Genomic DNA, 114,006 nt, shown 5'->3' with positions numbered 1-114,006 from the left:
CCACACCGATTGCGGCGCCATGAAGGGCCTGCTCAACCCGGAATCCACGAAGGACCTGCCCACGGTCGAGGCATGGCTGCGCAATGCGCAGGCGGCCAAGAGCGCCGTCTTCGCGCGCAAGCTCGAAGGCGCCGACGCCATGCTGGCGCTGATCGAGGAAAACGTGCGCCTTCAGCTCACGCATGTGCGCACGCACCCGGCGGTGGCCGCGGCCATGGCCAACGATGCGATCACACTGCAAGGCTGGGTCTACGACATCGGCGACGGCACCATCTCGATACTCGACGAGGCGGCCAACCGCTTCCTCCCCCTGTCCGAAGCGATCAAGCGAGAGCACGGCGCGTGATCCTCCCGGGGCGGGCCCATCTCGGGCACATCCTGCGTTACGTCGGACGGCCGCTCATCTGGCTGCTGGCCTGGGATATCGCGGTCACCGCCCTGTGGTATTTCATGCACCCTCGCTGGACGGCGGAATTCCCCGCCCTGCCCCTCACCCTCCTCGGCTCCGCCGTGGCGGTCTACCTCAGCTTCCGCAACACCACCGCCTATGCACGCTGGTGGGAGGCGCGGACGCTCTGGGGTGCGATGGTCAATGCCTCGCGGACACTGGGCCGCGAGGCGGTCACGTTGCTTGCCGACCGGACGGCCGCCGAGACCGTGGTGCACCGGCAGATCGCCTATGTGCACGCGCTGCGCCTGCACTTGCGCCGGCAAGCCCCATGGGACGAGCTGGGCGCACGCCTTCCGGCCGGGGAAATCGCCTCGTTGCGCGGTGTCGCCAACGTGCCGAACGCCATCCACGCGCGCACGGCGACATTGATCGGCGAAGCGCGTCCCGAGCCCATCCTGCTCGCGACCATCGCACGCACCTTGTCCGATATTTCCAATGCGCAAGGCGGCATGGAACGGATCAAGAACACGCCACTGCCGCAGCAGTACGCCACGTATCCGGCCATCTTCACGCACGGGTTCTGCCTGCTCCTTCCTCTGGGACTGGTCGAGACGCTGGGCCTGTATACGCCACTCGGTTCCACCGTGGCCGGTTTCCTGTTCCTGGCCTTGCTGCAGATCGGCAACGACATGCAGAACCCCTTCGAGAACCTCGAAGATGACGTGCCGCTGACCACCCTCACCCGGGGCATCGAGATCGACCTGCGCGATTCGCTTGGCGAAGCGCATGGCCTGGAGCCGGTGAAACCGGTCGACGGCATCCTCTGGTAAATCGCCTCGAAGCATGACCGTTGGCACGGGACAACCATGCCGCCGAGCGATTTCAATCGAGATAAATCCCGGGCTCCACGGAGGTCCACCCTTGCGCGCCTTTCGTCCGATCATCCTCGCCGCCGCCCTTGTCCCCACATGGGCCGGCGCCGCTTCCGGCCCAGCCGCCCTGGTGAACCCGCTGATCGGCACCACGAACGGAGGGAATGTCTTCCCGGGTGCGGTGGTTCCGTTCGGCATGCTGCAGTTCAGTCCGGAAGCCTCGCCCCTGCCGGGAAAGAAGGCGCCCATCGCGGCACCCGGCGGCTACGAATATCGCGCCGATGCCATCCGTGGTTTCAGCCTCACCAATGTCGAAGGCTGGGGTTGCGCGGGTGGTTCCGGCGACGTGCCGATCATGCCGGTGACGGACGAGATCACCGTGTCGCCATCGACGGACTTCCGCCATGCGTATGCATCGAAATTCTCGCACGCGAACGAAACGGCGAAGGCAGGCCACTATCACGTGACGCTAGACAATGGCGTCGCCGTGGACCTGACCGCCGCGCTACATTCGGGCGCGGCGCGCTTCGCCTTCCCCGCTGGCCAACCGGCGAACGTGCTCGTACGCGTCTCCGATTCCGAGGCCGGCTCCGAGAAAGCGGCCGTCAATGTCGACAAGGCCGCGAGGCGCATCTCGGGGGAAGTGACCAGCGGCAACTTCTGCGGCTACATCAACGAGGCCGACCGGCGCAGCTACTACACGCTCTACTTCGTCGCCGAGTTCGACCAGCCGTTCGCATCGACAGGCACGTGGCAAGACACGAGCGTGCGCAAAGGCGGCACGCGCGCGGAAGGCGGTACCGGCTACGGTGAGAAAGGATTCCCCGCAACCGGCAAGGGCTCCGGAGCGTGGGTCGGCTTCGCCCATGGAACCGGCGCGGTGAACGTGCGCGTCGGCATCTCGTACGTCAGCCTCGCCAATGCGCGGGCCAACCTCGACGCCGAGAACCCGAAGGGCATGACGTTCGAAGCCCTGCGCGACAAGGCCGTCGACGCCTGGAACGCGCGGCTCTCCCATATCGACATCGAAGGCGGCACGCCCGACCAGCGCACGGTGTTCTACACCGCGCTGTATCACGCGCTGATGCATCCCAACGTCTTCAGCGACGTGAACGGCGAGTACCGAGGCTTCGACAACGCCGTGCACCGCGTCGCGGGAAGTCAGAAGGCGCAGTACGTCAACTTCTCCGGCTGGGATGTCTATCGTTCGCAGTTGCCGTTGGTGGCCTGGCTTGAGCCGAAGACCGCCAGCGACATCGCGCAGAGCCTCTACAACCAGGCGCAACAGAACAATGGTGTGTGGGATCGCTGGACGCACAACAACGGCGGCACGCATGTGATGAACGGCGATCCGTCCGCCGCGGCGATCGCGGGCATGTATGCCTTCGGCGCACGCGACTTCGACGTCAAGGGCGCACTCGCTTCACTGGTACACGCCGCTGACAACCCGACCGCTCTCGATACCTCGCACGACGGCTGCGAAGTCGAGTGCGTGGGTCAACGCCCCGGGCTCGATGCCTGGTTGAAGCTGCACTACATCCCGGTCGGCGCACCCGCCTGGGGGCCTGCCGCCGATACGCTGGAAACCGTCACCGCCGAATTCGGCATCAGCACGCTCGCCGGGCGCCTCGGCGACACCGCCACCGCCACCCGCTTCCTCGAACGCGCGCAGTACTGGCGCAACCTGTTCGACCCGAAGGCGACACCGGAAGGCGGCTACATCCGCAACCGCAACGCCGACGGCAGTTGGGCGCTGGTGAAGGACGACGACAAGGAAGCCCCTCACGCGTTCACGCCATCCACGGAAGACGGCTTCGTCGAAGGCAGCGCCGCGCAATACGTGTGGATGGTGCCCTTCAATGTCGGTGGCCTGTTCGACGCCATGGGTGGCCGGGACAAGGCGCGCAAGCGGCTTGACGCCTTCTTCTACCAGCCCGACGGCAGTTTCGCCGTGACCAAGTCGGGGCCATTGCACGCCGAGTTGGACAACGAGCCGTCCATCGGCACGCCCTGGCTCTACAACTACGCCGGGCAGCCGTGGAAGACGCAGGAACTGGTCCGCCGCGTGCTCGACACGATCTGGCTCAACGCGCCCAACGGTATTCCCGGCAACGACGATCTTGGCGAAATGTCTTCCTGGTACGTCTTCGCCGCGCTCGGTGTTTACCCTTCGATCCCGGGCCGTGCGGAAATGGTGGTCGGCAGCCCACTGTTCACCCGTGCCGTCGTGCATCGCGAGAACGGCGACGTGACGATCGAAGCACCGAACGCGGGCATGGGCAAGCCGTATGTCGCCGCGCTCAAAGTGAACGGCAAATCGTCCACCCGTGCATGGCTGCCGGAGTCGTTCGCGCTGAAGGGCGGCAAGCTGGCATTCGACCTGTCGGACAAGCCGAATACCTCATGGGCGACGAAGCCCGAGGATGCCCCGCCCTCGTTCGACAAGCACTGACCGGCTGTTTGCAGGAGCCGCTTCTTTTTGTGGGAGCCGCTTCAGCGGCGATGGGTGCTTGCGGCAAGCTGGCCCGCTGCCGCGGGATCGCCGCTGAAGCGGCTCCCACAACCGCGGAGCTCCCACAACCGAGGCTTCCCACAACTGCAGCTCCTGCAACCGAAGCAGCTCCCACACAGAACCCGCATCTCAAGTCGAGGTGCGGGCTCTTCAGTCAGAGCTCGCCCCGCCGCAGGCGCAACGCATTACCTACCACCGACACCGAACTCAAGCTCATCGCCAGCGCCGCGATCATCGGCGACAACGTCACCCCCAGCAGCGGATACAACACGCCCGCCGCCACCGGCACGCCCACGGCGTTGTAGATGAACGCGAAGAACAGGTTCTGCCGGATGTTCTTCACAGTGGCTTCCGACAAGGCCCTCGCCCTCGCGATACCGGCGAGATCGCCTTTGAGTAAGGTCACCGACGCGCTCTGGATCGCGATGTCGCTGCCGTTGCCCATGCCGATGCCGATGTCCGCGGCGGCCAGCGCGGGTGCGTCGTTCACGCCGTCGCCCGCCATCGCCACCTTCGAGCCCTTCGTCTTGAGCGCGGAAACGAGATGGGCCTTGTCCTCCGGCGACGCACCCGCATGCACCTCGTCGATCGGCAATGACGAGGCGACGGCTTTCGCTGTGATTTCGTTGTCGCCGGTCAGCATCACCAGCCGCACGCCCGCCGCGTGCAAGGCGTCCAGCGCGGGTTTCGTCGACGGCTTGACCGCGTCGGCAAGCGATAGCAACGCGGCCAGGCGGCCATCAATGGCGAGGAACATCACCGTGGCGCCTTTTGCACGGGCCTTCGCGGCCGCTTCGTGCGCGGCACTGGCATCCACGCGTTCGTCTTCCATCAAGCGCGCATTGCCGATCGCGACATCGTGGCCGTTCACACGTCCACACACGCCGCGCCCCACGGCCACCTGGAATCCGGAAACCGCGGGTATCTCCAATCCTTCGCCTTCGGCGGCGGCGACGATCGCGGCCGCCAGCGGGTGCTCGCTGGGACGTTCCAGCGCCGCCGCAAGCGCCAGTGCTTCCGCGCGATCGGGACCGAAGCTGCGCAGTTCGGTCAATACCGGCTTGCCTTCCGTCAGCGTGCCGGTCTTGTCGAACACCAGCGTGTCGATCTCGCGCAAGGTCTCGATCGCCGCGGCGTCACGGAACAGCACGCCCGCCTGGGCTCCGCGGCCACTGGCCACCATGATCGACATCGGCGTCGCCAGCCCCAGGGCGCAGGGACACGCGATGATCAGCACCGATACCGCCGCCACCAGCGCATGCGCCAGCGAAGGCTGCGGACCCACGGCCCACCAGGCGGCGAAGGCGAGTATCGCCACGATCACCACCGTGGGCACGAACCACGCCGCGACCTTGTCGGCGACGCGCTGCAAGGGTGCGCGAGAACGCTGCGCTTCGGCCACCATCGCGACGATGCGCGAAAGCACCGTGTCCGCGCCGACGTGATCGACCCGGATCGTCAATGCACCGTGCTGGTTCTGCGTGCCGGCGGTGACCTTGTCGTGCACGCGTTTCGCCACCGGCATCGCTTCACCGGTGAGCATGGATTCGTCGACATGGCTCTCTCCATCCACCACGCTGCCGTCCGCTGGAACCTTTTCGCCCGGCCGCACCCGCACGTGGTCGCCGACACGCAGGCTATCCAGCGGTACGTCTTCCTCGCGGCCATCGTCGGCCACCCGGCGCGCGGTTTTCGGCACCAGGCCGAGCAAGCCACGCAAGGCCTCGCCGGTCTGGCGGCGTGCGCGAAGTTCCAGGAAATCGCCCAGTGTCACCAGCGTGACGATCACCGCGGCCGATTCAAAGTACACGTCGACCATGCCATGCGCATTGCGCATGGCGGGTGGGAACAGCGACGGAAAGAGGAAAGCGGCCGCGCTGTAGAACCACGCCACGCCCGTACCCAGCGCGATCAACGTGTACATGTTCGGCGACCACGGCATGAGCGAACGCCAACCGCGAGCGAAGAACGGCGCGCCGCCCCACAACACCACCACGGTCGCCAGCAAGGCTTCGCCCCAGCGCGCCAGCGACGACCAGGGCTCGGGCCACATCGTGCCGAAGAGGTGCGGCCCCATCGCGACGAGGAACACGGGAACCGTCAAGGCCACCAGCAACGCCAGGCGGCGGCCGAGAGAACGGACCTCACCGTCGTCCTCGTCCAGCGTCGGCATCGCCGGCTCCAACGCCATGCCGCACTTCGGGCAGGAACCCGGGCCGACCTGGCGTATCTCCGGATGCATCGGGCAGGTGTAGATGGTGCCCGGTGGCGTCGCCGGTTCGGGCTCCTTCGGGCCAAGGTACTTGCCCGGCTCGGCAATGAACCGCTCGCGGCACCGCGCACCGCAGAAGTGGTAATCGTGGCCTTCATGCGTGGCGTGGTGCGGCGTGGTCGCCGGGTCCACCGTCATGCCGCACACCGGGTCCTTCACCGCGTCGGCCTTCACGCCGGCGTCGTGTCCGCAGCAGGCGCGGCTCATGCGTTCGGCTCCGCCAGCGCCTTGAGGATCGGGCAATCCTCCGGCGCGCCATGCCCCGGACAGGCTTCCACCAGCTCGGCCAGGCCATCGCGCACGCGCTGCAGTTCCGCGATGCGCTCGTCGATCGCCTGCAAGCGCGCCGCGGCGCGTTCGCGCACCCCTTCCACGCCGCCGTGCCGGTCGGCCGACAGGGCCAGCAATTCGCGGATTTCCTCCAGGGTGAAACCCAGGTCCTTGGCCCGGCGGATGAAGCGTAGCCGCGAGACGGCGCTCTGGTCGTACTCGCGGTATCCCGAGGGCCTGCGCCGGGGTTCGGGCAGGAGCCCTTCCCGCTCGTAGAACCGGATGGTGTCGATGGCGACGCCCGCGCTTTGCGCGATGCGGCCGATGGTTAGGGCGGTTTGAGTGTTCATGGGGTTAAGTCTAGACCCTTGATCTAAGTCTAGAGTCAAGGGGGCCGAGCGTCGCCGGATTAACCAGGACCGTCGTGGCGCCAGCGACCTCTATCGTCGGGCGAGGCTCTTGGCAGGGTGCGATTTCTTCAATCAGCCACCCCGCACCGACACTACAGTGAGACCGACCATCGCTGTCCTTCCGGGTGCGGACGTGAACACCATCGATCCAAACGATCCCTATGCGCGGACGGCGCAGATCTTCCCACGCCTCGACGAGTCCATGGTCGACACGGCGCGCCACTACGGCGTCGAGCAGGATTTCCAGGCGGATACGCTTCTCTACGCCCGCGGCGAACGCGCGGTGTGCTTCTTCGTGATCGTGGCGGGTACCGTCGAAGTGTTCGATCTCGACGCCTCCGGCCAGCCCGTCGTCTTCGCGACCCATACCCATGGGCAATTCACCGGTGAGCTGGACCTCCTGAACCAACGGGAAGTCCTGGTCTACGCGCGCGCCGGTGCCGGGACGCGCGTCATCAAGATCGAGCGCGATGCCCTGAAGCGCATGCTCGCCGCCGAGCCGGACATCGCCGAAATCGTCATGCGCGCGTTGATCCTGCGCCGTGTCGGGTTGATCCAGAACGGTACCGGCGGCGTCCTTATCGTGGGCGGTGCGCACGAAGCCGCCACGCTCGCCCTGCAGCGCTTCCTCACCCGCAACGGCTACCCGCACCGTCTCGTCGATACCACCGAGGCCGGCGCCGAAGACCAGGTCCTGGAAGGCATGGGCATGACCGCCGAGCGACTGCCGGTGGTGATCTTTCCCGACCAGACTGCTCTCAGCCGGCCCTCTACCGCCGAACTCGCCGATCGTCTCGGCCTGACCGAAGCGTTCGATGGCTCGCTGGTCTATGACGTTGTGGTGGTTGGCGCCGGCCCGTCGGGGCTAGCCGCCGCCGTCTACGCAGCCTCCGAAGGCCTGAACACCATCGTCATCGAGGGCCTGGCCCCGGGTGGCCAGGCCGGCACATCGTCGCGCATCGAGAACTACCTGGGCTTCCCGACCGGCATCTCGGGCCAGGCCCTGGCTGGACGCGCCCACATCCAGGCCCAGAAATTCGGGGCGCGGCTCGCCATCTCGCGTTTCGTCCGTTCCCTCGAATGCGACGAGCACCCGTTTCGCCTGGAACTGGAGGACGGCGAAGAGGTACGTACACATGCGATCGTCGTGGCCACGGGGGCACGCTACCGCAAGCTTTCCGCCGTGAACTACGAGCGCTTCGAAGGCAGTGGCGTGCACTACGCCGCGACGCCGATGGAGGGGAAGCTCTGCCAGGGGCAGGAAGTGATCGTCGTCGGTGGCGGCAATTCGGCGGGCCAAGCGGCCGTCTTCCTCTCGCGCACCGCGTCGATGGTCCATCTGCTCGTTCGCGCGGACGGCCTGGCGGCGACGATGTCCAACTACCTCATCGAACGGATCGCGCATTCCGCCCGGATCACCCTGCACGTACACAGCGAGATCGTCCGCCTCGACGGCGACGATCATCTCGAAACGGTGGCGTGCCGTCACCGTGGCACCGGCGAGGTCGTCGTGCATCCCGTGGGCAACGTGTTCGTGATGATCGGAGCCGATCCAAACACCGACTGGCTCGGCGATTGCGTGGGCATCGATGCGAAGGGCTTCGTGGAAACCGGCCGGGCTTGCGCCGGCGTGCCCGCGACCTCGCCTTATGCCACCAGCCGCCCCGGCATATTCGCCGTGGGCGACGTCCGCTCAGGGTCGGTGAAACGCGTCGCATCCGGCGTCGGAGAGGGATCGGCCGTGATCCAGGCCGTGCACGAGTACCTCGCTTCGATTCGTCACGACTCCCTGTCCGCCGCCGTGCCCGCCTCCCCCACCGCCATGGCCTGAGCCATCGGCCGCATCGAATGCATTCTTCCTGGAGATACCCATGTTCGTCATCCGCCACGCTTCCGAACGCGGCCACGCCAACCACGGCTGGCTCGATTCGCATCACAGCTTCTCGTTCGCCGACTACCGCGACGAAGACCATGTCCACTTCGGTCCGCTGCGCGTCATCAACGAGGATCGTGTCGCCGCCGGAGCCGGCTTCGGCACGCACTCCCATCGCGACATGGAAATCATCAGCTACGTGCTCGAAGGGGAACTGGCTCACAAGGACTCGATGGGCAACGCCGTCGTGATCCGTCCTGGCGAAGTACAGCGTATGAGCGCCGGCCATGGCGTGACGCATTCGGAGGAAAACAACGCGGTCACCGAGACGCATTTCCTGCAGATATGGATCATCCCCAACCAGTTGAACCTGGCGCCCGGCTACGAGCAGAAATTCTTTCCCGATGCGGAAAAGCGCGGCAAGTTGCGCCTGGTGGCGAGCCAGTCCGGCGAGCACGGATCGGTGACGGTTCACCAGGATGTCCGGATCTACGCGGGACTGTTCGGCCCCGATGAAACCGCGCATCACACGATCGATTTCGAGCGCCTGGTGTACGTCCACGTGGTCCGTGGCAGCGTGCATGTGAATGGCCATCCGCTATCCGCGGGCGACGCGGCGAAGATCACCGGCGAGGAACGCGTCGTGTTCTCCGACGGCGTGGACGGCGAGGTGCTGCTGTTCGACATGGGCGAGTTGCAGCCACCTCGCTAGTTCACATCGAGCCGATCTGGCGCATGAAGGCGAGGTTGTCTTCGAGATGCCAGTTGTCGGTGACTCGACCGCCACTGACACGCAGGATGTCGGTGGCGATGAAGTCGATCGGCTGCCCTTCGCCCTTCCGGCCCATGAATTCACCGCTGAAGTGGCCGGTAAAGCGAAGATGGCTGACCACCCTGTCGCCGACCACCAGGCGCTGTACCACGGCCACCTTCAAGTCGGGAACCGCGGCGAGGAAAGCCTTCGAGGCGATCATCGGCCCGGTCGGTCCCTGCGGCCTGCCGGGTGGCAACGTGTGGTCGACGAATGACGGCGATAGCGCCCTGGAAAGTAGCTGCGCGCTGCCGTTGTTCCAGAACCCGTAGAACGCCTCCACGGGAGCCAGCAAGGCGTCCACGGACGTGGATGAAAGGCTCTTGTCGACGATCAGCTCCTGGGGCTTCGCGATGACGACCGCCATGCGGTCGTCCACCTGGGCGGCGAAACAAGACGGGGCCGCAAGCGCCAGGGCCATGGCAAGAACGGTGCGCATGAATAGTCCTTCGGTCAGATCTGAGGGGAGCGGGTTAGCGCCCAGGGCCTTGCCGCCGGGCGCACGCCAACAACATAATCATTTCCTGAAAGACATGTAATGACGCGGCCACCTGAGTCAGTCTCAACTGCGAGGCAAGATGCTCGACGATCTCAACGAACTTCGAACGTTGCAGCAGGTGCTGGCATCAGGCTCGCTGACAGCCGCCGCGAACGCCATGGGCGTGAGCCTCGCCGTGGTGAGCAAGCGGCTCGCCACGCTGGAGCGGCGCACGGGCGTGCGGCTCGTCAACCGGACGACGCGCCGTCTCTCTCCGACGGAAGAAGGTGCGCGCCTGATGGTCGAGATCGATCGCGTCTTGGAAGCGATCCGCCAGGGCGAAGAACTGTTGGCGACCGGTCGCGACGAACCGGTCGGGACATTACGGGTATCGGCTCCGGTGTCGTTCGGACGCAGGCATGTGGCGCCCATCCTGGGGGAACTCACGCGACGCTATCCGCAACTCGCCATTTCGCTGTCCCTCGATGACAAGGTGGTGGATGTCGTGGGCGGCGCGATGGACGTGGCCATCCGCATCGGTGGCGGACTCGTCGACAGCAGCGCCGCCATGCGCAAGATCGCCGACAATTCGCGCATCCTCGTCGCCTCACCGGCCTACCTGGATCGTCGCGGCCGTCCATCGGTCCCTTCTGACCTGCGTAACCACGACCTGCTGCGTTACGGCGATTCCGTCGCGCCCTGGCGTCTGCACGGCCGCGACGGCACGATAGAATCGATTCCGGCACCTGCACGCATGCGCGTCGACAACGGAGATGCCTTGCACGACTGGTGCGTCGCCGGGCTAGGCATCATGTTGAAGTCGACCATCGATGTCGGCCACGACCTCGCGGCGGGGCGGCTGGAACACGTGCTACCCGATTGGAACGGTGGCGACCTGCCCATCGTCGCGCTCTTCCCCGATCGCGCGAACATGACGAGGAAGGCCCGGGTTTTCCTGGAAGCGATGGTGAGTGCGTTCCAAACTCCGGCGAACGCAGGACCGTAAAGTCCTCAGGCGAGCAGACGCTAGCCCAAAGCAGCCCTCAGGCTGGCCGCCAGCTCCATGCGCTCCTCGGTGGTGTAAGGCACTTTCTGCCCCACGCGCAGCCCGTCATTCGAGTAGCGAGGGAAGACATGAAGATGAAAATGCCACACATCCTGGTCGCCGGCCGGTCCGTTGTGCTGGCGAGTGGAGATCCCTTCACACCGGAAGGTATCCCGCATGGCGTGCGCCAGGTGACGCGTGGCTCGAAAGAAGTCGCTGCCGAGATTGTCCGGGATGTCGAACACGTTCTCGTAATGGCTCCGAGGCACCACCAGGCAGTTGCCTTTTATCCCAGCGTAATGATGAGTGGGAACGAGAGCGAAAACGTTGGTATCCACCAGGACGACTGCTGCTTCTGGAACTGACGATGGAAGCGTCTCTGCAATACGGCAGAACGGACACTCATATCCGGGAGGGGCATTTTTCATAGGCCTGCGGCCGACAATCCCAAGTTGGGCGTGTTCCGGATTCTGTGGCGTGCTCCTGCTACCCGTCAAGGAACTGAATCAATGGATCAACCATTTAGGTGCCGCCCCCGGTCGGTGGGTATCCTTGCCGCACCTGATGGTCCCGGAGGAATGTCATGCGCCCCAACGCTCAGAACCTGTTGCTCGCCTATTCCGTCGTCATGACGACCGCCATTGGTATCTCACTCGCGGTAGCCCATGCAAAAAGCCAACCGGCGGAACCTCCCGTATTGACCGTACAGCAGATCAGGATTGTCGAACCGGACGGTACCCTTCGCACCGTCATCAGCAACAAGGCCCGGTTCCCCGACCTGATCATCGGTGGCAAGACTTACAGGCATCCGCGCGATACCGCCGGTACGCTGTTCTTCGATGACGAAGGCAGCGAAATCGGCGGCCTCATTTACGGCGGAAAGATGGGTAAGGACGGCAGTTCAAGCAACTCCGGTAGCTTGACCTTCGACCGTTATCACCAGGATCAGGTCGTACAGCTGGTCAACGTGGACGATGCTAAAGATCACTATAGCGGCCTCAAGGTCGTCGACCGGTCGGCTCGACCGTTGGACATCGAGGGATGGACGCACTACCAGGCCATGCCTGACGGACCGGCGAAGCAAGCTGAGGGCAAGCGGCTCACACAAGCCGATCCTACCCCCAGCCGGTTATTCGTGGGCCGTGAAAACGGTGACGCGATGCTTCAATTAAGTGACGGCCAGGGGTTTCCCCGCCTGAAAATGACCGTCAAGGAGAGCGGAGAAACTTCCATCCAGTTCCTCGACGCGAATGGCAAAGTCACGAAGACGATCGATGGAAAATCCTGACCGACGCGCGTTCTCAGGCAGGAAGCCTCCCGTCATACTCTTCCTTCAACCGCAACCACCCATCCCAGAACGGCCCGGTCTGCGTTCCTTCCATGCGCGCCGCCAGCACGTCGAGGTGCATATGCCAGCCCGCGCTGACGTTCAGTCGCATCGTGCGGTCGAGCACGCGGCTGTGGATCAAGGTCAGCAACACATGATCGCCTTTGCGTTCCAGTTCGAAGGTGACGCCGCCGGTGCCTCCCCACGTGATACCGAGCTTGCGTGGCGGATCGATCTCCGTGATGGAACCTTCCATGCGGTGCTCATCGGAAAATCCAGGCGGCCGCTGCCCTGGCGGGTTTGTCAGTTCGTCATTGCGCCAGACGAACTCGAAGGTCGATCCCACCTTCATTTCCATGTCGCCGCTCGCCAGCCACTGGCGACGCAGGTCGCCCTCGGTCAGGTAAGCCCAGACCCTCTCTATCGGTCCTGGCAGGACGCGTTGGATCTTCAACGTGGTGGGCTCGATCAGCGTGCCATAGGTATCGGGGGTGGCCAGGTCGGTCATGACTTGTCTCCTTTGGAGGACGGGGACTCGCGTGCGTCGGCTTCGCGCAGGAGCCGGTCGAGCACACCCAGACGGTCGGTCCAGAAGCGCTCGTAGAAGGCCAGCCACTCGCTCACGCTGGCCAGGGGGTCAGGATCGAGTCGGCAGATATGGACACGCCCGCGCACCTGGCGGCGGATCAGGCCTGCGTTTTCCAGCACCTTGATGTGCTTGGAGGCGGCCGCGAGCGACATCTCGAACGGTTCGGCAAGCTGGCCCACCGTACGCTCGCCATCGGCGAGTTCACGCAGCATGTGTCGCCGGGTGCGGTCGCCGAGGGCGTGGAAGATCGGGTCCAGGTGCGGGGCGTTTAATTCAACCATGAGGTTGAATGTACGCGTGCACTCCTCGTTAGTCAACCATTTGGTTGAATTATTTTCAGGCGTCGTGCACGGGGTGCGGTGCCGGCCGGTGCAGCATCCGCGAAACGAGCGCGACGACGGCGAGGCCACCACCGAGCACGCACACGCCCAACCAGCCTGCCCGCCGCCACGCCTCCGCGGCGACGAAGGAGCCCGCCGCACCACCGAGGAACATCGTCGTCATGAAAAGCGTATTGAGGCGACTCTTGAACTCCGGGTGCAGGCCGTAGATGAGGTGCTGGTGCGAGACCAGGGCGATCTGCACGCCGAAGTCGAGCAGGATCACGCCGACGATGAGTCCGGCGAGACTCGTCCACAACGCGAAGACGGCCCAGGCGACCACGGTCGCCGCCGCGCCCATCGCGATGACCAGCCAGGGGCCGCGACGGTCGGCGATGCGACCCGCGACCGGCGCCATCGCGACACCCACCGCGCCGACGACGCCGAAAAGCCCGGCGGTCGCCGCGCCCAGATGCAAGGGTGGTTGTTCAAGACGCAGCGCCAGGACGGTCCAGAACGCCGAGAACGATGCGAAGATCACGGCCTGGGTGAGCGCCGCGCGGCGCAGCAGCGGTTCGGCGCGCCACAGGCCCACCAGGGAGCCCAGCAATTCGCGATAGGGCACACGGCGCGCGGGCCGATGCTCGGGCAGGCGCATCGCCATCAACACCGCGCCGATCAAGGCCACGGGAACGGCCAGCCAGAACATCGCCCGCCATCCAGCAACGCTGGAGACGAAGCCGGCGACCGTACGGCTCAGCAAGATGCCGGTGAGCAGGCCGCTCATCACGGTGCCGACCGCCGCACCGCGTTTTGCCGGCGCGGAAAGGATCGTGGCGAAGGGCACGATCTGCTGCGCCACCGTCGCCGCCGCGCCGACGATCACCGAAGCTACCGCCAGCATGGCCAGCCCCGGCGCCACGGCGGCAAGCACCAGCGCAAGCGATAGCACGATGAACTGCGCGGCGATGAGCCGGCGCCGTTCGAGCGCATCGCCCAGCGGCAGCAGGAACAGAAGGCCCGCGGCGTAACCCAGTTGGGTCAGCATCGGGATCCACCGCTCCACCGCGCCGTCGTGCAGATCCCTCGACATGATGCCGAGCATCGGCTGGTTGTAATAGATATTGGCGACCGCCAGTCCCGCCGCCAGCGCCATCGCATACAAGGTGGCGCGCGGAAGACTTGCCGGCTCGGCGGTGGATGGTGGCATGGGGGGATTCCTGACGATGGGGGTTTACGCGGAACACATGATCGCAGTGTCCGACAGGAAGGTCACACGCGATTGTGCAATTGATCCCTCCCTGCACGCGCCGCACCAGCCATCGTCTATGCTGGACCGATGTCCACGGCATGCGCGGAGCGACGACTTGAAGACGATCGGCCTCATCGGCGGCATGAGTTGGGAATCCACCCTGCCCTACTACCGGATCATCAACGAAACGATCCGGGACGAGCTCGGCGGCCTGCACTCGGCGCGGCTCCTGCTCTACAGCGTGGACTTCCATGAGATCGAACGCCTCCAGCACGCCGGTGACTGGAACGGTGCCGGCGAAGCCATGGCGACGGCGGCGCGTTCGCTGGAAGCCGGCGGCGCGGACTTCCTCGTGCTGTGCACGAACACCATGCACCGGGTGGCCGACGCGATCGAACGTGCCACGCCATTACCCTTGCTACACATCGCGGACGCCACCGCCGACGCGCTTGCCGATCATGCGGTCCGGCGCGTGGGCCTTCTCGGCACGCGCTTCACCATGGAGCAAGCGTTCTACCGCGACCGCCTGTCCGCCCGGGGGTTCGACGTGGCCGTGCCGGACGACACCGGACGCGATGACGTGCATCGGATCATCTACGACGAACTGTGCCAGGGCATCATTCGCGAGGAATCCCGCGAACGTTACCGGCAGGTGATGTCTCGGCTGGTGGACGACGGCGTCGAGGCGATCATCCTCGGTTGCACCGAGGTCGCCCTGCTGGTGGAGGGCGACGATGCCAGCGTGCCATTGTTCGACACCGCCGCCATCCATGCGCGAGCCGCGGCGCGCCACGCGCTCGGCTGACCGCCGTCAACGCGCCGCGAGCCGGTCGAGCCGGAGGCGGCCCCGGTCATCGGTCAGCCGCGCCGCCGCGAGGTATACCGCCAACATCGAGGCGAGACAGCTGCCGCCGGCGAGCAGGAACATCAGCAGGATCTGGTATTTCACCGCCTCCATCGGATCGAGCCCGGCGAGGATCTGGCCGGTCATGATGCCAGGCAGCGTCACGACACCGGCGGCGCTCATCTGGTTGACGATGGGAATCATGCTGCGGCGGATGGCGTCCCGGCCCAGCTCGGCCGTGGCGGCGCGGTAGGTGTCGCCGAGCATCAGCCGCGCCTCGATCGCCGATGCCTGCACGCCGACGCCATCGAGCACGCCGCTGAAGGCGATGCTCGCCGAGTTGAGCACGTTGCCGAGGATGATGCCGGCCAAAGGGATCGCGTACTGCGGTGAAAGCAACGGATGCGGACGAATGGCGGTCAGCAAGGCGAACAGGCACGTCAGCAAGGCCGGCGTGGCGACGCTGGCGAGGCTGATGAGAAAGCCACCGCGCCGAAGACGATGCACGGACCGCGCCGCCGCTTCGCGCGCGGCCACCAGCACCATCGCGAGGATCACCAGCAGGGTCAGCCATGCTTCGCCCACGGCGAACACATAGCGGAGCACGAAGCCAACCGCCACCAGCTGTACCACCATGCGCAACGCCGCCAGCAGCAACCCGCGATGCAGGCGAAGGCGGAAAACCAGCGACAGCACCGCGTCGAGCAGGATCAGCGTCGACGCCATCGCGAGGTCGTAGGGATGCAAGGAAATGACATTCATGCCGCGCTGAGCCTTCCCTTGTCCATGGTGAACGTACGGTCGGCCATACGCCGGGCCTGCATCGCGTCGTGCGTCACCATGACGATGCCGATGCCCTCCCCGCTGCACTCGACCAGCAAGGCCTCCACGGCCGCGGTCGCCACGGGATCGAGCCCGCTGGTCGGCTCGTCGAGCAGGAGCACCTCGGGACGTCTCGCCCATGCCCTTATCAGGGCAAGGCGTTGGCGTTCTCCCGTGGACAGCACGCGGACCTCGCGTTTCATGATGTCCGGGGGGAGAAGGAGGCGCGCCGCCATCGCCTCCGCCGTATCCATCATCGAAGCCTCGAAATGGTCTTCGACCGCCGTCGCCCACCAGCCCGCCTGTGCGGGAACCAACATCACGCGGCGGCGCCACTCCGTTGCCGCGAACGTGTCGCGTGCCTCACCCGCGAGAAGAACCTTGCCTTCGCCCGGATCGAGATCGGCGAGCAAACGCAGCAGAAGCGACTTTCCCGCACCGGATGCGCCCATGATCGCCAGCCGTTCCCCAGCGGCGAGGGCGATGGACAGCGGACCGACGCCGAATCCGTTCAGTTCCTCGACAGAAAGTAATTGCGGCTGAGGCGTCACGATGCGTCATGTTCCTGCGAATGGAGGTGTCGCGCCCGAGGCACGTCATGCTGCGCGACAACCGCTTTCGCCAAGCCGTCGCGCCAATGTTGCCATGGTGTTACCGGCGCCTTAGTTCATGCTTTGGACGGAAACGCAGGCTGTAAGCACATCGTCATGAAACGGACAGCTGCATCTAAGCTGGCTTTGGCATCGTAGCGGGAACGCCCGGATCACAGGGCATGCACGAGACCCCTCATGTCGACGGTCGTTTCAGCCAAGCGAGTAGAACCGGTCGCGGCGCGCGCTCCGCTGCACGGGAAGGTCCATGCGTTCCGGCGCAACGCCGTGGCATGGCTGCTCCGGCACCTCTTGCCGGCACGGGATAACCTCGTAGGCCATGGGCAACTGCCGCGCATCGGTATCCAGCGCATCCTGGTCTGCCGCCCGAATCACCGCCTGGGCAACACGGTGCTGCTCACGTCGCTGATGGGCGAGATCGAGCACCACTTCCCGGGCGCCGAAGTCGACGTGCTCGGTTCCGGCGATGCGACTCCTAGCGTGCTCGGCGGCTTCGCCACGATCGGCGAACTGTTCCTGCTGGACCGCCGCGCATTGCGGCGCCCATGGGCCACCGTGCGAACGTTGCGCCGGCTCGCCGCCAAGCGCTACGACCTCGTCATCGACGCGGCTTCGGGGTCGTCGTCCGGACGTATCGCCGCCGGCATGGCCAAGGCGCGATATCAACTGCGCGTCAAGGGAGGCGGAGGCGACGTTCCCACGCATTTCGCGGCGCGGCCGGTGCATGCGCTTCGGCATGCGCTGGGCGAGCCGAGGCTCGACCCGATACCCTCGCTCGACTTGCGCCTGACCACGGCCGAACGCGAACGTGGCACCGTCACGCTGGAACGCGTCCTGCAAGGCTCACCCGCCAACAACGCTCCCACCCTGGCGATCTTCCCGAACGCCACGGGCCGCAAGCGCCTCGATGCCACGTGGTGGCAAACCTTCGTCGACGAGCTCCTCCGCCGCGCCGGGCCATTTCGCATCGTCGAACTCGTCGCAGCCGATGGCCAGTCGCGCGCCGGCAACGCGTATCCGACCTATTTCACCAGCGATCCACGCAAGCTCGCCGCGTTCATCGATGCCGCCGACGTTTATGTGAGTGCCGATTGCGGCGTGATGCATCTGGCGGCCGCGACCCGGGCCACCACGATCGGCATCTTCGGCGCCACCGATCCCGACCGCTATGCGCCATTCGGCGGACGAAACATGGGCTTCCGCAGTGATGAAGGCTGTCCGCTAGCCGCGGCGGCACGAGTCGCCACCCACTTGCGTCAGAGTGGCGCCCTATAGCCAAAGCCGGGCGATTCACCGCTCTAGCAGGTCTTCGTGCTGGTTCAGCGTCGGCGCGGCGAAAGGTTCCGGCGCCGGCGTACGGCCGAAACGGATGGGATGGTTCACGCCACGATACTGGCCCACCACGGGATGTTCGAACGTGGCGACGAGGCCTTCGGCGGCGACCTGCGGATGATCGAACATGTCCTCGATGCGACGCGCGGCGGCGCATGGCACGGCGTCGCCGAAGATCGCCTCCCATTCGAGCGCGCCATGCGCGGCGAGCGCGTCATGCAGCCGCGGCACGATCTCGTTGTGGTATTCGGCCCGCTTGCGCACGGTGTCGTAGCGCTCGTCGTCATGCAAGGCCTGCAAGCCGGTGCGCTCGCACAAAGCCTTCCAGAAATGCGGGGTGTTGGCTGAAATGTAGATATAGCCATCACGCGTGGGATGGATGCCGGTGACGCCACCGGAACGCATGTCGCGGCCGATGTCCAACGATTCCCCTTCCGCCCATATCATGCGCGCGGACTGCATGGTGAGCGCGCTGCGCAGCAGCGAGATGCCGACATACTGGCCGAGGCCGCTGCGCTCGCGTTCATACAGCGCCGACGACACGCCCGCTGCCAGCAAGGCGGCCGCGTAATAGTCCACCACCGAGCCGTAGATCACTTCCGGCGGACCGTTGCGCTTGCCCTGCAAGGTGCACATGCCGGTCATCGTCTGCAAGACCTGGTCGTAGCCCGCCTTGTCCTTCATCGGCCCGGATTCGCCGTAGCCGGTGACCGCGCAATAGATCAGCCGAGAATTGATCAGGTTGAGCCGGTCGTGGTCGATGGCCAGCCGTTTCGGCACGCCCGGCCTGAAGTTGTGCACGAGCACGTCCGCCTCGCGCACGAGGCGCAACAATGCGGCATGGTCGGACGGGTTCTTCAGGTCGAGCACGATGCCGCGCTTGCTGCGGTTCACGCCGAGGAAGGCCCGGCTCTCGGCGGCCAGCGTCGACGGATACTGGCGCAGGTTGTCACCGCCAGGCGGCTCTATCTTGATGACGTCCGCGCCCTGGTCGGCGAGCAGCGTGCAACCGTAGGGGCCAGCGATATAGGCGCTCAGGTCCAGTACCTTCACGCCGGCGAGGGGGCCGGATGCTCGGCGGGGGGACGATGTCGACGTTTCCATGCTTGCCTCGGTATCCACAGTTGCCATGTCCCGTTTCCGCGAATCACTTTGCAGCAGGCGGGATGCCCGAAACAGCCCGCTTCGATATGTTCTGGCAGCAGAAAATATTGCTTGAAGCCGCAATCACTCCGTTGGCGCAAGGCCGAGCCACGTGAGCCGCCAAGCCCCGTCGTGGCGGCCTCCCGCGGCGAAATACGGCGTGAACCGCAGCGGCGGCCGGTATCCGGGATCGAAACGCAGCGTGGGCTCGCCGCCTTCCCCTGGCTCATATGCGAGCCAATCCTCCACCGGCCCTTCCGGCAGCTTCACCGTCTCGCTGGTCTTGAAACCGTCGACGCGTTCCGTGGCATAGACCAGCGGACCGCAGGTGAAGCCGACGTAATCGAAGCGCAGCACTTCCTGCCGTACCACGCTGCCATCGGGAGCACGCGATTCCTGCACGTTGCGATTCGTCGCGTGATGCACCATCGGCCGGGCGGGGAAGTGTGCCTCGATGCGGTCACCGTTGCGCCACTCGCGCTCGATCACGGCGTATCGTCCAGGCACCACCGCCACGCCGGCAGGGGCGCCGTTGACGACTACGTTGGCGCCCTCCGCCCACGACGGAACGCGAATTCTCAGCCTGAAGATAGCGACGCGCTCCACCTCGACATCGATGCGCACGTCGTCCGGGTACGGCCAGGCCGTCGCCTGCCGGAGCACGATCCGCCCGGGCGCGTCCAGGATAGCCACGGACTCACCCGCACCGAAGACATTGACGTCGAGCATGGCCGGGTCGCGCACGCTCACGGCGATGTCGGGTAGCTCCTCGACGGCCATGGCGCCGCTGGATTTGCAGCAGCGCCAATAGGTGGTATGCACGCGGCGCCCATTGGGAAAGACGTAGTAGCACCAGTCTTCGCCATCGGGCGCCTGTGCGGCGAGAAGGTCGTTGTACGCGGATCGTTCGATTTCCTCCGCGTAGCGTGCCTCGCCCGTGATCGCGAGCAACTCGCGGTTGAGCTGGATCCATGCCAGGGTCGAACACGTCTCGACATAGCCTTCAGGGCTGAACGCGCCGGGGGCATTGAAGACCTCGCGCGAGCGGTGCGCCACGCCTCCCCATGGACCGCCACCGAGGGTGAGATGGTGGTCACGGATGCTGGTCCAGACGTTCTCCACCGCACGCAAGAGGTCGGCTTCGCCGGTGACGCGATGCAGCTTGGCCAGTCCGACCATGTTCCATGCGAGCTGGTAGGCCTTGCCGGTGCCGATGAAGGCCGCGTCGGTACCGGCGAGGGCTTGCGTCAGCAGCGCCAGAGGCGGATTCGCGTCCGCCTGGGCGAGCACGTGCCGGGCCAGGTCGAGGTAGCGGGAATCGCCCGTGGCGAGATGCAGTTCCACCGCGGGATCGAGCAACACGGTCGCCGACATGCCGAAGTGATTGCCGAGGTCGGTGATGTCGATGCCGCCCTCGGTCAACGTGCGCAGGCACAGGTCGCCGATGCGCCGCGCGCTTTCGAGGTAGCGCTCGCCACCCAACTGGCGATGCACCTCGATAAGACCGAGCACCAGATAAGCGTGGGTCCAGATATCCCACGTACGTACGCTCGGTGCGCCATCCCAACTCACCGGCTTCGGCGGCTGCGGGCGCATGAAGCGTCGCGACGGCGCGTAGGTACCCAGGTAACCGTCGTCTTCCTGTACCGAGACGAGATAATCGGCCACGCGCAGCACGCTGGCACGCAAGGCCGCGTCGCCGCTGCGCGCGGCGGCACGCGACGCGGCCACCAGCCACTTGCCCGCATGCTCTCCATACCAGTCGCCTTCCTCGTTCGATGCACGGCGTTCCGGCGCGAACAGGGCGATCGCGGGGCTCGTTTCGTCGACGATGAAATGCGACAGCCGGCCATGCAGGTTCGCGGCCAGGGCATCGCCGAGAAGGCCGTCCAGGCGGGTACGCACCTTCATGCGGCGTCGACCACGCAGCGGAAGCCGATGCAGCCGGAGCGGTCCTTGCACGGGGCCATCAGCAGGTACTTGCCGTGCTGGTCGAGGCGATAAGCCTGTGGAAAGTACCAGTGCGAGGTCTGCGGCTGATAGGAGCTGCCGCCGCGCAAGATCGCACTCCGCGTATGCTCGTCCTCGTATTCATCCGTCCATTGCCAGACGTTGCCGACGAGGTCGAGCACGCCGAATGGGCTGGCCGCCGCGGGGAAGGCATCGACATCCGCTGGCGGAAGCAATGTGCGCCCCCGGTTCGGCGCGGGCACCAGGTCGTCGCGCCAGTCATCGCCCCAGGGATAGCGCCGGCCATCGCTTCCCTGGGCGGCGTATTGCCACTCCCATTCGTGCGGCAGGCGCTTGCCCGCCCATGCGGCATAGGCACGCGCATCTTCCAGGGATACCCAGGTGACGGGTTTGTCTTCCCACCCGACGGGCGGCTTGCCATCGCGCCAGTGGTGGAGGAAATGGTGTTCGTCGGCAGGTGCCCAGCCGCTCTCGGCGAGAAAGACGGCGAACTGTTCATTGGTGACCGGCGTGCGGTCGATGTGGAACGGCTCGATCGACAGTCGGTGACGGTGACCGCGGCGTGGGCTCGATTCCCAGGGATACTGGACATCGTTGCCTTCCCACGTCTGCCCTTCGATTTCGACACCGCCGACAACGAAATCGAACACACCGCCCGGTATCGGCACCATGCCCTGCGGCGGCGCGGATTGCGGCAGGGTCCGGGCGATGGCGACCTGGCGCTGCGGCAGGCTGCGCCAGGTGGATGAAAGCGAGGCGAGCGGCGTCGCGGCAGCGGCATGCATGGTCGCGAGGAAGTGGTCGAGGCCATCCACCGAGGCGCCCGCGCGCAATGCCAGCAAGGCGCCGAAGCCGCGGCCTTCGAGGGCCATGCCCAGCACCGCCCGGTCCCCTTCCATGCGCGGTTCCAGCGCCACGCCGTTCCACAGGTCGTAGTAGCGCGTCCCCTCGGCATGGGGAACGGCCAGTTGTTCGCCATCGACGATGTACTCGTTGCGATTGACGATCGTCCACACCGTGTGGCCTTCCACCGGGAAACGGCTGGCGAAGACGCCCGCCTGGAGGGTCCGTTCGTAGGGTCGCCAGTACATGCTTACCATCGCGGAAGCGAAGTGGCGTTCGATACGGGCGATGCGTCGAAGCGATTCGGCATCGCGTGGCGTGAACTGGTTCCAGATGCCCCAGACGTTTTCCCAGGCGTTGTAGCCGATGCCGTTGAAGAAGATGTATTGCAGGTCGTGGTTGCGATCGCGGCCCCAGCGGTTCTCATAGTTGATCATATGCCGCGGTTCGAGCCACTTGAACTTGGCCACGGGAGGAACGGCCTCGTTGGGCGCCTTCTTGCCCCAACTCTGCACGTTCCAGATCAGCTGTTCCTCGGCGCTGATCGTCGATTCCGGCTGCAGCACGACGGGCCGGCCCACGGCGTCGCAGGCGTCGAAGAAGGCGCGTGGCACGCCGTTATAGGTATCACCATTGATGCCATCGGCGCCCACGGCTTCGACGAGACGCGCCATGGTCCGCCAATCGTTGTCCTCGGGTGGCCGTGTACCGTGATCCCACGGCATGGTCGGCAGGAACACGCGAACCCCCCGGCGGTGGAAATCATCCACGGCCGAACGCAATCCCTCCAGCCCACCGGGAAGATCGAAGGCCAGGTCGGTCTTGTTCCGGTCGTCGACGCCGATGTTCGGATAGACGAACCAGATCAGCACGCTGTCGATGCCGCCGAAGCGCGCCTCGAGATCGTCCAGGTACCGGTCGACGGTATACCGCCCCGCCACCGGATCGTAGAAATAGCGGTCCTCGACCATCATCTGCGCGTGGACAAAGTTGCGCTGCGCCCACTGCAATTCAGGACGGCGATAGTTGGTGTCGTCGTAACCGATACGTACCAGGTGCTCGCGGCGCCAGTCGGTCAGTTCGCGCACCCAGTCGTCCGCGCTGCCGTCGACATCCATCTTCCAGTGACCGATCTCGGCGAACGGCCAGCCGGGCGCCTTGCCCGGCGTGGGCAGGTAGCGCCCGGTGGTGACGTGGGAAAACTTGAACTCATGCGCCACCGGTGGGGCGTCGTCGCGGTCGTCAGTCGATGGATTCATGGGCGGTGGCCGCGTGGGATTCATGGGAGGGCATGGTAGACGAGGTCGTAGAAAGACCGCGCAAGGCGCGGGAGGTCCTTGCCACCATCGTCGCGGGGAAGGTGCTGCAACAGGAGGATCGCCACGAGGTGTTCGTGCGGGTCGATCGTATACGTGGTGGAGGCGGCACCCATCCAGCCATATTGGCCTACCGAGCCCAGCTGGCCCCGCCGGGCCGGATCGATCACGACGTAACCGCCGATGCCGAAGCCCTCGCCCGCGTTGAACTGCGTGACCGGCGGATCGAGCATGCCCAGGTGGTTGCTCATCATCAGTTCCACCGTCTTCCGCCCCAGCAAGACACGCTCGCCCGCGCGGCCTCCGTCGAGAAGCATCCTGGCGAAACGGGCGAAGTCGTCCGCTGTCGAATAAAGGCCACCGGCACCACTCGTGTAGCGATTCAGCGGCTCACCGGGGTGACGGGCGCTCGGACTCGAGTCCAGCGCGAGTCGGCCATCGTCACCCATGCGGGTCAGGTCTACGATCCGGCCGCGCTTGGCGGACGCCACGGAGAACGCGGTATCGCGCATGTCCAGCGGGACGAAGATCCGCTCGCGCAGGAACTCGACGAATGACTTTTTCGCCACCACCTCGACCACCCGGGCGACGAGTTCAAGTGACGCCCCGTCGTAGCCGAAACGCGTACCGGGATCGGCGGCGAGCGGCACCCGGCTCATCCGTTCGGCGAAGCCGGCGAGATCGTCGGCGGCATGCGGATCGATGCGTTCCATCGCCGCGACGGCGAGGCGGTCGCCGGGCAATCCGGCGGGATATCCAGAGGTATGCGTCAGCAAGTCGTGCAGGGTGACACGGCGCGAGGCATCCCTGAGCACGGGGTTTTCGGCACTGCCGCCTGTCATGACCCTGGGCGTGTCGAACCCGGGCAGGAAATCCGACACCGGCTGGTCGAGCGACACCTTGCCCTCCTCCACCAGCATCATCAGCGCGACCGACGTCACCGTCTTGGTCATCGAATAGATGCGGAAGATCGCGTCACGCCGCATCGGCCGATGGCGGCCGAGGTCTTCGTAACCATAGACCCCGACGTCCACCACGCGTCCGTTGTGGACGATGAGGCTCACGCCGCCGAGATAACCGGTGCTCGACGTCGCGTCGCGCAGGAAGGCGTGCAGCGTGTCCAGCCGTGCCTTCGGCCACGGCCCGCCCGCCCATGCCGGGGCACCGGCGATGAAGCAGGCCAGCAGGGCCGCCCGGACGGCGCGGCCCCCGTGGACACGCCATCGACTCACAACGTGATGGTGTAGGTGAGCGAGGTGACCCGGCCGCGGCCGGCCCAATAGTTCTGGTAACCCGCCAACTGCGACCAGCTGAGGATGTACTGCTTGTCGAGCAGGTTCTCGACACCGAGCGAGAGCTTGCCGTAGCGCTCCAGGCTGTAATTCACGCCCAGGTCCCACAAGGTATAGCCGTGTGTCCGCTCGTCGTAGCTGAAGGTCGCACCATCGTAGGCACGCACGTCGTGACCGGATACGCGGCGACCGAACAGCGAGGTGGCGCCGAGAGTGGCATCGCCGCGCGAGGAATAGTTCCAGGTGACCGAATACGCCAGCTTGTCCGGGTTGATGTCGAGCACGCCCAGGGGCTTGTTCAGGCTGCCCGAACCGAATCGTCCGGCGGGGTCCGCCGACCAGAAGGCGGTGCGGCCGGTGATGTGCGAGTAGATCCCGTTCACCTTCCAGGCATCGTTGAAGCGCCACTCACCGGTCACTTCCGTGCCTTCGATACGCACCGGTGCGCGCGAGAGGATGAAGTCGGTGGTGTGCGGGTCCACGGCGAGCGAGGAGCCGAACGGCGACTTCGAGATGTAGTGCGTCGCACCGAACGCGCCGTTGTCGCCGCGCCAGTTGAAACCGAATTCGTTGTTCTTATAGATGATCGGCTCGAGGTCGCTGATGCGGCTGACCGACTGCCCCGGCGTGCTGATGTTGCGCAGCGGGATGCCGATGTTCGGCAGCGTGAACCCTTCGCTGTACGAGGCGAACACCGACCATTCGTCGCCGATACGCCAGATCCCGCCGATGTTGCGCAGGTTTTCCTTGTAGTTGAGCTTGCCGCCCTGCACGAACACGCGGTTGCGGTAGTACGTGGTGGTATAGCTGTCGACCGTGAGGCGATCGCTTTCGCGGCGGTAGCCGCCGCTGATGGTCAACGGACCGATGTCATAGGACAGCTGCGCATAAGGCGCCACGCTGTTGTAGATCATCGGTGGCACCCACAGGCGGCCGGTCAACGCCAGGCGCTGCTGCGCCTCGTCGCGCGCCACGTCGACGCCGGTGTGCAGTTCGAGGCCGGTGACCAGGAAATCCGGGCGCGTCCACGAGGTGCGGATACCGCGCTTCTTCGCGGTGATCTCGGATTGGTCGTACAAGGTGTTCAGCGGCGCGATCAGCGGGTCCTGCTTGTCCTCGGTGTTCTCGGGCAGGTAACGCATGGCCTGGTCGGCCTTGTATACGTTGATGTCCAGCGAACCGCCCAGGACGTTCTTGTTGGTGTATTCGAGCGAGTACTGCTTGAAGTCGTTGAAGGCGTCCTTGGAACCCAAGATGTGGCCCTTCTCGGAGGTGTTCGTCCGCGGCACGTCGCACGGCGGATCGTCGGTCGGGCCGCGACAGCCCAGCACCTGCACGTAGTCGCCCTTGCCCTGGATCTTGAACTTGCTGAAGGTGGCCTGGATGCGCTGGTCGTCGTTCTCGCCGAAGTTGTAACCGAGCTTGGCGAAGATGTTGCTCGACGTGGAATCAGCGAGCGAGCCGGAGGTGTTCAGGCCGATGCGCCGGCCGTTGCCGTCGTAGGTGATGCCGCGGTCGATATATGAGCCGGACAGCAGCACGTCGTAGCTGCCTTCCTTGCGGGCGAAGGTCACACCGGTCTTCCAGCCACCGCTGTCCGACTTGCTCTGGGTCTGGTAACGCGTGGTGATCGTCGTCTCGTTGCCTTCCTTGGTCGGCGTCTTCGAGATGTAATTGATGATGCCGCCCGCGGCGCCGATGCCTTCGGAGGCGGACGGACCGTTGATGACTTCCACGCGGCCGACGATGCCCATGTCGGTGAAGGTGCCGTTGCGCGTGCCCTCGCGCAGCGGCGAGCCCTGGGGCACGCCATCGAAGAGGCGCAGCGGAATGCGCCCACGCAAGGTCTCGCCCGTATTGCTCATCGCCTGCGACGACTCGGCATAACCGGGCACCGAACGCGCCAGCACGGCCGTCGCGTCCTCGGTCACCAGCAGCGTATGCGCGATCTCCTCCTTGTTCACCACCGTGATCGCGCCGGGAATCTCGTCGACCGCCTTCGGCGTGCGCGTGCCGGTGACGATCACCTGATCGAGATCGGTCGGCTCGCCCGGCTTATCGGATTTCTTCTTCGTGGCCTTTGGCGCGTCGCCGGCCGGTGCCGCGGCATCCTGCGCGAGCACACTGGTGGCGAACAGGGAGGCCAGCAGGATGCTGCCGATCGCGGCGGAAAGTGGTTTGATCATGTCGGGTCCGTGGATGCCGTTGGAACGGGTCGCCCAGGCGGGCGAGTGCGGCGCGAGCGCCGATGACGACGCGCTTGACGGTAGCTGCTGTTGCGGTTGGCGACGCCCTCCCCGGCGTCCCAATGACCTGGGTTTCGTTGATGGCGAATCTATGCGCTTCGCCCTTGCCGAGAAACCGACGGCGGGTATGTTCAGAGACTAGTTTTTGTTGCTTACGAAAAAAGCAAAACTATGCGGCGATGCAACATCGCCGACATCGTCATCGTGCAGGCGATGATGACGACGCCATCGCCTTGCGGCCTTCCTGCAGCAACACCGTGACCAGGCGCACGCGCACGCTCGAACGCGACCACACGATGCCGATGCGCCGCGGCTCCGAAGGCTTCGGCAACGGCAGGCGTACGAGGTCGAGCCCTTCCGGCCAGGGCTGTGCCCAGTCGGGCACCAGCGAGACGCCCAGGCCACGGTCGACCATCACCGCGATCGCGTTCAACGCGTTCAACTCGAAGCGCTCGCGCGGCACGATGCCGTTCGCGCGCAGGTAGTCGTCCGCCTGGCGGCCACCCCACTGGTTACGGTCATAGCGGATCAGGGGTTCGCTGGCGAGAAGCTCGTGCGGATCGCGCATCGCCATGGAACGCGGCGCCAGCACCACGAGCGGTTCCTCGCGCAACAGCTGCCACTCGCAGGTCTTGGGCAGCGGAAACGGTGCCTGCAAGACCACGGCCGCATCGAGGTCGCCCGCTTCCACGTCGCGGTACAGATCCACCGAGTAACCTGGCTTGATGAACACGTTGATCCGGGGAAAGGCGTCCACCATGCGCGCGAGGATGTCCGGCAGCATGCCCGCCAGCGCGGTCGGGCACGCACCCAGACGCAACTCGCCCGACACCCCGCTCTCGTTGGCGACGCTGCGCAGGTCGGCGACGTTGCGCAGCAGGTCGCGCGAACGCTGAAGGATGCGCGAGCCTTCCTCGGTGACGCTCACGGTGCGGCCGACGCGGGCGATCAGGGTGGCGCCGATCTCGCGTTCCAGCGTGCGGATTTGCTGCGCCACGGCAGCGGGCGTGATGTTCAGCAGGCGCGCCGCCGCTGCCATGGAACCGTGGTCGGCCACGGTGATGAAGGTGTGCAGGAACTGGGTTTCCACGGGATATCGCCGGCGCTGGTCAGAGTGGGACCATGGTAGGTCATCCCCCGCGCGATTCGCGATGGATCGTCAGGCCCTTGAGCGAACGCGTCGGCGCGGGGAAGAACAGGCTGGCCACGTAGCCGATCACGATGCAGAGGAAGATCGAGATCGCCAGGTAGAAGTACGGGTGCACGAGCCGGAACACCCACGCCACGAGGGTGAGCACGGTGCTTCCGGCGATCCCGATCGCCACCCCCGGCGAGTTGGCGCGCCGGGTGAACATGCCCAGGGTGTAGGCGCCCGCGAAGCCGCCGCCGAGCAGTCCGGCCAGTTCGATCGACACGTCGAACAGCGAATGCACGTCGAACCGCGACAGCAGCAGGGCCAGCCCGATGCCCACCAGGCCGACCGCGATCGTGCTGACCTCGGCGAAGACCACGCTTCGCTTGGGCGACGGGTTCTTCACTAGGCGCTCGTAGAAGTCCACCGAGACCAGAGTCGCCACGCTGTTCATGATGCCGGACAGCGTCGCCATGGCCGCCGCGAAGATGCCCGCGACGATGAGGCCGGTGACGCCCATCGGCAATTCCGCGGCGATGAACAACGGGAACGTCGCGTCGATCGGCAGCAGCGGGTTCATCCGCTCGGGATGCGCCTTGTAGTAGACGAACAATGCGGTACCGATCATGTAGAAGACGAAGCCGCCCGGGATCATGATCGCCGCGAAGGCCCAGATCGATCGCCCCGCTTCCTTGTCCGATGGCGTGGACAGCGTGCGCTGCATCAGCACCTGGTCCTTCGGGAAGGTCAGGACGACGTCGAACAGCACGAGGAAGACGAAACCCCATACCGTGGCCTTGGTCAGGTCGAAGCTGAAGTCGAGCAGGCGGAACTTGTGGTCGGCCATGGCCGTGTGCACGAATTCGCCCATGCCGCCGTGCAGGTGCCAGATGATGAAACCGATGGCGAAGATCGCGCCGCCCATCTTGACGATCACCTGGACCACGTCCGTCCAGATCACCGCCTTCATGCCTCCCATGGCGGTATAGACGATCGTGAAGCCACCCATCAGGATCACGCTCAAGGTGGTGCTGATCCCGGTGATGGTGGCGATCGCGAGCGCCGGCAGGAAGAGGATCACGCTCATCCGGCTGCCGAGCTGGGTGAGGATGCACAGGGCGCTGGCGATCATGCGGATCGCCGGATGGAAGCGTGTTTCCAGGTACGAGAAGACCGACATCAGGTCGAGCCTGCGCAGCAGCGGCACGATCCATACCGCGACGAACATCAGGCCGAACACGGCGATGAGGTTGTTCGTCATGTACTGCCAGTTGCTTTCGAAGGCCTTGGCGGGAATCGCGATGAAACTGATCGAACTGGTGTTCGCCGCGTAGAGGCTGATGCCCGCCGCCCAGAAGGGAATGCTGCGGCCACCGACGAAGAAGCTGGAGGTGGAGTTGCGCTTCTCGCGCAGGTAGAAGTACAGGCCGATGCCGATCATGCCCGCGAGGTAGACCACGATCACCAGCCAGTCGAGCCAGCGCAACAACAGCTTGCCCGACTGCACCTGGGCGGACGCCACCGCCGTGCGGCCATTGACCGCGGTCGCCCAAAGGACGCCGTCTTGCCAGGGCGCCATGGCCACCGGCCGCACGAAGTCGACACCGGGCAGGCGTGCCCACGATTGCGTGACCACCTGGTAGGTCATCGCATGCGCGGTGTCCGTCGCGTCAGCGATGAGGTAGAGGACGTTGGCCTGCCCCAGCGCCCTCGCCATGCCCGGAAGCACCGTTCCCGGCACGTCGCCCCGGTGGGTCCATACGCCTTCCGGCGACCGGCGCCATACGGAACCACCCGCCGTGACGAAGATGCCTGCGCCCTGCACCGCCAATGAAGTCGCCGCGGCGCGGGACGGCCATCCTTCGATGGAGGACCAGGCGGGTTGTGTGGCATCGGCATCGAAGCGCCAGATTCGCGGTGCGCCGTTCGACATGCCGGCGATGTAAATGGAGGAACCCGCGAACGCGGGCCGGGCTTCGGACAAGGGTTCGGGCGGCGCCGGCAACGGACGCACCTCGAGGCCGCTGGTGCCCAGGGACAAGCGAACCACGCCGCTGACGCGCCCCGCGTCGAGCTGCGTCGCATACGCACGCACACCGTCACCGAACACGACCGCCAGCCCGCTGGGTGGAACGCCAGCCGCCCACGGTATCGGTGTCCACGCCGCCTTGCCCTGTTCGAGCAGCCAGGCCTTGCCGTCGACGACAGCCAGCACGCGGCCATCCAGCGCGGCGAGACCTTGCACCGTACCGCTTGCCGGAACCGGCGGTAGCACATCGCTGCGCAAGGGAGTCAAGGCATCCGCATGGGCGAGACCGGACATGCCGATCGCGCAAGCGACCGCGAGCAGCACGGCACGAAACCACGATGCAACGTGACGCATGCGCCTCACCCGAGCGACGCCAGGAGGGCTTCCGCGCGTTTCACGAACGGCAGGTCGATCATTCGCCCCTCCAGCGAAAAGGCACCGTGACCCGCGCGAGCCGCCTCCGTCGCGGCCGCCACGACACGGCGGGCATATGCCACCTCTTCCGGCGAAGGCGCGAACACCTCGTTGGCGAGCGCCACCTGGCGTGGATGGATGCAGCTTTTGCCGATGAAGCCGAGCCGCCGGGACATGCGTGCTTCCGCGCGGTAGCCGTCGGCATCGTCGATCGCCGCGAAGGCCGCATCGACCGCGAACACGCCCGCCACCGCGGCGGCCATCTTCACGGCGAACATGGCTGCATGCACCGCGGCGGCGTCGCCACGATCTATACCGTGCGGCTCGAAGAGGTCCGCGAGCCCGAGTTGCAGGCCGGCGACGCGTGGATGCGCCGCGGCCATGGCGGCGGCTTGCTCCAGTCCCCTCGGCGTTTCCACATTCACCAGCAGGCCGGCCGGCGCCTCATGTCCGCCGCTCGATTCGATCCGCTCCACGGCCGCGACCACCGCGCGCACCGCGTCGGCGGATTCGAGCTTGGGCACGTTGAGCAAGGCGAGGCCCGGCACCATCACCGCGCGAAGATCGTCCTCGAACCAGGCACTCCCCGGCGCGTTGACACGGACGATGGCCAGCTTGGCAGCGCGACGCATCGCTGGCGATGCGACAAAGGCGGCCACATCGTCACGGGCGCGAGCCTTGGCGTCCGCCGGGACGGAATCCTCCAGGTCGAACGACAAGGCATCGGCGGGACCCGCCAGGGCCTTGGCGAAGAGTTCCGGACGCCCGCCGGGCACGAACAACTTGCTGCGCATGGATTCCCCGCCGACGCCGACACTCCGATGACCCGGGATTCTGCGGCATCGGACCTGCGCCAATCGAGCCGGGTACGCACGTTCTAACGATAGGATTCCTATCTTGCTGCGAAGCACAAGACCGTCAGACGGCGTGGTACTCCCGGTACCAGCGCACGAACCGGGCAACGCCCTCTTCCACGGAAACCTGCGGCACGTAGCCCGTGGCATCGCGCAAGTCTCCCACGTCGGCCGCCGTGTCCGGTACGTCACCGGGCTGCAGCGGAAGGAATTCCATCACGGCCTTGCGGCCCAGGCATTCCTCGAGCCGCTGGATATAGGCGAGCAATTCCACCGGCTGTTCGTTGCCGATGTTGAACAGGCGGAACGGTGCCACGCCACTGGAGGCGGGATCGGGTGACATGCCGTCCCAGGCCGCGTCGACGGAAGGTGGGCGGTCGAGGCACCGGATCACGCCTTCGACGATGTCGTCGATATACGTGAAGCTGCGCTGGTGGCGCCCGTGGTTGAACACCTTGATCGGCTCGCCCGCCAGGATGGCGCGGGTGAACAGGAACAGCGCCATGTCCGGCCGTCCCCAGGGCCCGTAAACGGTGAAGAAACGCAGGCCCGTGCATGGCGTGCCATACAGGTGGGCGTAGCTGTGCGCCATCTGCTCGTTGGCTTTCTTCGTCGCCGCGTAGAGCGTCAACGGATGTTCGGCGGAACGGTGCTCCGAGAAAGGCATGGCGCGGTTCGCGCCGTAGACCGAACTGGTGGAAGCGAACACCAGGTGGTCCACCGCATGCGTGCGGCAGCCCTCGAGCACGTGCAGGAAGCCGGTCACGTTGCTCGACACGTACACGTGCGGATTCTCGGCCGCGTAACGCACGCCGGCCTGCGCCGCGAGATGCACCACGCGCCGCGGATGGTGTTCAGCGAACAACGACTCCATAGCATCGCGATCGGCGATGTCGGCATGCACATGCGTATAGCGCGGATCGTCGCGGAAACGATCCAGGCGCGCCTGCTTCAGCGTCACGTCGTAGTAGTCGTTGAGGTTGTCCACGCCGACCACCTCGTCGCCCCGCGCCAGCAGGCGCATCGCCACGTGGGAGCCGATGAAGCCCGCCGTGCCCGTCACGAGTATCTTCATCGGCGATCCTCCACTCAGAGCCGTCCGTCCACCGCATCGCGCGGCAGCACGTACTTCACGTCGTAAATGACGGCATCGGGCTTGCCGAAGGCGCGGATGCCCGCCGACGCCATCTCGTGGAACTGCCTATGCGCGACGGCGATGACGATCGCGTCGTACGCGCCGTGCGCGGGTTCGGATACCGTCCGTATGCCGTAGGTCCGCTCGGCTTCGTCCGCGTCCACCCAGGGGTCGTGCACGTCGATCGTGGCGTTGTACGACTTCAGCGAAGCGATGATGTCGACCACGCGCGTGTTACGCAGGTCCGGGCAGTTTTCCTTGAAGGCCAGGCCCAGGATGAGGACCCGTGCGCCGACCGGGTTCAGACCCTTGCACACCATGAGCCGGATCACTTCGCCGGCGATGTACGGACCCATACCGTCGTTGGTCCGGCGGCCGGCGAGGATCACATCCGGGTGGTGGCCGACTTCCTGCGCCTTGTGGGTCAGGTAATACGGGTCGACGCCGATGCAGTGGCCGCCGACGAGGCCGGGCCGGAAGGGGAGGAAATTCCACTTCGTGCCGGCGGCCTCGAGCACTTCGAGCGTGTCGATGCCGAGCTTGTTGAAGAGGATGGCGAGGTCGTTGACCAGGGCGATGTTGAGATCGCGCTGCGTGTTCTCGATGACCTTGGCCGCCTCGGCCACCTTGATGCGGCTGGCCTTGTAGGTGCCCGCGTCGATGATGCTCGCGTACAGCGCGTCGACGAAATCGGCCGCCTCGGGCGTGGAGCCCGAGGTGACCTTGCGGATGGTGTTGACCCGATGCTGCTTGTCGCCGGGATTGATCCGCTCGGGGCTGTAGCCGACGAAGAAATCCTCGTTGAAGACGAGCCCCGAGGTCCGTTCGAGGATGGGCACGCAGACTTCCTCGGTACAGCCGGGATAGACCGTGGACTCGTAGACCACGACATCGCCTTGCTCGAGCACCTTTCCCAGCGTTTCGCTGGCACGGATCAGGGGCGTGAGGTCCGGCCGCTTCGCGCTGTCGATCGGCGTGGGTACGGTCACGATGAAGACATTGCACGCGCGCAGGTCGTCGAGATCGCCGCTATAGGACAGCCGCCCGGCCCGCGCCAGCGACGCCTCGTCCACTTCCAGCGTGCGATCGTTACCGGCCCGCAGTTCCGCGACGCGCGAGGCGTCGATATCGAAACCGAGCGTGGCGTAGCGCTTGCCGAACTCGACCGCGAGGGGCAAACCCACGTAGCCCAGCCCTATAACGCCGATCTTTACCGTGTCGAGTTGCTGCATCGGGCTTCCATCGAGGAGATATACGGTCCGCGGCATGGCGCCGGCGGGCCGTAAAGCAGGGAAGCCTAGCGGATCGCGCACGCGGCGCGCCAGACGGCGGTCCGAGGGCCGCCGCCCGGCGTGCCGCCGTTCAGCCGCCCTCGGCGGCCGGAAGCTCGTTCACGTCACGGACGCTGTACACGTCGATGGCATACGGCGCCTGCGCGTCGCCCGTGGCCTTGAAACGGCCGAAGACCGTGGCGTCGGCACGGGTGCCCTTGCTGGTGACGGCGCGCCGGAACGCCGAGACGTCGCGCTTGCGGGTGGCGTTGTCGTCCATGCTCAGGCTCACCGTGCCCTTGCACTGCGCGTCGGACAACAAGGTCACCTTGCCCTCGGTGGCCGCCACGCCGCGCACCGTGACCGTGGTGCCCACGTACCGGGCGGCCGTGCCCAGCACGGTGCAGATCGTGTCCGGCGGCGTCTCGTCCGACCGGGCCGCCGCGCTGCCCGCGGCACATACCAGAATGAGGGCGACTCCCGCCGCCCGAACGAAAGTTACCGCGTTCATAGGTCTTCCCCCTTGATACCGGCCCTCGCGGACCACGCCGAATGGACGGCTAAACCAAGAAGAACGCGTTTATCCCGCCCGGTCAATAAGAAAATTGGGCGGGTCTCATGGGGACGACAGGGTGGTCAGGGACCGTCCGAGAGGGCCTCGGTCGCCTTCACCAGCGCGCTCGTGGCTCGCCGGGTGGCCCCTGCCGTGGCCTCGACCTCTCTCCCCGCTTCGTCCCAGGCACGTGCGTCCATGGCGTCGCCGATGGCTGGCAGTGGCGCAACATCCTCGCCTTCCTTGCGGCCCGGAGCCTGCAACAGGTGCCGGTACCAGGGGCGCTGCGGAAGCCCGGACGCCTGCATGAACGAGGGTGCGACCTCGCGCAATGCCCGGTTCACGGCATCTCGCCGTTTCGGTGGAAGTTCGGCCATGACGCCCGCGGCGCGATCGTAGGCTTGTGCGGCGGCGAGCAGGTCGCGTTGCGCATCGCGCAATGGCTCGAGGTCGACCTCCTGCCAACGGCCGTCCACTCGCGCAGGTGCTCGCAAGCCACGATAAGCCACCTCCGCCAACCGATAGGCGCCGCTGTCGACGAGTTCATTGTGGCGAACCGCATCATGATGGGCCGTCGCCGCACCGGTCGCCAGCCGTTCGATATCCCGACCCAGGGATTCGGCGAAGGCGGTATAGCGCCAGGGCAGCACTTCGGCATTGGCCACGCGCAGGGCCAGGCGAGCGTTGGTACGCGCCAGCAGGTTCACGTACTTCAGCCCGGGGTCGCCGAAGCGTTGGTAATGCGCGTAGGTGTCGTACAGCGAATGGTAGACCGGGACGCTCTCTTCATCGCCATCGCGGTCGTAGCCATAGCGCACATGCAGCGATGGGACGCCGAGCCGGTGCGCGAAAGGCAGGTAATCCGAACCGGTGCCGAGCCGCGGCGGCACGATCGGCCCTGCCACGTCCTTGCCCTTCTCCGCGGCATCCACCGCGCGCTTCGCCTCGCGGCGCTCCCGCACGCTGGCACCGGTTTCCGGATCGCGAAGATCCCCCGCCACCTCGTCGACCAGAACCGCCAGCGAAGGGTCGCCGGCCGCGGAGAGGAAGCCACGGCCCGTGGTGTCGTTGTTGAGATAGAAGACCGCCTTGCGCGACAGTTCCGCCGCATGCCGTTCGGCCCACGCCTTCGACCCGAGGATGCCCAGTTCCTCGCCGTCCCAACTGGCGAAAACCAGCGTCCGCTTCGGCCGAATGCCGGCCTTGGCGAGTTCGCCGATGGCCCGCGCCTCCGCGAGCAACGCCGTGGTTCCGGCCAGAGGATCCCACGCGCCGTACACCCAGGCATCGTGGTGCACGCCACGGATCACCCACTCGTCCGGGTATTCGCTGCCGGGCAGGCTCGCGACGACGTTGTATAGCGTGCGCCACTCCCACGGCGAGCGGACTTCCAGGTGTACCTGCGCGTCGCCGCCGACGTGATAGGTCAAGGGCAACCCGCCCTGCCAGCGATTCGGCACGACCGGCCCGCCCAGGGCATGAAGGAAATGCCCGGCGTCGCCATAGCCGATCGTGACGACGGGAATCGCCAGATCGCCGGTGCGCTTCCCGGCCTGGATGGTCTTCGCCGCCGACGCGTCCAGCACGCTGTCGATGCCGAGGGTGCCTCGCTGGACCGTGCGCGGGGTGCGCCATGCGCCCGTCGGATAGACATCGCCCTTGGCGAAACCATCCGCTTCGGGGTCGGAATAAATCACGACACCGACCGCGCCATGTTGCTGCGCCAGCCTCGGCTTCACCCATCGCCCTGCACCGCTGGATTTCACCAGCACGACCTTGCCGCGCACCGACTGGCCGGTGCGCTCGAGATCGTCATAATCCTTTGAAAGGCCTTCATTGACGAAGATCAGCGGCGCATCCACCGCTCCGTCAGGACTGTACGATTCCATGCCAGGAAGCACGCCTTCCGTGCGTTTCGTGTCGACGTCGCCGTCGACGGCGGGCTCGGTGAAATCCGCCGCATAGTCACTGGCGCCCTCCAAGGCGAGCTTTTGTACCGATGGATAGGCCACGAGGACCCGGACCGGTTCGACCTTCACCCGCCAACCCCACTCACGCAGGCTGGCGGCGATGAAATCCGCGTTTTCCTTGTCGTGCGTTGAACCGACCTGGTTCGGCGCGGAGGTAAGGCGACGCAGCCAGCCGTCGAGATCGGCCGCGTCGATGGATGCATCGATTCGCCGCTCCACGTCGTGTTCCGCCGCCGACGACGCCGTGGTGAAGCCGGTCAACGGCGGCGCGGCCTGTGCCGCGATGGACCCGGACAGCGCCAGCAGGAGGACAGGGAGAATCACGCGCATGTCCATCAGTTCCACCGATAGGTCGCGCTGGCGTAGTAGTACCTGCCGTTCCAGCTGAGCGGCGAGAACAGGCTGTACTTGAAATTGCCGCCGGTGGAGTTGGCGAACTTGGTCTGCTCGGGCCGTGCGTTGAACGCGTTGTCCGCCCCGGCCGTGAAAGTCCACTGGTCGATGCTGTAGTCGGCCGAGAGGTCGAGCGTCCAGCGGTGGTCGAAATTCTGGTCCAGCGCATTGCCGCTGTTGCTGTACACGGTGTAGTTCCCGTAGCGCTGCACGTTCGCGTGTCCCGCCCAGCGGCCATGCAGATAGTCCAGGCCCACGTCCAGTTTCGTGCGCGGGTTGGTATCGCCGAGCAGGCCCAGCCGCTCGCGACGCTCCACGCGCTGCACGGCTACGCCCAGTTCGTCGAGGATTGCGGGGTTCGGCTTGACCTTGGTCACCTCGTTCTCGTTGTATGCCCAGCCGACGGTGGTGTTGAGGCGATCGCCGTTGGCGAAGTCGAAGGCATACTGGCTGACGAGGTCGAGGCCGCGCGTGCGCGTATCGACTGCATTGGTGAAATAGCGGATCGACTGGTAGTTCGCGTCCACGCCGTTAGCCGCGAGATAAGCGTTCACGGTGGGGGTGTTCACCGGGATGTTCGACGAGAGGTTGATGCGATTGGTGATCTTGATCCAGTACGCGTCGACGCTCACGTTCCAGCCGCTGAGCGGTTCCAGCACGAGGCCCAGCGTGGCGCTGCGCGATTTTTCCGGCTTGAGCTTTTCGGCACCGAGCAGGCTCGCCGCCTGTGCGTCGACCGGGAACGTGCCCGACTGCACGAGCACCTGGCCCTGACCGAGGTCCTGCAACTGCGAGGAGATGTCGGCGTAGTGCTGCTGGACCAGCGTCGGCGCGCGGAATCCGGTGCCCACGCTGCCGCGCAGCGCCACCCGCGGGTTGAAGTCGAAGCGTCCGGACAGCGAACCCGAGGTGGTGCCGCCGAAATCGCTGTAGTGCTCATGGCGGGCCGCCAGCGACAGCGCGAAACGATCGGTGAGGTTCGTCTCGAGATCGATGTATTCCGACACGTCGTGCCGCTGCCAGTTGCCCTGCAGATCGCCGGTGATGCCACCGTTCGGACCGTACTGCGACACGGCGTCGCCCGGACTGACCTTGTAGCCCTGCCGCAGGTATTCCAGGCCGAAGGACACGCTTACGGGGTTGGGCAGCCACGAGGGCGAGAATTCCTTGCCGATGTCGAGGTTGCCGGTCTGCTGGTTCGTCTTGTAGTCGGCTCCCTGGATGAAGAACGGGGTATAGCCGAAGGCGCGATACCAGTCGGCGTTGATCGCGTGACTGCGCTGGTCGTACTCGTTCGAACCATGGGTGGCCGAGAGATCGTAGTGCCAGCCTTCGCCAAGCTGGCCACGGATCCCCGCCGTGATGCTGGTGTCGTTGACGATGGGGATGCCGACGGGAAGATAGCCGTTCGGATAGATCGCGGTGACATTGGTGGAGTCGCCACGATGGCGGTACAGGCTGGCGGTCTCGTCGCGGTCGCGCCGGTAGAGCGCCTCGACATACACCTCGACCGCCTTGCTGAAGGCGTATTGTCCCACCAGCGACACCTTGTTCGATTGCACGGCCGGATCGCCCAGCCAGTACACCTTCTGCCCATACGTGCTGCCCACCGAGGCGGCGGTACGGTCCCGGCCCGCGCGGTTGGTCCCATCGTTGTTCTGCGTATCGATGGCGACATGGATCGAGCCCTTGTCGCCCAGCTTGAAACCGGTATCGGCGGTGAGCTGGCGTTGCAGCCCGTCGCCGGCGTCGTAGCCACCGAACTTCGCGGTGACCTGGCCGCCCTGCCCCGACTTCTTGAGGACCACGTTGATCACGCCGCCGATGGCGTCCGAGCCGTAACGCGCGGACTGGCCGTCGCGGAGCACCTCGATGCGCTCGATGGCGGACACGGGAATGGCGTTGAGATCCACCGGATTCGAACCGCGGCCGATGGCGCCGCCGAGATTGAGGAATGCGCCGGTGTGCTGGCGCTTGCCGTCGATCAGCACCAGCACCTGGTCCGGGCTGAGGCCACGCAACGTCACCGGGCGAGCCACCTCGGCCCCACTGATGGTGGTCGGCTGCGGAAAGTTCAGCGACGGCACCAGCCGGGCCAGCGCCGCCGTGAGCTGGGTGGCGCCCGTTTGTTGCAACTGCTGCGGCGTGATGACGTCGATCGGCTGTAACGAACTGGACACGGTGCGCTCGGTACTGCGCGTGCCGGTGACGATCACGGTATCGAGCTGGCTGGCGCGGGCGGCATCCTGGGCGTGGAGCGCGGGTGCGCCGAAGGCGGTGACCAAGGCGAGGAACAGGATGTGGCGGCGGCGATGGACGAGCGAATACATGGGTGGATGTCCCCTGGACGATGAGCGATACCGGCACCGCCGGGCGCCGGATAAGCATGGGTGGCCATGCGACGGCGACGCGTGAAGGCATGCCGTGCAATGACGACCGGAAAAACAGGTGGAATGGGAACCGCAGTCAGGCCGCGGAACGCGCCAGCGCCCGTGGCGCTAGAGGCGAGGCGAGCGGATCAGCCCAGTCGACAGCGACAACAGCGCGCACGCATCGCCGGACATCGCGGTGAGGCCGCGAGGTTCATCGGGATGGTGGTCACGCGCTGAAGGTGTGCGTTCACTGGGGGTGGGATCGCCTTGGCGGAATATCGTGTGCGGTATTTGTTGCATCGCAACGTGCGTTTGTCAACTGCCCGTTCGGACGTCCAATCCTCCGCCGCGCCGGATCGGCGATACTGTCGCCCTCCCCCTTTGAACGACACCACCCATGACTTCGTACGACGACGATTTCGAGAACGAGCGCGACCCCGACGATGCGGAGGACGGCGACGACTCCGTCGAATCCCAGGTCTGGCACCTGTTGCTGCTCATCAATCCCGGTGACGAGGACGGCGCGATGCAGCAGTTCTCCGCCTATCGCGACGAAGTCGAGGAAGAAGGCGACGAGGACCCGATCCGCATCGTCGGCCGGGTGACGGACTGGCGCTCGGGCTTCGAAGTGGACGCCGACGATACGCGCGCCCTGGTCGACGCGATCAAGGAGCTGGCAAGCCGGTGGAACATCGACATCGACTGGGATGGCGATCCTGACGACGACGAGTTCCACGAGGACATCGACGGCGCGGAGATCTTCTCGCGCGCCTTCGACCAGTTGAACCAGCACGGCTACACGCTGTGGGCGCGCGAAGCGGACGACGACGTCTATGCCGGCTGGATCACCAGTTCGCGCGACGACGAGCAAATGCGCCTGGTGGCGACGCAACTGGGCATCAATCTTCGCCTCGGCAGCCAGGTGACGTGACTTCTCCTCTATCCGGGTGTGGTGGCCAGCCGTTCCTTCAACAGGTCGATGAAAGCGCGCACTTTCACCGGCGGTTGCTTGCCGGGATAGACGGCATACACACCGCCTTCCGGTAGACGAAAGCCCGGCAGCAGGGCCACGAGCCTGTTGGCCGCGATGTCCTCGTCGACGAGATAATCCGGAAGCACGGATATGCCGAGTCCCGCCGCGACGAAGGCGTGCACGCCGAGCGTGCTGTTGGCGCTGGCCGCGATACGCGTTTGTACGGTGTGCTCCATCTCGTCGCCCGCGCTGAAAAAGGTCCAGCGGGTGGGCGAAGAAAGCACCGTAAGCGCGATCCATGCATGCGCGGCGAGGTCTTCGGGTATCCGAGGCGCTCCATGTTTGGCGATATAGGCCGGTGAGGCGACGAGACACTGGCGAAAGCTCGCCAGTTTCGCGGCCCGCAGGCTGGAGTCGCGCAACCAGCCGATGCGGATCGACAGGTCGAAACGCTCCGCGATCAGGTCGACGACGCTGTCGCTGGTCACCAACTCCACCTTGACCTGCGGAAACCTCGCTGCGAAGTCGGCCAGCGCGGGTGCCACGATCGAGGGTCCGTGGTCTCCGGCGGCCGCGACACGAAGGCTGCCCATCGGCGTGTCGCGGCACTCGCCCAGTTGCGCGATGGCGGCTTCCGCATCGGCGAGGACGCGGGCGCAGTCCTCGTGGAAGCGCTCGCCGGCGTCGGTCAGAGACATCCGTCGTGTGCTGCGCACCACCAGTTGCACGCCGAGTTCTTCTTCCAGCTTCGCCAGGTGCTGGCTCACCATCGCCTTGGTGCTGCCGAGTTGCTGGGCGGCCGCGGTGAACGAGCCGGCCCGGACGAGTGTCACGAAGACGGCGAGGCGGTTGAGGTTGACGTCGGCCATGCCGGCTCCGGCTCTATCGTAAAGCAATACTTTACGATGAATCCACCGATTAATCGTTTCCCGTGAACGGTTCCGGGCGCATGCTACGTCCATCCATTCCCACGGAAGTCCTCATGAAAATCGTCCTGTTCGGCGCCACCGGCAATATCGGCAAGGTCATCCTTGACGAAGCCTTGGCCCGCGGCCATGCGGTGACCGCCGTCGTCCGCGATCCCGGCCGTGTCGTCACCCGGAACGACGCGCTGACCGTCGTCCAGGGCGATGTCGCCCATCCCGCCTCGTTCGCGGCCGTCCTCCCCGGCGCCGACGCCGCCATCGCCAGCCTCAACGACCACGCCGACCCGGCCAATGTGCCGAAGCAGGCCGCGGTCCTGCTGGATGCGCTTTCGTCGGCGGGAGTGCGCCGCTTCGCCTGGGTCGGCGGTGCCGGCAGCCTGGAGGTCGCCCCGGGGGTCCGCGTCATCGACGATGCCCATTTCCCGGCGGAGTGGAAGCCTTCGGCGAACGCGCAGATCGAGGCGCTGGCGGTGTTCCGCGCCAGCAAGGCCGATATCGACTGGACCTATATCAGTCCGGCGGCGGTGATAGCGCCGGGCGAACGCACGGGTTCCTACCGCGTCGGCGGCGAGCAGTTGCTGGTGGATGCCGAAGGAAACAGCCGGATCTCGATCGCCGATTTCGCCATTGGCGTTCTGGATCGCCTGGAAAAGGGCGATGCGGCGAAGAAGCGGGTTACTTTCGCGTACTGAGGACTCCCCCATCGCCGACAGGGTCGGCTCCCACCAGAGCAGGTCACGGTGGGACCCGGCCCTCTCGGCGACTGAAGCCCGGTGGGAGCCGACCCTGTCGCCGATTCAGACCTGGTGGGAGCCGACCTTGTCGGCGATCCCGCGGCAGCGGGCCAGGATACCGACCGCTATACTCCCAGGATGAACTACCGCCACGCCTTCCATGCCGGCAATTTTGCCGATGTCCTCAAGCACATGGTGCTCGTGGCCCTGATCGACTCACTGAAGCAGAAAAGCTCCCCTTTCTGCTACATCGACACCCACGCCGGGCGTGGCCGTTACGACCTGCGCGGCGCCGAGGCGCGTAAAACCGCCGAGTCCGACGAAGGCTTCGGCATCCTGAAAACCGCCAGCGGCCTGCCGCCGCTGCTGTGGAAATGGCTGGACGTGGTTCGCGCCTGCAACGCCGGCGACGAAACGATGCGCTATTACCCGGGTTCGCCCTGGATCGCCGCGCACCTGATGCGCGAGGGTGATTCGGCCCAGCTCTGCGAATTGCAGGTCGGCGAATCGGACCAGTTGCGCCAGCTGTTCCATAACGACCCACGCGTGCACGTGCACCAACGTGACGGCTACGAAGCCATGAAGGCCTTCGTGCCACCGAAGGAAAAACGCGGCCTCGTCCTCATCGACCCGCCCTTCGAATCGCAGGAGATGGAATTCCGGATCATCGAAAAATCGCTCAAGGCCGCGATGGAGAAGTGGCCCGGCGGCATCTATGCCATCTGGTACCCGATCAAGCTGCGCAGCCAGGTGCAGCCCTTCCACCGCTGGCTCGGCAAGAGCGGCGCGAAGCGCGTGCTGGCCGCCGAAGTGCTGCTGCGCCCGGACGACTCCCCGTTACGCCTCAATGGCACCGGGGTGGCCATCGTGAACGCCCCGTGGAAACTCGATGAAACCCTGCGTGATTCGTTGCGCGTGCTGCCCAAGCTGCTCGGCACCCCGGGCGAATCCGAATACAGGCTGACCTGGCTGGTCGAGGAAGGCAAAGATGAAGCGCCTGCCCACGGTCCGCAGTCACCTCATTCAGTCCGAAGGCGGTAAAGTCGTCCCACACGCCAGGAGTCGACCCATGCGCCCGACCATCGTCCGTCTCGCCGTCCCTGCCGCCTTGCTGACCCTCGCCCTCGCCGGCTGCGCGCCCGCGCCGATCTACAAGCCCACCGCGAACAATGTCGCCGTGCCGCCGGCGCAGGTGTCGCGAGAGCCGGAACGCTATGGCAGCGCCGACGTGATCTGGGGTGGCCGAATCGTCAACGTGCGCAACTTCTCCGATCACAGCGAGATCGAAGTGCTCGCCTACCCGCTCGACGGTTCGCAACGTCCCAAGGCGAACGACACCGGCAACGGCCGCTTCATCGCCGCCATGCCGGGCTATGTCGAAAGCCTCGATTACCCGGCCGGGTCGCTGGTCACCATCGCCGGGCGCCTCAACGGCACCCGTACCGGCAATGTCGGCCAGGCGCAGTACACGTTCCCGCTCGTTTCCGTGAACCAGTCACACGTCTGGACGGCCAAGGAGATGTCCGGTGGACACCCCAACGTGAGCTTCGGCGTGGGCGTCGGCGTCATACGGTAAGATCCTGCGATTCACCATCGCGGGACAGGGACTCACATGTCGGGACACGCCGATTCGAAGCGCGCGATCTTTCTCGCGCTCGGAGCCAATTTCGCCATCTTCATCGCCAAGCTGGTCGCGGCGATCTTCACCGGCTCGGGCGCGATGCTCGCCGAGGCCGTGCATTCGCTCGCCGACTGCGGCAACCAGGGCCTGCTGCTCCTGGGCATGCGCCAGGCGAAGCGGCCGCCCTCGCCGGACTACCCGCTAGGCTGGGGCCGCGCCCTGTATTTCTGGTCGTTCCTCGTGGCGATCCTGCTCTTCAGCGTGGGCGGCATGTTCTCGATCTACGAGGGCGTGCATAAGCTGACCCATCCGGAACCCCTGAAATGGGCCTGGCTGGCCGTTGGCGTACTGGCTTTCTCCATCGTTACCGAAGGCGTTTCCATGCATGGCTGCATGCAGGAAGTGAACAAGGCGCGGGAAGGCCGCTCTATCTGGCAATGGTTCCGCGAGACGCGCGCCAGCGAACTGCTGGTGATCTTCGGCGAAGACCTGGCCGCGCTCGTGGGCTTGTGCCTGGCCCTGCTCGCCGTCGTGCTCACCATGATCACGGGAAACCTCATCTTCGACGCGCTCGGCACGATCGCCATCGGCGTCTTGCTGATCGTGGTCGCCGTGGCCGTCGCCCGCGAGGTGAAGGCCTTGCTGATCGGACAGGGCGTGGAGCCGAAACAGCGTGCCGCGATGGTCGCCTTCCTCGAAGCCCGCCCCGAGATCGATACCGTCTACAACGTGCTCACCCTGCAGATGGGCACCGACGTCATGGTGGCGATCAAGGCGAAAATGGCCGCCGCCCCGACCGCCCGGGCCATGATCGAGGCGATCAACATCGTCGAAGCCGACTTCAAGGCCGAGTTCAAGGACGTGCGCTGGAGCTTCTTCGAGCCCGACTACGCCGACTGAGTCCCCGCACAAGGAGCCTTCACGGGCAGGTAGTACAATCGACGGCTTGTCCGCAAGGCTCCTGCCCGACTCCATGCCCGTAGCGCTTCCTCGCCCCCCGCTCCCCGTCAACGCCAAGACCCGCCGTTACTGGGCCGTCCCCCACGGTTCGTCCTGGGCGCTCGAGATCGCCGAGGCGGCTCGCGCCCACGACGGCCTGCTGGTCGTGGTGGCACGCGACACCCGCAGCGCCGACAACCTCGAAAGCGAACTGGCCGTCTTCGCCGGCGAGTTGCCGGTGTTGCACTTTCCGGATTGGGAGACCCTGCCCTACGACGTCTTCAGCCCGCATCCGGAAGTGGTGTCGCAGCGCGTCGCTACGCTGTACCGGCTGCCCAGCACGCGGCGTGGCGTGCTCGTGGTGCCCGTCGCCACGCTGATGCAGCGGATCGCGCCGCGCACCCACATCACCGGCTCCGGCCTGGTGCTGCGCAAGGGACAGAAGCTCGATCTCATCGCCGAACAGCGCCGGCTCGAAGCCGCGGGCTACCGAAACGTGCCGCAGGTGAGTGAGCCGGGCGATTTCGCCGTGCGCGGCGCGCTGATCGATATCTACGCCATGGGTGCGAGCGAACCCTACCGCGTGGAACTGTTCGACGACGAAGTGGAGTCGATCCGCACCTTCGACACCGAGACCCAGCGGTCCCAGCACCAGGTGGAGGGCGTGGACCTGCTCCCCGCGCGCGAATTCCCCCTGACCGAGGATGCCGCGAAGAACTTCCGGACCAACCTGCGCGAACGCTTCCCGATCGATATCCGGCGCTGCCCGCTGTACCAGGACATGAAGGAAGGCGTGACGCCAGGCGGCATCGAGTATTACCTGCCCCTGTTCTTCCCGGCGACGGAAACCCTCTTCGACTATATCGCCGGCGATGCGATGTTCGTGCTGGGCGAAGGCGCGCTGGAATCGTCCGAGCAGTTCTGGACGCAGACCACCGAGCGCTACGACCAGCGTGCGCACGACATCGAGCGTCCGGTGCTGCCGCCGAGCGAGATCTACCTCCCGCCGGAGCAGCTGCGTGAACGCCTGAACAAGCAGGTTCGCGTGGACGTGGTCTCGAAGGATCACGAGCACGCCGTGGACCTCGGCACCCTGCCCGCCCCCGATGTGCCGCTGAACCGCAAGGGCGAGGAACCGGGCACCGCGTTGCGCCACTTCCTCGCCAGCTACCCCGGCCGCGTCCTCATCGCCGCCGATTCGGCCGGCCGCCGCGAGGCATTGATCGAACAGCTGGCCGGCGCGGGCTTGAAGCCGGTGAACGTGGACGGCTGGAAGGACTTCCTTGCGCGCGGCGAACCGCTGGCGATCACCGCCGCCTCGCTCGAGCAAGGCTTCGCGCTGGCCAAGCCGATGCTCACGGTGCTTACCGAACGCGAGCTGTTCGGCGAACGCGTGCGCACGGACCGCAAGCGCCGCGCCGGAGCGACCCGAGATCCTGAAAGTATCATCAAGGATCTCACCGAGCTGTCCATCGGCTCGCCCATCGTGCACATCGATCACGGCGTGGGCCGCTACCAGGGCCTCGTTTCGCTCGATGTCGGCGACATGCCGGGCGAATTCCTGACGATCGAATACGCCAAGGGCGACAAGCTCTACGTGCCCGTGGCCCAGCTGGGCCTGGTCAGCCGCTACACGGGCACGGCGCCGGAACTGGCGCCCTTACATTCGCTCGGCGGCGACGCCTGGGAGCGCGCGCGCAAGCGCGCCGCAGAGAAGGTGCGCGACGTGGCGGCGGAGCTGCTGGCGATCTATGCACAGCGCGAGGCCCGCCAGGGCGAGTCCCTGCCGGTCGACCGGCAGATGATCGAAGAATTCGCGGCGACCTTCCCGTTCGAGGAAACCGCCGACCAGCAGGCGGCCATCGACGCCGTCATCACCGACCTCGCCGCGCCGCGTGCCATGGACCGCGTCGTTTGCGGCGATGTCGGTTTCGGCAAGACGGAGGTGGCGCTGCGTGCCGCGTTCGCCGCCGCGACGGCCGGCAAGCAGGTGGCCGTGCTGGTGCCGACCACCCTGCTCGCCCAGCAGCACTACCGCAACTTCGCCGACCGCTTCGCCGACTGGCCCGTGCGGGTGGACGTGCTTTCACGCTTCAAGTCGAAGAAGGAAGTGGATCTCGCCCTCGAACGGCTGGCGGACGGCCAGGTGGACGTGATGGTCGGTACGCACAAACTGCTACAGGCCGATATCCGTTTCAAGAACCTCGGGCTCGTCATCGTCGACGAGGAGCAACGCTTCGGCGTGCGCCAGAAGGAACAACTGAAGAAGTTGCGTGCCGAGGTCGACCTGCTCACCCTCACCGCCACGCCGATCCCGCGCACCCTGAACATGGCGATGAGCGGCTTGCGCGATCTTTCCATCATCGCCACGCCGCCCGCCCATCGCACCGCCGTGCGCACGTTGATCTCCACGTATCAGCCGGCGCTCATTCGCGAGGCGATCCAGCGCGAGCTGGCCCGTGGCGGCCAGGTGTATTTCCTGCACAACGAAGTGGAGTCGATCGAGCGCACGGCACGTGAGCTGGCCGAACTCGTTCCCGAAGCACGCATCCGCGTCGCGCACGGCCAGATGCCCGAACGTGAACTGGAACAGGTGATGGCCGACTTCCATCGGCAGCGGTTCAACGTGCTGGTGTCCACCACCATCATCGAGTCGGGTATCGACATCCCCACGGCCAATACGATCGTCGTGAACCGTGCCGATCGCTTCGGCCTCGCTCAGCTGCACCAACTCCGTGGCCGCGTGGGACGCTCGCATCATCGCGCCTATGCCTACCTCATCGTGCCCGACCGCCGCTCGATGACGGCGGACGCCGAGAAGCGCCTGGAGGCCCTGGCTTCGCTGGAAGAACTCGGCGCCGGCTTCACCCTCGCGACCCACGACCTGGAAATCCGTGGCGCCGGCGAAATGCTTGGTGAGGAACAATCGGGGCAGATTCAGGAAATCGGCTTCGGCCTGTATACCGAACTGCTCGACCGCGCGGTGCGCGCGTTGAAGTCCGGCAAGGTACCTGACTTCGATCTCACCTCCGAACACGAGACCGAGGTGGAGCTGCACCTGCCCGCGTTGATCCCGGAAGATTACCTGCCCGACGTGCACACCCGTCTGACGCTGTACAAGCGCATCGCCAGCGCGCGGAACGACGATGGCCTGCGCGAGTTGCAGGTGGAGATGATCGACCGCTTCGGCTTGCTGCCCGACCAGACGAAATGCCTGTTCGCGGTGGCCCAGCTGAAACTGATGGCGACGCCGCTGGGTATTCGCAAGCTCGACTTCGGCGCCAACGGCGGCCGCGTCACCTTCCGTGAAAAGCCGGACATCGACCCGATGGCCTTGATCAAGCTGATCCAGCAGCAGCCGAGGGTGTTCAAGATGGATGGCCAGGACAAGCTGCGCGTAATCCTGGAGCTTCCCGGCTCTGCCGAACGCATCCGCACGGCGCAGGATGTGCTGGTGGCGCTCGGAGCGCCGCGGCCGGCCTGACTCGCCGCGGCCCGCCAAATCGCCGACAGGGTCGGCTCCCACCGAGCTAAAAGCATCGCCGACAAGGTCGGCTCCCACCGGGTTGAGGTGTCACTGCCCGCTTGGTGGGAGCCGACCCTGTCGGCGATTCAATCTGGCCTAAAGCCTCAACCGGCCTCAAGCCACCGGCGTCGCCCTCACCAGGTACTGCACGCTGAAGCGCCGTGCCTCGTCCATCCAGACCTTCTCCACCGACAATCCCGCCTTGTTCGCCATCTGGGCGAAGTCGTCCAGCGAATACTTGCAGCTGTATTCCACATGCATCGCCTCGTCCTCGCGGAACGCGAAGACGTCGTGACCGACGTGCACATCCTGTCGCTTCATGCTCACCAGATCGGTTTCGATGCGTCCCGCCAGCACGTTATAGCGTGCGCGATGACGGAAACCGCCGATGTCGAAATCGGTGCCGATCTCGCGGTTCAGGCGCACCAGCATGTTCAACGTGAACTCACGCGTCACCCCCGCCGGCATCGTTGTACGCCGCCTCGATCGCGGCGGGATCCTTCTTGAGATCCACTCCGACGATGATGCCACCGCCTTCGCTCATCTCCGTGCGCATCTGGCGCAGGATGCGAATGGCGTCCTTGGTTTCGAAGTTGCCGATGGTGGAGCCGGGGAAATAGATGACCGTGCGGCGGGGAGAGCGCGTGGCGACGGGAAGACGCAGCGGCTGGGTGAAGTCGGCGCAGACCGGCTGCATCGGCACGTTCGGGAAACGCGTCGCCAACTCGGCCACGCTTTCCATCAAGGCGGTGCGCGATATCTCCACCGGCACGTAAGCCACCGGCGTCTGCAGATGTTCGAGCAACATGCGCGTCTTGATGCCGCTGCCGCTGCCATATTCCACGAGGCGCACATCAGGACCCAGCGTATCGGCGATATCACCCGCATGTTCGCGCATGATCGCGATCTCGGTACGGGTGAGGTAATACTCCGGTTGCTGGCAGATCGCTTCGAACAACGCGGAGCCACGCTCGTCGTAGAACAGGCGCGAGGGAAGTCTTTTCGGTTTCGCGGCAAGGCCGCGGCGAACGGTCTCGAGGGTATCCTCGACATCCGGATGACGGTCATCGACGCGGATGTCTTTCGGTTGAGCGCTCATCGATCGTTTCCAAGTCGTATCCCCGAGAACTGCCAACGGGCGTGGGGAGGAAAAAAATTCCGGTAGGTCGCACGAATGTGATCGGCGGGCGTGGCGCAGGATCCGCCGCGCAACACCCACTGTCCGTTCATGAACTTGCCGTTGTATTCGCCCAGCGCGCCAGCCAGAGGCCGGAAGCCCGGGTAACTGACATATGGGCTCATCGTCCATTCCCAAACGTCGCCGTACATCTGCCCGAGTGTCGTCTCGAACGATGTGGCACGGGGTTGGAACACCTCGCTGTCTTGAAGGTTCCCACGCACGGGAAGTTCCGCCGCCACGGTTTCCCACTCCACTTCCGTCGGCAAACGCGCCCCCGCCCAGCGGGCGAACGCGTCGGCTTCGAAATAGCTCACATGGCACATGGGTGCGTGCGGATCGATCTCACGGCGCCCCTGCAAGGTGAATTCGGTTTCCAGCGCATCGTCCCAGTACAAGGGACGATGCCACTGTTCCGCCTGCACGGTGGCCCAACCGTCCGAAAGCCACAGCAGCGGATCGCGGTATCCACCGTCCCGCACGAACGCCATGAACTCGCCATTGGTGACGGGACGGTTGGCGATCGCCCCCGCCTGGCGGTAGGCGCGATGCCTCGGGCCCTCGTTGTCGAAGGCGAACCCGGTGCCGTCGTGGCCTACCTTCACCACGCCTTCGTCGAAGGGAACGTAGCGCAAGGGTGGCGCGACGACGGGAAGCGCATGCGCGGCCTCCGGCGCATAGGCGGGTTCCAGCGGATTCCGCGCAAAGGCGTGCTTGATGTCGGTGAGCAGGAGTTCCTGGTGCTGCTGTTCGTGCTGCACGCCCAGTTCGATCAACGTGGGCAGCAGCGCGTCGTCGCCGCGTCCGATGCGTTCCGCGACGGCGTCGTCGATGCGGCGCCTATAAGCGAGGACCTCGTCCAGGCCCGGCCGCGTCAGCATGCCCCTGTGCGGGCGGCCATGCATCGGGCCCACCGACTGGTAATAGGAATTGAACAGGTAATGCCATTCGGGATGGCGTGGCTCGTAATCCGCGTCGCGTCCCAACACGAAGTGCTCGAAGAACCACGTCGTATGGGCCAGGTGCCACTTGGTGGGGCTGGCATCCGGCATGGACTGGATAACGGTGTCTTCGGGTGAGAGGCGCGCCGCCAGTTCCATGCTGCGACGTCGGATCCTGAGGAAGCGCTGGGCGAGGTCCGAGCCGGCCTGGGTGGTTTCATCGAGGCCGAGCGTGGGCGTGCTCATGCATGGGTTCCTGCGCAAGGGACGGTCGCCGCTGACATTCGCGAACGATGCCCGAGCAAACGTTCAACGAATGTGAGCGGAGCCTGCCGCCGGCTTAACGGCAGGTGCACCGGCCCCGCCTAGACTCTCGCCTCCACGCCCGTTCGGGCTTAACGTGGAAGTCCCACCCCGAGGGTATGGCCATGAACCTCCGCTACCTGCTCGCCGCCTCCCTGCTCCTCACCGCTCCCGTACACGCCGAAGGCGCCGGCGACCCTCCGCAGGCGCGGAAGGAGCTGCCCTTCGCCGACTGCATGCGCACCGACCGCATCAACGAATGGAACGTGATCGACAACCGCACGGTCACCGTACGCAACGGGCCGAATCACTTCCTCATCAAGACGACGGTGGACTGCCCTCGCATGGACCTTGGCGGAGGCATCCACTTCCGTGCTTCCGAGAGCGACAAGGCCATCGGCTCCATGCGAATCTGCGGCGGCATCAATGAACAGATCGTTCGCCGCGACGATCCGCCGTGCCAGATCCAGTCGGTGCAGACGATCGACAAGGCCGAGTTCGACAAGCTCGCCAAGAAGGCCAAGCGTCACGGCTCCGGAGCGGAACCGAACGGCATGGTGCCGTAACCGCTAAACAAAAAAGGGTCGTCGCTCTTCCAAGCACTGAGGGGTCGTGCGGCCCCAAGCAATGCCTGCGATCTGGGAGCAAGCCGTTCGTGTGAATCTTCCGCATCCGGGTGGGAAGCGGGCTGGCCCGCGATTCGACACCCTCTGTCGAGCGAACGAGGCTGTGCATCGCATCCAAGCGAGCGGTGACACACCTCACCATCATCGCAAAGCTTCCTTCGCCGGCAGAAAGATTGAGGACTCGCGGGCCAGCCCGCTTCCCACCCAGGTGTGGCAAATGGCGAGCGTTGCTCTTCCCACCAACCCACCCCAGTGTCGAGAGAGCTGCCGGGCGCCACCCTCGGCGCCGCCTGTCGCGCCGAGGGTGGCGCCCGGCAGCTCCCCGCCACGCACAAACCAATGCGAGGGCGAAGCCGAGCCTGCACCAGGCGTCCCCGGCACTGTGCGAAGAACCCAAAAAAAAGCCCAGCCATTGGCCGGGCTTTTTTCTTCATGCCAAGACGCTGGTTCGATCAATAACCGTCGTCGCGAACGTAACGCGTGCCACCGTAGCCATCGTCGACATAAGTCGTCGTGGTGGTCACGCGACGGGTGACGACCGGCGCATCCTCGTAGACCACCGTGGCCGGGCGGCTGTAGTACACCGGACGATCGTCGTAGACGACCGTGCGCGGCGCCGTGGCGTTGGCGACCAGGCCGACAACCGCACCGGCCACGATGGCACCGGCGATCCAGCGGCCCGCGTTGTCGTAATGGCCGCGGCCGTAATAACCGCCACCATGGTAGCCATAGCCACCGTGATAGCCGTAACCGCCATGGTAGCCGCCGCCGTAGTAGCCATGCCCGCGAGCGAACGCGCCCGGCGCGAAAGCCATCAGACCCGCAGCGGCGATGGCGAGAGCCGACTTGACGAACGTACCTTTCATGACAGTTACCTCCGGGTGTTGGACGCAGATTCGCGCTCCGGCACTGAATCCGGACTGAAGTTTTTTCGACAGCCCGTTCACGTTTGCCACGGATTCACGAACGGCTTCCGGAGCAGCCAGCAGCCATGGATGTCGTGACGCCGGGCGAAGTCGAACGGAATGCTCGGTGCGCTCCAGTCTTCGATGGAGAAATGGGGTTCCAGGGCCGCCCTGTCAAGCTGGAACCGGCGGTAATTGTTCGAAAAAACAATGACCCCGTCGGGCAACAGCCGCTCGGCGCACAGGAGCAGCAGCTTCACATGGTCGCGCTGAACATCGAAGTCGTCGGCCTTCTTGGAGTTGGAGAAGGTCGGCGGATCCACGTAGATCAGGCCGTACTGCATCGAACGGCTCTGCAGGAAGGTCAGCGAGTCCTCCTGGACCAGACGGTGACGGTTTCCGGTGAAGCCATTCAGCGCCAGGTTCCGCGAGGCCCAATCGAGGTAGGTGCCCGAGAGATCCACCGTGGTGGTGTCGCGGGCGTCGCCTGCGGCGGCGTAGACGCTGGCGGTGCCCGTATAGGCGAACAGGTTCAGGAAGTGCTTGCCGGCGGCCAGCTCGCGGATCTTCGCCCGGACCAACCGGTGGTCGAGGAACAGACCGGTGTCGAGGTAGTCGGTCGGGTTGATCAGGAAGGTCAGGCCGCCTTCGTGGACCTCGATGAACTCGCCCTTCTGATCGAACTGGCCGTACTTGGAACCGCCCTTGCCGCGCTCGCGCGTCTTCACCGCGATGCGCTCGCGCGGAACGCCCAGGACCTCGCCGGCCACGCGCACGATCTCGCGCATGCGCAGGCGTGCGATGTCGACGGGAACGTCCTGCGGCGCCTTGTATTCCTGGATGTGCAGCCAGTTCTCGTAGACGTCGATGGCCGCGGCGTATTCCGGGAGATCCTGGTCGTAGGCGCGCCAGCAGGTGATGCCCTCGCGGGTCAGGCGCTTGCGCAGATGGCGGACGTTCTTTTCCAGCCGGTTCTTGAGCATCTGCGCGCCTTCTGACAGAGGCTTCGCCTCGCGCGGCGCCTCGTCCCTGGCGCGCAGGGCGAAGGTCAGCAGCGGGGTCTCGAGCGCACCGTTGAACAAGGCGTAGCGCTTGTCCGGACTCAGGCGTAAGGCACGACCCAGTTCCTCGTCGCCGGAAAGCACGGCGGCGCGCCAGCCACCGAAGCGGTCCTTCAGTGCCTGGCCCAGGTCCCGGTAAAGACCCGGCAGCTCGGCGCGATCGCCCAGGCGCTCACCATAGGGAGGATTGGTGATGACCAGGCCCACCGGCGTGTCCGGCGGTGGCTCCACATGGGCGGCGTCGCGACGGTCGAGGTGGATGAATCCGGCCACGCCCGCGCTCTGCGCGTTGCGCTTGGCGGTCTGGACCATGTGCGGATCGGAGTCGCTGCCGAAGAACACCGGGCGCAGCGCCCGCAGGCCCTCTTCGGCACGCGCCTTGGCTTCGTCGTAGATGCCGCGCCACAGGGTGTAGTCGTGCTTACGCCAGCCCAGGAAGCCGTAATAGTCGCGGCGCAACCCGGGCGCCACGTCGGCGGCCATCAGCGCGCCCTCGATCAGCAGCGTGCCCGAGCCGCACATCGGGTCGACGAGCGCGCCGCCTTCGGCGTAGATGCGCGGCCATTGGCCCCGCACCAGCATGGCCGAGGCCAGGTTTTCCTTCAGCGGCGCCTCGCCCTGCTGCTCACGCCAGCCGCGTCGGTGCAAAGGCAGGCCGGAGAGGTCGATCGACAGCGTCGCGCGGTCGCGGCGCAGGTGCACATTCACCCGTACGTCCGGCTCCTCCGGATCCACGTCGGGCCGCGCGCCACTGGCGGCGCGGAACTGGTCGACGATGGCGTCCTTGGTCTTCAGCGCAATGAACTGGCTATGGGTGAGCTTGCTCTGCGCGGTGTTGGCGTCCACCGCCAGTGTTCCATGCGCGGCGAGGTGCTCGGCCCAGTCGATGGCCTGCACGCCCGCGTAGAGGGCCTCCGGATCGGCGGCGTCGAATTCGGCGAGCGGCAGCAGCACCCGGCTGGCCATGCGCGACCAGAGGCAGGCGCGGTAGGCCGTCTCGATCGTGCCGGTGAACGACACGCCGGCCAGCGCCTCGCGCACGTCGCCGGCGCCCAGGGCGACGAGTTCGTCCTTCAGCAGGTATTCCAGCCCTTTCGGACAGGTGGCGAAGAAGGCGCTCATGCCAGCCCGCCCAGGAACCGGCGGAACTCGGCCTCGATGTCCGGCAGCGTCGCACCCAGGCGGTGGTCGTCCTGGACCAGCAGCGCCGGCATGGCGTGGCCGCGGGCGAAGGCAAGTGCCTCGTCGAGCGGGCACACGTCGTCGGCATAACCGTGGACGAGGAACGAGGGCACGCCCGGCCGCGCGGCGAATGCCCGGGGATATCCGGGGATGCGCGCGGGCAAGGCGAGCAGGAACAGCCCGGCGACGGGCGCATGCAGCGAGGCCAGGCCCGAAACGAAGGCGCCCATGCTCGAACCGACCAGCACCGGGGGCCGCGGCGAAGCGGCGATGGCGGCCGCCAGGCGGGCGAGGCGGGGATCGACCGAACCCGCATGGCCGAGCACGTCGTCCTCACGGTAATCGGGCCGCGCCGTGGTCCAGCCGAGCGTTTCGGCCAGGGCGGCTAGCGCGCTGACCTTGGTGGCGTCGGGACCGGAATCGGAACCGTGGGAAAGGATGATGTGGCCGCGCATGGCGGTCTCCGTACGCGGAATGACCGCCTATGTTATCAAAGCGGCATGATCGACATCCTTCATGCCCCCTTGCCCTACGAGTCCGTCCTCCCCCAGCGGGAGCCGGCGTCCATCGACCTCGTGGTGATCCACTGCACGGAACTGCCCGACCTCGCCATGGCCCGTGAGTACGGCGAGCGCGTGCTCTACGACTCCGGCGCCGGCAACAGCGGCCACTACTACATCGACCGCGACGGCTCGGTGCTGTGCTACGTGGACCCGTTGCGCGTGGCCCACCACACCCGTGGCTACAACCCGCGCTCGATCGGCATCGAACTGGTGAACACCGGCCGCTACCCGGACTGGTTCCACTCCGCGCGGCAGACCATGACCGAGCCCTACCCTGAGCGCCAGATAGCCGCCTTGCGCGCCCTGCTCGACCAGCTCGTGGAGCGCTTCCCCTCGCTGCGCCACATCGCCGGCCACGAGGACCTGGACACGGCCCTGGTACCCGCCAGCGACGACCCCGAGAACGAGGTGCCACGCAAGCGAGACCCGGGCCCGCAATTCCCCTGGGCCAGGGCGTACGACGCGGGACGATTGGGAAGGCTGGCCGGCTAGCCCCGTTATACTGGCCGCCCATCGCGCCACCGCTTATCAGGATCCCCATGTCGGACAACCATGTCGGCGAACTCGTCGAGCTGATCGAACTCGAACGCCTGGAAGACAACCTCTTCCGTGGACAGAGTCGCGACATCGGCACCCGCTTCGTCTTCGGCGGGCAGGTGCTCGGCCAGGCGCTGTCGGCCGCGCAACGCACGGTGGACCCGAAACGCGAGGCGCACTCCCTGCACGCCTATTTCCTGCGCGCCGGCGACATCAACGCACCGATCGTCTACAGCGTGGAACGTACCCGCGACGGCGGCTCGTTCTCTTCGCGCCGCGTCGTCGCCATCCAGCACGGCCAGCCGATCCTCAATGGTTCCATCTCGTTCCAGGAGCCGGAGGAAGGCTACGAACACCAGATGTCGATGCCGGAAGTCCCCGCGCCGGAGGACGTCGAGCCGATGCCGGCCATGTCGCTCGAACAGTTGGGCCGCCTGCCGGAGAAAACGCAGCGCTGGCTGGGTATCGATGGTCCCTTCGAGTTCCGCCATGTCTGGCCGCGCGACGAACTGCGCCCGGCCAAGCGGCCGCCTTACCAGCACATCTGGTTCCGTCTCACCGCGCCGATCGACAACACCTTGTCGTTGCACCAGGCCCTGCTCGCCTACGCATCGGACTTCCACCTGATCGGCACGGCGACCCTGCCGCACGGCATTTCCTACCTCACCCGCAACATGCAGATGGCGAGCCTGGACCACGCCCTATGGTTCCATCGCCCATTCCGTATCGACGAGTGGCTGCTGTACTCCTTCGACAGTCCGACCTCGCAGGGTGCGCGTGGCCTCGCGCGCGGCATGATCTACACCCGCGATGGCATCCTCGTGGCATCCACGGCACAGGAAGGCCTGATCCGCGTCCGGCCGGATTGATCGCGTGAACATCGAGCTACGGCACCTGCGTTATTTCATCGCCGTTGCCGACGAGCTCCATTTCAGCCGCGCCGCCGAGCGGCTGGGCATCTCCCAGCCGCCCCTCAGCCAGCAGATCCGCGACCTGGAAAGCACGGTCGGCGTGCGCCTGCTGCGGCGGACCAACCGGCGTGTCGAACTCACCGATGCGGGACGGACATATCTCGACGCCGCGAAAGACATCATCGCGCGCGTGGACGATGCCGGTGACATGGCACGCCGCGCCGAACGCGGCGAGATCGGCGAATTGCATGTCGGCTTCACACGCAGCACGCCATTGATCGAGCGTTTCCCGCGGGCGATCCGGGCATTCCGCGACACCTATCCGTCGGTACGGCTGGTACTGCAGGAACGCAACACGCTTCAGCAGATCGAATGCCTGCTCGACGATCGCCAGCAACTGGGACTGATTCGCGGCGCCGTGCTTCCCGCGCCGCTCGTGTCACGCAAGGTGGTGGACGATCCGCTCGTCGCCGTGATTCGTGCCGACCATCCGCTGGCACGGCGCAAGCGCGCGAAGCTGCGCATGGAAGAACTTTCCGACGAGACCTTCATCGTGTTCACTCGCGCGGCGGGCACCGGCATCCACGACCAGCTGTTGACGATGTGCCGCAACGCGGGTTTCTCGCCGCGCATCTCGCAGGAAGCCGGCGAATCGTCGACCATGATCGGCCTGGTCGCCGCCGGCATGGGCGTGGCCGTGTTGCCGCAATCGATGCGCCACGTGCAAGTGGATGGCGTGGCCTACGTCACCATCGACTCGCCCGACGCGGCGAGCGCCCTGCACCTGGCGCATCGCCGCGACGATGCGTCGCCGCTGCTGAAAACCTTTATGAAGCTGATGCTAAAGGCGTGAGCCTGCGCAGCTTCAACGCGATGCCGAGGCCAAGCAGGACGAGTACCGCGACATAACCCGCGACGCCGTTCCAACCGCCACGGGTCCACGCGATGCCACCCAGCGACCCGGCGATGCTGGAACCCATGTAATACGAGAACAGGTAGAACGACGAGGCGTGCGCCTTGGCGGAGGGTGCGCGGTTGCCGACCCAGCTACTCGCGATGGAATGGCCGCCGAAGAAGCCGAAGGTCATCACGGCGATACCGGCCACGATGGCCCAGAGCGATGCGCTCGCCGTCAACGCCACGCCCGCCAACATCATCACCAAGGTGGTCCAGAGTACGCGACGCCGACCGAGCCTTCCGGCGACCGATCCAATCCATGCCGAGCCGACGACGCCGACCAGATAGACCATGAAGATCGCACCCACATGGGACTGCGAGAGCGAGAACGGTGGCGCGAGCAAGCGATAGCCCACGTAGTTGTAGATGGTGACGAAGGCACCCATCAGCAGGAATCCTTCCGCGAACAGCCAGGGCAAGCCCTTGTCACGCCACAACGAGACGAACGCGTCCGCGAGCACACGCGGGTGGGCGCGGCGCTTCTGGAAGTGCAGCGACGGTGGCAGGCCACGCGCTACGAGAAACGCCGCGATCAGGCCCAAGGCGCCGATCATGCCGACCGCTACGCGCCACGATGCATGATCCGCCGCGAAGCCGGAGAGGATGCGCCCACTCATGCCACCGATGGCGTTGCCGCCGATATAGAGGCCCATCGCATAGCCGATCGAGTCGCCGTGGACTTCTTCGCTCAGGTAGGTCATCGCCACGGCGGGGAGCCCTGCCAGCGTGAGACCCAGCATGGCGCGCAACACCAGCAGCGATGTCCAGTCCGGTGCCATGGCGGTCAACAGCACGAGTACCGACGAGCCCAACAGCGACGCCAGCATGACGGGTTTGCGCCCCCACGCGTCCGAGAGCGCACCGGCAAACAACATCGCCACCGCCATGACACCGGTGGTGAGTGAGAGCGACAGGCTGCTCGCCGCCGCGTCCACGTGGAACGCGCCCGAGAACGCGGGCATGAGAGGTTGCACGCAATAGAGCAGCCCGAACGTCGCGAAGCCCGACGAGAACAAGGCGAGATTGGTACGCCGGAACGCCGGTGTGCCATGACGAATGCGCCGATCCACGAGCACCGCCGGCGCGGCGGACGACGAACCGTCCACGGGAACCTCCAGGGAAAGAGCCATGGGGAAAGGCTAGTCCCTGAATTGAGTCGAATCGATATGGCGAAAGCTCCGCTTCGATATGTTTCAAGTATGAATGGACCGAGTGCCACCCTATCGGAAACCCTCAACTGGTGGGAGCCGACCCTGTCGGCGATCCCGCGGCAGCGAGCCAGGTTACGGCAAGCACCCATCGCCGACAGGGTCGGCTCCCACCGGGGGCTTGAGGCAAGCACCCATCGCCGACAAGTCGGCTCCCACAAGAGCGGCTCCCATAGCAGTGGGTGCCACAGGAGCAGAGATCGTGGGTCAGCGGGAGACGGTGCCGCTCGCCCCGCCATCCCACTGCACGGCCGAGGCGAGTTCCTCGTTCGTGAGCGCCAGTTCACCCCCGTCCTCGGCCATCTTGACCGCCACCACGTGCTCGCCTCGCCGCGACAGTTCGGAAACTCCCGTGGCCGTCAGCGCCTGCATCCGGCTCTCCTCGGTGGCGAGCAGGACCAGCAAGGTTTTCGATCCGTCGACGAAACGAACGCCGCTGGTCGCGCCGGACTTCGCCAGCTCGACCGATTCCAACGGCACGGCTCGCACCTTCCCTGCCCAGCGCGGGGGTGCGACGAACGTGTATCCGGCGGCCTCGTCACGCCAGACGAAGCGCTTCATCGGCTCGGGAGCGGGCGCGGGTTGGCCGTGGGTGCCGGGCGGAGGCGTGGCGGCGGCGATCGTGGGCAGCCCGAGCAGCAAGGCGAGAACGACGGTTTTCATGGCCAGGTCTCCGTGAGGACCGGCCCAGCGTACGCCGTATCCGTCGCCCCGGCGTCAAGCGCCCCGCGCGGTGTCCCGGCCGCCGGCGGGCGAAGCCTCTTTCCCGCTCACCCACGCGAACAGGGCGATACCGACGACGATGGCGATGGCGCCCATCGCTGCCAGGGCACCCGGGACCGCCTCGTCGAGGAACGCCGCGCCGATCGCCGTGGCGAACAACAGTTCGGCGGCCTGCATCGCCTCGACGGCGGCCAGGGCCGTCGGTTGCCGCCCCACCCTTTCCGTCGCGTGGAAGAACAACACCGTGGCGATCACACCGGACGAGAGCGCGACGCCGCCCGCCAACAGGACCTCGCGCTGGGTCGGCGGTCCCACGGTCATCCAGGCGACCACGAACAACACGATCCACAGCGGCCAGCTTGCCAGCGTCATGCCGAAGACGCGCTGCACGGCGCCGATCTTCGACCCGCTGCGCTCCAGGTGAAGCAGGATCTTCCGGTTGCCGAGTGGATAGGCGAACGCCGCGAAGACCACCGCGCCGACCGCCAGCCACGCGGACGCGTCGAGTGCTCCGTGCGCGTGGCCGAACTGCAGCAGCATCACCCCCACGACGATCAAGATGCCGATCGCCAGCGCACCCACGTGCCAGCGCGCACGCTCGTCCCGATAAATGAAAGGAGCCATCAGCGGCCCCGCGAGGACGGTCATCTGGAAACTGCCCGCCACCAGCCACGAGGGCCCGCTGCTCGCCGCCCAGGTCAGCGGCACGCCGAACAGCACGAACCCGACCGTGCTCCAGCCGAGCCATGTCCGCGTATGCGAACGCAATTCGCGTGGCAGGCTGCCCAACCCACCCTGGAACGGCAGCACGATGGCCAGCAAGGGCAACGTGAGCATGTAGCGCAGGATGACCGCCCACTGCCAATGCCCACCGCCACTGACGACGGCGCGGTTGAGAACGTAGGTGAGCGTGAAGAACAGCGCGGAGAGCAGCGCGATGGCGACGGCGGTGAGTGCGTTGGAGCGCATCATCCGAGGGCTTCCATATGCGTCAGCAAGAGACGCAGGCTTTCGCGGCCCTGCCAGTCGTTGACCGACAATTCATAGGCCACGCGCATGCGCGACGGCGGTGGCGTGCCGTCGTAGCAGTTGAACATCACCGCGTCGAGCGGAGCGCCGCCTTGTTCGTGACGCAATTGCAGACGCAAGTGGCGACTTCCCATCGGTTTCCACGACGCGCATTCGACGCGTGCCTCGAAGACCGGCGGCGGGAAGCCCTGCCCCCACGGCCCCGCATGGCGCAATTGCCTGGCGAGATCGAGGGTATGGTCACGATAATCGAGTTCACCATCGGTGTGGACGAGCGCCTGAAGCCGCTCGTCATCGAGGTGCGCGCGTGCCGTCGTATCGAAGGCCGCGGCGAAGCGATCGAAGTCGACGGCCCGCAAGCTGAGTCCCGCCGCCATCGCGTGTCCACCGAATCGCAGGATCAATCCAGGATGTTTCGCATCGATCTCGGCCAGGGCATCGCGAATATGAAAGCCGGGAATCGAGCGGGCGGAACCCCGCAGTTCATCCGTTTCGTCACCCGCCGGGGCGAATGCGAGCACCGGGCGGTGCAGCTTCTCCTTCAGCTTGGACGCCACGAGGCCGACGATGCCCGCATGCCAGCCGGGATCGAACAAGGCGACACCTACAGCATCCACGTGCGCCGCCCGCGCGACCATCGTCTCGGCCTCCTCGACCATGCCCGCCTGCATTTCGCGGCGTTCCTGGTTGATCGCCGAAAGTTGTTCGGCGTGGCGCCTCGCGATGCCGGGATCGTCGGTAAGCAGGCAGGCGACACCGAGCGACATGTCTTCGAGGCGTCCGGCGGCATTGAGTCGCGGGCCGATCGCGAAGGCGAGATCGGTCGCGCCCACGGTGGCCAGCGAGCGTCCACTGGCTTCGATGAGAGCCGTGAGACCCGCACACGCCTTGCCGGCACGCATGCGTTTCAGGCCGGCATCGACCAGAACGCGGTTGTTGAAATCCAGCGGCACGAGATCCGCCACCGTACCGAGCGCGACCAGGTCGAGCAACGCACCCAGGTCCGGTTCGCCATGGGGGAAATGGCCGGCATCGCGCATCGCCGCGCGAATGCCCAGCAGCAGATAGAACATGACGCCGACGCCGGCGAGCGCCTTGCTCGGAAAACCGTCACCAGCGAGGTTGGGATTCACCATCGCACTGGCGTCGGGCAACGTCTCACCAGGCAGGTGGTGATCGGTGATCACCACCGCGATGCCACGTGCGCGCGCGGCGGCAACGCCGGCGACGCTGGCCACGCCATTGTCGACGGTGACGATGATGTCGGGTGTCGGATCGAGCGACGCCACCAGCGCTTCGCTCAGGCCGTAGCCGTGCACGAAGCGATTCGGCACCACGTGGCTCACGTGGCGCGCTCCCAGCATGCGCAGACCGCGCTCGGCCACCGCGGTGCCCGTGGCGCCATCGCAGTCGTAATCCCCCGCGATGACGATGCGCTTGTCGTCGGCGATGGCGCGCATGAGCAAGGCCACGGCGACGTCCATGCCGCCGAGCAGGTCAGGCGGCAGCATGCGCGCCAGACGATGTTCGGCGTCGTGCGGCGTGCAGACACCCCGCGCGGCGTAGATGCGCTGGATCACCGGATGGACATGCGCCGGCCAACCGCTCGGTGCGGCGGCCACGGCGCGCTGACGCCATGCCTTCGCCGTCATGCCTTACGCCAGAAGCGGAGGCGATGGCGCTTGCGCAGCACCGTGCGCACGCCATCGGCGAAGGCGAGGCGAATCTCGGTGCCCGCGGTGAGGTGCGCTTCGATCGCTGACCACCAGTCCCGCTCGAAAGCGGACGGCTGGATGTCCTGCAAGTCGAGCAGGCTGTAAGCGGGAGCCGCTTCAGCGGCGATGGCCGGGTTGTCGCGAGCACCCGCTGAAGCGGCTCCCACAGGGGCGGCGAACGTCGTGCGCGACTGGACGTCCACGTTCGCACGGTGGGCCAGGGCCCAGGCGAGCAGGTCGTCGCTGTAGATGCGCGACAAGCCGCATTCGACCCATTCGGGAAGCGCGCCAGGACCCCACAGCCACACGCTGTTCACCGGTGGCAGCCCCTGCGCCGTGCGTGTCCGGTTGACCGGATGGTTGTGCAGGACCACCTGCGCTTCGTTGATCAGGGCGCGCCAGCGGCGGCCTTCCTCGCCTTTCGGCAATTGCTCGAAGAGATCGGCGCCAAGGGCCTCCTCCGGCTCGGGAAAGGACGGCACCTCGACGTAGTTCGGCAGGCGCAGTTGCCAGTGCTGCGCATCGCCGACCAGCAGGCTCATCCCCTCTGCCTCGAAGGTTTCGGCGAGCGCTTCGACCAGGCTCTTCGAATCCTCGACGCTCAAGCCGAGGTTGCCGCAGGCGAGCAGACGGGCGCCGTTGAGTTCCGGCTGCACCCATGCGGGATCGGCGGACAACCACAGCGCATCGCTCGCGTCGCCGGCCACCGACTGGCGGATCAGCGCCGCGGCCGGCAGCGTCCCGTGCGGCCAGCGGAAGTGTTCCGAAAGCGCGACGAGGTAGCCGGGCACCGCGGCGGGTAACGTCGTTCCGCGCGCCAGCCAGCCGGCGAATGCCGAGGCACCGGCGAGTTTGTCCCGCCCCGGTAGCAGCACATGGAGGACGGCGCTCATGTCAGGCCTCGATCTGCTCGAGAAGCCCGAGCCATTCCGCCTCGAGTGCTTCCTTGTCGCCACGCAGTTCGGCCTGTCGCTGGCCGAGTTTCATCAGTTCGGCCGTCGGGCCGCCATACACGGCGGGATCGGCGAGCTTGCCTTCGATCATGCCCAACTCCTTGTCCATGCTTTCGATCAACGATTCGATCTTTTTCACGCGCGCGCGCAACGGCTTTTCCTTCTCGCGTTCTTCCGCGCTCAGCTTGCGCTTCTCCTTCGCCGATTCCTGCACGGGCGCATCGGCCGGCGCGGACGCCACGGCCGCGGTCTTGCGCGTGGTGGCGCGGCTGCGCAACCACTTCGCATAGTCGTCGAGGTCGCCGTCGAAGGGCTCCACCTTGCCGTCGGCCACGCGCCAGAACTCGTCGCAGACCATGCCCAGCAGGTGGCGATCATGCGAGACGAGCACCAGGGCGCCGTCGAATGCAGCGAGTGCGTCGGCAAGCGCTTCGCGCATGTCGAGGTCGAGGTGGTTGGTAGGCTCGTCGAGCAGCAGGAGGTTCGGCTTGTCCCACGCGATCAGCGCGAGCGCCAGGCGGGCGCGCTCGCCACCGGAGAACGCGTCAACCGGTTCGAAGGCACGGTCCGCCGGGAAGTTCCAGGTGCCCAGGTAATCGCGAAGCACCTGCGCACCCACGTTGGGTGCCTTTTCCTGCAGATGATCGAAGGGGCTCGCACCTTCACGCAAGCTCTCGACCGTGTGCTGGGCGAAGTAGCCGATCTTCGTGTCCTTGTGCATGCCGCGCTCGCCGACCAGCGGCGCGAGTTCGCCGACCAGCGACTTCACCATCGTCGATTTACCGGCGCCGTTCGGGCCCAGCAGGCCGATACGGTCGCCCGACTCCAGTCCGAAGGCGATGTCGTGCAGGACGACGTGTTCGCCGTAGCCCGCGTCGACATGGTCCAGTTGCAGCATGGAGGTCGGCAGGCGGTCCGGTGTCGGGAACGAAAAACTGAACGAGCGTTCCGCGCGAACCGCTTCGGTACCGGCCATCTTCTCCAGGCGCTTCATGCGCGACTGCGCCTGCTTGGCCTTGCTGGCCTTGGCCTTGAAGCGGTCGATGAAGGATTGAAGGTGGGCACGCTCGGCCTTCTCGCGCTCGTGCGCGATCTGCTGCTGGCGCAGGTGTTCGGCGCGCTGGCGTTCGAACGCGCTGTAGTTGCCCGTGTAGAGCTTGGCCGTGCCGTCGTGCAGGTGCATCGTGTGCGAGATCACGCCGTCGAGGAATTCACGGTCGTGCGAGATGATCAGCAGCGTGCCCGGATAGCGGCGCAGCCATTCCTCCAGCCAGAGCACGGCGTCGAGGTCGAGGTGGTTGGTGGGTTCGTCGAGCAGGAGCAAGTCGGACGGCGCCATCAAGGCCCGCGCAAGGTTGAGTCGCACGCGCCAGCCACCCGAGAACGAGGACACCGGCCGCTCGTGGGTTTCGGGGGCGAAGCCCAGGCCGTGCATGAGCCGGCCGGCGCGGGCACGCGCGTCGTAGCCGTTCACTTCCTCGATGCGCATGTGGGCGGCGGCCACGGCCTCGTGGTCCTCGGCGGCGAAGGCGTCCGCCTCGGCCTTGAGCGCGGCGGCCACTTCCACGTCGCCGCCCAGCACGTACTCGATCGCCGGGTCCGGCAAGGCGGGCGTTTCCTGCGCCACGGAGGCGAGACGCACCTTCGAAGGCATGTCCAGGTCGCCCACTTCCGGCTCCAGCTCGCCCTTCAGGGCGGCGAAGAGGGTGGACTTGCCACAGCCGTTGCGACCGATGACGCCGAGGCTCCAGCCGGTCTGGATCGTGAGGTCCATCTGCGACAGCAGGGTGCGGCTGCCGCGGCGCAGGGCGAGATTGCGGAACGAGATCATGGATAGGCATGCAGGCGATAGGCGACTGCGCATGATAGCCGTCCCGCTCCCGTCGCGTCGCCGAAACGCGACACAGCACACAGGCGCGAAACCCGCCACGCGCCGCCCATGGCGCACCCGGAAGCGATCTGTTACAACGGCGTCCTGCGCCGCATGGGGAGCGCGACGGAGCCATCATGAACACCTTCAAGCCTGTTTTCACCGCGATCGCGCTGGCGCTCGTGTCGGCCTCCGTGGCCCCGTCCGTCCATGCCGGCGACACCCTGCTCATGCAGCGCGTGCAGCAGGAGCAGGCGATGAACCTGCCGAAGAAAGGCATGAGCATGGCGGAGGTGGAACGCCGCTACGGCCAGCCCACCGCCAAGCTCGACTCCCGTGGCGGCGGCAGCCGCAAGCAGCCGGTGATCAATCGCTGGATGTACCCGGGGTACATCGTCTATTTCGAGCGCAGCCATGTGATCCACGCGGTGTTGAACACGCCCGCCGGCAACAACCTCAATCCGGCGAATCCGAAGTAACCGGGCGCCGGATCGCCGCTTAAGCGGCTTCCCACCAAGCCAGAGCGGCTCCCTGCCCAGGAGCGGCTCCCTGCCAGGTCAGAGCGGCTTCCTGCCCAAGTCGGGGCGGCTTCCTGCCCAGGTCAGGCGCCTTCCCGCCAAGGCCGCGACAGCCTGGTGGGAGCCGACCCTGTCGGCGATCCCGCGGCAGCGGGCCAGGTCAAGGCAAGCACCCATCGCCGACAAGGTCGGCTCCCACCAGGCAGGTCAGCATCACAGGGCGCCTGGTAAACAGCAGGCCCTGTGGAAACAGCAGGCCCTGTGTGGAGAAGCCGCTTCAGCGGCGATGGCCATTACGGCAGCGGTAACCGGGAAGCCTTACAATTGCCGGCTTCCCTCGCTGCCCTGCCTACGCCATGACCGACCGATCTTCCTACCGCCTGCCCGCCGAATGGGAGCCGCAGGCTGGCGTGCTCATCGCCTGGCCGCACGCCGGAACCGACTGGGCCGACCGCCTGGCCGGAGTGGAGGCCACGTACGTGGCGCTGGCCGTCGCGGTGACCCGCTTCGAGCCGCTGCACATCGTGGTCGCCGACGCGGAGCTTCGTGAGCGCGCGCGGCTGGCGATCGAAGCGGCTGGCGCCGACATGTCGCGCGTGCACTTCGTCGAACTGCCCTACGACGATACCTGGCTGCGCGATTCGGGCCCCATCACGCTGACCGGCCCGAAGGGCGTGCTGCTCAACGATTACCGCTTCACCGGCTGGGGCGGCAAGTTCGGCGCGGAGCGGGACGATGCGCTGATCGCCGGGCTGCTCCAGCGCAGCATCCTCGCCGGCTTGCCACACAAGCGCATCGACTGGGCGCTGGAAGGCGGCGGTATCGAGAGCGATGGCCACGGCACCATCCTCACCACCTGGAAGTGCCTGCACCAGCGCCACCCCGGCCTCTCGCGCGAGACGATGACCGATACCCTCGCCACCACGCTGTACGCCGACCGCGTGCTGTGGCTGGAACACGGCTATCTTGAAGGCGACGACACCGACGCCCATATCGATACTTTGGCGCGCTTCTCCGAGGACGGCGGCATCGTGTACCAGGCGTGCGACGACGAAAACGATCCGCATTTCGAGGAACTGGGGCAGATGGCCTCGGAGCTCGCCGAGCTGCGCACGGCGGAGGGCAAGTCGTATCCCTTGCATCCCCTGCCGTGGGCACGCCCCATCGTCGACGAAAGCCGCCGCCTCGCGGCGTCCTATGCGAACTACCTGATCGTCAACGGCGCCGTGCTGGTGCCCGCGTACGGCGACGAGGCGGACGACGAGGCGGCGCGGATCATCGGGTCGGCGCATCCGGGCCGCGAAGTCGTCCAGGTGCCGTGCCGTTCGCTGATCTGGCAGAACGGCAGCCTGCATTGCATCACCATGCAGTTGCCAGCGGACATCCTCCGATAATCCACCATGCATGCGCGGCGGGTGCCGCGCGAGGAAAGACGTCCATGACCCGCAAGACCCTCAAGGTCGCCCTCCTCCAGGAAACCGACCGTGGCAGCCGCGACGCCAACCTCGACGCCATCGAGGCGGGACTGCGTGACGCGGCGAAGGCCGGCGCGGAACTGGTGCTGTTGCAGGAACTGCACAATGGGCCGTACTTCTGTCAGCGCGAGAGCGTCGAGGTATTCGATCTCGCCGAGACCATTCCCGGTCCGGGCACCGATCGCATCGGCAAGCTCGCCGAGGAACTGAAGCTCGTGGTCGTCGCCTCGATCTTCGAGAAGCGCGCCACCGGCCTGTACCACAATACGGCCGTGGTCTTCGACCGCTCGCGCGCAATCGCCGGCAAGTACCGCAAGATGCACATTCCCGACGATCCGGCGTTCTACGAGAAGTTCTACTTCACGCCGGGCGATCTCGGTTTCGATCCGATCCAGACCTCGGTCGGCAAGCTCGGCGTGCTCGTGTGCTGGGACCAGTGGTACCCCGAAGCCGCGCGCCTGATGGCGCTGGCCGGCGCCGACCTGCTCTTCTATCCCACCGCGATCGGTTGGGATCCGAACGACTCCGACGAGGAGAAGGCCCGCCAGCGCGAAGCCTGGATCACCGTGCAGCGTGGCCATGCGGTCGCCAATGGTCTTCCGCTGCTCTCGTGCAACCGCACGGGCTACGAGGCCGATCCGTCGAACGTGGGCAGCGGCATCCAGTTCTGGGGCTCGAGCTTCGTCGCCGGTCCGCAGGGTGAGTTCCTCGCCCAGGCCGGTACCGACGGGCGCGAGTTGCTGGTCTGCGAGGTCGACATGGAACGCAGTGAACACGTGCGCCGCATCTGGCCGTTCCTGCGTGACCGCCGCATCGACGCCTACGGCGATCTCACCAAGCGCTTCCGCGACTGACCCCACCCCAAGGACCACCGACCGAATGATTCCAGCCGAGAACGACGTCATCCTGCCCACCGCCCTGGAAGGCCAACCCATCGAGCGCATGACGCGCGACGGCGTCGAGTACGTCATCCTCGGCACGGCGCACGTGTCGCGCGCCAGCGTGCAGGCAGTGGACGCCCTGCTGGAAACCGAGCACTTCGACGCCGTGGCGGTGGAGTTGTGCCCGAGCCGCGCGCACGGCATCCGCGATCCGGAAGCGTTCAAGCAGATGGACCTCTTCCAGGTCATCCGCCAGGGCAAGGCCGGCATGGTCGCGGCCAGCCTGGTACTCGGCTCGTTCCAGAAGCGCCTCGCCGCGCAGTACGGCATCGAGCCCGGCGCGGAGATGAAGGCCGCGATGGACGGCGCCGACGCGCGTGGCATTCCGGTGTGGCTGGTCGACCGCGAGGTGGGCACGACGCTCAAGCGGGCATGGCGCAGCGTCGGTTTCTTCCAGCGCTTCGGCTTGATGGCCGGCATGCTCGGCAGCGTGTTCGAGCGCGAGGAGATCGCCGAGGCCGACATCGAGAAGCTGAAGCAGGCGGACCTGCTGGAAAGCGCGTTCAGCGAGTTCGCCAGCGGCTCCGCACCGCTCTACCACGCCCTCATTGCAGAGCGCGATGAGTTCATGGCGGCGAGGCTTCGGGAAAACGGCGCGGCCATGGATCCATCGGCCCCCAGTCGCAAAGTGCTCGTCGTCATCGGTGCCGGGCATCTGAAGGGCATGAGCGTCCAGCTGGCGGAACAGCATGGCGACGCACGTGCGCTCGCCGACGATCTCGCGGTCACGCCGCCGGCGTCGAAGTGGCCGAAAGTTCTTGCCGTCGCGCTGGTCCTGGGAATTTTCGCCGCGATCGGCTACGCCTTCTATCGCAGCCCGAGCCTGGGCGTCGACGCGCTGAAGAACTGGATCCTGCTCACCGGCGGCCTCTCGGCGCTGGGCGCGTTGATCGCCGGCGCCCATCCGCTGTCCATCGTCGCCGCCTTCGTCGCCGCGCCGCTGAAGCCCTTCCGTCCCGGCATTCCCTCCGGCGCGATCAGCGCCATGGCCGAAGCCTGGGTGCGCAAGCCGCGCGTGCTGGATTTCGAACGCCTGCGCGACGACATCACCCACTGGACCGGCTGGTGGAAGAACCGCGTGGCGCGCACCCTGCTCAACTTCTTCCTGGTGAGCATCGGCACCATCGCCGGCGAGTACATCGCGGGGATCCACATCATCCGCAGCCTGTTCTGACGGCGTTTTCCCGGCCCGAGTTGTCCGCCGTCGCGACACGCCTCTATACTTCGACGGCTATTCAACCCCCGGCCCCGCCCGGCACCCAGGGAACACTTAATGAAGCGTCTGCATCTGGTTGGACTGATCGCCGTAGCTCTGTGCGCCGCATCCGCAGCGCATGCCGAAGGGGACAAGGCCAAGGGTCGCACACTCGTCTACACCTGCAATGGCTGCCACGGCGTGCCGGGCTACGCCAACGCGTACCCCGAATACCACGTGCCGCACATCGCCGGCCAGAACGAGCAATACATCGTCAACGCCCTGAAGGCCTACAAGAGCGGCGAGCGCAAGCACCCGACGATGGGCGCCCAGGCGCAAAGCATGTCCGACCAGGAAATCGCGGATATCGCCGCCTACCTTTCCAGTCTCGCCAAGTAAGCCGCCGAGGACGAACGATGATCCGTGGGTTTTCCCTGATTGCCATCGGCGCGCTTCTCGCGCTTGCCGCCACCCAGACCTTCGCCGCCGGTGACCCGGCGCGCGGCAAGACCAAGATCGCCACCTGCGTGGCCTGCCACGGCCAGGACGGCAACGCCGTCGATCCGCAGTACCCGCGCCTTGCCGGCCAGTACGCCGATTACCTCGCGCAGGCCCTGCACGAGTACAAGGACGGCCGCCGCGACAACGCCATCATGAAGGGCTTCGCCGCGACGCTGTCCGACCAGGACATCGACGATGTCTCGGCGTACTTCGCCACGATGCCGACGAAGCTGCAGGGCCTCGAGCACCACATCCAGGGCGAATGACCGCCCTGGCGCCTTATCCGGCCGCGCGGGCGAAGTAGGGTTTTTCGCCCGTTTCGTGGTCGGTGGCATCGCGCACTTCCGTGATCTCCGGAATGCGCTCGCGAAGGGTCTTCTCCACCCCGTTCTTCAGCGTCACGTCGACCATGCCGCAACCGTGGCAGCCGCCGCCGAAGCGCAGTACGACCACGCCCTCGGCCGTCACTTCCACCAGCGAGATACGGCCTCCGTGCGAGGCGATCTGCGGCGCGATCTCCGACTCGAGGACGAACTGCACGCGCTCGACGAGCCCGGCACCCTCGCCCGGCGCCTCGCCCTTGATCCGCGGTGCGCGAATGTTGAGCTGACTGCCCGTGGGGGTGGTCTCGTAGTCGATGTTGGCGGGATCGAGCCAGCGCATGCTCTCGCCGTCGACATACAGGTTGAAGCCCTCGCACTCGACCGTCCATTCGTCGCCGGTGAGTTCCGAGGCGGCGCAAAATTCCAGTTCGCATTGGGCGGAAGGCGTGCCCGCCGCGACCACGCGCAGGCGGATGCCGAGGCCGTCGTCGCCTTGCTGGGCCAGCAGGCGCTGGAAATGTGCCTGCGCGCGTTCGGAAATGTCGATCATGATGGCTCCGGGGTAATCAGCACCATTTTAGTACGCTTTCCAGTTGGGCGCCGTCTTTTGACAATTCAACCGTCAGCGCGGACGCTTCGCGCTTTCTCAGGATGGATGGACACACCATGACCCTCTCCCCGCTCGCCACCCAGCACTGCCAGCCGCGCAAGGGCGCGGAGCACGCGCTCGACCGCGCCGCCATCGATGGCCACCTGGCAAGCCTGCCCGGCTGGAAGGTCACCGCCGACGGCAAGGCCATCGTCAAGAACTTCCGTTTCCCCGACTTCCATCACACCCTCGGCTTCATCAACGCGGTGGGCTTCATGGCCAATCAGGAAGACCATCATCCTGATCTCGAGGCGGGCTACGGCCATTGCCAGATATTGTGGTCCACCCACGATGTCGGCGGCCTCTCCCTGAACGACTTCATCTGCGCCGCCCGGGTCGAGGCCCTGCTGGATCACTGAGATGAACCCGCGGAACACCCCGTGGGTGGTCGTCGCGAGCGCGATCCTTGCGCTTGCCGCGCTCCTCGCGTTGCCGCGATTCGGGGCAACGGTGGTGCGGGCCGCGATCGAAAACGAGAGCGCGGCCGATCGGGCGTCGTTCGCCGCGGGCGAATCACCCTGGTCGTGGCGCTTTCGCGAACGGGACGACGTGGTCGCTGGCCGTGCTTTCGGTGCCGGGGCCCTGACGGTCGTCGAAGATGGCCTTGCGTTCCGCGCGACGGGCGGTTCCGGCATGGAGATCGGCCTGCCGCTCGACAGGCCCGTCGATGTGAGGCGGCTGGATCGCATGCGGCTGCGTGCCAGAGGCGTCGGCCTCCGGCAGTTACGCATGGGTGGCTCGGGAAACGCTGGCCGGTCCATTGCGGCGCGCCTCGCTCGGCACATTCGCCGCGGGCCCGCTGCCGCCTGTCCTTCGCCTGGACCGTCTGGACTGGACCGATCCGGCGGGACGGCGCGTCACGCCGCCGGCCCGCGCTGCCATGCTGCGCATCGAGGCGAAGCTGCCCGCCACGGCCACGTTCACGCTGCACGAGGCGTCGTTGGTAGCCGGAAGCGGGCCGATCCAGCCGCCGGTCGGCGCCCTTCCTTCCCGGCTTTCAGCGGAAGGATTGCTCGCATGGCGCGACCATGCTCGCGCGGCCGATCCGCTGGCCACCTTCGGTTCGGGGACGGCGGCCAGGTCTCCGGGGACAACGGACGGGCCAGCGCACGCGTGGCTGCCTTGGTGGCCGCCCATCGTCTACGTGCTCTCGCTCAGCGCCTTCGTGGCATCGGCACTGCGGCGGCATCAGCGCAGGCCCGTCCTAGCCACCGGTTCATCCATAGCAGAGTCTTCTGCCGGGACGGCGTCGGCGCCCATCATCCGCACGGAGAGCGGTTTACGCCCTGCCGCCCGCCTGCGCGACCTGATCGACGCCGCGCTCGTGCTCACCGGTCCTCTCTGGTTCATCGCGGGACTGGGGCTTTCCGAGCGGCCGGACCCGCCGGGCGTCGTGATGTTCGTGGCAGGAGCGGCCTATGCATTCTTTCTCCATGCCACTCGCGCCGTTCCCGGCTGGCAATGGCTCGGCTCATGGCGCGGCGCCGGGTGGCCGCTGCTGGCGATACCCGCGGCCCTCTGCGTCATCGTGTTTTTCGGTCATGCGCCGTCCTGGCCGCCCTTGGGGCGTGTCGCTATATATGTCGGCTGGGCCCTGTTCCAGCAATGGCTGATGCTGGCCGTCGTCGGGGCCTTGCTGGCACGGGCGCTGCCCCGGCCACTGGCCGTGTCGCTCACCGCCCTCGCCTTCGCCCTGCTGCACACGCCCAACGGCCTCCTGATGCAGCTGTGCTTCGTGGCGGAATTCGGCTGGGCCTGGTGGTACTTCCACCGCCGCGCCCTGCTGCCCGTGGCCGTCGCCCACGCGCTCAGCGCGGTCCTCCTGCAGGCCGGCCTGGCTGGCGGCCTGCTCAGGTCACTGGAAGTCAGCGCGAGATTCCTCGGCTGAACTGGTCGGCTGCCCCGGTGGTCAGGGCAAGGTGAGCCATCCTTGATGGAAACCGGGCCCGGTGGGAACCAGCCTCGATGGAAAACCCTATCTGGTGGGAGCCGACCTTGTCGGCGATCCCGCGGCAGCGGGCCAGCTTTAGGCAAGCACCCATCGCCGACAAGGTCGGCTCCCACCAGATCGAGGTCGTCTCCCGCCGGTCGGGCGTCAACCGCGCAGATTGTCGAGGAATGCCTTGAGATCGTCGGGTAACGGGGCGGAAAAATCGTAGTTCCTGCCGCCGAGGTCGAAACTCATCCGGGCCGCGTGCAGGAACATCCGCTTGAGCCCCTTGGCGCGGAAGCGCTTGTTCGCCTCTTCGTCCCCGTATTTCGGGTCGCCGGCCAGCGGATGGCCGGCGTACTGGGCATGCACGCGGATCTGGTGCGTACGGCCCGTACCCAGCGTGGCCTGCATAAGGCGGGCGCCCGGGTACTGCTCCAGTTCCTGGAAAAACGTGAGCGAGGGCTTGCCGGCGTCGTCCACGCGGACCAGGCGCTCACCGCCGTGCATCACCGACTTGAGCAGCGGAGCGTTGACATCGAATTTCGCCTTGCGCGGCGTGCCGGTCATGAGACAGAGGTACTGTTTGGTCACCTCGTTGTCGCGGATGAGCGCCTGCAGGCCGGTCAGGCCCGGGCGGGAGCGCGCCAGCACCAGCACGCCGCTGGTGTCGCGGTCCAGCCGGTGGACGAGTTCCAGGTGCTCGCTCGGCCTGGCGGCCCGCAACAATTCGATGGCGCCGTGGCTCACACCGCTACCGCCATGGGCGGCGATGCCCACGGGCTTGTCGATCACCAGGAAATGTTTGTCCTCGAAGATGACCGAATCGGCGACCGCCCGGACCATGCCCGACGGGGCGACGCTTTCGTCGCGTTCGGCCACGCGAACCGGCGGAATCCGCAGCATGTCGCCGAGGGTGAGGCGGGTATCGGGCTTGGCGCGCTTGCCGTTGATGCGCACCTGTCCGGTTCTCAGAAGACGGTAGACCAGGCTGCGCGGCACCCCCTTGAGCAGGGTCATCAGGGCGTTGTCCACGCGCTGGCCATCCCTCTCGGGACCGATTTCGACCTGGCGCACACCTTGGCCGCCGTCGAGGGAAGTTACCGTCTGCATTGATAAAACTCGAAATTGATAGGATACTCGGCCAGCGCCAGGCTCCGCTGAAGACTCATCTCTCGCGGGGTGCCAGTACCGCTGCGTAAGGCGAGTGTCGCGCCAATCCGTCCGAGGGGTCGGAGGGCGAGGACACCCTACATCGTAGCGGTTCAGGTTGCGGTTGTCCGGCTAATCCGTAGGGACGCGGACCGGTTGCAAGGCGCTTATTCACGAATCACGCCGGGTCCAGGTATCGGTCCCGGATCCCATGCCGCTTGAAGCCTCACCGCTGCGGCGCGATCCCCGGCAGGCCGCCACATGGGCGCCACCGCGGCGCGCGGCCGCGCGGCAAGGCCGAGGAACCCACAATGAAGCGTATGTTGATCAACGCGACTCAGCGCGAAGAGTTGCGTGTGGCCATCGTCGATGGTCAGAACCTGTACGACCTGGACATCGAGATCCCGTCCCGGGAGCAAAAAAAGGCCAACATCTACAAAGGCCGCATCACCCGCGTCGAACCCTCCCTCGAAGCCTGCTTCGTCGACTATGGCGCCGAACGCCACGGGTTCCTTCCCCTGAAGGAAATCGCCCGCGAGTATTTCAATCCGAACGCGGAAGGCAAATCGACCATCCGCGAGCTTCTCAAGGAAGGCCAGGAGATCATCGTCCAGGTCGAGAAAGAGGAGCGCGGCAACAAGGGCGCCGCCCTCACCACCTTCATCAGCCTCGCCGGCCGCTACATGGTGCTGATGCCGAACAACCCCCGTGCCGGCGGCGTTTCGCGCCGCATCGAGGGTGAAGACAGGCAGGCCCTCAAGGAAGCCATGGAGCACCTTTCGGTGCCCGACGACATGGGCCTCATCGTGCGCACCGCCGGCATGGGGCGCGACGCCGAGGAACTCCAGTGGGACCTGGACTACCTGCTGCAGCTGTGGAAGTCGATCTCGGCCGCCGCCAACTCCCAGAAGGCTCCCTTCCTGATCTACCAGGAATCGAAGCTGTTCATCCGCGCCCTGCGCGACTACCTGCGCAACGACATCGGTGAGATCCTCATCGACGAGGAATCGCTGTTCAACGACGCCCGCGATTTCGTCCAGCAGGTGATGCCCAACAACCTGCGCAAGCTCAAGCTCTACCAGGATCCCACCCCGCTCTTCTCGCGGTACCAGATCGAAACCCAGATCGAGAGCATCTTCGAGCGTAACGTCCGCCTTCCCTCGGGTGGATCCATCGTCATCGACCAGACCGAAGCCCTCACCGCCATCGACATCAATTCGTCGAAGGCGACCAAGGGCAGCGACATCGAAGAGACGGCGTTCAACACCAATCTCGAGGCTGCCACGGAAATCGCCCGCCAGCTGCGCATCCGCGACGCCGGCGGCCTGATCGTCATCGACTTCATCGACATGGACAGCCCGCGCCATCAGCGCGAGGTCGAAGAGCGCCTCAAGGAGGCCCTGAAGGCCGACCGTGCGCGCGTCCAGATCGGCCGCATCTCGCGCTTCGGCCTGCTGGAGATGTCCCGCCAGCGCCTGCGTCCGAGCCTTGGCGAAGCCACCCAGATCGTCTGTCCGCGCTGCGAGGGCCACGGCCACATCCGCAGCGTGGAATCGCTGGCGCTGTCGACCCTGCGCCTGATCGAAGAGCACGCGATGAAGGAAAACACCGGGCAGGTCCTGGTGCAGGCGCCGTCCACGGTCGCCAACTTCATGCTCAACGAGAAGCGCGCCAGCATCGTCGAGATCGAACTGCGCCATAACGTCCACGTGGTCGTCGTCGCCGACGAGAAGCTGGAAACCCCGCACCTCGAGATCACCCGTATCCGCGAGGCGGACATGGGCGAGCACAGCAAGCCCAGCTACGAACGGACGACCCCGATCGAAGCAGCCGCGTTGCCCAAGATGGGCCAGGCCCTCGGCAGCGGCGAACAGCCGCTGGTGACCGGCGTGGTTCCCAGCACTCCCGCTCCGCTGCGCGACGAAGACGCCGATGTGGCCGTCGCCGCGCCAGCACCGTCCAGCCGCGCTCCCGCCGCTCCCGCTGCACCGACGGGGGGCTTCTTCTCCCGCCTCTTCGGCAGCCTCTTCGGTGGCGGCACGGCGGCGGCGCCTGCCCCCGCCCCGGCTCCGGCCCGTCGCGAAGAATCGCGTCAGGGTAGCCGCAACGAGCGTGGCCCGCGCCGCGACGATCGTCGCGGTACCGAAGGACGCGGCGGCAGGGGTGAACCGCGCCAGGCGCAGGGTCAGCGCAGGGACGGCAATCCGCAGGCCAAGGCACAGCAGCCAAAGGCCGGCAAGCCACAGCAAAACCGTGGTGAATCGCGCCAGGGTGAAGAGAAGCAGGCCCGCCAGAAGGACCCCCAGCAGGGTCGTCAGGGCCGTCAGGAACAAGCCACGCAGGGCGGCGAAAACAACCGCCGCCAGCAGCCGCCGCGGGGCGAGCGCAAGCCCCAGGGCGAGGCCGCCGACAAGGCAGTAACGGCGGCAGCTGCCGTTGGAGCAGCCCAGGCAGCGGCGTCACCGTCGCCGCGCGTGCCGGCGGAAAAGTCCGCCGCACCGGCGGTGAAGGACGACGACGCGCTGATCCAGGGCACGGCCGATGCACCGGCGACGGACGTCGAAGCCACCATCGCCACTGACGCCAACACGCCGCCGGGCGAAGGCACGAAGGAAACCGAGGGTGGCCAGCGCCGCCGTCGCGGTCGCCGCGGTGGCCGCCGCCGTCGTCGTCAGGAAGACGGCAGCCAGGCCGGTGCCATCGAAGGTGGCGCCAACGCCGAGGACATGGACGACGAGGACGGTGACGACGAGTCCTCGACCGAGAACGCGCGCACCGAGGCTCCGCGTGCCGGCACCGCCCGTTCGAGCGCCAGTATTCCGCCGATGCTCGATACGGCTGAGGCCGCCGAAAACGCCTTCGCGGTGGAAGCACCGGTACATACGGGCTCGCGCCCGGCCGAAGTCGAACTGGCCGGTGAACTGGCCGACGAAGACAATGTGCCCTCCGCGTTGACCCTGCCGTCCCTGCCGAAGCTACCGCCCATCCCAGGCCACGCACCGGCACCTGCCACGACGACGCATGCCTCCGCGGAAGCGGCCAGCCCGGCCGACTCGGCGCAGACCCGTACCACGGAGCGCCGCCAGACCGAATCCGATGCCCCGCTCAAGACGGCGCCGGTGACGGGCTCGGCTCCGGTGCCGGCCGCCGCGCCCATCGCTGCCGCACCTGCGCAGGTCCCCGAACCGGCCGTTGAAGCGGCCGTCCCCACCCGGACGGCATCCGTGCTCGACGCGCCCGCACGCGGCATCCTTCCCGAAGCGAAACCGGCCGACATGGCTGCCGCACCGTCTCGTTCCGAGCCGGTCGTCAGCGAAGACGCCCCCGCGGAAGAGTCCGGGAGCGCTCCGGTAACGCACCAAGCCGAGGAAGCATCCAGGGACGAGGAAGCCCCGCCGAAGGCCGAAAGGAGCGCGCCGCCGCCGGCCCCTCCCGTGACACCCACGCCGAAGTCGGCCGAGGCGTCGAACGTGTCGCCGGTGTCGCATACGCCCCCCGCACCGGTGTCCGCGCCGGCCTGGACGCCGCCAGCCCAGGGTGACCTGCTGACCCGGCCACGCCAGGAACCGCAGGACGACAGCTCGCACGGCGGATCGTGAAACGACTAGCGGGAAGGCAAGCGCCTTCCCGCATCGCGATGGTGGGAGCCGACCCTGTCGGCGACCCCGCGGGCGGCCAGGTTACGGCAAGCACCCATCGCCGATAGGATCGGCTCCGGCCAGGGCTCAAGAAAACGCCGGGCAATGCCCGGCGTTTTCTTGTCTCACGTCATGAAAGGTGTCAGCTGCCTACCTGGTGATTGTGCGTGTCGAGCAAGCCATGCACCGTCATCAGATGGGCGAGGCCCACGACGTGTTCGACATGCAGCTTCTCCATGAGGCGCTGCTTATAGGTCGAGACGGTCTTCGGGCTCAGATTGAGCCGTTCGCCGATCGACGTCAGCGGCATGCCGCGAACGAGCATCATCGAGACCTCCATCTCTCGCGTCGACAGCGTATCGAAGGGCGAATCCGAGCCATCGAGCGTGGCGAGCGCCAGCTGCTGCGCAACGGTGGGAGCGAGGTAGCGACGCCCGGACGCCACCTGGCGCACGGCGCTGAGCAACTCGTCGGACGAGCAACCCTTGGTGAGATAACCCAGCGCTCCCGCATCCAGCAGGCGCTTGGGGAAACGCGCATCGTCGACAACGGTGAGGATGACGATATTCGTGCGCAGCTTCGCGCGGATCACGCGCTCGGTCAGTTCCACGCCGCTCATTCCGGGCATGTGGACATCGACGAGCGCGATATCCGGTGATTGCGACCGGATGAGGCGCAGGCCCTCCTCGGCCGAGCCCGCTTCTCCCCTGATCCGGAGATCGGCCTGCTGCTGCAGGATCATCCGGAACCCGGTCCTGACCAACTCGTGGTCGTCGACCAAAACAACGTTAATCATGTAATGCCCTCCCTGGGCCGACTGTACTTCTGTGCGCGCGTATCGGCCGCGCGCGCCTGCGAATGCATACAATGCCAGATGTGCAGGCGAGACAACCAGCGTGCAGATATGATCCGGTGCCCGCGCCACCGCCTGTAGCGGTATATGCCGTGGCATGTGAGGTGACATGAACTGATGATCGTGTCATCGTCGGGCGGAACTGTATGTAGGCGAATGCCTCAGCACGATTTCGGCAGTGCAAACCCGGCGACAGGGATGGCATGCCACATACGAAATCCCGGAAGCCATCGACCCGGCGCTCCGAACATCCAAGGCCTCTTCAAGGACATCTCACTCATGGAAGACCGGACTTACCTCCTCGGAAAACTCGCGGCGCTGGAATCCGCCCTGGAGGCGGCGATCTCGACACATCCTGAACCGGCCGCCTGGGTGGCCGCGCTGGCGGAAGCCATGTCCCGCTATACACCGGAACAGCGTCCGCGCAACGTCCGTTCCTTCGCCGAAGGATGGATGGCGATCGTGACACCTTTGTTGACCGAGCAGGCCAGCCGCTCGCACACCTCGGGCCGTACCGGCCTTGCGGCGCCCCCTGTCGCGGCCACCATGCCCAAGCGCACCGCGCACTGACGCGCCGACACGGCGCTCACGCCGCTCGCACGTCTCCGTCAGCTGGAAGGCGTCAAGGTGGGCCTTCGGAAGAAGGAGACGCACATGGCCAATGAGAAAAATCGCCCACCGCAACAGCCTGGACAGAACCAGCCCCCCAAGGACCGGCGGGGCCCCACCGAGCAACCGCGGACGGATTCGTCGGGCGACCCGGTGGACGACACTGGCGAGGACAATCACCAGCAGAAGTAGTACCGCTAACGCGAGGCATCCAGTTCGTCGACGTCGTTCAGGTCCGCGCGGACGCGGCGCGCCGCCCGCGCGGCGGCGCGCTTTCTCAGCAGGATGATGCCCGCGAGGATGAGTATCGCCGGGCCCCAGCGCCCACCGGTGGCTTTCGCGAGAAGTTTGCCCGCCGCCATCGCGCCGAGTGTGTTGACGTGGGATCCGGATGCAACGTTGGCCATGGCGACACTCCCCGGGTGCGTTTCGCGAGACGCCAAGCGTCGCCGTGCCTGCATCGGGATCACGTGAAGGATGGGCCTAGGCCTCATGCACGGCACCCGGAGCCGCGGGCCGATCTATAATGGCGCCGCAGATCCCGTTACCGCCATGCCAAAGACACTCAACGACAGCCTTCCCTGGATCGCCATCGCGCTGGCGATCGCCGTGGGCACGGCCTATTTCGCCACGCGCCCGCAACCGGAAACCTACGACACGTGCATGGCCCGCCTCGCGAGGCCTAACGACGCGGAGGCCGACCGTGCGCTCACCCGTGCCGCTTGTGCGGAGAAGCCGGGAGCACCGTCGAAGTCGCCGCTCGCGCACTGAAGCGCGGAAGACGCCCGGTCAGAAGTGCACGGGGATCCAGCTCCCCGAGATACGCTCCTTGAGTACCTGCACCGCCCTGCCCTTGCCCTTCAGGGCGACCGCCTGGTTCAGTGCGAACTCGACAGCCATGCCTTCGGTGCGGAACAGGTGCTTGTGCGCGCCCGGCAACAGCACCGTCCATGTCCTCTCGTTGATGGGCGGGAAGAATACGAAGATGCGCAGTGGACGATCCGAGATGTCCATCACCGGCGGCGCCGGAGTTCGGCGCGGACGTCGCCCGGCACCTGGCCGACGCGCTTGACCGCGTCGCGGAGCGATTGCTCCGATACTCCTAGCGAACGAACCCACCAGTTCACCTCGGTCCTCGACTCGAGGTCGATTTTCGTGGCGTCCGCAGGCCGTGCCCCGCGTTTCATCATGTCCATTGCCGTTTCCTGCTAAAGATCACCATTGACACCTCGCGCGTTACCCCCGTGTGACGAAAAGGGGGTGCCAACCGGCGATGCCGCTTACATGCGCATAACAACCCAAGGCGCATCGTGGGACACCCTCGGCCGAGGGACCTAGTCACCCAACCGGACAAGTCATGCCCACGCAGAAGCCACCGGCGCGTTTTCCCAACGGCGCGCCCACAGACCGTTCGTCGGCAGCGTTCGTTTCCTATGTCTATTCCCACGAGCGTCGCGGCAAGCTTCCCGAGACACCGCGCGAGCCGGCCAAGCGCCGGACGGGAAAACAGCCCTAACAGTAACAGGTAAGTGCATGAGCTTCGCCTCCCGTCGATCGCTGCCCGGGCCTTGCCAGGTCACCGCGCACGCGGTCGACGAGGCATGCAAGGAATTGGGCTACGCGCTCGACATCCTCTACGCCGCCGAGGCGGAATGGAACGAGCGGATGCCTCGCTCCGCCGGCGACATGCGGATGAGCGACCTGAGGCATACCTGCCGTTATCTTGAGGACGTAGCGCCGTATCGACGCGTGGCCGACGCGATCACCCTTCTCTGGCGCGTGGATCGCCGGCTCAAGGCCATGCGCGACGCCGACTATGTCGACGTCGCGGAGGCCTGCAGCGTGTTGCAAAGGATTTCCGACGCGTCCGAGTGGTCGCGGCCGGCGGTCCTGTTCGCCGCGCGGTGCCATTGCTTGCTTCCCGCATGGCCCGCCAGCTTGACGATACGTTCGCTCGTCAGCGCGGACACGTAGTCGCCGAGGCTCCCAGCCACGCCGGCAAAACCCTCGGTGCGACGACGATACGGTCGAGATCCGGTGCCGGTCCGCTGGCATTGCCGAGACCGATGGTATTGGGCCCCGCCTTGAGCGATACGTTCAGCACCTTGGCCACCGGGTCGTCGAAACTGCTGCCGTCGAGATCCAGCTTGACCGGTGCCTGTCCGTTGATGGTCAGGTAAAGCGAGCGCGGACCCTTCGTCGCGTAGTCGATCTCGACCTGATAGCTGCCGGAGGTCGGCACGGTCACCGCCGGAAAGGTCACGCTGTTCGCCGTACCGGCGCCTATGTTTCCGGCCTTTGCCAGGCCTGAGAAATAATTACTGAAGCCCGCGGTGACGGTGCCACCGAGAACCGCGGCCTCGGCTTCGTATGTCGCGGACGCGGGCAGCGCGGCATCCCCCGTTCCGCGGACCACGATGCGATCGAGATCCGGTGGATAGCTGGCAGCGTTACCGAAGCGGATGCGGTTGAATCCCTGGCGCAGGCACACCGGCAGCGTGCTCTGGGATGGCAACTGGAAACTTCCGCCGCCCGAGTTGAAGGTCTGGAAAGGCCCATCGTTGACCTGGTAGAGATACGAGCGCAGACCCAGCGTGAGCGAATCGACCCGCATGAGGTACGTGCCATCGCGCGGAACGTAAACCCGGTCGAAACTCACGGTATTGCCCGCGCCAAGGCCGAGCCCTCCGACCTTTACATCGCCCGAGCAGCCCACGCAGGCGGCCGGTGCCGCCGTGCCGGCGAGCGTAGCCGCTTCGGCTTCATAATTCGTGGAAGGATCGGGCGCCACCTGGCCCGGCAACGCCTCGACCAGCAGCAACTGCGTACCGTGGCCAGGAAGCTCGACGCGGTAACTGCCTGAAGAAGAACCTTGCTCCTGATGGCGCCAGAGATCGCGCATACGCCGGGCGCCCGTCAGCCCCAGCACTCGCCACGGCAACTCGACCACCGCGCGGGTCGCATTCATATTGAACAAGGCGACATGGTAGCGGCCGCCGCCCAGATCGCTCACCCACACGGGAAGATCGCCTCCGATGACCTGCACGGCGGGCTTGCCGGACTGGTCCACGGCGATGACCTCATCGTTGCCAGCGAGTTGCTTGCCGGTTTCATCGAGCTTCGTCAGGTCGCCGCCGAGATAGAGGGGCGCGTTCGCCATGGCCCAGAGGGTCATCGCCGACCGCTTCTCATCCAGCGTCAACCCGTCCAGGTCGCCGTCACCGATGTCGAGCGAGTCGAGGTCGTTCCAGCCTTTCGCCGGACCGGCGACATCCTGCCACCCAGGCAGGTCGCGGAAGCGCTTCTCGATGCGCGGCCAGTTGGTGAGCGTGGCGCAGCGGCTTTCGCATTCCACGTCGTCATCGATACGGCGTGCGTTGGAATAGGCCTGCCAGACGTCCTGGTAGTCCTTGTCCACCGCCCAGGAGACGGTGAGCCAGATGGGACGTCCGCTGCGTGCGATGGCCCTGGACCATGCGGCCACGTCGTCGCGGTTGTCGATGCTCAGGTCATCGCTGTAGGAGCCCGGCGTGACGCCGTCGAGCTTGATGAAATCCACGCCCCACGATGCGAAAAGCGCCACCACCGAATCGATGTATTCCTGCGCGCCCGGTTTGCTGAAATCGATCTTGTAGTGATACGGCGATTCACCCGGCGCGCCGAACGCGTTCCCCGCGCGATGCGGCAACGCGAGGATGTCCTGGATGTGATAAGGCGTACCGAGAATCGGCGCGTTGGCTATCACCGCCGGTTCCTCGACGCCGGGAATCCAGTAGATGCCGGCCTTCTGTCCATGGCCGTGGATATGGTCGACCAGCGCCTTGATATCGGGAAAGGTGCGCGGATCGGGGGTGGGACGTCCATTGACGTCGAAACCGCCCTGCCAGCCGGAATCCAGGTTGATGTACGTGTACCCGTGAGCCTGCAATCCCGACGCGGCGAGCGCGTCCGATTGCGCGACCATGTTGGCCTGGGTGAGAAAGCCTGGGTCGATCGTCTGCTGGCTGAAGCTGCTCCACCCGAGATAAGGCCTTTGCCCCGCGCCGTTGACCTGCGCCGCCGCCGTGGTGGCCAGGGACATCAAGCCGCATGCAAGCGCCAGACGGGAAAACGCCGGAACCCGAACATTCATCGCGTGACTCCTTGGTGGGAAGTTGTGCCTTCGCGCTCGAACACCACGCCCGCGGCTTGCAGGTCGCCCTTCATCACGAGGTCGATGCCGCGTTGCATCCAGTACGCGCCGCTCGCCACTTCGGGCGTGCCCGGGGCGGCTTTGCCGTGCACGAGGCGGAAGCGATAGCGCGCGTTCGTGTCGAGCCCGCGCAGGCGCAGCGTGGGGAACGGGCGCGCTTCTTCCCCCTGCCGCTGGAACGCGAACAGGATGGCCTGCGCACCGTCTTTCGCCACCGATTCCGTGGCGGACCATGGCGAGCGCTCTTGCGGCGACAACAGCCGGTACAGCGCGCCACGCTGCACCGTGGCGCGGATTTTCTTGTACTCGGCGATATAGCCGCGTGCCGTCGCCTCTTCCGCAGGCGTCCAGTCCAGAAGGTTCGCCCCGATGCCCAACCCGCCTTGCATGGACGACAGAAACCGGAAATCCATCGAGCTGACGCGATTGTTCACCCAGTTGGGCGAGCCGGTGACCCAGGCCATCATCGTCGACGGCGCGTAGGCATAGCTGAAGCCGTCCTGGATGGAGAGGCGGTCCGACGGATCGGTGTTGTCGGACGGCCAGACTTCATCCGTGAGCGACATGATGCCGAGGTCCACCCGCGCACCGCCGCCAGAACAGGATTCGATTTCGACCTTCGGATGGCGCGCGCGCAACTGTCGAAGGATGTCGTACAGGTTGCGCACGTAGGCTACGTAGACCTTCTGCTGTTCGTCCGGCGACATCTGCGGCCAGCCCGGTTCGGACCAGTTGCGGTTGTAATCCCACTTCAGGAACTGGATGTCGTTCTCGCTGAGGAGGCGGTCGAGCACTTCGAGCAGGTGCGCCTTCACGTCCTCGCGAGCGAGATTGAGCACGAGCTGATGCCGCCCTTCGCTTCGATCGCGGCCGGGGAAATTGAGCACCCAGTCCGGGTGCGCGCGATAGAGGTCGCTGTCGCGGTTGACCATCTCCGGTTCGACCCACAGGCCGAAGCTCATGCCAAACCCGTGCACCTTGTCGATCAGCGGCTTCAGTCCATTGGGGAACTTGCGACGATTGACCACCCAGTCACCAAGACCGGCATGGTCGTTGTCGCGCGCTCCGAACCAGCCATCGTCCACGACGAAGCGCTCGACGCCGAGCGCGGCGGCCTTCTCGGCGAGCCGCTCCTGTCCCTGCTCGTCCACCTTGAACTCGGTGGCTTCCCAGGAGTTGTAGAGCACCGGACGCAAGGCCGCGTTCGCGCCGCCGGGAAGGACGCGATCGCGCTCGAACCGGTGCAGCAGCCGCGACGCCTCGCCGATACCGCCGGCGGTGTAGCCTGCGTAGAAGACCGGCGTATCCAGCGCCTCGCCCGGCTTCAGCCGATAGGCGAAGTCGAACGGGTTGTAGCCGCCGACCACGCGAACCTGGCCAAGGATGTCCTCGTCGATGCGGATGCTCCAGGATCCACTCCAGGCCAGCGCGCCGAACCACACGTCGCCATGGTCTTCGTTCCATTCGCTGCCGCGACCGATCGCGAACCAGGGGTTGTTTTCGTCACCCGTGCTACCGCGTCGGCTCTCGAGCACGGTGGCGCCGGGTGTGACGGCGCGCGTTTGCAGATGCCACTCCCCTGCCCAGGTGCCGGTCAGGTAACGCAGTGAGTAGTCGCTGGCACGCGGCAGGTTCCATGTGGCCGACGCGGCGCTGTCGACCGTGAGTGCCTGTTTGCCGGTGTTCTCGATATGCGCCGAGCGGCCGACGATACCGGTGGCCGCGTCGGCGCTGTAGTCGAGGGTGACCGCCACCCCCGCTTGCGCGTCGCGCAGGAGGATCGACAGATGGCCACCCTCGACGCGGTAGCTGTCGTAGCGAAGCACGACATCGCGATTACCATCGTCGAGGCGGATCTTCAGCGCGGGAGTGGCCGTCATCGCCCCACCCCAGCCGGCGTATTCCTGTGGCGTGAGCGCACCCGCGGGATCGAACGACGAGCGCTCGGGCGCGGGCGCGGCGGGACCGAGTGGATCGTCGGCAGGCAGCCGCGCGCCCCAGTAGAGGTTCTGCAACATGCCATCCGGATTTACGCCCATCGCATAAGTGACGTTCCCGGCGTCGAGCCGGAATACGCGATGGTCCGCGTCATACCTCGGCGGTGCCATGCGTTCCGCGGACGCCTTGGTGGCGGCGATCACGGGGGCGGCGAGAAGACTTGCCGCGAGCAACGTCGCGACGCGGAGCATGCTGGCCTGGAGTTTCAAGTGTACGACCTCTCTTCTTCTCGGCTGTCCGACGCCTCCACGCGAAAGGCGAAGGCACGTTCAAGGGATTCACCAGGCGCCAGTTCCGTCATGCCATGAGCCACCGGGCCATCCGGAAGATGCACGGCATTGATCGGATGGTCCACGGGTTCCAGGCAAAAGAAGTCCTCGCCTGCCGGCACGTAAAGCACATAGCCATCGACTTCCGCCTCGATTCGCAGACGCAATGCCAGCGCCGGCCACTCGATCGTCGCCTGTCCCGTCCATCCCACGAAAGCGTGATTCAGTCCACCCGCCGGCAGATCGCTAACGGAGGTGAAATCCCATTCCGGCGGTACAGGCGCGCGGCGCACTGGCAGAGGATCCCGGCCGTCGTTGAGCCACACCGACGTGGCCGGCGCGCGCAGCCGTGCCTCGCCGCCATGCAGGGGAAAGAACGGGTGCAGGCCGAGACCGAAGGGAAGCGCGAAGCTGCCCGTATTGGTTACCCGCAGCGCGACATGCAGTACGTCGCCATCGAGCCGGTAGGCAAGGCGGGCCCGATACGAATAGGCATCCGGCGAGGTCTCGTCCAGCACGAGCACGGCGGAGTGGGTATCGTGCGCTTCGACCGTCCACGACCGCTGCCAACCGCTCCCATGGATCGGGTACGGATCGTCCTCGCGATTGAGCGCCAACGCGACACGTCGCCCCCTATGAAAAAACCCGCCGTGGGCAATGCGATTGCTCCACGGCAGGAGGGGGTAACAAGCAAGGCGATTCGGCTCGCAGCGGCCCGGCGAACTCCCGGGAGGCTCCACACAAGGCCGCATCACCGGCAACGCCCGGCCCCGCCCGAGCCAGTCGAAGCGGGCGATGGCGCCGCCTGCTTCGGGAAGCAGGCCGACGCTCAACCGGTCGTTGCACAGCTGAAGCATGTCAGAGCGAGGCACGCACACCGAGGAAGAACGTCCTGCCATTGGCCTCGGCGTAGCTCTGCCGATCGTCGAAGACCTGGTACTGGTAGATCTTCTCGTTGTTGAGGTTGCTCGCGTCCATGAAGATCGACACATGGTCGTTGAGCTTGTAGCTGGCGCTCAGGTCCACCTGCCCGTATGCCTTCACCGAGGTGGGCTGGCTCTGGTTCCCGGCGATCGACGCGAGGTACTTCGCACGCCAGTTGTACGCGGCGCGGAACTCGACAGGCCCCTTCTGGTAATACAGGCTCACGTTCGACGAGTTGCCGATGCCGGGGACGGCGAACTTGCCGGCGTTGGCGATCTTATCGGCGCTGATCGAGGCGTCGCTGGTGACATAGGTGTAGTTGGTCGCTACGCCCAGGCCATCGAAGGGCGCCGGCAGCTTCGTGAACTGGTAGTTGAAGGTGAGTTCCGCACCCTTGATCGTGGCGGTGTTGAGGTTCACCGGCTCGGTCAACTGGAAGGGGAAGCCCAGCAGCGTCGTGTTCGTGGTGATCAGCGTGCTGAAGTTGCTGACCTTCTTGTAGAACAGGTTCATCGCCGCATAGCTGGTCTCGTTGAAGTACCACTCCACGCCCGCGTCGTAGTTCTTCGAGATGTAAGGCTTGAGCGCCGCGTTCCCGCGGGTCATGGTCTGGTCCTGCGGACGGAAGTTGTACGACACCGAGGCGGCGAGGTTGCTCAGGTCGGGCCGGGTCAGGGTCTTGTATGCGGCGGCACGGAACACCAGGTCGTCGCGCAGGTTGAGCTTGAAGTTGGCCGACGGCAGCCACTCGTGGTATTTGCCGTTCTGCGAGATCGGGCTGAGAGAGCCGTAGGTGGGGATCGCGTTGGTCGGATCGTTCGGGTTCACCGCGATCCCGACGATCGGCACCGAGTACGCATACGAGGTGGTGTTCGTCTTCGTATAGCGGATACCGGCATTCAGCGTCCAGGGCATGTCGCCGTCGCCTTCCAGCGTCGCCATGCCGTAGGCGGAGCTGATGCGCTCCTTGATCATGCTGTACGTGTTCGGATCGGGGTGTGCGGTGAAACCGCCGCCGTTCGCGTCGAGCTGTGCCTTGAACGCATCGGCGTTGGGCAACTGGTTGTACGCGGCGGGAGTGGCGAGGTAAGCGAACAGCTTGTTGACGTCGTAGACGACCCAGTCCCTCGGAAACCCGGGCGCCACGCCTCCAACCAGGTTGCCTGCATGGTAGACATGCGCGCCGACGGCATCGGCAGGCACCGTGGCGACGTAGCCGCAGTACTCGGCGCAGCCGAAGCTGTTGGGCGTGTTGTACGTGACTTCGGTCTTGGTGCGGTTGGAATTGGACAGGCCGAAATCGAGGCGCGAGAGCACGCCGTCCATGAAGGACTTACCGAGGTGCAGCTGGTTTTCGAAGATCTTGTCGCTGACGTTCGGGCTCTGCGTGCCCTGGTTCGTCACGTGCGCGTGCAGGGTCGACGTATCGGTGGTGGGCAAGAGTCCGGTGTACGTCGGCAAGTGGTTGTCGCCGTTGTTGGTCCAGACCGGATTCACGCCAATGTTGCGCGTACCAAGGACGACGAAGTAGCCGTTCTGCGACTCCTTGTTCCACGCACGCGATACCGCGCTGTCCCAGTCCACCTGCAGCGACGGATCGATCTGCCAGTTGATGTGGCCGCCGATCTGCTCGTTGAACGCGTCGCGCGGGTTGGACTGCATCGCATAGTCGTTCGACATGCCACCCGACTGGTCCATGACGAACTGTTGCGCCGTTCCATTGGCCCCCGGCGTGATCGACTGGATGATGCCCGTGTTGGTGAAGGCGCCGAAGGCGTTGTACTTCGAGTCGATCTTGTACTCGGAGAACAGGCCATCCAGCTTCACGGTGACGCCATCGACCGGCGCCCAGTCGATCGCACCGTTGAAGGACTTGCGCGTGCGCGTCTCGTTGATCACCTGCCCTTGCAGCGTCTGCGGCAACGCGACGCTGGTATAGGCGGGATTGATCCGCGAGAAGTTCTGGTTGTTCAGCCAGCCGAGGGTGTCGATCGACTGCTCGACGTGGTCGCGCTTGTAGTAGACGACCGAGGCGAGCCAGCCGAAGGTATGGTCCTTGTTGGTATTGCCGATGAGGCCGGAGACCTTCGGCGTGGTCTTGCTCGCGAATCCACCATCGATGCTGTCGTTGACGCCCGCGGCGCTTCCCGCCGCATGGAACCCGTTGAAGTCGAACGGCCGCGCGGTGATCACATTGACCGTGCCGCCGATGCCGCCTTCTTCCAGGTCCGGGGTGCTCGTTTTCTGCACGACCGCCTGCTGGATGACTTCGGACGGCAGGACGTCGAAGTCGAACGCGCGATCGGTCGCCGCCGTCGCCATCGTACGTCCGTTGAGCAGCACGTTCACGAAGTTCGGCCCAAAGCCTCGCACGGTGATCTGGTTCGACTCACCGCCGCTGCGGTTCACCGATACGCCCGGCACGCGTTGAAGGGCATCCGCCACGTTCTGGTCGGGAAACTTGCCGGCTTCCTCGGCCGATACGGAGTCCACGGTATTGACCGCGTCACGCTTGGTCGACTGCGAGAGGAACAGGGATTGCAGCTGTCCGGTGACGGCGACGCCGTTGAGTTCGGTGACCGCCTTGCCATCCTTCTGAGACTTGGCGTCCTGCGCGTTGCCATCCTGGGCGGGAGCCGCTGCCTGCGCGGGGACAGCCGCGGCGGGCGCCGGTCCCTGGGTGGAGGACGGTGCATCCTGCGCCTGGACGATGGATCCACCCATGAAACAGATGCCGAGCATGCCAGCCAATGCGTTGCGCACCGACAGCGCGAGTAACTTCCGCTGCATTCCTACTCCCCTCTCATGATTGGATGGCTCACGAAGGCCGCACTCCGCCGTCGACGGCAAGCGAACCTGCCCCGATGCGCCGATGGAACTTCGCTGGACCCGACTGTTCCCCGCTGATGCGGTTACGAACCGCACCCCGAATGGACGCCCATGGCCCGCACCCGGCAGGCGGAACGTCCGTGGGTCAATTGTAGTATTTTATTATTATATGTCCGCAAGCTGCGGCGCAGCATAAGCGGATACGGCAGGGGCGAGGCTCCTAGGAGCCGTTTCCGTGCCTCTGTTCGACAGGAGAGCTGAGGACGCGGTGGCGTGACTGCCGACCGCTTCACAGTTCCGGGATAACGCGTCGCCGGCGTTAGGGTTTCTTGCGGGCGCGCCCACGGATGTTGGTCCGCGACTCGCTGACCATGCGCAGCATCGCCTGGCGCGCCACCTCGGGCTGGCGGCGGCGCACCGCTTCATAGACTTTCTCATGGTGCGGCAAGGCGGCCTTGAAGTTCGCGGCATTACGCGCGGAAAGCAGGAAGAAGGTGCCGAGGGCGGTCTCGATGACGGAGAACAACGAGACCATCAGTTCGTTGTTGGTGGCACGTAACAGGGTTTCGTGGAACGCGAGGTCGGCCTCCGCCCAGGCATCCAGATCCTCGGAGGCGGCCATCGCATCGTAGGCCGCCTTGAGGGTGACCAGCTGCGCGTCCGTGCGTCGTCTCGCCGCGGCCGCCGCGGCGCCCGGCTCGATCAGCTCACGCATCTCCACCAGTTTCTCGACGAAGCTTTCCGTCGGCATGGAAGCGCAGCGCCAGCCCAGGACATCGGCGTCGAGCTGGTTCCAGTGGATGGCTTCCCTCACGCGGGCGCCCGTGCGCTGGCGCGACTCGATCAGGCCCTTGGCGACGAGTACCTTCATCGCCTCACGCAGCGCGGTGCGGCTGACATTCAAGCGCTCGGCCAGAACCTCCTCCCGTGGCAACCCCTCCCCCGGCGCCAGCTCCCCACTGACGATAAGCCGCCCCAGCTGCTGGACCACCAGGTTGTGGAGGCCGCGCGAGGTCACGGGCTTCACCATGCATTGCTCCTTGGGATGTCTGGATTCTTCTCCATACCATTACACAGGTGCCCGCATGAGAGGTCGATATCCATGAAAAAGGCCGCGCATCGTGCGCAGCCCTGGCCCGATCGGGATTGGCGGCCGGCGGCCCCTCAGCCATTGTCCTCGTTGTCGTGTGTCTGCTGTGGGGAATCCGGATTGCGCGGCTTCTTCTCGACGCGGTCGCCGACGTCCTTGTCGTAATCTTGGGGAGTTTTCGGCTTTTTCTCGGGTTCGTTCGGGGTGGACATGGGGAATCTCCTCATGGACGGTCCACTGACGATAGGGGCTTCATCGTTATCGTAGGTCCGTGCTTTCGTGAACGCCGCGAACACCCTTCGCATCCGCATCCGCGGCGTGCTTCGCCGTGATCCGCGGATCCCGCCCGCCGATTCAGAAAAGTGACCGGGCGAAAGCAGCCGGTCCACCCTGATTTGTCGAACCGCGATACATCCTTCGGCAGACACCGCCAGAGGACGGTCTCATGCCAAGGCCGCTTCCATGCATGCTGATCCTGCTGTTGACCGCCTGCAACGGCGGGCATACGGAATCGCCGGTGGGCACACCCGGCGCCGAGAAATCCACGAAGACCAAGGCGCTTGAAGCCGGCGCCTCGATGTTGCAAAGCGCTCCGCCGCTCGGCGCCCTGAACATGTATCTCGATGGCTTCCACTTCTATAACGGCCGCATCGAAAGCCAGATGGAAGCGCACCACTATTGCTCGGGGCTCAACGAAGACATCAAACAGTGCGTCATCTACGACGGCAATACCGCCAATGCGAAAATCATGGGCGTGGAGTACATCGTTAGTGCCAGGGTGTTCGCCACCCTGCCCGATGCGGAAAAACCACTCTGGCACAGCCATGCCTACGAGGTGACCTCCGGTGAGTTGGTGGCGCCAGGGCTTCCGCGTGCGGCAGAGCACGAGTTGATGGAGAAGTTGGCCAGCACGTACGGTAAAACCTTCCACACCTGGCACACCGATTTACAGAAGCATCTGCCGCTCGGCGTCCCGCAGTTGATGATGGGGTTCACGCAGGACGGGCAGATCGACCGGGCCATGGTTCGATCGAGGGACGAACGGCTGGGCGTGGATACGGAAGAGAAGCGCCGTGAGAGGGCGGATATCAAGCCTCCGCCGGTTCAGGAGGGGGCTGATGCGTGGCAGCGGGGGACGGTGATGCAGATTGCGGATCCGACGGGTGGATCGCATAACCAACGCGGTAAAGAAAATGGGATGACACGCTGACAAGCGTCTGCAGCCGAATCGATCTGCACAAGCGATACATCGCTTCCCAGGTGCGGTGACTCCTGTGAGAGACATCCCCCCTGGTCCGCAGTAGGATTGACCAACCTCGAGCCCATTCGAGGTGTTGGGGAACATGAATCGACTCGCTCTGACGGCCGCCGCCAGCATGACACGAGCCGGGTGCGAGTCCTTCGTAAACAGGAGAAGCGCCATGTACCGTTTGCTTATCGCGTCCGTTGTATGCGTCAGTGCGATTTGTTCCGCTGAGACACGAGAAGGCGTCACCCGCACCTCCCCCTTGACGACGTTCAGCACACATAGATCGTCCGATGTTTTCTCACAGTGCGTTCTCGATGCGGTGCAGAAAGAATTTCCCGTCAGTCGTATAGACTCAAAGCAGACCGGGAAGGAAATTCTAGTAAGTCGGAGTCCAACTGATGACATCGTTGCGATCATCGATGTCCAGGATCGTCCCGGGGGTGGTGGTGCCATGGTGATGATGCGCACGGCTTCGCCAACTCAGCCGCAGCGAGATCCGATCGTGAAGAAGGCACGGAACTGCCAGTGAGATCAGTGCAACGCCTCGCACCCATCGATGGCGATAATTGCACCCTCGTCGGTATTGACGGAGTTCTCCCGGTCAACCTTATAGCCGCCGACAAGTACCTCCCCGTTTACGATACGCACGGTGATCGGCGTCTTGGCAAGGCTCGTAAGGTTCAGGGTCTCCCCCTCCTTGATGGTCTTCGAAAAATCCATGGGAAAGAGCAGTACGACGCCGAGTGGCTTGCCTACCGATGAATCGGCGCTGCCACGAACCACGAAGTGCCCCAGGACGGAATGCTCGTCCACGAATCGCCGGGCTTCGCTCTTGCTCATGGCCGCAAGCCTGGCGGAGGTCTCCGCGCTGCATGAGCCGTCCACGGGTGCAAAGCGAGTGATTATCTGATCCCATTCCGGGGGATATGCGTATTTCGCGACCTTCTGGAACGTCGTCAGGATCGGGCTTGCAGCGATAGCGTCTCTCAGGCGCCTGAACTCGGAAACATCAGCCGAGGCGAGTGACGAGTAAGCCAGGCATGCGACGAGAGACGTTGTCGCGAGGGATAGAAGGGGCTTCATGCGGAACGGCTTCCTTGGGATTGAACCGGGTGGCAGGACTTGAGCCAGCGTGCCCGGATTTGCAGTTCACTGCATGCCCACTCCGTCAGCGCATGCACCGCTGATCCTCCAAGACCCACTGGTCCTCGATCTCGTTCGATCAGTAAGCCACTTGCTCGCACTCAACGATGGGCTCTGCCCAGCTCTATGAGCTTGGCTAAAAGCGATACTCCGCGCGTGCACCCCATACATTGACTGAGTATGTAGCTGTGCCTCCAGGCACATCGCGAAAAGACGGCTTGTAACGGTCTACGACAACTGACAAATTGACGGCGCTCGTTAACCTGTATCCGACGCCAGCACCAAAATAGCGGCCATCATGGCGATCTTTAATATTGGTTTTGTAGGCATCGCGCAGATCGTCGAATGTTCCGATACTCTCGATGACAAAGTTCGACCTATAACGGGCCATGCCGTAATGTGCTGATACGTTCCAGGAGTCGGTCACGTTCCACTGTCCGTTAATGCCGAGCATGTACGCCTTCGCCTTGTATGACCGACGCTCGCGCCAGGTGCTCAGGTGATCAACCCCATCCACGTCGGTAAACACATATTCGTCGTAGGAATGACTGCTCGCGTTGCCCAGATCACCGTACCCGCCCTCAACGCCCAAACTAAGCGTCCGAGCGACCGCCCAACGGTACCCAACCATTGCAGCGAACGCTCGATCGCTCCGGTCACGTGCCATGTCACGATCGATCTGCGACCGGCTTTGACCCGCAGACAGCGAGATGAATGCTCCCTGTTCGGCGGCATACGTCATTGGCGCGGCCGTGGAGCACGCGACCATTGCAAGTAAAAGCTTCTTCATATGCTCCCCTGTAGCGTCGCTTCATTATAAGGCTTGCGCAAGACCACACGCTTGATCAGCCGAATCATCGTATAAAGCACCGCAGACGTCTGTAGGAGTTCCCCTACACGCAAGCCATCCCCGCGCGAGCCACCAGCGACCATACCGAATATCCAGGGTATCGGCATTGCAGGTAGCGGCGAGGTACGGTCTTGATCTCAGCACACAGGCAACTCGACGCCCACGCCACCGTCAATCGCCGTTTCGACTGCCAGCATGACCAAGGAGTCGACAGCGTCGTCGGTGGCCGGGGCCCTGTGAATCGTCCCGCTGGGCCGTCCTCGCACGCCACCGCCCAGGCAGACCACCGCCGACCAGCGCACCGTGGCGTTTTCACCGCGTTTCCAAGTGGCGTCGTATTCCCATCCCCCGAAGCTATGGCTGAAAGCGCCCATGCGTGAACTCCCCATCCTTTTCAGTGCGCCGATGGTACGAGAATTCCTACTGGGCCATGGCGCTCGCCTGACGGAAGAACTCGAACAACCCGTAGCCACCGCCGGCTACAACCATGGCGATGCCGAGCAGACGCCATCCGCCTCGCACGGCGACCGCCAGGATCACGCCAAGCCCAATATCCGCCATCACGATGTACTGCCCAGCCACTGCCGCCTTCATCCCATGGTCGAGCGTCAGCATCTGCGAACAGATCAGTTGATCGGCTTGTCCGTTGCCGGTGGACTCTATCTTCGGCAAGGTGACCGTCTGGGTGCGAGCGAGAGGGACGCTGCCACGGCATTGAAGCGGTTCGTTCATCGGCGGGTCTCCATTTATCCGTCGAAGCGTATCGGCAAGTTTCCTCGGGCCTTGAGCGCAGGGGCGTGTCAAGCGCGATATTCGAACGATCGAGGTGCGCACTGATGCCAGCGTCCGGACCTCAGCTGTCCGCCTTCCGCTCGGGGTGGGCCTTCCCTATCTTCGCCGGCAACAAGGGTCACTATTTTCGGCGGATCGGCCTGAACGAGCTCGCCATGTCAGTGTGCGGACTGGTGTATCCCGTGGCGAACCTATACGGCATTGGCACGTTCCTGGTCTGCCGCATTTGTCGCAGAAGGCTGGCGCCCCGCCTGACGTCCGCACATTCATCGACACCATGCCGCCGGCGCAGTTGGCCGGTAGCCCTGTGGCACAAATGATCGCAGCGGCACTTGCGCGAGAGGATCACAAAGCATGAGCTGGGCAGTCGGGTACGACGAGAACTGGAAGCGCGACATCGGCTATGGCGTGCCGTCGACATGCGATCACCCTGGCTGTACCGAAGAGATCGATCGAGGGATGTCGTTCGTCTGCGGCGGCGAACCATTTGTGGGCACCTACGGGTGCGGCCTGTTCTTCTGCGGCCAGCACCGGACCTACGCTGGCGACCGTCGGGACAACGCGCCGCGATGCGCCCGGTGCTACGCCGACAAAGGCAAGACCTACGATCTCACCCCGGACACGCCGGAGTGGACCGAACACAAGGCCACCGACCACAGCTGGGCGGAATGGCGCAACGAACACGAGGCATCCCGATGACCGAACGTACCCTGATCAAGCTGGCCGAGGTGCAGAAGCGCACGGCCCTGAGCCGAAGCTCCATTTACGCCAAGGTTGCCGCGGGGGCATTCCCAAGGCCTGTGAAGCAGGGAGCCTCTTCGGTCTGGGTCGATACCGAGGTACAAGCCTGGACTGACGCCCTAATTGAACGGCGCGATACCATTGCCGCCTGAAGGCACGGGCGTGAGGAGCAACGGTCATGGATTGGGCACAGGCTATCTTAAGCGGCACGATCTCGGCGGCGGCATCGCTCGGGACCGTGTACTTACGCTCATATGTAGGGGAGCGCGGGAAGAATCGCGCCACGAAGGATGATATCGAGGAGCTGACGCATAAAGTTGAGGCCGTGCGGGACGAGTATGCACGTGGTATCACCGAGTTGTCGGCGTCAATGAATGCACGGAACAGCCTTCGAATACTTGCCGGAGAGAAGAGGCTAGCCACGCACCAGGAAGCGTACTCTCGGTGGCATGCGCTGCTGTTGAAGGCCGCGTTCGAAGACGGCAGGAAATATGCTGACGAATGCGCGTTATGGTGGATGGACAATGCGCTTTATCTGGACGCGGAGCCTAGGAATTGTTTCATCCTGGCCGTCGCGGCAGCGCGGGTCCACTTCGAGCTCGTAGAGTCCAATCGAGGAAAGGGACCTGACGCGGTGCGAGCTGTTGTTGCCAACATGAATACGGTCCGGGCAGCCGGACCTGCAATAGTTAAGGCATGCGAATTGCCACCGATCGCCGCGGACACCGGCCAGGATGTCCCAGCCGAGCCCCCACAAGTTCCATCACCAACTGTCACTTTTGCACCGCACCACGATGAAAAGGGATGACCGTCGCGCCAAGCCGTAGCGAGTCGGGTAGGTCGGCCCACGCCTGCATCATCTTCCGTCGTTCCGGAAGGTACCGGGCATAGTTGTAGGCAGCGCGCACGCAGTCTTTCTCGCAGTGCGCCAGCTGCCGCTCAATCCAGTCACCGTTAAACCCCTCCTCTTTGAGAAGGGTCGAGGCCATCGAGCGGAATCCGTGGGCCGTCATCTGGTTCGTGACGTAGCTCATCCGGCGCAATGCCGCGTTGATCGTGTTCTCGCTCACGGGCCTGCTCGGGCCGCGCAGCGAGGGGGAACACGTACCGGCCTCGCCCGTGACAGGGCGGATCTCATCGAGGACAGCGCGCGCCTGGCGCGACAATGGGACGATGTACGGTGTTCCCATCTTCATTTTTCCAGGGGGAATCCTCCACTCGTCACCGTCCACGTTGATCTCGTTCCATTCCCATGATCGTAGCTCACCGGGGCGAACGAACGTCAACGCGGAAAGGAGCAGCGCGCACCGTGTGGAAATATGTCCAGTGAACGAATCGATCGCGCGCATCAGCTCGCCCACCGCTTCCGTACGGGTCAGACTCGCGTGATGGCGAACATGGGCGGTCGTGAGCACACCGCGCAGATCGGCGGTTGGATCTCGATCTCCCCTCCCGGTGCCGATCGCATAGCGAAATACCTGCCCACACCGCTGCTTCAGCCGTTGAGCAGTCTCAAGCTTTCCAAGGCTTTCGGGGCGGCGCAGCAGTACGAGCATTTCCGGCGGAGTGAGTGATCTGATCGGGCGTTTACCGATCCACGGCAACGCGTACGTCTCAAAGAGCCAGATGGCCTTATCGCGTGTGGCAGGTGACCACTTGGCCTTCGTCCGCATCCACTCCCGCGCGATGGCCTCGAACCCATCGTCCGCGGAGAGCATCGCAAGTGCCTTCTCCTGCCGCCTAACGTCCGCAGGATCGTCGCCCCTGGCGAGAATGTCTCGCTGTTTATCTCGGCCCCTCCTGGCGTCTTGCAGAGACATCTGAGGGTAACTACCGAGGTCGATCATCCTGCCCTTCCCACCGAAACGGTATCGGAAGCGCCAGGCTTTAAAACCGGTGGGCCTTACTTCAATGCACAAGCCCAGCATGTCCGCTACGCGGTAGACGGACGGACGCGGCTTAAGCGAACGAAGTTTCGTATCAGTCAAAGCTGCCATGTGAGTAACGCCGGGAGCGAAGTCGAGATTCGCGAACTTTACTCACGTGCTTACTCACATGCTTGACTGGATGCTGGTGGACGCAGGTGGACCGCAATGCACCTAAAACCTAGCATTTGCGCCGACTTAGTGGACCTAGATGGACTTGCATGGACGCCCTTGGAAGCGTCTCTGGTGCCCGGAGTGGGACTCGAACCCACATACCCTTTCGGATGAGGGATTTTAAGTCCCTTGCGTCTACCGGTTTCGCCATCCGGGCGGAAAGAAAAAAGGCGCCTCCGCGTCAGCGGGTGCGCCTTGGAATGCGATGGAGGCCGAGGTCGGAATCGAACCGGCGTACGCGGATTTGCAGTCCGCTGCATGACCACTCTGCCACCCGGCCATCGCTTGCGCAGCGCGAAGAGTATCCGCGTAGCGCTTAAAAAACAAAACCCCGGATGTCCGAGGTTTTGTGGAATTACTTGGAGCGGGAAACGAGACTCGAACTCGCGACCCCGACCTTGGCAAGGTCGTGCTCTACCAACTGAGCTATTCCCGCGTCGTTGTCCGGCTATTTTAGATCAGATGGGAAATGTGTCAACCACCTTGCACCGTATTTTTTTCACTTTTTTTCACCTCGTCTGAATCCCCGCGCAAACTGGGCCATGCGGCGCGCAGGTAGTCCAGGCCCGACCAGATGGTCAGCACGCCAGCGATCACCAGCAGGGCTTCGCCTATGTGGTACAGGCGCAGGGTCTCGGCGTCGTGCTGGAGCAGGAGCACCACCAGGGCGGCCATCTGCATGGCGGTCTTCAGCTTGCCCAGGAAGGCGACCTTCACCTTGGAACGCGCGCCGATCTGGGCCATCCACTCGCGCAGGGCCGATACGCTGATCTCGCGCCCGACGATGACCGAGGCGGTCACCGCCATCAATATTCCCTGCCAGCCACCGGGGTGGGACTGAACCAGGAGAAACAACGTGACCGCCACCATCAACTTGTCGGCCACCGGGTCGAGGAAGGCGCCGAAGGCGGACGTGAGGTTCAGGCGCCGCGCCAGGTAGCCGTCCAGCCAGTCCGTGAAGGCGGCCAGCACGAAGACGAGGGCCGCCGTGAGGTTCGCGCCGCGGAACGGCAGGTAGTAGACGATGACCATCACCGGCAGCAGCAGCACGCGGAACAGGGTCAGCCAGGTGGGGAGATTGATTCGCATAGGTCGGCCGGTACGGGAGACGTGCCACGTGGGCTCGCCCTGGTTCAATCAAGGATGCAGCATGGCATAGATGCGTTCGGCGAGGCCGCGATCAATCCCCTTCACGCTCATCAGTTCCTCGACGCCGGCGGCTTCCACGCCCGCCAACCCGCCGAAGGCCTTGAGAAGGGCTGCGCGACGGCGCGCACCCACGCCCGCCACGTCCTCGAGGGTACTCCGCTCGCGTGCGGCTTCGCGCCGCCGGCGGTGTCCACTGATGGCGAAACGGTGCGCTTCGTCACGCACCGCCGCCACGAGGTGAAGCGCGGGCGACGCCGTGCCGGGGTGCAGGGTCTTGCCGCTCTCGGCAAGCACCAGGGTCTCCTCCCCGGCGCGCCGGCCGGGCCCCTTGGCGACACCGACCACGCGGATGCCACCGACACCCAGTTCGCGCAGGACGTCCACCGCCTGCGCCACCTGTCCGGTACCGCCGTCGATCAGAAGGATGTCGGGCTTGACGCCGCCCTCCACGACTTTCCTGAACCGGCGGGTCAAGGCCTGATGCATCGCCGCGTAGTCGTCGCCCGGCGTGATGCCGGTGATGTTGAAGCGCCGGTAGTGCGACTTCTCCGGCCCCTCAGGACCGAAAACCACGCATGAGGCGACGGTCAATTCACCGCGTGTGTGGCTGATGTCGAAGCACTCGATGCGCCGCGGCGTCGTGTCCAGGGCGAGCACTTTCTGCAGGTCGTCGAAACGCGCCAGCAACGTATGGCGGCTGGCAAGCCGCGACGTAAGGGCCGCGCTGGCGTTGCGCTGGGCCATTTCCAGGAAGCGCGCGCGTTCGCCGCGGACGCTCGGCTTGAGCGACACGGTGTACCCCGCGTGATCCGACAGGACCGATGCCAGCACATCCGCGTCTTCCACCGGATCGCTCAGCACCAGCTCACGTGGCACCTGGCGCTCCAGGTAGTACTGGGCGATGAACTGCGAAAGCACGTCCGACAGGGACGCGTCGGTCGGCAGCCTCGGGAAGAAATCGCGCGAGCCCAGGCTCACGCCATTGCGGAAGAACATCACGCTCACGCAGGCCATGCCACCTTCCATGCAGCAGGCGATCACGTCCATGTCCGCACTGGCACCCTGCACGAAATGCTGAGCCTGCAGCCGGCGCAGAGCCGCCACCTGGTCACGCAACGTGGCGGCGCGCTCGAAATTCAGCGCCTTCGAGGCATCTTCCATCGCGACGGCGAGTTCGTCGATCACGGCGCTGCTGCGGCCTTCGAGGAACATCTCCGCGTGGCGGACATCGTTCTTGTAGTCCTCGACCTCGATCAGACGCACGCACGGCGCACTGCAACGACCGATCTGGTGCTGCAGGCAGGGGCGCGAACGGTTCCTGAAATAACTGTCCTCACATTGCCGCACCTTGAACAGCTTCTGCATCAGGCCGAGGCTTTCACGAACGGCGAAGGTGCTCGGATAGGGACCGAAGTAACGCCCCGGGCCGGCCTTGGCGCCACGGTGGAAGGCCAGGCGTGGGTAGTCCTCGCCGCCCGACAGGTAGATGTAGGGGTAGCTCTTGTCGTCGCGCAGGACGATGTTGTATCGCGGCTTGAGCGACTTGATCAGTTGCGATTCAAGCAACAATGCCTCGCCGGCCGTGCGCGTGAGGGTGACCTCCGCGCGGGCGATCTGCGACACCATCGAGGCGATGCGCGGATCCATCGGCGGCTTCAGGAAATAATTGCCGACGCGCTTCTTGAGGTTGGCCGCCTTGCCGACGTAAAGCAGCTCGTCCTCCGCGTCGAAATAGCGGTAGACGCCGGGCGAGGTGGTGAGGTGGCGGACGAAGGCCTTGCCGTCGAACGGATGCGACTCGGTGTGCTCCATCCCGCCATTTTACCGCGTCGGCGAGCGGCGGACGCGAAAACGCCGACATGGTGATGGGCCATGCCGGCGAGGACCTTCCGTGGGAGCGTCGCCTGTCCTTCAGGGGGTGAGTGTGGCGACAGGGATAGGTTACGTCGTCGCCCTATCCGGCGCGCCCGGCGAAGCCCGATAGGGCGCCTAGGGCAATCCCGGCCCCGCTTGCAGGGGAATCCCTACAGGCGGCTCTGACCGCCGCCGGCCAGCCAACGCTCCGCGCGGACCAGGTCGTCCGGGGTGTCGATGCCCGGCGGGAACGGCTCAGGCGTCGGTCTGACCGAAATGGCGTACCCGTGCTCCAGGGCCCTCAGTTGTTCCAGCGATTCGGCCTGCTCCAGGGGGGTACGCGGCAGGGCCGCCAAACGCCGCAGGAATCCGGCCCTGTAGGCGTAGATGCCGATGTGCCTCAGGAACGGTACCCCCGCGGGCAGCACGCCACGATCGCCCGCGAAGGCATCCCGGGCCCAGGGGGCCGGTGCACGGGTGAAATACAGGGCGCGGCCATTCCCGCCGCGCACCACCTTCACGATATTCGGGTCGAAGAGTTCATCGGCGTGTTCGATCGGCGTGGTCAGGGTCGCCATCGGCGCATCGTCGCCCGCCAGCGTCGCCACCACGGCACGGATGCCAGCGGCGGGGGCGAACGGCTCGTCACCTTGCAGGTTGACCACCACGGTGTCGTCCGGCCAACCGAAATGGGAGGCGGTCTCGGCGATGCGATCGCTGCCCGACGCATGGTCCGGGCGGGTCATGCAGACGAGGATGTCGCCGCAGCCCCTGAGTTCGCGGGTGACGCGTTCGTCGTCGGTGGCGACCACGACTTGCGCCGCCCCGGCCTGCCCCGCCCGCTCTGCCACGCGGCGAATCATCGATTCGCCCGAGATCTTGAGCAGCGGCTTGCCCGGCAGCCGGGTGGAGCCGAAGCGCGCAGGCACCACGACGACGAACGGGGGGATCTTTTCGGCCATGACGATATCCGCTGACAGGAAAGCGAAGCGTAGCGCCTTCCCGCCAGCGGAGGAACGCGTCAGGCAGTGGCGCTCAGACGGAAGCCCACGCCATTGGCCAGTTCCATGAATCCCGGGAACGACGTTGCCACGTTGGCGCAATCGCCGATCGCAATGGGTGCCGAGGCGACAAGCCCGGCGATGGCGAAGCTCATGGCGATGCGGTGATCGCCGTGGCTGTCGATGCTGCCGCCACCGATCGTGCCGCCGCGGATGATCGCGCCATCGGGCAGTTCGTCGACGAGGACGCCGCAGGCTTTCAGGCCATGGGCCATGCTGGCGATCCGGTCGGATTCCTTCACTCGCAATTCGGCCGCGCCACGGATCGTCGTCATGCCCTCGGCCACCGCCGCGGCCACGAACAGCGCCGGAAATTCATCGATCATGTCAGGCACGATCTCCAGCGGCAACGCCACGCCGTGCAGGGGCGCATGACGCACGACCAGGTCACCGATGTCTTCGCCACCGCTGTTGCGCTCGTTCTCCACGCGGATATCCGCGCCCATGAGTTCCAGCGCGGCGAGCAAGCCGGTGCGGCGTGGATTGAGGCCCACGGCCTTCAGGCGCAATTCGGAGCCGGGCACGATGCAAGCGGCGACGATGAAGAACGCCGCGGACGAGAAATCCGCCGGCACGTCGACATCGACGGCACGCAGCAGATGACCACCTTCCAGACGGGCGCGGCCGGGCGAATACTCGATCGGCCAGCCGAAGGCCTTCAGCATGCTCTCGGTGTAGTCGCGCGTCGGATGAGGTTCCACGACCTCCGTAAAGCCCTCGGCGTACAGGCCTGCCAGCAACAAGGCGGACTTGATCTGCGCGCTGGCCACGGGCGGCTCATAAGCGATGCCCTTCAAGCCCGTCCCGCCACGGATACGCAGCGGTGGCTTGCCATCGTTCGTCTCGATCGACGCACCCATTGCTTCGAGGGGGTCGGTCACCCGGCGCATGGGCCGGCGCGACAAAGACTCATCGCCCACCAGGACGGAATCGAACTCCTGGCCCGCCAGGAGACCCGCAAGCAGGCGCATGCCGGTACCGGCATTGCCGCAGTCCAACGCATCGGCCGTTCCGCGCAAGCCGTGCAGGCCGACGCCGTGAACGATCCGCTCGCCCGGTGCGGGTGTCTCGAAACGCACGCCCAGTTTGCCGAGGATGGCCGCTGTCGCGCGCGTGTCCTCGCCCTCGAGGAAACCACGGATATGCGACACACCCTCGGCGATGGCACCGAACATCAGCGCGCGATGCGATACCGACTTGTCACCAGGCACGACGATCTCGCCGCGCAACGGCCCTCCTGCGGCGCTCGTCCAATCCATGCGACTCATGGCAGGCTCTCCAGCAGGCGTTCAAGTTCGCCACGGCTGCCGATGCTTATCCGCAGCGTGTGCGGCAAACGGTATCCCGCCATCGGCCGCACGATTACGCCGCGCTCGAACAGGTGCGCCTCGAACGCCGCTGCGTCACGGCCGAGATCCATGAGCAGGAAGTTGGTCTGCGACGGCAGCACGCGCAGGCCTCTTGCCGTCAGTTCGCCGGCGAGCCATGCACGATCGCGTCGATTCGTATCGCGCACGCGGGCGCGGTGTTCATGATCGGCGAGCGCCGCTTCCGCCGCGGCGAGGGCCACGGCGTTGACGTTGAACGACTCTCGCAAGCGTTCGCATACCGCGGCCACGGAGGGATGGCTCAGCATGTAGCCGATGCGCAAGCCCGCCAGCGCATAGGCCTTGGAGAACGTGCGCGTGACAGCCAGGTTCGGGAAACGGCTGGTCAGGTGCAACGCGGTGCTCAGTCCCTCGGCGTCCACGTATTCGTGGTACGCCTCGTCGATCACCACGAGCGTTCGTTCCGGAATTTTCCCGAGGAATGCTTCAAGCGCGACATCGGTGAACCACGTACCCGTGGGATTGTTCGGATTGGCCAGGTAGACCAGGCGCGTATCGGGCGTGACCGCCGACGCGATGGCGTCGAGGTCGTGTCCGTACGGTGCGTGCGGATGATCCGCCGGCAACGCGGGTACGGCGATCGAAGGCGCGCCAGCCGCCGCCGCCGCGATGGGAAACACCGCGAAACCGTATTGCGAGTGCACCACAGGGTGCTCCGCATCGGCGAAGCACTGCGCCATCAGCATCAGCAGTTCATGCGAGCCGTTGCCCAGGGTGATGCCCTGAACCGGCACGCCGAGTTCCGACGAAAGCTTCTGTTTCAGCGAGGCACCGAGCGGATCAGGATAGCGCCAGATGTCCTCCAGCACGTGCGTGGCGGCACGCATGGCGAGCTTGCTCGGCCCCAGCGGATTTTCATTGGAGCCCAGTTCGGAAAGCACGGCACCGAAACGCAGGCGCAGCGCGGGAAGGTCGTGGCCGGGGTCGTAGGCACGGAGTGCCGACGTCGCCCTGTTGGCGAGCGCGGCGGCATCGAATGATGAGGTCATGGCAAGGCGACAGGGTAGGAGCCGAGAACGCGCACGTCGGCGGCGGCAGGTTTCATTTCTTCGAGCGCGGCCTGCAAGGCCGCGTCCTCCACATGACCGGACACGTCGATGAAGAACGCGTACTGCCACTTGCCCGTATGTGCCGGGCGGGACTCGATTCGGTTCATGCTGATGCCATGATGCGCAAGCGGGCTCAGCACGTCGTACAACGCGCCGGGTTTGTCGCGCACCGATACCAGCAGCGAGGTACGGTCGTTGCCCGAGGGCGGAAAGATCGAGCGGCCGATGACGAGGAAGCGCGTGGTGTTGTCGGAACGGTCCTCGATCGGCCCCGCGACCGTCTTCAGCCCATAGACGCGGCCCGCCGTTTCGCCGGCGATGGCGGCCGATTCCGGCGACAACCGTGCGGTGCGCGCGGCTTCGGCGTTGCTCGACACCGGTACGCGCTCGACGTGCGGCAGGTTCACGCGCAACCAGCCCTGGCACTGCTGTAACGATTGCGGATGCGAATAGACACGCTTCACGTCCTTCAGTTCGCCCGACAGCGAAAGCAGGTTCTGGTGGACACGCAGTTCCACCTCACCGCAGATCGTGGCCTTGGACACCAGGAACATGTCCAGGGTCATCTGGATCATGCCCTGCCCCGAGTTCTCAACGGGCACCACGCCGAAGTCGGCGTTGCCGGCGGCCACTTCCTGGAACACTTCCTCGATGCTGCCCAGCGGCAGCCCATAGGCGGCATGGCCGAAATGCTTGCGCACGGCCTGTTCGCTGAATGTGCCCTCGGGACCGAGGAATCCGATCTTCAAGGGCTGCTGCTGTGACAGGCACGACGACATGATCTCGCGGAACAGGCGCACCAGTTCCGCGTTCGGAAGCGGCCCGTCGTTGCGGTCGATGACGCCACGAAGTACCTGGGCTTCCCGTTCGGGCCGGTAATACTCCACCGCCGCCTTCAACGGGCCCTTGGCCCGGCCGACCTGCTGTGCCCAACGGGCGCGTTCGCTGATGAGCGACTGCAGTTGCTGGTCGATGCTGTCGATGCGCGTACGCGCCTCGGTCAGCGTGGTTTGTTTATCGGCCTTGTCGGCGGGGGTCTTGCTCATGGACGTCCAGGCGGCTAAGTGGTTGCAATTGAAACGGTTATCGCCGCGATGCCATGTTGCAGCGCGGCGACCTCCGACTTTAACCGTGCCGCGTGGCAAAGTCCCGCATGAATTGCACCAGGGCGTCCACGGCCGCCTGCGGCACCGCGTTGTACAACGACGCGCGCATGCCGCCCACGGCCTTATGGCCCTTCAAAGCGAGCAGACCTTCCGCTTCCGATTCCGCGAGGAAGGCCGCGTCCAGCGACGCGTCGTGCAAAGTGAATGGCACGTTCATGCGCGAGCGGGCGTGCACCGCGATGGGACTGCGATAGAACCCGCCCGAACCGTCGATGGCGTCGTACAAAGTCTTCGCCTTGCGCGTGTTCCGTTCGCCCATCGCCACGAGGCCGCCCTGCTGCTCCAGCCATTCGAAGGTGAGGCCGGCCAGATACCAGCCCCAGGTGTTGGGTGTGTTGAGCATGGAGTCGTTCGCGGCGTGCTCGGCGTAGCGGAAGATCTTCGCCATCGGCCGGCCCTGACGCGCCAGCAAGTCGTCGCGCACGATCATCACCACCAGGCCCGACGGCCCGATGTTTTTCTGCGCACCGGCATAGATCAGGCCGAAGCGCGACACATCCAGCGGGCCGGACAGGATGTTCGACGACATGTCGGCGACCAGTGGCACCTGACCCACGTCGGGGACGTCGTGGAACTCGACGCCCTGGATGGTTTCGTTCGGCGTGTAATGCACGTAGGCCGCATGAGGGTTCAAGGTCCAGGTGTCGCGCGGCGGCAGGTCTAGGAAATTCGCCGTTGCCGAACTGCCGGCCACGCGCGCCTCGACATAGGGCGAGGCCTCGCGCACGGCCTTTTCGCTCCAGTGGCCGGTCACGATGTAGTCCGCACTACCGCCTTCGGGCGCGAGGTTCATCGGAATCTGGGCGAAATGCTGGGTCGCGCCGCCTTGCAGAAACAGCACCTTGTATCCCTCGGGCACCGACAACAGACCGCGCAGCCGGCGTTCGGCGTCGGCGGCCAGTTCCATGAAGCGCTTGCCGCGGTGGGACAGTTCCATCACGGAGGCGCCCGACCCATTCCAGTCGAGCATTTCCGCCTGTGCGCGCCGCAGCACCGCTTCCGGCAAGGCCGCGGGACCCGCACTGAAATTCCAGACTCTGCTCACGTGATTCTCTCGGCCGGTGGGGAACGGCCATTATGCCGTTCGCGAGGCCACTCAGAACTGGACGAACAAGACCAGCGCGATGCCCAAAGCGAGCACCGCCGCGGTGAGGATCAGCCACCAGACGTCGCCACGCGGACCCGCGACATCCTCAGGAAGCGGCTCGGGCTCCGGCTCGGGCATGATCACCTTCGGCTCCGCGGCCCAACCGGGCCCATCGACGATGAAGCGATGCGAGGCGACGCCCAACTGGTCGCCGGGCTGCAGCGAGGCGCGAACGACCTTCACCCCGTTCACCCGCACGGCGTGTCGCGCAGGCACCCGGGACGCGTCCAGCACGAGCTCGCCGCCTTCCCATGCAAGGACCAGCAAGGCCGCGTCGTTGCCGGGCAATTCGAGCGGCATCGCCCCATGGCTGGCACCGAGCTCGATGCGGTCGCCCAGTGGAACCACGCGTCCCGAAAGCGGCCCGGCCACGGGCCGCAGCGCCACGGTGCAACGTGATGCGGTGGGTTCGATGGTTTCCCGCGCCTCGAGGTCCGCGTCGTCGCGGATCAGCATGCGGCAATCGCCCAGCGAGAGGCTGTCTCCAGGGCGGAGCAGCGCACGCTCGCGAACAGGACGCGCATTGACGTAGACACGGCCGGTGTCAGGGGCGACTTCCAGCACCAGTCCGCGGCGGTCGCGATGCAGGGTGACATGGCGCGCGGCGACCTGGGCTTCGGACACGACGAGGTCGTTGTCGTCCGCACGGCCGATGGTCAGCACGGGCCGTGACCAATGGAAATCACCGCGAGCCGAGCTGACGAATTCGATGCGCATGGAAGAACCGGGACGTTGACGACGCGACTTTAGCAGAGTGCGGTATCTGATTGAACGCAAAGGTGTCGCTGCCTTCAGGGAGGAACCGCTGTTAAACTCGCCGCTTTCACGCACGAGGATTCCACGATGGCGAAGATCGACATCCGCCGGCCCCACGGGACGACCATCGAGGGAGCCCGCGCCGTCGTCGACAAGGTGGCCGCGCGCATGAGCGAGAAGTTCGGCACCGAGGGTACGTGGCAGGGCGATACGCTTACCTTCGCCCGCTCGGGTGTGAAGGGCGCGATCGCGGTCACGCCCAGTGAAGTTCACGTCACGGCGGAGCTCGGCATGCTGCTCTCGCCCTTGCGAGGCACGATCGAGGACGAGATCCGCCGGAAGCTGGACGAACAGTTCGGCTGAGGCTGGGTGGCCTGGGGCCGCCTGCTATGGCATACTAAGGGACTTATGCGGCCATTCCGGCCGTTCACGCCGACCCGGAACACATGGCAAAAGACGACGTCATCGAAATGGAAGGTACGGTCCAGGAGACCTTGCCCAACACCATGTTCCGCGTGCAGCTCGAGAACGGGCACGTCATTACCGCCCATATCTCCGGCCGCATGCGCAAGCATTACATCCGTATCCTCACAGGCGACAAGGTGAAGGTCGAAATGACCCCCTACGACCTGACCAAGGGACGCATCACGTACCGCATGAAGTAAAGGCGCCACGCGCCGGCCTCATCGGGACATGAAAAAGCCGCGGCATGGCCGCGGCTTTTTTTGTTGATGCGGGATCGCAAGACCCCGCCCTCGTTTACGCGGGAACCGTGGCCGGCTCGGCCGACTCGGTCTCCACGTGCAGCTCGTCGCCCTCCACCGACAGGGTGACCTTGCCGCCCTCGGCCAGCTTGCCGAAGAGCAGTTCGTCCGCCAGCGCGCGCTTGACCTTGTCCTGGATCACGCGGGCCATCGGGCGTGCGCCCATCTGCGGGTCGAAGCCGTGCTCCGCCAACCAGCGGCGGGCTTCCGGCGAAACATCCACGCTCACCTTCTTCTCCGACAGCTGCGTTTCCAACTCGATCAGGAACTTGTCCACCACACGCAGGATGTGGTCGAAATCCAGCGCGTTGAACTGGATCACCGCGTCCAGGCGGTTGCGGAACTCAGGCGTGAACATGCGACGGATGGTCTCCATGGCGTCCGGGGCGTGGTTCTGCTTCACGAAACCGATGCCGCGGCGCGAAGCCAGCTGGGCGCCCGCGTTCGTGGTCATCACGATGATCACGTTCTTGAAGTTCGCCTCGCGACCGTTGGTATCTGTCAGCACACCGCGATCCATGACCTGGAGCAGGATGTTGTAGACGTCCGGGTGGGCCTTCTCGATCTCGTCCAGCAGCAGCACGCAGTGCGGATGCTTGGTGATCTGCTCGGTGAGCAGGCCGCCCTGGTCGAAACCGACATAGCCCGGAGGCGCACCGACCAGGCGCGACACCGAATGCGCTTCCATGTATTCCGACATGTCGAAGCGGACCATCTCGATACCCAGCTGCATGGCGAGCTGACGGGTCACTTCCGTCTTGCCGACGCCGGTGGGACCCGCGAGCAGGAAGCTGCCGATCGGCTTGGACGGATCGCCCAGGCCGGACCGCGCCATCTTGATCGAGGATGCCAGGGCCTCGATGGCCGCGTCCTGGCCGAAGACCACCATCTTCAGATTGCGCTCGAGGTTACGCAGCACGTCACGATCCGAGGCCGAGACCTGCTTGGCCGGGATACGCGCCATCTTGGCGATGATGTACTCGATCTCGGGCACGTCGATCTTGCCCGTACGCTCTTCCTCCGGCAGCAGGCGCTGGCGGGCACCGGCCTCGTCGATGACGTCGATGGCCTTGTCCGGCAGCAGGCGATCCGGGATGTGCTTGACCGACAGGTCCACGGCCGCACGCAGCGCCTCACCGGTGTACTCCACCGAGTGATGCTCTTCGAACCGGCTCTTCAGGCCGCGCAGGATCTCGATCGAGTCGGCCACGGTGGGCTCGACCACGTCGATCTTCTGGAAGCGGCGTGCCAGGGCGCGGTCCTTCTCGAAAACGCCGCGGAACTCCTGGAACGTGGTGGAGCCAATGCAACGCAACTCGCCCGACGCCAGCATGGGCTTGATCAGGTTGGAGGCGTCCATGGTGCCGCCCGACGCCGAACCGGCACCGATGATGGTGTGGATCTCGTCGATGAACAGGATGGCGTTCGGCTGCTTCTTCAGCTGGGCGATGACGGCCTTCAGGCGCTTTTCGAAGTCGCCGCGGTACTTGGTGCCGGCGACCAGAGCACCGAGGTCGAGCGACCAGATGGTGCAGTCTTCCAGCACTTCCGGTACCTGACCCTCGACGATGCGCTTGGCCAGGCCCTCGGCCAGCGCTGTCTTGCCCACGCCCGCGTCACCCACGTAGAGGGGGTTGTTCTTGCGGCGGCGGCAAAGCACCTGGATGGTGCGCTCGACTTCGTCCTGGCGACCGATCAGGGGGTCGATCTTGCCCTGGATGGCCAGTTCGTTCAGGTTGGCGGCGTATTCGTTAAGCGGATTGCCCTTGCCTTCGCCGCCCTCCTCGCCGTCACGCTCGGCGTTCGGTGCCGCGGCGGCCGACTCGTCGCCGATCTTGGCGATGCCGTGCGAGATGTAATTGACCACGTCCAGGCGCGTAATTTCCTGCTGGTGCAGGAAATACACGGCATGGGAGTCCTTCTCGCCGAAAATGGCCACCAGCACGTTGGCGCCGGTGACTTCCTTACGGCCGGACGACTGCACGTGGTAGACCGCTCGCTGGAGCACGCGCTGGAAGCCCAGCGTGGGCTGTGTATCGCGCTCGTCGCCGGCCGGAAGCACCGGTACCGTCTCGGCGATAATCCGCTGGAGATCGGCCGCCAGGCGCGGCAGATCGACGCCGCAGGCGCGCAGGGCGGCCAGGGCGGAGGTGTTTTCCGTCAGGGCGAGCAGCAGGTGCTCCACGGTCATGAATTCGTGGCGCTGCTCACGGGCCTGCTTGTAGCAGTGCCCGATGGTGACTTCTAGATCCTTGCTGAACATACGGACCGTCTCCGATAGCTGTGGGCGGCGGGGAACCAGCCCCTTGTCAATGCCGCATGAACTCCAGATGGGGGATCGGCTACATCTTTTCCATAGTGCACAAGAGCGGGTGCTGATGAGACCGTGAGTATTCGTTGACCTGGGTCACCTTCGTTTCTGCCACCTCCCGGGTGAACACGCCGCAGACGCCCTTCCCTCGCGTGTGTACATGAAGCATGACCTGCACCGCCCGCTCCTGGTCCATGCCGAAGAAACTGCGCAATACCTCGATCACGAAATCCATCGGCGTGAAGTCGTCGTTCAGCAGGACGACCTGGAACAGCGGCGGCCTGGCGGTTTCTGGGCGGGAGGTCTCGATGGCGAGGCCGTGCCCGCGCTCACTTTCCTGATCGTGTTCGTGTTCGTGGGACATTCAGTTCGGAGCCTTCGATACGCGAATTGTTTATACACCGGAATCCGGCCCGCTTTCCGGGTCGATTCCCACAGGTAATGGCACAATATGCCTTTTTCCAGAGTCACCTATCTCATTAAGCCGATGCCGCAGACTTCTTCTTCCGCCGAAAACGTGTGGTGCCCCCGGGTAACGGCGGCTTGCGTGGTCGCGCGCGGCGACCGGTACCTGATCGTCGAGGAGGAGGTGGCCGGCGAACTCGCCTATAACCAGCCTGCGGGCCACCTCGATCCGGGCGAGACCCTGCAGGCGGCGGCCGTGCGCGAAACGCTCGAGGAGACCGGCTACGGTGTCACCCTCGACAGCTTCATCGGTGCGTGGCAATGGGTGAATCCCGAGCACGGGGAGCAAGTGCTGCGTTTCGCCTTCGCCGGCCATGTCACCTCGCACGATGCCGGCCGGCCACTCGATACGGGGGTGCGGCGCGCGCTGTGGCTGCGTCGCGACGAAATCGAAGCGCTGGGCGCACGCCTGCGCACCCCGTTGATCCTGCAGACGATCGATGCCTGGCTGGATGGCCGGCGGCTTTCCCTGGATACGGTGTCGAGCCTCTTGCCGGAGGTGTCCGGGTGAAAGTGATCCTCGGCGTCTCCGGCGGCGTGGACTCCTCGGTCGCGGCCCTCCTGCTCCAGCAGGCGGGGCACGAGGTCGAGGGCATGTTCATGCAGAACTGGGAGGAAGACGACCGCTCCGGCCCCTGCACCACCGACGACGACCGCAAGGACGCCGTCGCCGTATGTGGCCGCCTCGGCATCCCTTTCCACGCGCGGAACTTCGCGGGTGAGTACTGGGACGGCGTGTTCGAGTATTTCCTGGCCGAATATGCCGCCGGACGCACCCCCAATCCGGACGTCCTCTGCAATCGCGAGATCAAGTTCAAGACATTCCTGGAACACGCGCAGGCCCTTGGCGCCGAAAAAATCGCGACGGGTCATTACGCCCGCGTCGACTTCCGCGATGAACGGTACCGCCTTCTCCGTGCCGTCGACGCCGCCAAGGACCAGAGCTACTTCCTGCATGCGCTCGGCCAGAAGCAACTCGCCGCCACCTTGTTCCCGGTGGGTGAGATCGAGAAGCCGCGGGTACGCGAGATGGCCCGCGAAGCCGCCCTGCCGACGCATGCGAAGAAGGACTCCACCGGCATCTGCTTCATCGGCGAGCGCGACTTCCGCGCCTTTCTCGCCCAATACCTGCCGGCCAGGCCCGGCCAGATGGTCGATCCCGACGGCAGGGTCATCGGTGAGCACCAGGGCGTGATGTACTACACCCTCGGCCAACGCAACGGCCTGGGTATCGGCGGTCGCGCGGATGCTCCGAACGAACCCTGGTACGTCGTCGGCAAGGATGTCGCCACCAATGCGCTGATCGTCGCGCAGGGAGGCGAGAACCGGTGGCTGCAATCGAACCGCCTGATCGCCACCGACATCACCTGGGTCGCCGGCGAGCCACCGGCCCTGTCGTTCCGCTGCACCGCGAAGACGCGTTATCGCCAGTCCGACCAGGACTGCCATGTGGAGATCCGCGGCGATACCTTGCATGTATCGTTCGATGAGCCACAGCGTGCGGTGACGCCCGGACAATCGGTCGTCCTGTACGACGGCGAGGCCTGCCTGGGCGGCGCGGTGATCGCCGCGACCGACGCGCCCTACGGTGGCCTGGCGTGAGCCCGCCCATTCCCCCTACCTTTCCCGAGCTTTTCGCATGAATGAAGAACGCGTCCTCGCCCTCGCCGGGGTTTTCCAGGGTGTCGCCCTCGCGCAGCAACTGGCTACCGAGGGGCGGTGCGACGAGGCGGCTTTCGAAGCCAGCCTTGCCAGCGTGTTCCGCATCGACGCCGATTCGGTGGCGTCCGTCTATGGCGGTGTCTCGGGAGTGAGGAAGGGGCTACGTACGCTGGTCGCGCAATTCGAGGACCAGACCCGTGACGTGGCGGTGATGCGCATGGCGATCACCGTCCTGCGCCTCGAACGCTCGCTGTCACGCAACCGCGGCCTGCTCGAACGCCTGCGCGAGGGCATCGTCGGTACGCAGCGCCAGGTCGAGCACTTCGGCATCGGTCATCCGAATGTCGCGGCGCGGCTGGCCGAGGTATACACCTCGACATTGTCGACGCTGAAGCCTCGCGTCATGGTCACCGGCACACCGTCGCACCTGCAGCAGAAGGCGAACGTGGACAAGGTACGGGCGGCCCTGTTGGCGGCCGTGCGTTCGGCGGTGCTGTGGAACCAGATTGGCGGCCGCCAATGGCACCTGCTGATCTACCGCAAGCAATGCGCGATGCTGGCCCGCGGCCTGCTGACTGGCTCCACCCTGGACGACGGCGGCTGACCGATCCCTAGGGCGACCTGGTTTTTTTTGCTTTGGGTGGGAAGCCGCCTAGGCGGCGATGGGTGCTTGCCATAACCCGGCCCGCTGCCGCGGGATCGCCGACAAAGTCGGCTCCCACAAGGGCCGGCTCCCACAAGGGCCGACTCGCAGCGCCAGACTCCAGCGCAATGCGCGTCCGGTGGGAAGCCGCCGCAATGCGCTTCTGGTGGGAAGCCGCCTAGGCGGCGACAGCCTACGAAGCCGCCGCATCCAGCCCCGGAATCGCCTCGGCCAACACCCGCAGCAAATCGCCGAACCGCGCCAGATCCTCCCGCCACGGCGTGGCATTCCGCCAGTACAGGGAGATGTGCCGCCCGGGCCGTGCACCCTCCACCGCCGCCAACACCACGTTCGGTATGGAACCCAGCCGCTCGTGCGCGAGGATCGGCACCAGCGTGTAACCACCCCGCAGCGCCACCAGCGTGGCCAGGCTTTCGATGCTCAGGTCCTGGATGCGCTCGGGCCGTGCGGAGCCGCTCATGCCGAGGTCGGACACGCCATTCCCGTGACTCTCGGCCATCAGCGTGGCGTCCGCCGCGTCCAGTTCGGTCAGCGCGATGGACATCCGTCCGGCCAACGGGTGCCCCGTATGCAACATCAGCTCGTAAGGCTCGAAGAATAGCGGGATGGATTCCAGCCCGGTGACGATCGCGCTGGGCGGCGCCAGCACGGCGTCCAGTTCACCCTCTTGCAAGCGGCGCAGCAAGCCGCGCGGCTTGCCCTCGGAAATGGTCAGCCGGGCACCCGGGAAACGCTGGGGGAACGGTTCGATGAAATGGGGTAGCAGGTAAGGCCCCAACGTGGAGGGCACCCCCAGCCGCAGTTCGCCGCCGAAAGCGACGTCCCCGGCCCGGGCGGCGTGCTCGAGGTGCTCGGCCGAAGCCAGCACGTCTTCTATATAGCCCAGCAGGCGTTGCCCGCTGGCGGTGGGCACCACACGGCGGCCACCGCGCTCGAACAGGGGCACGCCCAGCGCCTGTTCCACCTTCTGCACCTGGTGGGACAGGCCCGAGGGGCTGATGTACATGGCGCGGGCGGCGCTGTTGAAGCTGCCTTCCCGTGCCACGGCCTGGACCAGGGCGAGGTCCCGCAGCGATACCGAGGACAAGGCCATCGATATCATCGAACGCTGCGTGCCATCAAATACGTTTGCGCTCACGTGCTCCGGCCCTCATCCTTCCGCCGCCCAGATTTCGCGCGGCCTGCGCTACCGAATGGTCATTCTAGCCGGAGGCCGGTCTCACGGCGGTCGCACACCAGCGGCAGACTGCGCGATAATCGACGCCTTTGGCGGTCCGCAAGGGTCCGCCAGGCCTCCCCAGCTAAAGAACGCCACGCCAGGAGTACAGCATGAAAGACTCGTTCTCAGTCCGAGACAGTATCGAAGTCAACGGCAAGCGCCACACCATCGCCAGCCTGGCCAAGTTCGGCAACACGTTCGACATCAAGCGCCTGCCCTACTCGATGAAGATCCTGCTGGAGAACCTGCTCCGCCAGGAAGACGGCGTGAACGTCACCGCCAGGGAAATCGAGGCCGTGGCCAAGTGGGACGCCAAGGCCGAACCGGACACCGAGATCTCCTTCATGCCCGCCCGCGTCGTCCTCCAGGACTTCACCGGCGTACCCTGCGTGGTCGACCTGGCCGCCATGCGCGACGCCGTGACCAAGCTGGGCGGCGACCCGGACAAGATCAACCCGCTGGCACCGGCCGAACTGGTCATCGACCACTCGGTGCAGGTCGACACGTTCGGCTCGGAAAGCTCGCTCGAGCAGAACGTCGCCATCGAATTCGAGCGCAACCAGGAGCGCTACTCCTTCCTGCGCTGGGGACAGAAAGCCTTCAACAACTTCAAGGTAGTGCCGCCGCGCACCGGCATCGTCCACCAGGTGAACCTGGAGAACCTCGCCCGCGTCGTCTTCACCAGCGAAGTGGACGGTGAATCGTTCGCCTATCCCGACACCGTCTTCGGCACCGACTCGCACACCACGATGATCAACGGCCTCGGCGTGCTGGGCTGGGGCGTGGGCGGCATCGAGGCCGAGGCCGCGATGCTCGGCCAGCCGTCGTCCATGCTGATCCCGCAGGTCGTCGGCTTCCGCCTGAAGGGCAAGCTGTCGGAAGGCGTCACCGCCACCGACCTCGTGCTCACCGTCACCCAGATGCTGCGCAAGCTCGGCGTCGTGGGCAAGTTCGTCGAGTTCTTCGGCCCGGGCCTGCAGAACCTGCCGCTGGCCGACCGCGCCACGATCGCCAACATGGCCCCGGAATACGGCGCCACCTGCGGC

The 114,006-nt window shown here is 65.6% G+C and carries 102 protein-coding genes, 3 tRNA genes and 2 pseudogenes (2 of these 107 cut by a window edge); 42 read left to right on the top strand and 65 right to left on the bottom strand.

Going from position 1 to position 114,006, the window contains the following annotated elements:
* The 3 genes from QFZ41_RS16660 to QFZ41_RS16650 all read left to right on the top strand — a co-directional run.
* On the top strand, nt 1-346 hold the 3' portion of the coding sequence (locus QFZ41_RS16660) for a carbonic anhydrase (RefSeq protein ID WP_371023151.1). Its footprint begins 320 nt before the window's first position; only the last 346 of its 666 coding nucleotides appear in the window; its start codon lies beyond the left edge, outside the window; its stop codon occupies nt 344-346.
* Nucleotides 343-1,221, top strand: coding sequence for a bestrophin family protein (locus QFZ41_RS16655; protein WP_429199757.1), 879 nt, complete (start codon nt 343-345; stop codon nt 1,219-1,221). The genes QFZ41_RS16660 and QFZ41_RS16655 overlap by 4 nt, the downstream gene beginning before the upstream one ends.
* Nucleotides 1,222-1,312: 91 nt before the next feature.
* Nucleotides 1,313-3,715: a GH92 family glycosyl hydrolase gene (locus QFZ41_RS16650; protein WP_429199756.1), complete on the top strand. Its 2,403-nt coding sequence runs from the start codon at nt 1,313-1,315 to the stop codon at nt 3,713-3,715.
* A 214-nt stretch (nt 3,716-3,929) separates the two neighbouring features.
* On the opposite strand, the gene QFZ41_RS16645 is transcribed toward QFZ41_RS16650, so the two are convergent.
* The gene (locus QFZ41_RS16645) at nt 3,930-6,254 is read right to left on the bottom strand and encodes a heavy metal translocating P-type ATPase (RefSeq protein WP_429199755.1); all 2,325 of its coding nucleotides are present in this window, start codon (nt 6,252-6,254) and stop codon (nt 3,930-3,932) included.
* Complete coding sequence (locus QFZ41_RS16640; protein WP_306850553.1) at nt 6,251-6,667, bottom strand: heavy metal-responsive transcriptional regulator; 417 nt, start codon at nt 6,665-6,667, stop codon at nt 6,251-6,253. The genes QFZ41_RS16645 and QFZ41_RS16640 overlap by 4 nt, the downstream gene beginning before the upstream one ends.
* A gap of 193 nt (nt 6,668-6,860) precedes the next feature.
* Here QFZ41_RS16640 and QFZ41_RS16635 point away from each other — a divergent pair, with 193 nt between their 5' ends.
* Nucleotides 6,861-8,558 (top strand): FAD-dependent oxidoreductase, encoded by a 1,698-nt coding sequence (locus QFZ41_RS16635; protein WP_429199754.1) that lies wholly within the window; start codon nt 6,861-6,863, stop codon nt 8,556-8,558.
* A gap of 40 nt (nt 8,559-8,598) precedes the next feature.
* Nucleotides 8,599-9,312, top strand: a complete 714-nt coding sequence (locus tag QFZ41_RS16630) for a pirin family protein (RefSeq protein WP_371023156.1) — start codon at nt 8,599-8,601, stop codon at nt 9,310-9,312.
* Nucleotide 9,313: 1 nt separating this feature from the next.
* Here the strand turns inward: QFZ41_RS16630 and QFZ41_RS16625 are convergent, their stop codons facing one another.
* Nucleotides 9,314-9,850, bottom strand: coding sequence for an ester cyclase (locus QFZ41_RS16625; protein ID WP_429199753.1), 537 nt, complete (start codon nt 9,848-9,850; stop codon nt 9,314-9,316).
* 139 nt (nt 9,851-9,989) lie between these two features.
* Here QFZ41_RS16625 and QFZ41_RS16620 point away from each other — a divergent pair, with 139 nt between their 5' ends.
* A complete protein-coding gene (locus tag QFZ41_RS16620) occupies nt 9,990-10,895 on the top strand; it encodes a LysR family transcriptional regulator (protein ID WP_429199752.1) in 906 nt (301 codons plus the stop codon).
* 20 nt (nt 10,896-10,915) lie between these two features.
* Here QFZ41_RS16620 and QFZ41_RS16615 read toward each other — a convergent pair whose 3' ends face one another.
* Nucleotides 10,916-11,320: an HIT family protein gene (locus tag QFZ41_RS16615; RefSeq protein ID WP_429200282.1), complete on the bottom strand. Its 405-nt coding sequence runs from the start codon at nt 11,318-11,320 to the stop codon at nt 10,916-10,918.
* A 197-nt stretch (nt 11,321-11,517) separates the two neighbouring features.
* Here QFZ41_RS16615 and QFZ41_RS16610 point away from each other — a divergent pair, with 197 nt between their 5' ends.
* Nucleotides 11,518-12,222 carry a hypothetical protein gene (locus QFZ41_RS16610; protein WP_429199751.1) on the top strand — a complete coding sequence of 235 codons (705 nt, stop codon included), beginning with the start codon at nt 11,518-11,520 and terminating at the stop codon, nt 12,220-12,222.
* 13 nt (nt 12,223-12,235) lie between these two features.
* Here QFZ41_RS16610 and QFZ41_RS16605 read toward each other — a convergent pair whose 3' ends face one another.
* Genes QFZ41_RS16605 through QFZ41_RS16595 form a run of 3 tightly spaced genes read right to left on the bottom strand, consistent with a single transcriptional unit; the run spans nt 12,236 to nt 14,380 of the window.
* A complete protein-coding gene (locus tag QFZ41_RS16605; RefSeq protein WP_429199750.1) occupies nt 12,236-12,769 on the bottom strand; it encodes an SRPBCC family protein in 534 nt (177 codons plus the stop codon).
* Nucleotides 12,766-13,131, bottom strand: a complete 366-nt coding sequence (locus QFZ41_RS16600; RefSeq protein ID WP_429199749.1) for an ArsR/SmtB family transcription factor — start codon at nt 13,129-13,131, stop codon at nt 12,766-12,768. Before QFZ41_RS16600 ends, QFZ41_RS16605 begins: the two co-directional genes overlap by 4 nt.
* 55 nt (nt 13,132-13,186) lie before the next feature.
* A complete protein-coding gene (locus QFZ41_RS16595; RefSeq protein ID WP_429199748.1) occupies nt 13,187-14,380 on the bottom strand; it encodes an MFS transporter in 1,194 nt (397 codons plus the stop codon).
* Between the two features lie 118 nt (nt 14,381-14,498).
* Between QFZ41_RS16595 and QFZ41_RS16590 the strand changes: the two genes are divergently transcribed.
* Nucleotides 14,499-15,227 (top strand): aspartate/glutamate racemase family protein, encoded by a 729-nt coding sequence (locus QFZ41_RS16590; protein ID WP_429199747.1) that lies wholly within the window; start codon nt 14,499-14,501, stop codon nt 15,225-15,227.
* Nucleotides 15,228-15,233: 6 nt separating this feature from the next.
* On the opposite strand, the gene QFZ41_RS16585 is transcribed toward QFZ41_RS16590, so the two are convergent.
* Both QFZ41_RS16585 and QFZ41_RS16580 read right to left on the bottom strand, forming a co-directional pair.
* Entirely contained in the window at nt 15,234-16,028 is a 795-nt protein-coding gene (locus QFZ41_RS16585) for an ABC transporter permease (protein ID WP_429199746.1), read from the bottom strand.
* Entirely contained in the window at nt 16,025-16,639 is a 615-nt protein-coding gene (locus QFZ41_RS16580; protein ID WP_429199745.1) for an ABC transporter ATP-binding protein, read from the bottom strand. The genes QFZ41_RS16585 and QFZ41_RS16580 overlap by 4 nt, the downstream gene beginning before the upstream one ends.
* A 237-nt stretch (nt 16,640-16,876) precedes the next feature.
* Between QFZ41_RS16580 and QFZ41_RS16575 the strand changes: the two genes are divergently transcribed.
* On the top strand, nt 16,877-17,974 hold the full coding sequence (locus QFZ41_RS16575) for a glycosyltransferase family 9 protein (protein WP_429199744.1): 1,098 nt from the start codon (nt 16,877-16,879) through the stop codon (nt 17,972-17,974).
* A 15-nt stretch (nt 17,975-17,989) separates the two neighbouring features.
* On the opposite strand, the gene QFZ41_RS16570 is transcribed toward QFZ41_RS16575, so the two are convergent.
* The 13 genes from QFZ41_RS16570 to QFZ41_RS16510 all read right to left on the bottom strand — a co-directional run bounded on the left by QFZ41_RS16570 (nt 17,990) and on the right by QFZ41_RS16510 (nt 38,923).
* On the bottom strand, nt 17,990-19,162 hold the full coding sequence (locus tag QFZ41_RS16570; protein WP_429199743.1) for a CaiB/BaiF CoA transferase family protein: 1,173 nt from the start codon (nt 19,160-19,162) through the stop codon (nt 17,990-17,992).
* Between the two features lie 96 nt (nt 19,163-19,258).
* The gene (locus QFZ41_RS16565; RefSeq protein ID WP_429199742.1) at nt 19,259-21,085 is read right to left on the bottom strand and encodes a glycoside hydrolase family 127 protein; all 1,827 of its coding nucleotides are present in this window, start codon (nt 21,083-21,085) and stop codon (nt 19,259-19,261) included.
* Entirely contained in the window at nt 21,082-23,247 is a 2,166-nt protein-coding gene (locus tag QFZ41_RS16560) for a formylglycine-generating enzyme family protein (RefSeq protein ID WP_429199741.1), read from the bottom strand. The genes QFZ41_RS16565 and QFZ41_RS16560 overlap by 4 nt, the downstream gene beginning before the upstream one ends.
* Nucleotides 23,248-23,267: 20 nt before the next feature.
* Complete coding sequence (locus tag QFZ41_RS16555; RefSeq protein ID WP_429199740.1) at nt 23,268-24,536, bottom strand: serine hydrolase domain-containing protein; 1,269 nt, start codon at nt 24,534-24,536, stop codon at nt 23,268-23,270.
* Nucleotides 24,533-26,782: a TonB-dependent receptor gene (locus tag QFZ41_RS16550; protein ID WP_429199739.1), complete on the bottom strand. Its 2,250-nt coding sequence runs from the start codon at nt 26,780-26,782 to the stop codon at nt 24,533-24,535. The genes QFZ41_RS16555 and QFZ41_RS16550 overlap by 4 nt, the downstream gene beginning before the upstream one ends.
* A 259-nt stretch (nt 26,783-27,041) precedes the next feature.
* Nucleotides 27,042-27,932: a LysR family transcriptional regulator gene (locus tag QFZ41_RS16545; protein WP_429199738.1), complete on the bottom strand. Its 891-nt coding sequence runs from the start codon at nt 27,930-27,932 to the stop codon at nt 27,042-27,044.
* Nucleotides 27,933-27,972: 40 nt separating this feature from the next.
* Nucleotides 27,973-30,357 carry a sodium:solute symporter family transporter gene (locus QFZ41_RS16540; protein ID WP_429199737.1) on the bottom strand — a complete coding sequence of 795 codons (2,385 nt, stop codon included), beginning with the start codon at nt 30,355-30,357 and terminating at the stop codon, nt 27,973-27,975.
* Between the two features lie 5 nt (nt 30,358-30,362).
* On the bottom strand, nt 30,363-31,211 hold the full coding sequence (locus QFZ41_RS16535) for an HpcH/HpaI aldolase/citrate lyase family protein (RefSeq protein ID WP_429199736.1): 849 nt from the start codon (nt 31,209-31,211) through the stop codon (nt 30,363-30,365).
* A 124-nt stretch (nt 31,212-31,335) separates the two neighbouring features.
* Nucleotides 31,336-32,346 (bottom strand): NAD-dependent epimerase, encoded by a 1,011-nt coding sequence (locus QFZ41_RS16530; RefSeq protein ID WP_429199735.1) that lies wholly within the window; start codon nt 32,344-32,346, stop codon nt 31,336-31,338.
* Between the two features lie 14 nt (nt 32,347-32,360).
* On the bottom strand, nt 32,361-33,638 hold the full coding sequence (gene tviB, locus QFZ41_RS16525; RefSeq protein ID WP_429199734.1) for a Vi polysaccharide biosynthesis UDP-N-acetylglucosamine C-6 dehydrogenase TviB: 1,278 nt from the start codon (nt 33,636-33,638) through the stop codon (nt 32,361-32,363).
* 130 nt (nt 33,639-33,768) lie between these two features.
* Nucleotides 33,769-34,188 carry a hypothetical protein gene (locus QFZ41_RS16520; RefSeq protein ID WP_429199733.1) on the bottom strand — a complete coding sequence of 140 codons (420 nt, stop codon included), beginning with the start codon at nt 34,186-34,188 and terminating at the stop codon, nt 33,769-33,771.
* Between the two features lie 125 nt (nt 34,189-34,313).
* Entirely contained in the window at nt 34,314-36,530 is a 2,217-nt protein-coding gene (locus QFZ41_RS16515; protein WP_429199732.1) for a M28 family peptidase, read from the bottom strand.
* Nucleotides 36,531-36,535: 5 nt separating this feature from the next.
* Nucleotides 36,536-38,923 carry a TonB-dependent receptor plug domain-containing protein gene (locus QFZ41_RS16510; protein WP_429199731.1) on the bottom strand — a complete coding sequence of 796 codons (2,388 nt, stop codon included), beginning with the start codon at nt 38,921-38,923 and terminating at the stop codon, nt 36,536-36,538.
* 439 nt (nt 38,924-39,362) lie between these two features.
* Between QFZ41_RS16510 and QFZ41_RS16505 the strand changes: the two genes are divergently transcribed.
* Nucleotides 39,363-39,896 (top strand): DUF6630 family protein, encoded by a 534-nt coding sequence (locus QFZ41_RS16505; RefSeq protein ID WP_429199730.1) that lies wholly within the window; start codon nt 39,363-39,365, stop codon nt 39,894-39,896.
* An 8-nt stretch (nt 39,897-39,904) separates the two neighbouring features.
* Here the strand turns inward: QFZ41_RS16505 and QFZ41_RS16500 are convergent, their stop codons facing one another.
* A complete protein-coding gene (locus tag QFZ41_RS16500) occupies nt 39,905-40,807 on the bottom strand; it encodes a LysR family transcriptional regulator (protein WP_429199729.1) in 903 nt (300 codons plus the stop codon).
* Between the two features lie 113 nt (nt 40,808-40,920).
* Between QFZ41_RS16500 and QFZ41_RS16495 the strand changes: the two genes are divergently transcribed.
* The 5 genes from QFZ41_RS16495 to mfd all read left to right on the top strand — a co-directional run bounded on the left by QFZ41_RS16495 (nt 40,921) and on the right by mfd (nt 47,642).
* Nucleotides 40,921-41,556 carry an NAD(P)-dependent oxidoreductase gene (locus QFZ41_RS16495; protein WP_429199728.1) on the top strand — a complete coding sequence of 212 codons (636 nt, stop codon included), beginning with the start codon at nt 40,921-40,923 and terminating at the stop codon, nt 41,554-41,556.
* Nucleotides 41,557-41,736: 180 nt separating this feature from the next.
* Nucleotides 41,737-42,639, top strand: coding sequence for a 23S rRNA (adenine(2030)-N(6))-methyltransferase RlmJ (locus QFZ41_RS16490; protein ID WP_429200280.1), 903 nt, complete (start codon nt 41,737-41,739; stop codon nt 42,637-42,639).
* A gap of 28 nt (nt 42,640-42,667) precedes the next feature.
* Complete coding sequence (locus QFZ41_RS16485; RefSeq protein ID WP_429199727.1) at nt 42,668-43,174, top strand: Slp family lipoprotein; 507 nt, start codon at nt 42,668-42,670, stop codon at nt 43,172-43,174.
* A gap of 36 nt (nt 43,175-43,210) precedes the next feature.
* On the top strand, nt 43,211-44,119 hold the full coding sequence (locus tag QFZ41_RS16480) for a cation diffusion facilitator family transporter (protein WP_429199726.1): 909 nt from the start codon (nt 43,211-43,213) through the stop codon (nt 44,117-44,119).
* Between the two features lie 73 nt (nt 44,120-44,192).
* Nucleotides 44,193-47,642, top strand: coding sequence for a transcription-repair coupling factor (mfd, locus tag QFZ41_RS16475; protein ID WP_429199725.1), 3,450 nt, complete (start codon nt 44,193-44,195; stop codon nt 47,640-47,642).
* Between the two features lie 156 nt (nt 47,643-47,798).
* On the opposite strand, the pseudogene egtD reads toward mfd, so the two are convergent.
* Nucleotides 47,799-48,783 (bottom strand): annotated as a pseudogene (egtD, locus tag QFZ41_RS16470) (L-histidine N(alpha)-methyltransferase).
* Entirely contained in the window at nt 48,780-50,048 is a 1,269-nt protein-coding gene (gene egtB / locus QFZ41_RS16465; RefSeq protein WP_429199724.1) for an ergothioneine biosynthesis protein EgtB, read from the bottom strand. The pseudogene egtD and the gene egtB overlap by 4 nt, the downstream one beginning before the upstream one ends.
* A 182-nt stretch (nt 50,049-50,230) precedes the next feature.
* Here egtB and QFZ41_RS16460 point away from each other — a divergent pair, with 182 nt between their 5' ends.
* Entirely contained in the window at nt 50,231-50,671 is a 441-nt protein-coding gene (locus QFZ41_RS16460; RefSeq protein WP_429199723.1) for a DUF6491 family protein, read from the top strand.
* A gap of 512 nt (nt 50,672-51,183) precedes the next feature.
* Here QFZ41_RS16460 and QFZ41_RS16455 read toward each other — a convergent pair.
* From QFZ41_RS16455 to QFZ41_RS16445, 3 genes are all read right to left on the bottom strand, one after another.
* Entirely contained in the window at nt 51,184-51,597 is a 414-nt protein-coding gene (locus QFZ41_RS16455; protein ID WP_429199722.1) for a hypothetical protein, read from the bottom strand.
* 77 nt (nt 51,598-51,674) lie between these two features.
* Nucleotides 51,675-53,819, bottom strand: coding sequence for a bifunctional 23S rRNA (guanine(2069)-N(7))-methyltransferase RlmK/23S rRNA (guanine(2445)-N(2))-methyltransferase RlmL (gene rlmKL / locus QFZ41_RS16450; protein ID WP_429199721.1), 2,145 nt, complete (start codon nt 53,817-53,819; stop codon nt 51,675-51,677).
* Entirely contained in the window at nt 53,816-54,334 is a 519-nt protein-coding gene (locus QFZ41_RS16445; RefSeq protein WP_429199720.1) for an alpha/beta fold hydrolase, read from the bottom strand. Before QFZ41_RS16445 ends, rlmKL begins: the two co-directional genes overlap by 4 nt.
* 45 nt (nt 54,335-54,379) lie before the next feature.
* Between QFZ41_RS16445 and QFZ41_RS16440 the strand changes: the two genes are divergently transcribed.
* From QFZ41_RS16440 to QFZ41_RS16430, 3 genes are read left to right on the top strand one after another with little or no spacing between them, the layout of a single operon-like run.
* Entirely contained in the window at nt 54,380-54,934 is a 555-nt protein-coding gene (locus QFZ41_RS16440; RefSeq protein ID WP_429199719.1) for an N-acetylmuramoyl-L-alanine amidase, read from the top strand.
* A gap of 47 nt (nt 54,935-54,981) precedes the next feature.
* The gene (locus QFZ41_RS16435) at nt 54,982-55,848 is read left to right on the top strand and encodes an acyl-CoA thioesterase (protein WP_426285065.1); all 867 of its coding nucleotides are present in this window, start codon (nt 54,982-54,984) and stop codon (nt 55,846-55,848) included.
* Between the two features lie 4 nt (nt 55,849-55,852).
* Nucleotides 55,853-56,743, top strand: a complete 891-nt coding sequence (locus QFZ41_RS16430) for a LysR family transcriptional regulator (protein WP_429199718.1) — start codon at nt 55,853-55,855, stop codon at nt 56,741-56,743.
* On the opposite strand, the gene QFZ41_RS16425 is transcribed toward QFZ41_RS16430, so the two are convergent.
* The 6 genes from QFZ41_RS16425 to QFZ41_RS16400 all read right to left on the bottom strand — a co-directional run bounded on the left by QFZ41_RS16425 (nt 56,718) and on the right by QFZ41_RS16400 (nt 64,306).
* Nucleotides 56,718-57,977: an MFS transporter gene (locus QFZ41_RS16425; protein WP_429199717.1), complete on the bottom strand. Its 1,260-nt coding sequence runs from the start codon at nt 57,975-57,977 to the stop codon at nt 56,718-56,720. The two genes, QFZ41_RS16430 and QFZ41_RS16425, sit on opposite strands and share 26 nt — an antisense overlap.
* 285 nt (nt 57,978-58,262) lie before the next feature.
* A complete protein-coding gene (locus QFZ41_RS16420) occupies nt 58,263-58,718 on the bottom strand; it encodes a hypothetical protein (RefSeq protein ID WP_429199716.1) in 456 nt (151 codons plus the stop codon).
* Nucleotides 58,719-58,772: 54 nt separating this feature from the next.
* Nucleotides 58,773-59,750 (bottom strand): multidrug resistance efflux transporter family protein, encoded by a 978-nt coding sequence (locus tag QFZ41_RS16415; RefSeq protein ID WP_429199715.1) that lies wholly within the window; start codon nt 59,748-59,750, stop codon nt 58,773-58,775.
* Nucleotides 59,747-61,459 carry a single-stranded-DNA-specific exonuclease RecJ gene (gene recJ / locus QFZ41_RS16410; RefSeq protein ID WP_429199714.1) on the bottom strand — a complete coding sequence of 571 codons (1,713 nt, stop codon included), beginning with the start codon at nt 61,457-61,459 and terminating at the stop codon, nt 59,747-59,749. The genes QFZ41_RS16415 and recJ overlap by 4 nt, the downstream gene beginning before the upstream one ends.
* Nucleotides 61,456-62,415 carry a phosphoglycerate mutase gene (locus QFZ41_RS16405; protein ID WP_429199713.1) on the bottom strand — a complete coding sequence of 320 codons (960 nt, stop codon included), beginning with the start codon at nt 62,413-62,415 and terminating at the stop codon, nt 61,456-61,458. The genes recJ and QFZ41_RS16405 overlap by 4 nt, the downstream gene beginning before the upstream one ends.
* 1 nt (nt 62,416) lies before the next feature.
* The gene (locus QFZ41_RS16400) at nt 62,417-64,306 is read right to left on the bottom strand and encodes an ATP-binding cassette domain-containing protein (protein WP_429200278.1); all 1,890 of its coding nucleotides are present in this window, start codon (nt 64,304-64,306) and stop codon (nt 62,417-62,419) included.
* A 176-nt stretch (nt 64,307-64,482) separates the two neighbouring features.
* On the opposite strand from QFZ41_RS16400, the gene QFZ41_RS16395 reads away from it, so the two are divergent.
* From QFZ41_RS16395 to QFZ41_RS16370, 6 genes are all read left to right on the top strand, one after another.
* On the top strand, nt 64,483-64,824 hold the full coding sequence (locus QFZ41_RS16395) for a hypothetical protein (protein WP_429199712.1): 342 nt from the start codon (nt 64,483-64,485) through the stop codon (nt 64,822-64,824).
* Between the two features lie 395 nt (nt 64,825-65,219).
* Entirely contained in the window at nt 65,220-66,257 is a 1,038-nt protein-coding gene (locus QFZ41_RS16390; protein ID WP_429199711.1) for an agmatine deiminase family protein, read from the top strand.
* A gap of 44 nt (nt 66,258-66,301) precedes the next feature.
* Nucleotides 66,302-67,192 (top strand): carbon-nitrogen hydrolase, encoded by an 891-nt coding sequence (locus QFZ41_RS16385; protein WP_429199710.1) that lies wholly within the window; start codon nt 66,302-66,304, stop codon nt 67,190-67,192.
* A 25-nt stretch (nt 67,193-67,217) separates the two neighbouring features.
* On the top strand, nt 67,218-68,453 hold the full coding sequence (locus QFZ41_RS16380; RefSeq protein ID WP_429199709.1) for a TraB/GumN family protein: 1,236 nt from the start codon (nt 67,218-67,220) through the stop codon (nt 68,451-68,453).
* 99 nt (nt 68,454-68,552) lie between these two features.
* Complete coding sequence (locus QFZ41_RS16375; protein ID WP_306850501.1) at nt 68,553-68,873, top strand: c-type cytochrome; 321 nt, start codon at nt 68,553-68,555, stop codon at nt 68,871-68,873.
* Nucleotides 68,874-68,890: 17 nt separating this feature from the next.
* Nucleotides 68,891-69,241, top strand: a complete 351-nt coding sequence (locus QFZ41_RS16370; protein ID WP_371023219.1) for a c-type cytochrome — start codon at nt 68,891-68,893, stop codon at nt 69,239-69,241.
* Between the two features lie 13 nt (nt 69,242-69,254).
* Here the strand turns inward: QFZ41_RS16370 and QFZ41_RS16365 are convergent, their stop codons facing one another.
* Nucleotides 69,255-69,848, bottom strand: coding sequence for an NfuA family Fe-S biogenesis protein (locus tag QFZ41_RS16365; RefSeq protein WP_429199708.1), 594 nt, complete (start codon nt 69,846-69,848; stop codon nt 69,255-69,257).
* A gap of 116 nt (nt 69,849-69,964) precedes the next feature.
* Here QFZ41_RS16365 and QFZ41_RS16360 point away from each other — a divergent pair, with 116 nt between their 5' ends.
* Together QFZ41_RS16360 and QFZ41_RS16355 are read left to right on the top strand one after the other, a co-directional pair.
* Entirely contained in the window at nt 69,965-70,306 is a 342-nt protein-coding gene (locus tag QFZ41_RS16360; RefSeq protein ID WP_429199707.1) for a 4a-hydroxytetrahydrobiopterin dehydratase, read from the top strand.
* Between the two features lie 338 nt (nt 70,307-70,644).
* Nucleotides 70,645-71,835, top strand: coding sequence for a CPBP family glutamic-type intramembrane protease (locus tag QFZ41_RS16355; RefSeq protein ID WP_429199706.1), 1,191 nt, complete (start codon nt 70,645-70,647; stop codon nt 71,833-71,835).
* A gap of 207 nt (nt 71,836-72,042) precedes the next feature.
* Here QFZ41_RS16355 and QFZ41_RS16350 read toward each other — a convergent pair whose 3' ends face one another.
* On the bottom strand, nt 72,043-72,990 hold the full coding sequence (locus QFZ41_RS16350; protein WP_429199705.1) for an RluA family pseudouridine synthase: 948 nt from the start codon (nt 72,988-72,990) through the stop codon (nt 72,043-72,045).
* Nucleotides 72,991-73,340: 350 nt separating this feature from the next.
* On the opposite strand from QFZ41_RS16350, the gene rne reads away from it, so the two are divergent.
* Nucleotides 73,341-76,628 carry a ribonuclease E gene (gene rne / locus QFZ41_RS16345; protein ID WP_429199704.1) on the top strand — a complete coding sequence of 1,096 codons (3,288 nt, stop codon included), beginning with the start codon at nt 73,341-73,343 and terminating at the stop codon, nt 76,626-76,628.
* 181 nt (nt 76,629-76,809) lie between these two features.
* Here rne and QFZ41_RS16340 read toward each other — a convergent pair whose 3' ends face one another.
* Complete coding sequence (locus QFZ41_RS16340; protein ID WP_429199703.1) at nt 76,810-77,463, bottom strand: response regulator; 654 nt, start codon at nt 77,461-77,463, stop codon at nt 76,810-76,812.
* A gap of 336 nt (nt 77,464-77,799) precedes the next feature.
* On the opposite strand from QFZ41_RS16340, the gene QFZ41_RS16335 reads away from it, so the two are divergent.
* Nucleotides 77,800-78,090, top strand: coding sequence for a hypothetical protein (locus QFZ41_RS16335; protein ID WP_429199702.1), 291 nt, complete (start codon nt 77,800-77,802; stop codon nt 78,088-78,090).
* Between the two features lie 236 nt (nt 78,091-78,326).
* Here the strand turns inward: QFZ41_RS16335 and QFZ41_RS16330 are convergent, their stop codons facing one another.
* Complete coding sequence (locus QFZ41_RS16330) at nt 78,327-78,536, bottom strand: hypothetical protein (protein ID WP_429199701.1); 210 nt, start codon at nt 78,534-78,536, stop codon at nt 78,327-78,329.
* Nucleotides 78,537-78,681: 145 nt separating this feature from the next.
* Between QFZ41_RS16330 and QFZ41_RS16325 the strand changes: the two genes are divergently transcribed.
* On the top strand, nt 78,682-78,900 hold the full coding sequence (locus QFZ41_RS16325; RefSeq protein WP_429199700.1) for a hypothetical protein: 219 nt from the start codon (nt 78,682-78,684) through the stop codon (nt 78,898-78,900).
* Nucleotides 78,901-78,918: 18 nt separating this feature from the next.
* Here the strand turns inward: QFZ41_RS16325 and QFZ41_RS16320 are convergent, their stop codons facing one another.
* Both QFZ41_RS16320 and QFZ41_RS16315 read right to left on the bottom strand, forming a co-directional pair.
* Complete coding sequence (locus tag QFZ41_RS16320; RefSeq protein ID WP_429199699.1) at nt 78,919-79,143, bottom strand: hypothetical protein; 225 nt, start codon at nt 79,141-79,143, stop codon at nt 78,919-78,921.
* Complete coding sequence (locus tag QFZ41_RS16315; protein WP_429199698.1) at nt 79,143-79,325, bottom strand: DUF3606 domain-containing protein; 183 nt, start codon at nt 79,323-79,325, stop codon at nt 79,143-79,145. The genes QFZ41_RS16320 and QFZ41_RS16315 overlap by 1 nt, the downstream gene beginning before the upstream one ends.
* 161 nt (nt 79,326-79,486) lie before the next feature.
* On the opposite strand from QFZ41_RS16315, the gene QFZ41_RS16310 reads away from it, so the two are divergent.
* The gene (locus QFZ41_RS16310) at nt 79,487-79,645 is read left to right on the top strand and encodes a hypothetical protein (protein WP_371023230.1); all 159 of its coding nucleotides are present in this window, start codon (nt 79,487-79,489) and stop codon (nt 79,643-79,645) included.
* 17 nt (nt 79,646-79,662) lie between these two features.
* A complete protein-coding gene (locus QFZ41_RS16305) occupies nt 79,663-80,103 on the top strand; it encodes a hypothetical protein (RefSeq protein ID WP_429199697.1) in 441 nt (146 codons plus the stop codon).
* On the opposite strand, the gene QFZ41_RS16300 is transcribed toward QFZ41_RS16305, so the two are convergent.
* The 6 genes from QFZ41_RS16300 to QFZ41_RS16275 all read right to left on the bottom strand — a co-directional run bounded on the left by QFZ41_RS16300 (nt 80,087) and on the right by QFZ41_RS16275 (nt 89,643).
* Nucleotides 80,087-82,261 (bottom strand): alpha-galactosidase D, encoded by a 2,175-nt coding sequence (locus QFZ41_RS16300; RefSeq protein ID WP_429199696.1) that lies wholly within the window; start codon nt 82,259-82,261, stop codon nt 80,087-80,089. The genes QFZ41_RS16305 and QFZ41_RS16300 overlap by 17 nt on opposite strands.
* Complete coding sequence (locus tag QFZ41_RS16295; protein ID WP_429199695.1) at nt 82,258-84,528, bottom strand: alpha-galactosidase; 2,271 nt, start codon at nt 84,526-84,528, stop codon at nt 82,258-82,260. Before QFZ41_RS16295 ends, QFZ41_RS16300 begins: the two co-directional genes overlap by 4 nt.
* Nucleotides 84,525-85,445 (bottom strand): aldose 1-epimerase, encoded by a 921-nt coding sequence (locus QFZ41_RS16290; RefSeq protein ID WP_429199694.1) that lies wholly within the window; start codon nt 85,443-85,445, stop codon nt 84,525-84,527. The genes QFZ41_RS16295 and QFZ41_RS16290 overlap by 4 nt, the downstream gene beginning before the upstream one ends.
* A gap of 1 nt (nt 85,446) precedes the next feature.
* Nucleotides 85,447-88,302, bottom strand: coding sequence for a TonB-dependent receptor (locus QFZ41_RS16285; RefSeq protein WP_429199693.1), 2,856 nt, complete (start codon nt 88,300-88,302; stop codon nt 85,447-85,449).
* 358 nt (nt 88,303-88,660) lie between these two features.
* Complete coding sequence (locus QFZ41_RS16280; protein WP_429199692.1) at nt 88,661-89,371, bottom strand: FadR/GntR family transcriptional regulator; 711 nt, start codon at nt 89,369-89,371, stop codon at nt 88,661-88,663.
* Nucleotides 89,372-89,505: 134 nt separating this feature from the next.
* Entirely contained in the window at nt 89,506-89,643 is a 138-nt protein-coding gene (locus tag QFZ41_RS16275; RefSeq protein WP_429199691.1) for a hypothetical protein, read from the bottom strand.
* Between the two features lie 254 nt (nt 89,644-89,897).
* Here QFZ41_RS16275 and QFZ41_RS16270 point away from each other — a divergent pair, with 254 nt between their 5' ends.
* Nucleotides 89,898-90,641, top strand: coding sequence for a DUF1264 domain-containing protein (locus tag QFZ41_RS16270; protein ID WP_429199690.1), 744 nt, complete (start codon nt 89,898-89,900; stop codon nt 90,639-90,641).
* A gap of 570 nt (nt 90,642-91,211) precedes the next feature.
* Here QFZ41_RS16270 and QFZ41_RS16265 read toward each other — a convergent pair.
* The 3 genes from QFZ41_RS16265 to QFZ41_RS16255 form a co-directional block, all read right to left on the bottom strand.
* Nucleotides 91,212-91,763 carry a hypothetical protein gene (locus QFZ41_RS16265; RefSeq protein WP_429199689.1) on the bottom strand — a complete coding sequence of 184 codons (552 nt, stop codon included), beginning with the start codon at nt 91,761-91,763 and terminating at the stop codon, nt 91,212-91,214.
* 196 nt (nt 91,764-91,959) lie between these two features.
* Nucleotides 91,960-92,613, bottom strand: a complete 654-nt coding sequence (locus QFZ41_RS16260) for an outer membrane beta-barrel protein (RefSeq protein WP_429199688.1) — start codon at nt 92,611-92,613, stop codon at nt 91,960-91,962.
* Nucleotides 92,614-93,093: 480 nt separating this feature from the next.
* Nucleotides 93,094-93,405, bottom strand: coding sequence for a hypothetical protein (locus QFZ41_RS16255; protein ID WP_429199687.1), 312 nt, complete (start codon nt 93,403-93,405; stop codon nt 93,094-93,096).
* A gap of 414 nt (nt 93,406-93,819) precedes the next feature.
* Here QFZ41_RS16255 and QFZ41_RS16250 point away from each other — a divergent pair, with 414 nt between their 5' ends.
* The 3 genes from QFZ41_RS16250 to QFZ41_RS16240 are packed head-to-tail and all read left to right on the top strand — an operon-like array spanning nt 93,820 to nt 95,014.
* The gene (locus QFZ41_RS16250) at nt 93,820-94,164 is read left to right on the top strand and encodes a hypothetical protein (protein WP_429199686.1); all 345 of its coding nucleotides are present in this window, start codon (nt 93,820-93,822) and stop codon (nt 94,162-94,164) included.
* Nucleotides 94,161-94,358: a helix-turn-helix transcriptional regulator gene (locus tag QFZ41_RS16245; RefSeq protein WP_429199685.1), complete on the top strand. Its 198-nt coding sequence runs from the start codon at nt 94,161-94,163 to the stop codon at nt 94,356-94,358. Before QFZ41_RS16250 ends, QFZ41_RS16245 begins: the two co-directional genes overlap by 4 nt.
* Before the next feature lie 26 nt (nt 94,359-94,384).
* Nucleotides 94,385-95,014, top strand: a complete 630-nt coding sequence (locus QFZ41_RS16240; protein WP_429199684.1) for a hypothetical protein — start codon at nt 94,385-94,387, stop codon at nt 95,012-95,014.
* Here QFZ41_RS16240 and QFZ41_RS16235 read toward each other — a convergent pair.
* From QFZ41_RS16235 to QFZ41_RS16175, 13 genes and pseudogenes are all read right to left on the bottom strand, one after another.
* Complete coding sequence (locus QFZ41_RS16235; protein ID WP_429200276.1) at nt 94,980-95,924, bottom strand: tyrosine-type recombinase/integrase; 945 nt, start codon at nt 95,922-95,924, stop codon at nt 94,980-94,982. The genes QFZ41_RS16240 and QFZ41_RS16235 overlap by 35 nt on opposite strands.
* Nucleotides 95,925-95,948: 24 nt before the next feature.
* Nucleotides 95,949-96,203, bottom strand: a pseudogene (locus QFZ41_RS16230) (Arm DNA-binding domain-containing protein); the annotation flags it as partial.
* A gap of 172 nt (nt 96,204-96,375) precedes the next feature.
* A tRNA-Leu gene (locus QFZ41_RS16225) sits at nt 96,376-96,462 on the bottom strand.
* Nucleotides 96,463-96,511: 49 nt separating this feature from the next.
* Nucleotides 96,512-96,585, bottom strand: a tRNA-Cys gene (locus QFZ41_RS16220).
* Between the two features lie 80 nt (nt 96,586-96,665).
* Nucleotides 96,666-96,741, bottom strand: a tRNA-Gly gene (locus QFZ41_RS16215).
* A 38-nt stretch (nt 96,742-96,779) separates the two neighbouring features.
* Nucleotides 96,780-97,394 carry a CDP-diacylglycerol--glycerol-3-phosphate 3-phosphatidyltransferase gene (gene pgsA / locus QFZ41_RS16210; RefSeq protein WP_429199683.1) on the bottom strand — a complete coding sequence of 205 codons (615 nt, stop codon included), beginning with the start codon at nt 97,392-97,394 and terminating at the stop codon, nt 96,780-96,782.
* A gap of 48 nt (nt 97,395-97,442) precedes the next feature.
* Entirely contained in the window at nt 97,443-99,266 is a 1,824-nt protein-coding gene (gene uvrC, locus QFZ41_RS16205) for an excinuclease ABC subunit UvrC (RefSeq protein ID WP_429199682.1), read from the bottom strand.
* 212 nt (nt 99,267-99,478) lie between these two features.
* Nucleotides 99,479-100,270, bottom strand: coding sequence for a 3-deoxy-manno-octulosonate cytidylyltransferase (kdsB, locus tag QFZ41_RS16200; RefSeq protein WP_429199681.1), 792 nt, complete (start codon nt 100,268-100,270; stop codon nt 99,479-99,481).
* A 59-nt stretch (nt 100,271-100,329) separates the two neighbouring features.
* The gene (gene aroA, locus QFZ41_RS16195) at nt 100,330-101,637 is read right to left on the bottom strand and encodes a 3-phosphoshikimate 1-carboxyvinyltransferase (RefSeq protein WP_429199680.1); all 1,308 of its coding nucleotides are present in this window, start codon (nt 101,635-101,637) and stop codon (nt 100,330-100,332) included.
* Complete coding sequence (hisC, locus tag QFZ41_RS16190) at nt 101,634-102,746, bottom strand: histidinol-phosphate transaminase (protein WP_429199679.1); 1,113 nt, start codon at nt 102,744-102,746, stop codon at nt 101,634-101,636. The genes aroA and hisC overlap by 4 nt, the downstream gene beginning before the upstream one ends.
* Nucleotides 102,743-103,852 (bottom strand): prephenate dehydratase, encoded by a 1,110-nt coding sequence (gene pheA / locus QFZ41_RS16185; protein WP_429199678.1) that lies wholly within the window; start codon nt 103,850-103,852, stop codon nt 102,743-102,745. Before pheA ends, hisC begins: the two co-directional genes overlap by 4 nt.
* Nucleotides 103,853-103,931: 79 nt before the next feature.
* A complete protein-coding gene (serC, locus tag QFZ41_RS16180) occupies nt 103,932-105,017 on the bottom strand; it encodes a 3-phosphoserine/phosphohydroxythreonine transaminase (protein ID WP_429199677.1) in 1,086 nt (361 codons plus the stop codon).
* A gap of 51 nt (nt 105,018-105,068) precedes the next feature.
* Nucleotides 105,069-105,836 carry an FHA domain-containing protein gene (locus tag QFZ41_RS16175; protein ID WP_429199676.1) on the bottom strand — a complete coding sequence of 256 codons (768 nt, stop codon included), beginning with the start codon at nt 105,834-105,836 and terminating at the stop codon, nt 105,069-105,071.
* A 126-nt stretch (nt 105,837-105,962) separates the two neighbouring features.
* On the opposite strand from QFZ41_RS16175, the gene QFZ41_RS16170 reads away from it, so the two are divergent.
* Complete coding sequence (locus tag QFZ41_RS16170; RefSeq protein ID WP_429199675.1) at nt 105,963-106,238, top strand: polyhydroxyalkanoic acid system family protein; 276 nt, start codon at nt 105,963-105,965, stop codon at nt 106,236-106,238.
* 83 nt (nt 106,239-106,321) lie between these two features.
* On the top strand, nt 106,322-106,540 hold the full coding sequence (gene infA, locus QFZ41_RS16165) for a translation initiation factor IF-1 (protein ID WP_019466733.1): 219 nt from the start codon (nt 106,322-106,324) through the stop codon (nt 106,538-106,540).
* A gap of 94 nt (nt 106,541-106,634) precedes the next feature.
* Here infA and clpA read toward each other — a convergent pair whose 3' ends face one another.
* Both clpA and clpS read right to left on the bottom strand, forming a co-directional pair.
* The gene (gene clpA, locus QFZ41_RS16160; RefSeq protein ID WP_371023254.1) at nt 106,635-108,902 is read right to left on the bottom strand and encodes an ATP-dependent Clp protease ATP-binding subunit ClpA; all 2,268 of its coding nucleotides are present in this window, start codon (nt 108,900-108,902) and stop codon (nt 106,635-106,637) included.
* Between the two features lie 79 nt (nt 108,903-108,981).
* Nucleotides 108,982-109,314, bottom strand: coding sequence for an ATP-dependent Clp protease adapter ClpS (clpS, locus tag QFZ41_RS16155; RefSeq protein ID WP_306850467.1), 333 nt, complete (start codon nt 109,312-109,314; stop codon nt 108,982-108,984).
* Between the two features lie 123 nt (nt 109,315-109,437).
* Between clpS and QFZ41_RS16150 the strand changes: the two genes are divergently transcribed.
* Genes QFZ41_RS16150 through hflD form a run of 3 tightly spaced genes read left to right on the top strand, consistent with a single transcriptional unit; the run spans nt 109,438 to nt 111,681 of the window.
* The gene (locus QFZ41_RS16150; protein ID WP_429200274.1) at nt 109,438-109,926 is read left to right on the top strand and encodes an NUDIX hydrolase; all 489 of its coding nucleotides are present in this window, start codon (nt 109,438-109,440) and stop codon (nt 109,924-109,926) included.
* Nucleotides 109,923-111,017 carry a tRNA 2-thiouridine(34) synthase MnmA gene (gene mnmA, locus QFZ41_RS16145; RefSeq protein ID WP_429199674.1) on the top strand — a complete coding sequence of 365 codons (1,095 nt, stop codon included), beginning with the start codon at nt 109,923-109,925 and terminating at the stop codon, nt 111,015-111,017. Before QFZ41_RS16150 ends, mnmA begins: the two co-directional genes overlap by 4 nt.
* Nucleotides 111,018-111,054: 37 nt before the next feature.
* Nucleotides 111,055-111,681, top strand: coding sequence for a high frequency lysogenization protein HflD (gene hflD, locus QFZ41_RS16140; protein ID WP_429199673.1), 627 nt, complete (start codon nt 111,055-111,057; stop codon nt 111,679-111,681).
* A 232-nt stretch (nt 111,682-111,913) separates the two neighbouring features.
* On the opposite strand, the gene QFZ41_RS16135 is transcribed toward hflD, so the two are convergent.
* Nucleotides 111,914-112,843, bottom strand: coding sequence for a LysR family transcriptional regulator (locus QFZ41_RS16135; protein WP_429200272.1), 930 nt, complete (start codon nt 112,841-112,843; stop codon nt 111,914-111,916).
* A 227-nt stretch (nt 112,844-113,070) separates the two neighbouring features.
* Between QFZ41_RS16135 and acnA the strand changes: the two genes are divergently transcribed.
* Nucleotides 113,071-114,006 carry the 5' portion of an aconitate hydratase AcnA gene (gene acnA / locus QFZ41_RS16130; RefSeq protein WP_429199672.1) on the top strand. The gene runs 1,809 nt beyond the window's last position, so the window shows 936 of its 2,745 coding nt (coding positions 1-936); the start codon lies at nt 113,071-113,073; its stop codon lies beyond the right edge, outside the window.

It is taken from the genome of Luteibacter sp. W1I16, from assembly GCF_050434905.1.
Classification (GTDB): Bacteria; Pseudomonadota; Gammaproteobacteria; order Xanthomonadales; family Rhodanobacteraceae; genus Luteibacter.
The sequence above is the reverse complement of the archived record's forward strand: the minus strand, read 5'-3'. Positions and strand labels throughout refer to the sequence as shown.

Bases quoted from the DNA above. Each gene is read 5' to 3' on its own strand.
- QFZ41_RS16480 (WP_429199726.1), top strand. From the start codon at position 43,211: ATGTCGGGACACGCCGATTCGAAGCGCGCGATCTTTCTCGCGCTCGGA.
- QFZ41_RS16405 (WP_429199713.1), bottom strand. From the start codon at position 62,415: ATGAGCGCCGTCCTCCATGTGCTGCTACCGGGGCGGGACAAACTCGCC.
- clpS (WP_306850467.1), bottom strand. From the start codon at position 109,314: ATGTCCCACGAACACGAACACGATCAGGAAAGTGAGCGCGGGCACGGC.
- kdsB (WP_429199681.1), bottom strand. From the start codon at position 100,270: ATGGCCGAAAAGATCCCCCCGTTCGTCGTCGTGGTGCCTGCGCGCTTC.
- QFZ41_RS16595 (WP_429199748.1), bottom strand. From the start codon at position 14,380: ATGCCACCATCCACCGCCGAGCCGGCAAGTCTTCCGCGCGCCACCTTG.
- tviB (WP_429199734.1), bottom strand. From the start codon at position 33,638: ATGCAGCAACTCGACACGGTAAAGATCGGCGTTATAGGGCTGGGCTAC.
- QFZ41_RS16645 (WP_429199755.1), bottom strand. From the start codon at position 6,254: ATGAGCCGCGCCTGCTGCGGACACGACGCCGGCGTGAAGGCCGACGCG.
- QFZ41_RS16330 (WP_429199701.1), bottom strand. From the start codon at position 78,536: ATGGCCAACGTTGCATCCGGATCCCACGTCAACACACTCGGCGCGATG.
- QFZ41_RS16490 (WP_429200280.1), top strand. From the start codon at position 41,737: ATGAACTACCGCCACGCCTTCCATGCCGGCAATTTTGCCGATGTCCTC.
- QFZ41_RS16590 (WP_429199747.1), top strand. From the start codon at position 14,499: ATGCTGGACCGATGTCCACGGCATGCGCGGAGCGACGACTTGAAGACG.
- QFZ41_RS16530 (WP_429199735.1), bottom strand. From the start codon at position 32,346: ATGAAGATACTCGTGACGGGCACGGCGGGCTTCATCGGCTCCCACGTG.
- QFZ41_RS16150 (WP_429200274.1), top strand. From the start codon at position 109,438: ATGCCGCAGACTTCTTCTTCCGCCGAAAACGTGTGGTGCCCCCGGGTA.
- QFZ41_RS16340 (WP_429199703.1), bottom strand. From the start codon at position 77,463: ATGATTAACGTTGTTTTGGTCGACGACCACGAGTTGGTCAGGACCGGG.
- QFZ41_RS16260 (WP_429199688.1), bottom strand. From the start codon at position 92,613: ATGAAGAAGCTTTTACTTGCAATGGTCGCGTGCTCCACGGCCGCGCCA.
- QFZ41_RS16415 (WP_429199715.1), bottom strand. From the start codon at position 59,750: ATGATGCGCTCCAACGCACTCACCGCCGTCGCCATCGCGCTGCTCTCC.
- QFZ41_RS16240 (WP_429199684.1), top strand. From the start codon at position 94,385: ATGGATTGGGCACAGGCTATCTTAAGCGGCACGATCTCGGCGGCGGCA.
- pgsA (WP_429199683.1), bottom strand. From the start codon at position 97,394: ATGCGAATCAATCTCCCCACCTGGCTGACCCTGTTCCGCGTGCTGCTG.
- QFZ41_RS16575 (WP_429199744.1), top strand. From the start codon at position 16,877: ATGTCGACGGTCGTTTCAGCCAAGCGAGTAGAACCGGTCGCGGCGCGC.
- QFZ41_RS16390 (WP_429199711.1), top strand. From the start codon at position 65,220: ATGACCGACCGATCTTCCTACCGCCTGCCCGCCGAATGGGAGCCGCAG.
- QFZ41_RS16400 (WP_429200278.1), bottom strand. From the start codon at position 64,306: ATGATCTCGTTCCGCAATCTCGCCCTGCGCCGCGGCAGCCGCACCCTG.
- QFZ41_RS16495 (WP_429199728.1), top strand. From the start codon at position 40,921: ATGAAAATCGTCCTGTTCGGCGCCACCGGCAATATCGGCAAGGTCATC.
- QFZ41_RS16365 (WP_429199708.1), bottom strand. From the start codon at position 69,848: ATGATCGACATTTCCGAACGCGCGCAGGCACATTTCCAGCGCCTGCTG.
- aroA (WP_429199680.1), bottom strand. From the start codon at position 101,637: ATGAGTCGCATGGATTGGACGAGCGCCGCAGGAGGGCCGTTGCGCGGC.
- QFZ41_RS16520 (WP_429199733.1), bottom strand. From the start codon at position 34,188: ATGAACGCGGTAACTTTCGTTCGGGCGGCGGGAGTCGCCCTCATTCTG.
- QFZ41_RS16605 (WP_429199750.1), bottom strand. From the start codon at position 12,769: ATGACCGACCTGGCCACCCCCGATACCTATGGCACGCTGATCGAGCCC.
- QFZ41_RS16285 (WP_429199693.1), bottom strand. From the start codon at position 88,302: ATGCAGCGGAAGTTACTCGCGCTGTCGGTGCGCAACGCATTGGCTGGC.
- rlmKL (WP_429199721.1), bottom strand. From the start codon at position 53,819: ATGAGCGCCTTCTTCGCCACCTGTCCGAAAGGGCTGGAATACCTGCTG.
- QFZ41_RS16540 (WP_429199737.1), bottom strand. From the start codon at position 30,357: ATGCGTCACGTTGCATCGTGGTTTCGTGCCGTGCTGCTCGCGGTCGCT.
- QFZ41_RS16250 (WP_429199686.1), top strand. From the start codon at position 93,820: ATGAGCTGGGCAGTCGGGTACGACGAGAACTGGAAGCGCGACATCGGC.
- QFZ41_RS16435 (WP_426285065.1), top strand. From the start codon at position 54,982: ATGTCGGACAACCATGTCGGCGAACTCGTCGAGCTGATCGAACTCGAA.
- QFZ41_RS16485 (WP_429199727.1), top strand. From the start codon at position 42,668: ATGCGCCCGACCATCGTCCGTCTCGCCGTCCCTGCCGCCTTGCTGACC.
- QFZ41_RS16315 (WP_429199698.1), bottom strand. From the start codon at position 79,325: ATGGACATGATGAAACGCGGGGCACGGCCTGCGGACGCCACGAAAATC.
- QFZ41_RS16610 (WP_429199751.1), top strand. From the start codon at position 11,518: ATGCGCCCCAACGCTCAGAACCTGTTGCTCGCCTATTCCGTCGTCATG.
- QFZ41_RS16305 (WP_429199697.1), top strand. From the start codon at position 79,663: ATGAGCTTCGCCTCCCGTCGATCGCTGCCCGGGCCTTGCCAGGTCACC.
- QFZ41_RS16380 (WP_429199709.1), top strand. From the start codon at position 67,218: ATGATTCCAGCCGAGAACGACGTCATCCTGCCCACCGCCCTGGAAGGC.
- QFZ41_RS16270 (WP_429199690.1), top strand. From the start codon at position 89,898: ATGCTGATCCTGCTGTTGACCGCCTGCAACGGCGGGCATACGGAATCG.
- QFZ41_RS16560 (WP_429199741.1), bottom strand. From the start codon at position 23,247: ATGAATCCATCGACTGACGACCGCGACGACGCCCCACCGGTGGCGCAT.
- QFZ41_RS16300 (WP_429199696.1), bottom strand. From the start codon at position 82,261: ATGAATGTTCGGGTTCCGGCGTTTTCCCGTCTGGCGCTTGCATGCGGC.
- QFZ41_RS16255 (WP_429199687.1), bottom strand. From the start codon at position 93,405: ATGAACGAACCGCTTCAATGCCGTGGCAGCGTCCCTCTCGCTCGCACC.
- hflD (WP_429199673.1), top strand. From the start codon at position 111,055: ATGAATGAAGAACGCGTCCTCGCCCTCGCCGGGGTTTTCCAGGGTGTC.
- QFZ41_RS16565 (WP_429199742.1), bottom strand. From the start codon at position 21,085: ATGAAGGTGCGTACCCGCCTGGACGGCCTTCTCGGCGATGCCCTGGCC.
- hisC (WP_429199679.1), bottom strand. From the start codon at position 102,746: ATGACCTCATCATTCGATGCCGCCGCGCTCGCCAACAGGGCGACGTCG.
- QFZ41_RS16310 (WP_371023230.1), top strand. From the start codon at position 79,487: ATGCCCACGCAGAAGCCACCGGCGCGTTTTCCCAACGGCGCGCCCACA.
- mfd (WP_429199725.1), top strand. From the start codon at position 44,193: ATGCCCGTAGCGCTTCCTCGCCCCCCGCTCCCCGTCAACGCCAAGACC.
- recJ (WP_429199714.1), bottom strand. From the start codon at position 61,459: ATGACGGCGAAGGCATGGCGTCAGCGCGCCGTGGCCGCCGCACCGAGC.
- rne (WP_429199704.1), top strand. From the start codon at position 73,341: ATGAAGCGTATGTTGATCAACGCGACTCAGCGCGAAGAGTTGCGTGTG.
- QFZ41_RS16420 (WP_429199716.1), bottom strand. From the start codon at position 58,718: ATGAAAACCGTCGTTCTCGCCTTGCTGCTCGGGCTGCCCACGATCGCC.
- QFZ41_RS16350 (WP_429199705.1), bottom strand. From the start codon at position 72,990: ATGCAGACGGTAACTTCCCTCGACGGCGGCCAAGGTGTGCGCCAGGTC.
- QFZ41_RS16515 (WP_429199732.1), bottom strand. From the start codon at position 36,530: ATGCGCGTGATTCTCCCTGTCCTCCTGCTGGCGCTGTCCGGGTCCATC.
- QFZ41_RS16370 (WP_371023219.1), top strand. From the start codon at position 68,891: ATGATCCGTGGGTTTTCCCTGATTGCCATCGGCGCGCTTCTCGCGCTT.
- QFZ41_RS16440 (WP_429199719.1), top strand. From the start codon at position 54,380: ATGATCGACATCCTTCATGCCCCCTTGCCCTACGAGTCCGTCCTCCCC.
- QFZ41_RS16170 (WP_429199675.1), top strand. From the start codon at position 105,963: ATGGCGAAGATCGACATCCGCCGGCCCCACGGGACGACCATCGAGGGA.
- QFZ41_RS16235 (WP_429200276.1), bottom strand. From the start codon at position 95,924: ATGCTCTCCGCGGACGATGGGTTCGAGGCCATCGCGCGGGAGTGGATG.
- QFZ41_RS16275 (WP_429199691.1), bottom strand. From the start codon at position 89,643: ATGTCCACCCCGAACGAACCCGAGAAAAAGCCGAAAACTCCCCAAGAT.
- QFZ41_RS16550 (WP_429199739.1), bottom strand. From the start codon at position 26,782: ATGATCAAACCACTTTCCGCCGCGATCGGCAGCATCCTGCTGGCCTCC.
- QFZ41_RS16425 (WP_429199717.1), bottom strand. From the start codon at position 57,977: ATGGCTCTTTCCCTGGAGGTTCCCGTGGACGGTTCGTCGTCCGCCGCG.
- QFZ41_RS16135 (WP_429200272.1), bottom strand. From the start codon at position 112,843: ATGATATCGATGGCCTTGTCCTCGGTATCGCTGCGGGACCTCGCCCTG.
- QFZ41_RS16245 (WP_429199685.1), top strand. From the start codon at position 94,161: ATGACCGAACGTACCCTGATCAAGCTGGCCGAGGTGCAGAAGCGCACG.
- QFZ41_RS16335 (WP_429199702.1), top strand. From the start codon at position 77,800: ATGGAAGACCGGACTTACCTCCTCGGAAAACTCGCGGCGCTGGAATCC.
- QFZ41_RS16325 (WP_429199700.1), top strand. From the start codon at position 78,682: ATGCCAAAGACACTCAACGACAGCCTTCCCTGGATCGCCATCGCGCTG.
- QFZ41_RS16625 (WP_429199753.1), bottom strand. From the start codon at position 9,850: ATGCGCACCGTTCTTGCCATGGCCCTGGCGCTTGCGGCCCCGTCTTGT.
- QFZ41_RS16385 (WP_429199710.1), top strand. From the start codon at position 66,302: ATGACCCGCAAGACCCTCAAGGTCGCCCTCCTCCAGGAAACCGACCGT.
- pheA (WP_429199678.1), bottom strand. From the start codon at position 103,852: ATGAGCAAGACCCCCGCCGACAAGGCCGATAAACAAACCACGCTGACC.
- egtB (WP_429199724.1), bottom strand. From the start codon at position 50,048: ATGAGCACGCCCACGCTCGGCCTCGATGAAACCACCCAGGCCGGCTCG.
- QFZ41_RS16395 (WP_429199712.1), top strand. From the start codon at position 64,483: ATGAACACCTTCAAGCCTGTTTTCACCGCGATCGCGCTGGCGCTCGTG.
- clpA (WP_371023254.1), bottom strand. From the start codon at position 108,902: ATGTTCAGCAAGGATCTAGAAGTCACCATCGGGCACTGCTACAAGCAG.
- QFZ41_RS16265 (WP_429199689.1), bottom strand. From the start codon at position 91,763: ATGAAGCCCCTTCTATCCCTCGCGACAACGTCTCTCGTCGCATGCCTG.
- QFZ41_RS16630 (WP_371023156.1), top strand. From the start codon at position 8,599: ATGTTCGTCATCCGCCACGCTTCCGAACGCGGCCACGCCAACCACGGC.
- QFZ41_RS16500 (WP_429199729.1), bottom strand. From the start codon at position 40,807: ATGGCCGACGTCAACCTCAACCGCCTCGCCGTCTTCGTGACACTCGTC.
- QFZ41_RS16620 (WP_429199752.1), top strand. From the start codon at position 9,990: ATGCTCGACGATCTCAACGAACTTCGAACGTTGCAGCAGGTGCTGGCA.
- QFZ41_RS16570 (WP_429199743.1), bottom strand. From the start codon at position 19,162: ATGGCAACTGTGGATACCGAGGCAAGCATGGAAACGTCGACATCGTCC.
- QFZ41_RS16510 (WP_429199731.1), bottom strand. From the start codon at position 38,923: ATGTATTCGCTCGTCCATCGCCGCCGCCACATCCTGTTCCTCGCCTTG.
- QFZ41_RS16375 (WP_306850501.1), top strand. From the start codon at position 68,553: ATGAAGCGTCTGCATCTGGTTGGACTGATCGCCGTAGCTCTGTGCGCC.
- QFZ41_RS16505 (WP_429199730.1), top strand. From the start codon at position 39,363: ATGACTTCGTACGACGACGATTTCGAGAACGAGCGCGACCCCGACGAT.
- QFZ41_RS16175 (WP_429199676.1), bottom strand. From the start codon at position 105,836: ATGCGCATCGAATTCGTCAGCTCGGCTCGCGGTGATTTCCATTGGTCA.
- QFZ41_RS16445 (WP_429199720.1), bottom strand. From the start codon at position 54,334: ATGCGCGGCCACATCATCCTTTCCCACGGTTCCGATTCCGGTCCCGAC.
- QFZ41_RS16280 (WP_429199692.1), bottom strand. From the start codon at position 89,371: ATGGTGAAGCCCGTGACCTCGCGCGGCCTCCACAACCTGGTGGTCCAG.
- QFZ41_RS16290 (WP_429199694.1), bottom strand. From the start codon at position 85,445: ATGCTTCAGCTGTGCAACGACCGGTTGAGCGTCGGCCTGCTTCCCGAA.
- QFZ41_RS16600 (WP_429199749.1), bottom strand. From the start codon at position 13,131: ATGGTTGAATTAAACGCCCCGCACCTGGACCCGATCTTCCACGCCCTC.
- uvrC (WP_429199682.1), bottom strand. From the start codon at position 99,266: ATGGAGCACACCGAGTCGCATCCGTTCGACGGCAAGGCCTTCGTCCGC.
- QFZ41_RS16640 (WP_306850553.1), bottom strand. From the start codon at position 6,667: ATGAACACTCAAACCGCCCTAACCATCGGCCGCATCGCGCAAAGCGCG.
- QFZ41_RS16320 (WP_429199699.1), bottom strand. From the start codon at position 79,143: ATGGACATCTCGGATCGTCCACTGCGCATCTTCGTATTCTTCCCGCCC.
- QFZ41_RS16455 (WP_429199722.1), bottom strand. From the start codon at position 51,597: ATGAAAGGTACGTTCGTCAAGTCGGCTCTCGCCATCGCCGCTGCGGGT.
- infA (WP_019466733.1), top strand. From the start codon at position 106,322: ATGGCAAAAGACGACGTCATCGAAATGGAAGGTACGGTCCAGGAGACC.
- QFZ41_RS16460 (WP_429199723.1), top strand. From the start codon at position 50,231: ATGAACCTCCGCTACCTGCTCGCCGCCTCCCTGCTCCTCACCGCTCCC.
- QFZ41_RS16360 (WP_429199707.1), top strand. From the start codon at position 69,965: ATGACCCTCTCCCCGCTCGCCACCCAGCACTGCCAGCCGCGCAAGGGC.
- QFZ41_RS16585 (WP_429199746.1), bottom strand. From the start codon at position 16,028: ATGAATGTCATTTCCTTGCATCCCTACGACCTCGCGATGGCGTCGACG.
- QFZ41_RS16535 (WP_429199736.1), bottom strand. From the start codon at position 31,211: ATGCGCAGCAAGTTGTTCGTGCCCGGCGGGCGTCCGGAACTCTTCGCC.